The sequence below is a fragment of the Azospirillum sp. B2RO_4 genome (genome assembly GCF_051124815.1).
Taxonomy (GTDB): domain Bacteria; phylum Pseudomonadota; class Alphaproteobacteria; order Azospirillales; family Azospirillaceae; genus Azospirillum.
The window spans coordinates 169,565-284,907 of record NZ_CP118488.1 but is presented as its reverse complement, the minus strand read 5'-3'; the positions used below and the strand labels follow the sequence as shown (position 1 = coordinate 284,907).

Here is a 115,343-nt window from a genome sequence, read left to right as displayed (position 1 = left end):
TGGAGCGCTTGCCGCGGTTGGTCGACAGGAAATAGGCCGACTGGTCGCCGGCCCAGGGCGGACCCCAGGCGCGGGTGTCGTCGCCGGCACCCGGCCGTTCCACCTTGATCACGTCGGCGCCCAGATCGGCCAGCGTCTGCGCCGACCACGGCCCGGCCAGCACGCGCGACAGCTCCAGCACCCGGATGTGCGACAAGGGTCCGGCCAAGGTGTGTTCCTCCTGATTTATTGGCACTCCCCCGCCCTTGAGTCCCCTCTCTCCCCTGGGGAGAGGGAAGGGGCCCAAGCGAAGCTTGGGAAGGGTGAGGGGGACGCATGGCGAGGATTTACAAGAATCGCGGAGCGCCGGCACTATCACCGGCGCTCCGCAACGCATCCCCCTCACCCTAACCCTCTCCCCGGGGGGGAGAGGGGATATGGGGGTGGGAGAGGTTACGCCGACACCAGTTCTTCCAGCGAACGCTCGATGATGTCCAGGCCTTCGTCGACCAGGGCATCCGAGGCGGTCAGCGGGACCAGGACGCGGATGACGTTGGCGTAGGTGCCGCAGGACAGCAGGATCAGGCCCTTTTCCGCCGCCTTGGCGACCAGCGCCTTGGTCAGGTCGGCCGCCGGCTCCTTGGTCTCGCGGTCGGTCACCAGCTCCATGGCGACCATGGCGCCCAGGTTGCGGACGTCGCCGATCACCGACAGGCTGTTGCGCTGGGCCATGGTGCGGAAGCGGCCGGCGATGCGCTCGCCAAGCTTCTCGGCGCGCTCGATCAGCTTCTCTTCCTCGATCACGTCGATGACGGCCAGCGCGGCGGTGGTCGCCAGCGGGCTGCCGGCATAGGTGCCGCCCAGGCCGCCGGGGATCGGGGCATCCATCAGCGCCGCCTTGCCGGTCAGCGCCGACAGCGGGAAGCCGCCGGCCAGGCTCTTCGCCATGGTGACGAGGTCCGGCTCGATCCCGGCATGCTCGACGGCGAACATCTTGCCGGTGCGGGCGAAGCCGGTCTGGATCTCGTCGACGATCATCACGATGCCGTGCTTGTCGCAAACCGCGCGGATCGCCTGCAGGAAGGACGGCGAAGCGATGTTGAAGCCGCCCTCGCCCTGCACCGGTTCGATGATGATGGCGGCGACGCGGGCCGGATCGACGTCGGACTTGAACAGGTTCTCCAGCGCCTTCAGGCTCTCCGCCTCGCTGATGCCGCGATAGGCGTTGGGGAAGGGCACATGGAAGATCTCGGCCGGGAAGGGACCGAAGCCGACCTTGTAGGGCACGACCTTGCCGGTCAGGCCCATGGTCAGCAGCGTGCGGCCATGGAAGCCGCCGGAGAAGGCGACGACGCCGGGACGGCCGGTGGCGGCGCGGGCGACCTTGACGGCGTTCTCGACCGCCTCGGCGCCGGTGGTGAAGAAGGCGGTCTTCTTCGGCGTCGGGCCGGGGACCAGCGCGTTCAGCTTCTCCGCCAGCTCGACGAAGCTGTCATAGGGCGTGACCATCGCGCAGGTGTGGGTGAAACGCTCCAGCTGCGCCTTCACCGCCTCCATCACCTTCGGGTGACGGTGGCCGGTGTTCAGCACGGCGATGCCGCCGGCGAAGTCGATGAAGCGCTTGCCCTCGATGTCCCACATCTCGGCGTTTTCAGCACGGTCGATGTAGAAGGGCATGCCGGCGGAAATGCCACGGGAGACGGCGGCCTCGCGACGGGCGACGAAGGACTGGTTGGTGCTCATGGTCTTCTTTCCTTTGACTTTCCCGTGGGGCTGGTCAGGCGCCGAGGCCGACGCAGAGATATTTGACTTCCATGAAATCATCGAGGCCGTACTTGGAGCCTTCGCGGCCGATGCCCGACTCCTTGACGCCGCCGAAGGGGGCGACTTCGGTCGAGATGATGCCTTCGTTGATGCCGACGATGCCGTATTCCAGCTTTTCCGCCACGCGCCAGACGCGGCCGATGTCGCGGCTGTAGAAATAGGCGGCGAGACCGAATTCGGTGTCGTTCGCCATGCGGATGGCGTCCTCTTCTGTCTCGAACTTGAACAGCGGGGCGACCGGGCCGAAGATCTCCTCGCGGGCGACGCGCATCTCGGTGGTGATGCCGGTCAGGATCGTCGGCTCGAAGAAGGTGCCGCCCAGCTCGTGACGCTTGCCGCCGAGCGCGACCTTGGCGCCCTTCTCCAGCGCGTCGCCCATCAGCTCTTCCACCTTGGCGATGGCGTCGGCGTTGATCAGCGGACCCTGGGTGACGCCCGGCTCGGCGCCGTTGCCGACCTTCAGCGCCTTGACCGCCTCGGCCAGCTTGGCCGCGAAGGCGTCATAGACGCCGGCCTGCACCAGCAGGCGGTTGGCACAGACGCAGGTCTGCCCGGCGTTGCGGTACTTCGACGCCATGGCGCCCTTGACCGCCTCGTCCAGGTCGGCGTCGTCGAAGACGATGAAGGGGGCGTTGCCGCCCAGCTCCAGCGACACCTTCTTGACCGTGCTGGCGGCCTGCCGCATCAGCAGCTTGCCGATCTCGGTCGAGCCGGTGAAGCTGACCTTGCGGACGATCGGGCTGTGGGTCAGCTCATGGCCGATGGCGGCCGGGTCGCGGCCCATCACGATGTTGAAGACACCGGCCGGCATGCCGGCGCGCTCGGCCAGCTCGGCCAGCGCCAGCGCCGACAGCGGGGTGTCCTCAGCCGGCTTGACCACCACGGTGCAGCCGGCGGCGAGAGCCGGGGCGCATTTGCGGGTGATCATGGCGTTCGGGAAGTTCCACGGCGTGATCGCGGCGACGACACCGATGGCCTCCTTCAGCACGACGATGCGCTTGTTGGCGGCGAAGCTGGGGATGACGTCGCCGTAGGCGCGCTTGCCCTCCTCCGCGAACCACTCGATGAAGGAGGCGCCATAGACCACTTCGCCGCGTGCTTCGGCCAGAGGCTTGCCCTGCTCGGCGGTCATCAGTTGGGCCAGATCCTCCTGCGCCGCGAGGATCAGGTCGTACCAGCGGCGCAGGATGGCCGCGCGCTCCTTGGCGGTCTTGGCCTTCCACGCCGGCAGGGCGGCGTTGGCGGCATCGATCGCCTCGCGCGTCTCGGCGGCGCCCATGTCGGACACCTCGGCGATGACGGCGCCGGTGGCGGGGTTGGTGACCGGGAAGCACTTCCCGGAATCGGCCGCGCGCCACGCACCGTTCACGTAGCCCTTGGTTCGGAGAAGGCCCTGGTCGTTCAGCGACAGCATGTTCGATCCGCCCTGGATGAGGATTGTGGAACCGTCCGGCCGCACCCGGTGGAAATGTCCTTTCTAATCAAGGATTTCCTGCGCGGGGGCCTGGACCTTGGACAGAAGCCTACCATGTTTAATAAATTAAACAACCCCTGTTTAGCTGTTCATATTCTGATGACGGGGTTGCGCGAATGGGCTATTGCCTAGACGGGTGTGGAGCAGGAGTCCGGTGATGGAATTCGATGTCGGCGCAAGGTTGAAGCAGATCCGCGAACAGCATGGGCTGTCTCAGCGGGCGCTCGCCCAGCGGGCCGGAGTGACGAACGGCACGATCTCCCTGATCGAGCAGAACCGCAGCAGTCCGTCGGTGTCGTCGCTGCGCAAGGTGCTTCAGGGCATCCCGATGACGTTGGCCGAATTCTTCTCCTCCGACGATCTGCCGCCGCCCGAGCAGATTTTCTTCAAGGGCAACGAGCTGATCGAATTGGCCGGCGAGCTGAAGGGCACGGTCGGCCAGGTTTCCTTCCGTCAGGTCGGCGACCTGCGCAGCCGCAACCTGCAAATCCTCCACGAACGTTACGCCCCCGGCGCCGACACCGGCCGCACCATGCTGCAGCACGAATCCGAAGAAGGCGGCATCGTCATCAAGGGACAGATCGAGCTGACGGTGGGCGACCGCAAACAGCTTCTCGGCCCCGGCGACGCCTATTTCTTCGACAGCCGCGTGCCCCATCGGTTCCGCAACATCGGCGAGGTGGAGTGCGAGTTGATCAGCGCCTGCACGCCGCCGTATCTGTGAGCGGCGGCACCGCCGGATCAGAGCAGCTTGACCACCGCGGTTGCGATGCCCAGCAGCCCGGCAATCGCGGTAAGCTGCCATGCCATCATCTTGCCGAACCAGATTTTCAGGTCCCGCTCCATGATCTGAACATCGCCGCGTACCATGCTGCCCAATGCGGCGATGTCGGCCTTCGTCGCGATTTCCTGGCTCGTCGCCTCGGCGAAAGCCTCCGCCGCAGCGCGCGCCTGCTCCACCGTGAAGCCGCCGGCTTGCAGTTTCGTGGCAAAGCGCAGGGTGTCGAACGGCACTGCGGACATCGCGATCCCTCGTCAAAGCAATCGCTGGAAAGATAGGGCAGAGCGGCCGGACTTTCCACCGCAGCGATGCCGCAGCCGCTCCGATCATCCCTACCTTACGTTCCCCTTCAGCCGCTCGTTGCGGCGGCGCAGGATTTCCAGCGTCGACAGCATGAAGACCGAGATCACCGTCAGCACCACCGCCACCGCGGTGATGGTCGGGCTGATGTTCTCGCGGATGCCGCTGAACATCTCACGCGGCAGGGTGCGCTGCTCGGGCCCCGCGAGGAACAGCACCGTCACCACCTCGTCGAAACTGGTGGCGAAGGCAAACAGCGCGCCCGACGCCAGACCCGGCAGGATCAGCGGCAGGATCACCTTGCGGAAGGTCAGCAGCGGCGGCGCCCCGAGCGAGGCGGCGGCGCGCGCCAGTGTCATGTCGAAGCTCTGCAGCGTCGCCGACACGGTGATGACGACGAAGGGCGTCGCCAGCGCGGTGTGGACCAGGATCAGGCCGAGATAGTTGCCGGTCAGCCCAAGCGGCGCGAAGAAGAAATAGACGCCGACCGCGGTGATGACCACCGGAACCACCATCGGCGACAGCACGACGGCCAGGATCAGCGGCTTCCACTTGCTCTTCCACTGGGCGAGACCAAGCGAGGCGAGCGTGCCCAGCGCCATCGACAGCATCGCCGACGATATGCCGATGATGAAGCTGTTCTTCAGCGAATTCATCCAGCGCGCCGAGTTGAGAAATTCCTCGTACCAGCGCAGCGACAGGCCGGGCAGCGGATAGGTCAGGTAGGTGCTGGAACTGAAGGACAGCGGCACGATCGCCAGGATCGGCGCCATCAGGAAGATGAACACCAGCGTGGAGGCGACGATCGTGCCGATCCAGGCGATGCGCTGGCTGGCGGTCTGGGGGGAATGGTTCGCGCTCAATTCTTCAGACCTCCCGTCGTCTGGCGGCCGAGCGCCAGCTTGCCGTAGAGCAGCGCCAGCACCAGCGTGGAGAGCAGCAGAACCGCACCCAGCGCCGAGGCAAGGCCCCAGTTGACCGTTTCCGTGGTGTAGAAGGCGATGAAGGACGAAATCATCTGGTCGGCGGCCCCACCGACCAGCGCCGGCGTGATGTAGTAGCCGATGGCCAGGATGAAGACGAGCAGGCAACCGGCGCCGATGCCGGGAATGGTCTGCGGCAGGTAGATGCGCAGGAAGGCGGTGGCCGGCGGCGCGCCGAGCGAGGCGGCGGCCCGCATGTAGGCCGGCGAGATGCCGCGCATGACGCTGTAGAGCGGCAGGATCATGAAGGGCAGCAGCACATGGGTCATCGCCATGTAGACGCCGAAGCGGTTGTAGATCAGCCGCAGCGGCTCGTCGATGATGCCCAGCCATTCCAGCGAGCCGTTGACGATGCCCTCGCTCTGCAGGATGACGATCCAGGCGCAGGTGCGCACCAGCAGCGAAGTCCAGAAGGGCAGCAGGACGAAGATCATCAGCAGGTTCGACCGGCCGGTCGGCAGGTTCGCCAGCAGATAGGCCACCGGGAAGCCCAGGATCAGGCAGAGCGCCGTGACGCCGAAGCCGATCTCGAAGGTGCGCATGAACACCTCGCGGTAGATCGACTGGTCCGCCGGGGCATGCACGATGGCGCCGTCGGCATTGCGGGTCAGATCGACCGCCGCCAGCAGGTAGTAGCTGGTGACCGGGCCGCTGGCGCTCTTGATCGCAGTCCAGCTCTCGCGCTCGCCCCAGGCCGGGTTGATGCCGATCAGGGTTTCCTTGGCGGTGCCGGGAGCCGGCTGCTCCTTCAGCTTGCGGCCGGTGGAAAGCAGCGTGGTGCGATAGCCGTTGACGATGTAGTTCAGCCGCTTGGCGGCGACGGCCAGCGTGCCGGCATCATACGCGGCGCGGACGTCGGCGGCGAGCGCGGCATAGGCCGCCTCGTCGGGCAGGCCCTGGCCGTTCCAATGCTCCAGCGCCGCGACGGTCTGCGGCATCGCCTGCGGCACCTCCCAGTCGTCCACCGACTTCCAGATCATGCCGGCGAGCGGCACGACGAAGGTGAACAGCAGGAAGGCCAGCAGCGGCAGCACCAGGCCCAGCGCACGGAACTGCCGGGCCCGCTCGGCCCGTTTCAATCGACGCTTCAACGGCACGTCGGCGCCGGCAACGAAGGCGGCTGTCATCGGCATTGTCCTGTTGAGAAGACGCAGTGGGTGCTTGCGCACCATCCCCTCTCCCCCCCGGGGAGAGGGTCAGGGTGAGGGGGACGCAAGGCGTCCGGTCACCGAAGGGCGGGAAATGATCCGCCGGAAAGTATATGGGGAAGCACATTTTGGCCCGATGCGTGCCGCGGTGCGTCCCCCTCACCCCGACCCTCTCCCCGCTTTCGGCGGACCGGAGGTCCGCCTGTCGCGTCAGCGCAAACGAAGTTTGCGCGTGAGCGGGGGGAGAGGGGGAGGAGGTGCTCTTTCGTAAAGCTAAAGCTTACTTCGCCGCCCACTTGTTGAAGCGTTCGGTCAGGCGGTCGATGTTCTCCAGCCAGAAATCGGTGTTGATCTCGATCGCGTTCTTCATGTTGTCCGGCGCGGTCGGCAGGTCGGCCAGCACCGCCTTCGGCAGCAGCGACGGGGCCTTCTTGTTCGACGTGCCGTAGGCGATGCCTTCGGACAGCTTGGCCTGGTTCTCCGCCTTGCCGACGAAGTTCAGGAACTTGTAGGCGGCGTCCTGGTTCGGGCTGCCCTTCAGGATCACCCAGCTGTCGATGGTGTAGAGCGCGCCGTTCCACACCATGCCGAAGTTCTTCTTCTCGTTCTTGTTGGCGGCGTCGATGCGGCCGTTGTAGACCGAGGTCATCGCCACTTCGCCCGAAGCCAGCAGCTGCGGCGGCTGGGCGCCGGCCTTCCACCAGACGATGTCGTTCTTGATGGTGTCGAGCTTCTTGAAGGCGCGGTCGATGCCGGCATCGGTGCCCAGCACCTTGTAGACGTCCGCCGGAGCGACGCCGTCGGCCATCAGCGCGATCTCCAGCGTGGTCTTGGCGCCCTGGCGCAGGCCGCGCTTGCCCGGATACTTCTTGGTGTCGAAGAAATCGGCCCAGCTCTTCGGCGCGTCCTTCAGCTTGTCCTTGTCGTAGCCGAGGACAAAGTCATAGACGATGGCGCCGACGCCGCAGGGGTTGACCGTGGAGGGCAGATAGATGTCCTCGCCGCCGATCTTGGAATAGTTCAGCTTCTCGTACAGGCCTTCGTCGCAGCCCAGCGCCAGTTCCTCGCTCTCGACCTGCACGACGTCCCAGGTGGAGGCGCCGCCCTGGACCTTGGCGCGCAGGACGCCGACGCCGCCGTCCCAGGATTCGTCGTTCATCGGCGTGCCGGTCTCCTTGAACGGACCGAAATACACCTTCTTCTGGACGTCCTGATAGGCGCCGCCCCACGACACGACGGTGAGGTCGCGGGCGCTTGCGGCCGAAGCCAGGGCCGTGAGGGCGGTGAAGGTCGCAGCGAAACCGAGAGCCACCTTAATCTTCGACATGATTCCCCGTCCTTATTCGTCGTGGTTGTTGTTGCTGAGAGGCATCCTGGCGCCGAGGAACCACGTCCTCAGACCGGATCGAGCGCCCGGCAGTCCTCCGGGCGGAACGCGATGTAGACATCCTGGCCCGGCGCCAGGCCGGCATAGGAGCCGGCCGGCAGCTTGACCATGAATTCCGGGTTGGCCGGCGTGCTCAGCACCGCCAGCGTGTGGTCGCCGAGATAGATCAGGTCGGTCAGCGTCGCCGGCAGCCGGTTCATGCCGCTGTCGCCGCTGTCGCCGGTTTCGATGGCGACACGCTCCGGCCGCAGCGACAGCGAGGTCCGGTTGCCGGCGCCGCCGATGTTCACCGCCTGCGCCACCACCGAACCGCCGGCATCCAGCGCGACCCGCGCCCAGCCCTGTTCGATATTTTCGACAACGCCGCTCAGGACATTGTTCTCGCCGATGAAGTTGGCGACGAAGCTGTTCACCGGCCGCTCGTACAGCGCATCGGGCCGGTCGATCTGCTGGACGATGCCGTCGTTGAAGACCGCGATGCGGTCGGACATCGTCAGCGCCTCCCCCTGGTCATGGGTGACGTAGACGACGGTCAGGCCCATCGTCTCGTGCAGGCGCTTGATCTCCAGCTGCATATGCTCGCGCAGGCGCTTGTCGAGCGCGCCCAGCGGCTCGTCCATCAGCACCAGCGCCGGATTGAAGACCAGGGCACGGGCAAGCGCAACGCGCTGCTGCTGGCCGCCGGAGAGCTGGCCTGGATGGCGGCCGGCGAGGTTGCCGAGCTTGATCATGTCGAGCGCCGCGGCCACCCGCTCCTTCACCTCCGCCTTCGGAACGCCGCGCACCGACAGCGGGAAGGCGACGTTTTCCTCGATCGTCAGGTGGGGGAACAGGGCGTAGTTCTGGAAGACCATGCCGATGTCGCGCTTGTGCGGCGGCGTGTTCTTGATCGGCCGGTCGCCGATGAAGATGTCGCCATGGGTCGGCACCTCGAACCCGGCCAGCATCATCAGCGTGGTGGTCTTGCCCGACCCCGACGGCCCCAGCAGCGTCAGGAATTCGCCCTTGCGAATGTCGAGATCGAGGCTTTTCACCACGAGATGCTCGCCATCGTAGGTCTTTTGCACCCCGGAAAAGCGCACCAGGGTATCTGTCGTCGCGATCATCCCGCCGTCCATCCGTCCGCTCCCGTCACAGGCGACCTGGATCCGGGTACGCCACCCCGGCCCGGTCCGTCTTTCTGACCCTGACGGTACCACGCGTTTAAGAAAATAGACAAGAGGAATGACTATGTCGTGATCAATTCAACAGTTTGCCGAAATTTTGTGCAACTGCGAAGGCGATGCCCACACTTAGACCGGCAGTGTGCTCCATTCGCGTGCGATTGAGAAGGCCGATGATCGAGTTCGCGGACATACGGCGGCGTGAAAATCAGTGTTTTCCGCGAAAGGGGAGGCGAATCGCCGCAGGCGACCCACCTCCCCCTGCCCGACTCAGCGCTGCGCCGACTGGCTGTAGACGAAGCTGTCGAAGCCGTTCTCGGCAACGCGGAACCACAGCCGCTCCTGCTCCAGGAAGGGCTTCCAGCCGTCATAGACCTTCTTGAAGCGCGGGTTGCTGGCGGCGAGCTTGTCGTAAAATTCGAACGCCGCCTTCTCGCAGGCCTGCATCATGTCGCGCGGGAAGGGGCGCAAGATGGCGCCGCCGCCGACCAGCCGCTTCAGCGCCGAGGCGTTCAGCGTGTCGTACTTGGCGATCATCCAGGCGTTGGCCTCCCAGCAGGCCTGTTCGAGAATGGTCTGGTAGGATTTCGGCAGCTGTTCCCAGGCCTGCATGTTGAACATCAGCGGGATCTGGGCCGAGCCCTCCCACCAGCCGGGGTAGTAGTAATATTTGGCGACCTTGTAGAAGCCCAGCTTCTCGTCGTCATAGGGGCCGACGAACTCCGCCGCGTCGATGGTGCCGCGTTCCAGCGCCGGATAGATGTCGCCGCCGCCAAGCTGCTGCGGCACCAGCCCGAAGGGCGTCAGGATCTGGCCGACCAGACCGCCGATGCGCATCTTCAGGCCGTTCAGATCGTCCAGGCTCTTGATTTCCTTGCGGAACCAGCCGCCCATCTGGGCGCCGGTGTTGCCGGCGGGGATGTGGTGGATGTTGTAATCCTTGAACACCTCCCGCATCAGCTCCAGCCCGCCGCCATGCATCATCCAGGCGATGTGCTGGCGCGTATTCAGGCCGAAGGGCATGGCGGTGTCGAAGCAGAAGGTCGGATCTTTGCCGACATAGAAATAGGCCGCCGACTGGCCGCACTCGACCGTGCCGTTCTGCACCGCGTCCAGCACCTGCAGCGCCGGGACGATCTCGCCCGCCGCAAAGGTGCGGATCTGGAACTTGCCGTCGGTGGCGTCGGACACCCGCTTCGCGATGAACTCCGCCGCGCCATAGATGGTGTCGAGGCTCTTGGGATAGCTCGACGCCATGCGCCACTTGATCTCCGGCTGGGAGGTCTGGGCGATGGCCGGAGCCGCGATGGTCGCGGCGGTTCCGGCGGCGGCAAGGCCGACACCGGCGCTGGAGAGGAACGCACGCCGTTTCATGATGAGGATTCTTCCCGACTGTATGGTTCGTTGGGCTGACATGATAGCGCAACCAACCATTTGGGGAATCCCCCTTCCGCCGGGGCAGCGCGGAATGTGAGGAAGTCTTGCGGCAAAAACGAAAAATCCAGCCACATTGGGCTGGATCTTCGGCGACGCAGCATTATTTGTTGTTTCGATCGCCTTTCAGGCGTTTCCTCCCTAAACTCGGGCCGCGGCTGTATAGCTAGCGGCCTTTTCTCTTTTACGCAATATGCTGAAAGTCAGCTTCGCAAACTTTTTTGGCTGACGTACGTCCGGGACGTGCCGAACGCCGTGCAACCTTCCCTTTTACATTGTAAATGCATCGCTACGGTTCCGCTTGACCCTTTATAAAGGGCTGGGATGATACAGTGTCTGCACTGATCGTCCCCCACCCGGCTTGTCCGGGTTCGTTTGATAAGGATCTCGCCACGATGTCGCCCCTTGGACAGGCAAGCGGCAGGACCGCAGCGGCCCACAGCATTCCGGGCCGCGGTCCGCGCCGGGCCATCGGCCTGCAGGTGACGGTGGCCGTCATCCTGGTGCTGCTGCTGCTCGGGTCGACGCTGGTGAAGGGGTTGGTCGTCGGCAACGGCGCCGCCGACGCGCTGGCGAAAGAGATCGGCAATTCGATGACCGGGCTGGCGCAGTCGCTCGCCCGGCAGCTCGATTCGACCATGTGGGCGCGCGCCAACCAGATCGCCGCGCTGTCGCGGATCGATGCGCTGAAGGACCCGGCGGTGGCGCAATCGACCATCGACGAGCTGAAGCGCCGCGATCCGACCATCGCCTGGATCGGCATGACCAACGCGGAAGGCCGGGTGGTGGCCGCCGCCAACGGGCTGCTGCTGGGAGCGGACATCTCCAGCCGGCCGGTCCATCAGGAAGGCATGAAGGGCCTGTTCGTCGGCGACGTGCACGAGGCGGTGGCCCTGCGCGGCAAGGTGCCGTACCTCACGGGCGAAACACCGAAATTCGTCGACGTGTCGGCCCCGCTGCAGAAGGCGGACGGCACCGTGGTCGGCGTGCTGGCCGCCCATTACAGCTGGGAATGGGCCCACGCCTCAATCCGGCAGCTGATCGAACCCCTGTCCGACCGCAAGGGGCTGACGCTCTATATCCTGTCGGCCGACGGCACGGTTCTGATCGGTCCCGATTCGGCGGTCGGCAAGCCGCTGCCGGTGCCGGCGGTGACCGCCAAGCTGCATGACGGCTGGAGCAGCGGGGTCTGGCCCGACGGCGTGACCTATGTCACCGGCGTGGCCCACGGCAAGGGGCTGCACGATTACGCCGGGCTGGGCTGGACGGTCGTCGCCCGCCAGCCGGCCGACATCGTCTTCGCCGAGACCAACCGCCTGCGGATGACGATCATCGGCTCCGGCGCGGTGCTGGCGCTGACCTTCAGCGTGATCGGCTGGTTCGCCGCCGGACGCATCGCCCGGCCGCTGGGCGCCATCGCCGGCGCAGCCGAGCGCATCGGCAAGGGCGAGCGCGGCGTGGCGATCCCCGAGGTCGGCGGCGCGGCGGAGATCCGCCGGCTGTCGGTGGCGCTGCGGGAGATGGTGGACAGCCTGACCAACAAGGACGCCGCCCTGATGCGGCTGGAGGACATCGCCTACGAGGACCGGCTGACGGCCTTGCCCAACCGGCGCTACTTCGAACAGTATGTCGAGGCGTCGACCGGCGGCGGCGGCGGATCGGCGACGGTGATGTACATCGACCTGGACGGCTTCAAGCCGGTGAACGACCGGCTGGGCCACGATGCCGGCGACGCCGTGCTGCGCCAGATCGGCGGCCGGCTGGCCAGCATCTTCCGCGACGACGACGTGGTCGCCCGGCTGGGCGGCGACGAGTTCGCCGCCGTGCTTCCCCGCCGCGCCGGCCGCCCGGCTCCCGACACCGGGGAACTGGCGTCCCGCATCATCGCCGCCGTCAACGAACCGGTGTCGTTCAACGGCGAGATGGTCCGCGTCGGCTGTTCCATCGGCATCGCCTCCTGGCCGGAGGACGACAGCGACATGGCGACGGTGATGCGCCATGCCGACGCCGCGCTCTACAAGGCCAAGCGCGACGGCCGCAACCGCGCGGTGCGCTGGGTGCGGGCGGTGGTGGGGGTCTAACGTCCCTCGAGCCCCCGCACCATGTCGTTCATGAAGCCCAGCTTTTCGATCACCGACGCGGACAGGATGAAGGGGTAGAGATCCGGCTGGCCCATGCTGCGGTTCAGGCTGTTCACCGCGTAGGTCAGCGGCAGCCAGAGGTCGATCAGATCCTCGATCCGCCGGGCCTTGTGGGGGTTGAAGTCGACCTCCGCCTCCAGTTCCGCGCCTTCGGTGATGCGCGGGCGCACCCGCAGGCCGAAGGCGCGGGCGGTTTCCAGCGTGTCGACGATGTGCAGGAAATGCGCCCAGGTTTCGGCGAAATCCTCCCACGGGTGGGCGGTGGCATAGGTGCTGACGAAGTTCGCCTGCCAGTCGGGCGGAGCACCCTCGGCATAGTGCCGCTTCAGCGCCTCGCCGTAATCCTGCCGCTCGTCCCCGAACACGGCGCGGAAGCGTTCGAGCAGCGCCGGATCGTCGCGCACCAGACGGTCCCAGATGTAGTGGCCGCTCTCGTGGCGGAAATGGCCGAGCAGCGTGCGGTAGGGCTCGCCCATCTCGGTTCGGCGCTTCTCGCGCTCGGCGTCGTCGGCCTCAGCGACGTTGATGGTGATCAGGCCGTTGGCATGGCCGGTCAGCACCGGCGTGACCGTGCCGTCGGCGGCGACCGCGTCGGACAGGAAATCGAAGGCAAGCCCCTCCTCCGGGTTCTCGGTCCGGGTCTGCAGGGGCAGCTTCAGGTTGGTCAGCGTGTAGAACAGGTGGTGCTTCGCCAGTTCCAGCTTGCGCCAGCGCGTCAGGTTGTCGGTGTCGGACAGGTCGGGAATGGTGCGGTTGTGCCGGCAGGCGGCGCAGTGGGTGTCGGCGGAGTCGGCCGGCAGCATCCAGTTGCAGGCGTTCAGTTCCGCGTTCGCACAGAGTTTGTAAAGCGGTTCGGTGGTGGCGAGCGCGCTCCACACCCCGTCATGGTCGGTGGGGTCGAGCGCCGACAGGGTCCCCACATCCGGCAGATAGCCGAGCCGATGGCCGCAGCGCTCGCACAGCGTGTTCTCGAAATAGAGCGGCTGGTGGCAGTTCTGGCATTCGAAGAGTTTCATGGCGGGGGATCCGGGAGAGATCCCCCTCTCCCCGGGGGGAGAGGGGGATCAGGAGATGGGTCAGGTCGGCTTTTTGGCAGAGGCCTCGGGCTTCGCTTCCGGCTTGGACGGCGCTGTTCCGGCGATGGCCTTCACCGTCTCCTTCACCTCCTTCACCTCCGCCGGCTTCTCCTCTTCCGTGGCCTCCTCGCCGTAGGAGGTCACCGGGGTCGGGCTTTCGGCGACGCTGCGGAGCGCGCGGGTGGCGCGGCGCAGCGCGAAGGAGGTCTTGCCGTCCGGCTCCAGGGCCAGCAGCAGCAACGACCGGCCGGTGACGATGTAGCCCTCGCCGGTGTTGACGCGCGGCACCTCGTCGGGATCGGTCAGGTTGGTGTCGACCAGACAGCGCCAGACGCTGCCGCCGGTCACCTCCGGCAGGGTGAACTCCACAACGTCATGGTGGGCGTTGATGACCAGCAGCAGGGTGGAATCCATCGCCGGGCGCTTGATGCCGCTGGCCTGCCCGCGGCCGTCCAGCAGCATGCCCAGGCAACGGGCGTTGCCGTCGTGCCAATGGCTCTCGTCCATCTCGTCGCCGGCGGGGGTCAGCCAGGTGACGTCCTTCACGTCGAACTCGGCATTGTATTCGCCGGACAGGAAACGGCCGCGTCGAAGCATGGGGAAGGACTGGCGCACCGCGACGACGCGGCGGACGAACTCGATCAGCGACTGGTCGTCCTCGTCGATGCCGTCCCAGTTCAGCCACGCCGTCTCGTTGTCCTGGCAATAGGCGTTGTTGTTGCCGTGCTGGGTGTTGCCGAACTCGTCGCCGGCCAGCAGCATCGGCGAGCCCTGCGACAGCAGCAGCGTCGCCAGCATGTTTCGCTTCTGGCGCTCGCGCAGCGCCTTGATCTCCGGATCGTCGGTCGGACCCTCCACCCCATGGTTCCAGGACAGGTTGTGGGAGTGACCGTCGTTGTTGCCCTCGCCGTTCGCCTCGTTGTGCTTGTCGTTGTAGGAGACCAGGTCGTTCAGCGTGTAGCCGTCATGGGCGGTGATGAAGTTCACGCTGGCCCAGGGCTTGCGCCCGCGCTTGTTGAAGAGGTCGGCCGAGCCGCACAGCCGAGGCGCCACCTCCGGCAACTTGCCCTCGTCGCCCTTCCAGAAGGCACGGACGGTGTCGCGGTAGCGGTCGTTCCACTCCGCCCAGCCCGGCGGGAAATTGCCGACCTGATAGCCGCCGGGGCCGCAGTCCCACGGCTCGGCGATCAGCTTGACGCTGTTGAGGATCGGGTCCTGCAGGCAGCTGTCGAGGAAGCCGCCGCCCTCGTCGAAGCCGTAGGGTTCGCGGCCGAGGATGGTGGCGAGGTCGAAGCGGAAGCCGTCGACATGCATTTCGGTCGCCCAGTAGCGGAGCGAATCGGTGACCATCTGCAGCACGCGCGGGTGGCTGAGATTGACCGTGTTCCCGGTCCCCGTCTCGTTGATGTAGTAACGCTGCTGGTCCGGCAGCAGGCGGTAGTAGGAGGCGTTGTCGATGCCCTTGAAGGACAGGGTCGGACCGCGCTCGTTGCCCTCGGCCGTGTGGTTGTAGACGACGTCGAGGATCACCTCCAGCCCGGCATTGTGGAGATGGGCGACCATCTCCTTGAATTCCTTGATGGCGTTGCCCGACGCGGCATAGCGCGGCTCCGGCGCGAAGAAGCCGATGGAATTATAGCCCCAGTAGTTCGCCAGCCCCTTGTCGACCAGATGCTGGTCCTGGACGAAGGCATGGACCGGCAGCAGTTCCACCGAGGTGACGCCGAGCGACTTGATGTAGTCGACCACCTCCTTCACCGCCATGCCGCCATAGGTGCCGCGCAGGGTGTCGGGCACGGCAGGGTGCAGCTTGGTGAAGCCCTTCACATGGGTTTCGTAGAAGATGGTGCGGTCCCAGGCGGTGCCGGGCTTGTGGTCGCGGCCCCAGGTGAAGGCCGGGTCGATCACCTTGCATTTCGGCATGAAGGGCGCGCTGTCGCGCTCGTCATAGGTCAGGTCGTCGCCCGATTCCATCACATAGCCGAAATGGGCCGGATTCCAGCGGATCTCGCCGACCAGTTCCTTGGCGTAGGGATCGAGCAGCAGCTTGTTCGGGTTGAAGCGGTGACCGTTCTCCGGCTCATAGGGGCCGTACACGCGGTAGCCGTAGAGCAGTCCGGGACGGGCGTCCGGCAAATAGCCGTGCCAGATTTCGTTGGTGAATTCGGGAAGCTCGATGCGCTCAAGCTCCTCCTCGCCGCTTTCATCGAACAGACACAGTTCGACCTTCGTCGCGTTGGCGGAAAACAGGGCGAAGTTGACGCCCAGTCCATCCCATGTCGCGCCCAGCGGAAAGGGCAATCCTTCACCGAGCCTGGTCGCTTGCCTCAGGATATTTGCCATGATCGCCCGTTTCTCCGCCTGTATCGAAAGTCGAACCCACCCCCTGAACAGTGAGGAGAGCGGGCGGAGCCTACAACCCGGCCGATGGTCGCTTGTTCCGTCCGCTCGTCAGTCATCCTTTCGGGGTAGGGCGGGCTCCGTGCCGGCCGGCAGGTCGCGGCGCAGCAGGTCCGCCAGTTCGCCCAAGCCCCGGTCGCGCGGGTCGCTGGCGCGCCAGACCAGACCGATGACGCGGCCGGGCGGACGCGGACCCTCGAAGGGGCGGTACTCCACCAGCCCGCCGACGGTGGCGGCACGGCCGTCCTCTCCCTTGGCCGCCCCCTTGGCCGCCAGGATCGGCATCAGCGTGCAGCCGGCCCCCGCCGCCACCATGTGGCGCAGCGTTTCCAGCCCGGTGGCGTGGACGCCGCCGCCCCGCGCGCTGAGGCCGCAGGCGGCCAGCGCCTGATCGCGCAGGCAATGCCCCTCCTCCAGCAGCAGAAGCTCCGCCGGGTCGAGGTCGTTCAGCGACAGGTTGGGCGCGCCACACAGGCGGTGGCCGGCGGGATGGGCGAGCAGAAAGGGTTCGAAGAACAGCGGTTCCGCCGTCAGCCCGTCGCCTTCCACCGGCAGGGCCAGCAGCACGGCGTCGAGCCGGCCGTCGCGCAGTTCCTCCAGCAGGCTATCGGTGCGGCCTTCCGACAGGATCAGGGTCAGGTCGGGCCAGGTGGAGCGCAGCACCGGCAGGATGTGGGGAAACAGGTAGGGGCCGAGCGTGTGGATCGCCGCCAGCCTCAGCCGGCCGGTCAGCGCCCCGTCCGAGCCGTCGGCCAGCGCCAGCAGTCGTCGCGCCTCCTCCAGCACGGTGCGGGCCTGGGCGACGATGGTTTCGCCACGCGGGGTCAGCAGCACCTTGCGGCTGGTGCGTTCGAACAAGGCGAGGCCGAGCGATTCCTCCAGCTTGCGAATCTGGGCGCTCAGCGAGGGCTGGCTGACGGCGCAGCGTTCGGCGGCGCGGCCGAAATGGCGCAGCTCCGCGACGGCGACGACATATTCCAGGTCACGCAGGGACAGGCCGGAGAGATTCATAGACGATGCCTATTGGTGCATTTCCTTCCATGTCTTGGATATATCGTTCAAGACGCCGGATAACCAGGGGCGAGACAATGACGCCGCTTCAGGCGACACCGCCCCAAAGAGGATGACCCGGATGAGCACCCTGACCACCAGCTTCGGCCAGCCCGTTCCCGACAACCAGAATTCGCTGAGCGCCGGGCCGCGCGGTCCGCTGCTGCTGCAGGATTTCCACCTGATCGAGAAGCTGGCCCACTTCAACCGCGAACGCATTCCGGAGCGCGTGGTGCACGCCAAGGGTGCCGGCGCCTACGGCACCTTCCGCGTCACCCGCGACGTGACGCACTGGACCAAGGCCGCCTTCCTGTCGACGGTGGGTAAGGAGACCGGGGTGTTCCTGCGCTTCTCCACCGTCGGCGGCGAGAAGGGCTCCGCCGATGCCGAGCGCGACCCGCGCGGCTTCGCGGTGAAGTTCTACACGGAAGAGGGCAATTACGATCTGGTCGGCAACAACACGCCGGTGTTCTTCCTGCGCGATCCGCTGAAGTTCCCGGACTTCATCCACACCCAGAAGCGCAACCCGGCCACCAACCTGAAGGATCCCATCGCGATGTGGGACTTCTTCTCGCTGTCGCCGGAAACGATGCACCAGCTGACCATCCTGTTCAGCGACCGCGGCACGCCGCGCAGCCATCGCCACATGGACGGCTTCAGCAGCCACACCTTCTCGTGGATCAACGCGGCGAACGAGCGTTTCTGGGTCAAGTACCACTTCAAGACCCGCCAGGGCATCGAGAACTTCACCGCCGAGCAGGCGACGGTGATGGGCGGCATCGACCCCGACCACGCCACCCGCGACCTGTACGCCTCGATCGAGGACGGCGACTTCCCGGCCTGGACCGTCTCGGTGCAGATCATGCCGGAGGCCGAGGCCGACGCCTACCGCATCAATCCGTTCGATCTGACCAAGGTGTGGCCGCATGGCGACTACCCGCTGATCGAGATCGGCGAGCTGGTGCTGAACCGCAATCCGGAGAACTTCTTCGCCGAGACCGAACAGGCCGCCTTCAGCCCGGCCAGCGTGGTGCCCGGCATCTCCTTCAGCCCTGACAAGATGCTGCAGGGCCGGCTGTTCGCCTATGCCGACGCCCACCGCTACCGGCTGGGCGGCAACTATGCGCAGATCCCCGTGAACAAGCCGCAGGGCTGCCCGGTCCACAATTACCAGCGCGACGGCGCCATGCGGGTGGACGGCAACGGCGGCGGCCGGCCGAACTACGAGCCGAACAGCTTCGGCGGCCCGGCCCAGACCGGGATTGCCGCTGAGCCGCCGCTGCGCATCAGCGGCGACGCCGCCCACTATGACCACCGCGAGGGCAACGACGATTACGCCCAGGCCGGCGCGCTGTTCCGCCTGATCGGCGCGGAGGCTCAAGCCCGCCTGATGGACAACATCGCCGGCAGCCTGGGCAAGGTGCCGCTGTTCATCCAGCAGCGCCAGCTGAAGCACTTCCTGGCCGCCGACCCCGCCTATGGCGAGGGTATCGCCAAGCGGCTGGGCCTGACCGTGGCGCAGGCCGCGGAGTGAGGTGAGGTTCCCGGTCCTTCCGCTGGAATGCGGAGGGGCCGGCTTCGAGATGCCGCGCCCATCCCCCTGGGCGTCGGCATGACTGCCGGCATCCAGCCGCGCATTCCCCCGACCGACTTGCGGCCCTCTTCCCGGCGACGGGGAGGGGGCTTTTTCGTCGCGATCCCGCCCTCTCCCCCACCCGAATGGTGTGGTCTCCGCATGGGGGCAGACAAATCCTGTCGAGCCGTCCTAAAGTCCGCCTTCAGCGCGACAGCTTCGATGACGGAATGGGACGGGACCGCGACACCGATAAATCCAGCAGCGAACGATCCACCAGCGCGCTGACCGGCAAGGGGCTCGATACCCTGCTGGCGGCGGCGGAGACGCTGCCGCATGCGCCGGAGGATGCGTGGCGGCTCGACCTCTTGCGGGTGGCTCTGCGCATCGCCCGCTCCACCGAGGATCCGGCCGACCTGGAACGCGCCAACCTCGCCTTCAAGGCGTTGCCGCGCCGGCTGCGCAACCCGCTGGTCGACCGTGCCGCGATGCTGGCCCGGCGCGAGGCGGAACGCGCCCAGATGACCGAGGAGCCGGAGGAGGAGCCGAAAGCCGGCGGCCTGCTGGGCGGGCTGTTCGGGCGCGGCGGCGGTCGGCCCAGCCGCAAGACCGCCAAGGAACGGCTGATGCGCGAACTCGCCACCCGGCGCGACCCCGACGACGATCGCGAGAGCTGATCGCCCTCAAGACCCGACCCCTTATTCCCGGCAGGGGAAATCCCGGCATAGGCCGCGCCGGACGGCAGATACCCGGACGGCCGCTTGTCCATCCGAAGGACTGAAGGCCCCTCCCCTCCCGCGCTCTCCGGCCGCGTCGAAGGTCACAGCTGGGACGGTTTACGCCGGGCCGGGAATGTGCAAAGGTCTCTACCTCCAAATCGGGCTTATCCTAAAGTTGAACTGAACGATGACCGGGGGTTCCGTGCGTCGCCTGAAGCCGTTGCTGACCTGCGCCGCCCTGACTGCCCTGCTGAGCGCCTGCGCCAGCGGGGGAGGCTCACATCGCGTCGCCTCGCCTGAGGAAATCGACGCGCATATCGCGGAAGCCTCCAAGCGGTTCGACATGCCGGAGCTGTGGATCCGCGAGGTCATCCGCCAGGAGAGCGGCGGGCGCACCACCGTCAACGGCAAGCCCATCGTCAGCAAGGCCGGCGCCATGGGGCTGATGCAGGTGATGCCGGCGACCTACGACGAAATGCGGCGCAAGCACAATCTGGGCTCCGACCCCTTCGATCCGCATGACAACATCATCGCCGGCACCGCCTACCTGCGCGAGATGTACAACCTGTTCGGCGCGCCGGGCTTTCTCGGCGCCTACAACTGCGGTCCCGGCTGCTACGGCGACTATCTGGCCGGCAAGCGCGGCCTGCCGGGCGAGACGCGCCGCTACATCGCGTCGGTCGGGCCGCGTCTGAACCGCACCCCGGCCCCCAACGGCGCCGACATCGTGCTGGTCAGCGCGCCGTCCACCGATTCGCCGCCGGATTACGGCTCCCCCTACGCCCGGCCGTCCTCCTCCTATTCGGCACCCGCCTACACGCCGCCCGCCAGCAGCCGCCCGGCGGCAGCCCGGCCGCCGATCGCGGTGGCGGCGTTGCCAGCTCCGACGCCCAGCCCGGCACCGGCGGTGCGGGTGGTGGCGCCCGACACCTCGACTCCGGATGCGCCGGCGCCGCGTCCGGTGGCGACGATGAGCGGGGCGGCGACCGCCGGCGGCGGGGTGTGGACGGTACAGCTCGGCGCCTTCCGCTCGCCCGACGACAGCCAGCGGGTGATCGACCGCGCCCGCAGCTCGTTGCCGGTGCTATCGCGTTCGCAGCGGATCGTCCAGGCTGTGGATACACAGACCGGGCCGCTCTACCGCGCCCGCCTGTCCGGCCTGTCGCAGCAGGACGCGGCCAGCGCCTGCAGCGGGCTGGTCACCATCGGCATGGCCTGCTTCGTGGTGGCGCCGGGGGCCTGAGCGCCCGCTCGCGGCCCCCTCATGTCATGGCTCGCCGAAGGAAGACGTCCTTCGGTTGGTTTGCCGCCGGACAGCCTCCGGCGCTATGCTGACGGCTGGTCGGCAGTGTGGAGCGTCGGGACATGCGGCGGGAGAGGGGTTTGGACGAGACGGTCCGGCGCTTCCTGGACCGCAGCCTCAGCGTCAATGTCGCCACCAGCGACAGCAACGCCCGCCCGCTGGTGGCCAGAGCCGTGGCGGCGCGGGTGTCGCCGGGCATGTCGCCGGGCGGCGAACGCCTGACCGTGCTGATCGACGGGCGCGCCAACGCCGCCCTGGTCGCCGCCGTCGCCGAGACCGGGCGGCTGGCCGTGGTCTTCACCGAGCCCAGCACCCACCGGTCCATCCAGATCAAGGACGATTGCGCCTCCGTGGCCATTCCGACGGCGGAAGAGGCGGCGCTGCCCGGCCCCTACATCGACGGCTTCATCGCCGAACTGGCCGGGATGGGATTCACCGACTCCTTCGTCCGGGCGGTGATGGCGTTCGACCCGGCCGATCTGGTTGCGCTGCATCTGGACCCCGCCGACGTCTTCGACCAGACGCCGGGGCCGAAGGCCGGCGAGCGGATCCCGGCATGAGCGGCCCGCTGCCCCACCCCCTGCCCCACGGCACTCTTACCCTGGACGCCATCCGGACCTGCCTGGAGGGCGTGATCCCCGGCACCATCGCCACGGCGGACGCCGAGGGAACGCCCAACGTGTCGCAACTGTCGCAGGTCCATTACGTCGATCCCGGCCACATCGCCCTGTCCTATCAGTTCTTCAACAAGACCCGCGCCAACATCCTGGCCAATCCGGACGCGCAGCTGGAGGTGATAGACCCGGCCACCGGGGCGCAATACCGGCTGCGGCTGGCCTATCTGCGCACGGAGACCGAGGGGCCGCTGTTCGAGAGCATGAAGGCGAAGCTGTCGGGAATCGCCTCCCATGTCGGGATGGCGGAGGTGTTTCGTCTGCGCGGCGCCGACCTGTTCCGGGTGGTGGAGATCGAGGCGGTCCCCGGCGGCTGTCCCCTGCCCGCTCCGATCCGGCCGCGCAGCCTGCTGTCGGCGGTCCGGCGCGCCTGCGAGGGGTTGCGCGGCGCCGCCGACCTGTCCGACCTGCTCGACCGCGCCATCACCGCCTTGCGCGACCTGTTCGGGGTGGAACATGCGCTGATCCTGCTGCCCGACGCCGCCAGCGGCCGGCTGTTCACCGTCGCGGCGCTGGGCTACGAGGCCTCAAGCCGCGGCAGCGGCATCGGGTGGGAGGTGGCGCCCGGCGACGGCGTCATCGGGGTGGCGGCGCGCGAGCGGGTGCCGATCCGCATCACCCACATGACCACCGACGTCGCCTACAGCATGGCGATGCGGGAGGGGACGGCAGAGGGCATCACCCGCGAGATCCCCTTCCCCGGCCTGGACCGGCCGCACAGCCAGCTGGCGGTGCCGATCCCGGCGCATCCAGGGGCGTGCGGCGAACTGGCCGGCGTGCTGTTCGTGGAGAGCGCGCAGGAGATGCGCTTCACCTATGACGACGAGGATGCGCTGGCGACGCTGGCCGCACAGTTGGGGGCGCTGATGCTCGGCCTGCCGCCGGCCCATGGCGCGGAGGTCGAAGAGGTGCCGGTCCCGGTTGCCGGTCCACCGGCGGCAGGCGCCCCAGCCATCGGCACCCCGATCACCGTGCGCCATTACGCGTGCGACGACAGCGTCTTCCTCGACCATGATTACCTGATCAAGGGGGTGGCCGGCGCCATCCTGTGGAAGCTGGTGCGCGACCACACCGCGCTGGGCCGCACCGACTTCACCAACCGCGAACTGCGGCTGGCGCCCGACATCCCGCTGCCCGATTTCGCCGAGAATCTGGAAGCGCGGCTGATCCTGCTGCAGCGGCGGCTGGCCGACCGCGGCGGCTGCCTGCGCATCGAGAAGACCGGCAGGGGCCGTTTCCGCCTTGTGGTGGAGAAGCCCCTGCGGTTGGAAGAGATGAGTTGAGAGAGCCGCGAGAGGCGGATTACCCCTCGCTGACGCGGCGGCAGCGGCGCTTCATCAGGGCCAGCGCCTCTTCCGCCCGGTCGCCGGTCAGGTCGAAGCCGCGCTCGTCCAGCAGCACGCCGTCGGAGTTGTAGGCGCGCACCTGCAGGCCCTCCGGCGTCTGCTCGGCCGTCACGTCGAGGATGCCGTCGCCGGTCTCGTTGCCGGCGATGTCGAGAAAGTCGTTGACCTCGTCGAAGCTGGCCGCGACGTCATCCGGCCAGACGCCTTCGGCGGTGAAGTCCAGCAGGTCGCTCAAGCCCCCAACCGGCTCGCAACGCTTCACCCGCGGGTCGGCGGCGGCCACCGCCTCGGCGAAGGCGGCCATCGACTGGCGGATGCGCTCCTGCTCGATGGGGTCGATCTCCAGCTCCTCGCCCTCGCCGCCGAAGCCGAGATTCAGGGGATCGGGCATCGCCTCGCCCTCCTGCTCGGCATCCTCCTCGATCACCAGACCGACGACGCCGACGAGGCGGGTGCCGATGTCGTCGGGGGCGGCGACCAGATCCTGCTCGCGCACGAAGGACTCGGCTGCCTCGGGGGAGTCGATCAGGCGGCGCAGCAGGGTGCGGCGGTCGGCGGCCTCCAGGTAGGACAGCGGTTCCGGATCGAGCCACAGCGGCAGCAGCCGCATGTCGGCCGCCTTTTCCAGAAGCCCGGCCGAATCGAGCGCGCGTTCGATGGCGTCGACCGACGGCGGCTCGTCCAGCCGGCCGTCGACCTCCAGCGCCACCCAGAACAGGGTCGACAGGGTGGGGTCGCCATGCTCGTCGGTGCTCTGCGCCGTTTCCGAGAAGGCCTCGACCTCGTCCATGAAGTCGTAGCCTTCCTCCTCGCGCAGCTTGCCCAGGGCGGCTTCGATCACGCCCTGGCGGTTGCCGTCCAGCACCTCGTCCAGCAGGGCGCCGAAACGTTCGTCGTTGTTGCGCCACAGCCGGACCAGCCGGTCGGCCGGCGTCCCGCTGAACTGGCCGCCCTTGCCGTTGACTCCGTCCTTCTTCGCCATGATGCGCCCGTTCCTTTCTGATTCGCTCGTCCGGTCGGCGTGACCATAGGAGCGCCGCGCCGTCCTGTCGACCGCGATATGGTGACGCTTTACCCGACGGATGGTGGTGCCCGGCCGCGCCCGCGGCAGCGACGATTGGCCCCTTCCACCCGGACGGGAAAGGGGTAGGATTCGGGTGTTCCACTTTCGGAACTCCATTCGGGTGATCCGCCATGGCCGAACGTCCGGTTTTTCCCAAGGATTTCCTGTGGGGCGCGTCCACCTCCGCCTATCAGATCGAGGGCGGGGCCGAGGCCGACGGGCGGGCGCCCAGCATCTGGGACAGCTTTTGCAAGCTGAAGGGCCGGGTCGACAATGGCGAGACCGGCGACGTCGCCTGCGACCATTACCACCTGATGCCGCAGGACGTGGACCTGATGGCGGATCTGGGCTTGCAGGCCTACCGCTTCTCCGTCTCCTGGCCGCGGGTGCTGCCACGTGGGCGGGGGGCGCCGAACGAAAAGGGATTGGACTTCTATGATCGCCTGATCGACCGGCTGCTGGAGAAGGGGATCGAGCCCTGGCTGTGCCTCTATCACTGGGACCTGCCGCAGGCCTTGCAGGATCTGGGCGGCTGGGGCACGCGGGACGGCGTGGGCTGGTTCGAGGATTACGCGGCGCTGTGCGCCCGGCGCTATGGCGACCGGGTGAAGCGCTGGGCCACCTTCAACGAGTTCTCGGTCTTCACCCTGTTCGGCTGGGCCTTCGGCTGGGGAGCGCCCAGCATCGCCGACCGCGCCACCCATTTGAAGGTGATCCACCACGTCAACCTCGCCCATGGCGCCGGGGTGGATGTGCTGCGGGCGCTGGTGCCGGGGGCGTCCATCGGCGCGGTCCACAGCGTACAACCGATGCGGCCGGAGACCGACAAGCCGGAGGATGTCGAGGCGGCGGCCCTGTTCGACGAGCATTGGAACCGCGCCTTCCCCGATGCGCAGTTGCTGGCCCACTACCCGCGCCGCATCGCCGAGGCCATCGAGCCGTACGTCCAGCCCGGCGACATGGCGCGCATCGCCCGGCCGCTGGACTGGTTCGGGCTGAACCATTACGCCCCGGTCTATGGCCGCCGGGACGACAGCCTGATCTGGGGCTTCGGCTTCGGCTCGCCGCCGCCGGGGATGAAGCGGACGGCCATCGATTGGCCCTATGACCCCGGCTGTTTCCGCGAGACGCTTGTCGACCTGACCCGCCGCTACCGCCTGCCGATCTACGTCACCGAGAACGGCTATGGCACCAAGGCGGCCGAGACGCCGGACGCCGAGGGCCGCGTGGTGGATACGGAGCGGCTGTCCTACCTCCAGGCCTACATCGCCGCGATGGCGGAGGCGAAGCGGCTGGGCGCCGACGTGCGCGGCTATTTCGTCTGGTCGCTGCTGGACAATTTCGAATGGGGCGGCGGCTACGGCACGCGGTTCGGCATCGTCCGGGTCGATTTCGAAACCCAGGCGCGGATCCCGAAAGAGTCCGCGCGCTGGTATTCCGAGCTGATCCGGGGGGCGTGAGTGTAATCAGCGACCAATCCCCTCTCCCCCCCGGGGAGAGGGTTAGGGTGAGGGGGGAGCGCGGCGAGGATTCTTGGGAAGGCACGCAATGCATCCCCCTCACCCCGCCCCTCTCCCCGGGGGGGAGAGGGAGAATCAAGCCCCCCGCTTACTTCAAAAACGGCAGGTTCAGCCCCTGCTCCTTCGCACACTCGATGGCGATGTCATAGCCGGCGTCGGCGTGGCGCATCACGCCGGTGGCGGGGTCGTTCCACAGCACGCGCTCGATCCGCTTGGCCGCCGCGTCGCTGCCGTCGCAGACGATGACCATGCCGGAATGCTGGGAGAAGCCCATGCCGACGCCGCCGCCATGGTGCAGGCTGACCCAGGTCGCCCCGCTGGCGGTGTTCAGCAGCGCGTTCAGCAGCGGCCAGTCCGACACGGCGTCGGAGCCGTCCTGCATCGCTTCGGTCTCGCGGTTCGGGCTGGCGACCGAGCCGCTGTCGAGATGGTCGCGGCCGATGACGATGGGCGCCTTCAGTTCGCCCGACTTCACCATCTCGTTGAAGGCGAGGCCGAGGCGGTGGCGCTGCCCCAGCCCCACCCAGCAGATGCGCGCCGGCAGGCCCTGGAACTGGATGCGTTTGGCCGCCATGTCGAGCCAGTTGTGCAGGTGCGGATCGTCGGGGATCAGCTCCTTCACCTTGGCGTCGGTCTTGCGGATGTCCTCCGGATCGCCGGACAGCGCCGCCCAACGGAACGGGCCGATGCCGCGGCAGAACAGCGGACGGATATAGGCGGGAACGAAGCCGGGGAAGTCGAAGGCGTTCTCCAGCCCCTCCTCCTTCGCCATCTGGCGGATGTTGTTGCCGTAATCGACGGTCGGGATGCCCATGGCGTGGAAGGCCAGCATCGCCTCCACCTGCACCCGCATCGACTTGCGGGCGGCGGCGGCAACGGCGGCCGGCTGGCTTTCGCGGGCGGTCTCCCACTCCTCCAGGGTCCAGCCCTGCGGCAGGTAGCCGTTCACCGGATCATGGGCGGAGGTCTGGTCGGTGACGATGTGCGGCCGGGCCTTGATGTCGGTAGCGGCGCGGCGCGCCAGTTCGGGGAAGACGTCGGCGGCGTTGCCGAGCAGGCCGACGGAAATCGCCTCACCCTTGGCGCAGGCCTCGTTGATCCAGGCCAGCGCCTCGTCCAGGTCGGCGGTGTGGCGGTCGAGATAGCCGGTGCGGATGCGCATCTCGATGCTGCTGGGGCGGCATTCGACGGCCAGCATGCAGGCGCCGGCCATGGTCGCGGCCAGCGGCTGCGCCCCGCCCATGCCGCCCAGGCCGCCGGTCAGGATCCATTTGCCCTTCAGGTCGCCGTTGTAATGCTGGCGCCCGGCCTCGACGAAGGTCTCGTAGGTGCCCTGGACGATGCCCTGGCTGCCGATGTAGATCCAGCTGCCGGCGGTCATCTGGCCGTACATCGCCAGACCCTTGCGGTCCAGCTCGTTGAAGTGCTCCCAGGTCGCCCAGCGCGGCACGAGGTTGGAGTTGGCGATCAACACGCGCGGCGCATCGGCATGGGTGCGGAAGACGCCGACCGGCTTGCCCGACTGCACCAGCAGCGTCTCGTCGTCGTTCAGCGTCTTCAGCGCCGAGACGATGCGGTCGAAGCTCTCCCAGTCGCGGGCGGCGCGTCCGATGCCGCCATAGACGACCAGTTCCTGCGGCCGTTCGGCCACGTCGGGGTCGAGGTTGTTCATCAGCATGCGCATCGGCGCCTCGGCGAGCCAGCTCTTGCAGCTCAGTTCGGGGCCGTGCGGGGCACGGATGACGCGCTGGTTGTCGAGGCGGGATGACATGGGGGGTGGCTCCTGGTGGGAGGGACGTGCATGTGTTGTTGACTCTTGCCCCCACCCCAACCCTCCCCCGCTGGGCGGGGGAGGGAGCAAGCGCTTGTACGGGAGGGGGGCGGTAGTCCCTCCCCCGCCCAGCGGGGGAGGTTAGGTGGGGGTCTAACTCCTCAAGGCGGCGGCAGCTGGAAACGCGCCCCCAGCCGATACCGGCTGCCGGGATGCACCAGCATCGCCACCGTGACGACGCGGCCCTGCACCCAGGTGCGGCGGGTAACCCGCAGGCAGGGCTCGGTGACGGGGATGTCGAGCAGGCGGGCGATCTCCGGCGTCGGCGACACCGCTTCGATGACGTGCTCCACCTGCGGCGCGGATTCCAGCCGGATCAGGTACTCGCCCGGCGTCTGGCGGGTGAAGTCCTGGTCCAGATAGTCGGGCGCGACCGACGGGTTGACCCAGCGTTCCTCCAGTTGCACCGGCACGTCGCTCTCGCTGTGGACGACGACGGAGTGGAACAGCTTGGCGCCGACCGGCAGGTTGAAGCGGCGGGCCAGACCGGCATCGGCGGCAACCGCGAGCAATCGCTCCACCCGGCAGGAATGGACGTTGCCACGCTCGGCGATCTCGTCGGCGATGCTGCGCAGTTCCACCACGTCGGTGCTGGGCGGCCGTTCGGCAACGAAGGTGCCCAGCCCCTGCACGCGGGTCAGCAGCCCTTCGTCGGTCAGGTCGCGCAGCGCGCGGTGGACCGTCATGCGGCTGACCGAAAACTCCTCCAGCAGCTTGTGCTCCGACGGAATCTGGAAGCCTTCGGGCCAGTCGCCGGAGCTGATCCGGCGGCGGATGGCCTCCTTGATCTGGGCGTAGCGCGGCTGGGCGGTGGAAATGACGTCGCTCATGCGGCCTCCAGGCGGGGCTTGCGGACCACGCCGCCATTGACCACCGCCATGCAGGGGTTGAGGCCGATGGCATAGGCCAGTTCCGCCGGATGCTCGATGCGCCAGAGCGCCAGATCGGCGCGCTTGTCCCGAGCGATCACGCCGCGGTCGGTCAGGCCAAGCGCCCTCGCCGCATTGCGGGTGATGCCGGCCAGCGCCTCCGCCGGGGTCAGGCGGAAGAAGGTGCAGCCCATCGACAGCATCAGCAGCAGCGACGTCACCGGCGACGTGCCGGGGTTGTTGTCGGTGGACAGCGCCATCGGCACCCCATGTCGGCGCAGCAGGTCGATCGGCGGCAGCTTGGTCTCGCGCAGGGCGTAGAAGGCGCCGGGCAGCAGCACCGCCACCGTTCCGGCCTGCGCCATGGCGGCGACGCCGTCCTCGTCCAGATGTTCGATATGGTCCGCCGACAGCCCCCCGAACTCCGCCACCAATCGGGCGCCGCCGAGGTTGCTCAATTGCTCGGCATGCAGCTTCACCGGCAGGCCGAGCCGCTTCGCCGTCTCGAACACGCGGCGGGTCTGGGCGACGGAGAAGCCGATGCCCTCGCAGAAGGCGTCCACCGCATCGGCGAGGCCCGCTTCGGCGATGGCCGGCAGCGTCTCGGTGCAGATGCGGTCGATGTAGCCGTCGGGGTTGCCCTTGAATTCGGGCGGCAGGGCGTGGGCGCCAAGATAGGTGGTGCGGACCTCCACCGGGCGGACCTGGGCCAGCCGGCGGGCGACGCAGAGCATGCGCGTCTCGGTTTCGGTGTCGAGGCCGTAGCCGGACTTCACCTCCACCGTCGTCACGCCTTCGGCCAGCAGGCTGTCCAGCCGCGGCAGGGTGGCGGCCAGCAACTGGTCCTCGCCGGCGGCGCGGGTGGCGGTGACGGTGGACAGGATGCCGCCGCCGGCCCGCGCGATCTCCTCATAGCTGGCGCCGTTCAGCCGCATCTCGAACTCGCGGGCGCGGTTGCCGCCATAGACGAGGTGGGTGTGGCAGTCGACCAAGCCGGGGGTCATCCAGCCGCCCCGGCCGGAATGGACCTCGGTCGCCAGCGCGTTCGGCGCGTCGGTAAGATCGGCGCGCGGCCCGACATAAGCGATGCGGCCATCCTTGATGCCGACCGCCGCGTCGGCGATGGCGGCATAGCCGTCCCCGTCGTTCATCGTCGCGACGGACAGGTCGATCCACAGGGAATCCCACGGCGCGCTGGTCGGCATCTTCGGCTCCTTCCTACTCGGTCCAGTCCCCTCTCCCCCCCGGGGAGAGGGTTAGGGTGAGGGGGACGCGTGGCGGCCCTTTACCAAAAATCCTTCCTGTGCATCCCCCTCACCCCGACCCTCTCCCCGGGGGGGAGAGGGAGATTGCCGCCGGGCGTAGAGAAACGCGCTGTCGAAGGAAGGCTCTTGGCAGCAGGTTGCCTATACTTGTATAGTGTTGTCTATAATAGCGAGGGCGCCCTCATGAGCAACCTGTTTTTTGCCTCGGCGCTGCTGCCGGACGGCTGGGCGGAGGATGTGCTGGTCACGACGGACGAGCGCGGCCGGATCGTCTCGGCGACGCCCGGTGCCGCCTGCCCGGCCGGTGCGGAGCGCTTCGCCGGGGCGGCGGTCGCCGGCATCGCCAACCTGCATTCCCATGCCCACCAGCGCGCCATCGCCGGGATGGGCGAAAGCTCCGGCGAGGGCTCCGACAGCTTCTGGAGCTGGCGCGAGGTGATGTACCGCGCGCTCGACCGCATGGGGCCGGAGGAGTTCGAGGCGGTCGCCGCACAGCTCTATGTGGAGACGCTGAAGGCCGGCTTCACCGCCGTCGCCGAATTCCATTACCTGCACCATGACCGCGACGGGCGCCCATACGCCGACCCGGCGGAGATGAGCCATCGCGCCGTCGCCGCCGCGCGGACGGCCGGGCTGCCGATCACGCTGCTGCCGGTGCTCTACAATTCGTCCGGCTTCGGCGGCACGCCGCCGACCGCCGGACAACGCCGCTTCATCCATGACGGGGCAGGGTTCGCGCGGCTGACCGAGGCCCTGCGCCGCACCTATGGCGAAGCCGACGACGTGCAACTCGGCATCGCCCCGCACTCGCTGCGTGCCGTGCCGGACGGGTTGCTGACCGAGACCGTTGCCGCCAACCCGCAAGGCCCCATCCACATCCACATCGCCGAGCAGCGCCGGGAGGTGGAGGATTGCCTCGCCCACCATGGCCGCCGTCCGGTGGAGCACCTGCTGGAGACCCAGCCGGTCGGTGGCCGCTGGTGCCTGATCCACGCCACCCATATGACCGAGGGCGAGGTGGCCGGCGTGGCCGCCAGCGGCGCCGTCGCCGGCCTGTGCCCGACCACCGAGGCCAATCTGGGCGACGGCTTTTTCGCCGCCGAATCCTACATGGCGCAGGGCGGGCGCTGGGGCATCGGCTCGGACAGCCACATCTCCGTCAGCCCGGTGGAGGATCTGCGCTGGCTGGAATACGGCACGCGCCTGACCGGCGAGCGGCGCACCGTGCTGGCCGGCGGCCCCCGCCGTTCCACCGCGCGCCGGCTGGTGGAGGATGCCCAGGCCGGCGGCGTGCAGGCCACCGGATTCGAGGCTGGGCGTATCGCCGCCGGACTGCGTGCCGACCTCGTCGTGCTCGACACCGACCACCCGCTGCTGGCGGCGCGCAAGGGCGATGCGCTGCTCGACAGCTGGATCTTTGCCGGCAACGCCCCCCTCGTGCGTGACGTGGTGATCGCCGGACGCGCAATCGTCCGCGACCGCCGCCACCCGCGCGAGGAGGAGATCGCCGACCGCTTCAAAAAGACACTTGGGAGACTTCTGGGATGAGCGAGAGCATCACTCTGGTTCCGGGCGCGCTGTCGCTCGACACGCTGCGCAGCATCTATCGCGGCCGTCCGGCCTTGACGCTCGACCCGGCGGCCTATCCGCGGATGGAGCGCTCCCGCGCCTTGATCGACAAGATCGCCGGCGGCGACGAGGCGGTCTATGGCGTCAACACCGGCTTCGGCAAGCTGGCCCACACCCACATCGCGGCGTCGGATCTGGAGACGCTCCAGCGCAACCTGATCCTGTCGCACGCCACCGGCGTCGGCGCTCCGCTGGCCGATGGCGTGGTGCGGCTGATCCTGGTCATCAAGGCGGTCAGCCTCGCCGTCGGCGCCTCCGGCGTCCGCCCGGCGCTGGTCGATGCGCTGCTGAAGCTCTATGAGGCCGACGTGCTGCCGGTGGTGCCGGGCAAGGGCTCCGTCGGCGCGTCGGGCGATCTGGCGCCGCTGGCCCATCTGTGCGGCGTGCTGCTCGGCATCGGCCATGTCCGGGTGAAGGGCGAAACCCTGCCGGCGGAGGAAGGGCTGCGCATCGCTGGCCTGCCGGTGTTCGACCTGAAGGCCAAGGAAGGCCTGGCGCTGATCAACGGCACCCAGGTGTCGACCGGTCTGGCGCTTGCCGGCCTGTTCGAGATCGAGCGCACCTTCAAGGCGGCGCTGGTCGCCGGTGCGCTGTCGGTCGAGGCGGTCAAGGGCAGCCACCGTCCGTTCGACGCCCGCATCAGCGCGCTGCGCGGCCAGCCCGGCCAGATCGCCGTCGCCGCCGCCTTCCGCGACGTGCTGGCCGGCAGCGAGCTGAACGCCAGCCACCAGGGCCCCGACTGCCACCGGGTGCAGGACCCCTACAGCCTGCGCTGCCAGCCGCAGGTGATGGGCGCGGTTCTGGACCAGATGCGGCAGGCGGCGCGCACGCTGGTGATCGAGGCCAACGGCGTTACCGACAACCCGCTGGTTCTGGTCGACACCGGCGAGGTGCTGTCCGGCGGCAATTTCCATGCAGAGCCGGTGGCGATGGCCGCCGACCAGCTCGCCATCGCCGCGTCGGAGATCGGCGCGCTCGCCGAGCGCCGCATCGCCATGCTGATCGACACCACCATCAGCGGCCTGCCGCCCTTCCTGGTCGCCGAGCCGGGGCTGAATTCCGGCTTCATGATCGCCCATGTCACCGCCGCGGCGCTGGCGTCGGAGAACAAGTCGTTGGCCCACCCCGCCAGTGTCGACAGCCTGCCGACCTCCGCCAACCAGGAGGACCATGTCAGCATGGCGACCTTCGCGGCGCGCCGTCTGGGCGACATCGCCGGCAACGTCGCCGACATCGTCGGTATAGAGCTTTTGGCCGCGATTCAGGGTCTGGAGTTCCATCGCCCGTTGAAGACCGCCGACCGGCTGGAGCAGGCCATCGCCGCCATCCGCGCCGAGGTGCCGCGCTATGAGGTCGACCGCTACTTCGCCCCGGATCTGGCCGCCATCGGCGCCCTGGTGCGCAACGGTGCGCTTGACCATCTGATGCCGGTGGAACTGGAGACCGCATGATGACGGATAAAATCTTCGAACTGGTGCAGGGCGACGGGCCGCTGATCATCAGCATGCCCCATTGCGGCACCGAGCTTTCCCCCGGACTGGCCGAACGCCTGACGGAGGAGGCGCTGACCCTCCGCGACACCGACTGGCACATCCCGCGCCTGTACGGCTTTGCGAAAGATATGGGGGCAACGCTGCTGAGCGCGCGCTATTCGCGCTATGTCGTCGACCTCAACCGGGCATCGACGGGCGAGAGCCTGTATCCCGGTCAGGCGACCACCGGCCTGTGCCCGGATGTGCTGTTCGACGGCACACCGCTCTACCGCGACGGGCAGGCGCCCGACGCGGCGGAGGTGGCGCAGCGGGTGGAGGGCTATTGGCAGCCCTATCACGGTGCGCTGGCAGCGGAACTGGCGCGGGTGAAGGCCCGGCACGGCTTCGCCCTGCTCTTCGACGCCCACTCTATCCGCAGCCATGTGCCGCGGCTGTTCGACGGGCGGTTGCCCGACCTGAATCTGGGCACCGCACGCGGCACCAGCGCCGACCCCGCCCTGATCGCCCGCGTCGTCGCAGCGATGGAAAGTGCGTCGGCGGCGGAGGGGCTGACCTGTGTCGCCGACGGCCGCTTCGTCGGCGGCCACATCACCCGCCGGTACGGCCGGCCGGCGGACGGCGTCCACGCCGTCCAGATGGAACTGGCACAGGACCGCTACATGGACGAGGAGGCGCCGCCCTTCGCCTATCTGCCCGACCGGGCGGAGCGGTTGCAGAGGGTGCTGACGGCGGTGCTGGACGCCTTCGCCGGCTGGCGGCCGGCGCAGGGCTGATCCTTTTGTACCGGTTTTGGGGCGGCGCCGTTGGCCGGAGCCGTCCCAAAGCGAGTGTCATCGCTCCAATTCGTCACCCGTCTGGGGCGGCCGGTCCGGCACCCGCTCCAAAAATGACCGCAGGCCCGCACCCGTTGCGGCGCCGGCACGGGCTTTCAGGAAGGAGGCAGCCGTTTCGACGGCACCGACCTTCTCGGCCACAGCCGCAGCGATCCACTGGTTCAGTGATACGCCATCCTCGCGGGCCAGCCGGGCGGCGGCATCCTTGACGGATGCGGGCAGCTTGAGGGGATAGGTCGCCTTGCTCATATCGCTGCTCCTCGCAGGAACTCCGCCGGCCTGAGAACCGGGATGCCAAACCGCGGTGCCGCACTGGCAAAGTCCCGAACATTATGGGTTACCAGCACGTCTGCCCGGCCATTGACCGCCGCCTCCAGCACCATTTCGTCGGCAGGATCGGAAAGTTGGGGCCGCCATGTGAAACGCACGTCAACCGGCTCCAGAACTGCTGCCAATTCGCTTAGCAGACCATCCAGATTCGCCCCGCTCAGTCCGTGAACCTCACACTGTTCAGGCCGCTTCAACACCGCCTCGTACTCCAGGAACAGGGCTGTGGTCACCAATGCAGTGAACTGTCGATCGGCAAGAAGGCTCAGCACCGCAAATGAGGCGCCCCGCCGACTCCGCAAGCCTGCGGTCAGAATGTTGGTGTCGAGGACAGCTCTCTTCATTCCGGTGATTATGGGTGGATCCCTTACGGAGGGCAATGCAGATGATATCCTATGGGATGTCCTGTCGAGAGTGGAGCGTCGTTCAGGCAGACAGGCTCAGGGAACCGCCGCCGCTCGCCCCGCGTTCCTCTGAGGCGCCCATGTTGCGGCGCAGAAGGCAGAGGACCGGCGTTGAGCGACATCATCGAACAGACTGCGATCGAGAATCCGGGCGGCGGCATCGGCTATGGCGGAAACCCGGTTCCCGCCATCCTTCAGCCGACACTGACCGCCGTCGATGCGCTCGACGCGCAGGTCCACGAAATCGTCACCTGCGATCCCGGTCCGGTGGGCCATGCGCTGGCAACCGCGGGCCATTACGTCATAAAGCGGCATGTGCTGATCCCCGGCTTCGCCATCGCCGGCATCGTCGGGCTGCTGAGCGGTCACGCGGATCTGCGCCGCGCCGGCAGCGTCGGCGTCGCCGGGCTGGTGGTGACCGCGACCGCCAGCCGCTCGATCAAGCGCTATGTGAAGCGTCGTCGCCCGGATGAATGCCCCCCGCGCCGCAAGCCGGGGTGGCGCATCAGCGCGCGGTCGCTGCCGTCCGGACATGCGGCAAGCGCCTTTGCCGCGGCGACGGCGCTCGCCACCGTCAGCCGGTCGCCGGCCCAAAGCCTGATGATCTACGGAACGGCGGCGGCACTCGCCGGCGGACGGGTGGTCCGGAACCGGCATTGGACGTCCGACGTGCTGGCCGGCGCCCTGCTGGGAACGGCGGTGACGTTGCTGGCGCGGCGTCTTCTGGCGCGCTAACGCTATTTCTTCGGCAGCGGCAACGCGGCCTGCGCCGGCTTGGCCGGATCGGCGAGCCGCTTGGCGCGCTTGGTGCGCACCTCCGCCGCCTCTCCCGCCTTCAGAGGCACGAAGCCGTCGGGACGCATGGCGTTGCCGACGATCTGCTTCAGCAGGTCGATGTTGGTGGTCTGGACCCGGCGACCGCGGCGGACCTGATCCAGGAACTTCTGCGACGGGGTCAGCACATAGTCGATGGCGTCGATGCGCTTGCCGACCTTGGTGTATTCCTTGTCGGCGACGTCGAGGATCCCCTCCTCCACCAGCGCGTCGACGGCGGATGTCACCACGCGCAGCGTATCACGGCGGCGCGACCACTCGTTCATGCCGCTGTTCTTGATGATCTCGTCAGCACTGATCGAGATTGGCTTCGCCTCGTCGTCGGCGGTGTCGTATTCGATCGACAGGCGGTTGTAGAGCCAGCGCGACACCGGCGACTTCAGCTTCATCAGCCAAGCGTAGGAGACCGGCTTGAACTCCAGGTCGCGGATGGCGGCGGAGACCAGCGGGTTGAATTCCAGATAGGTCTCCTCGACCCCGCCATCCTCATCAACCAGATCCGGGCGCGATCGGATTGCCAGCACCGGGAAGGCAGTGGATTCCAGCAGGTTCTGCCCGCGGCTCTTCTTGCCCGGCTCGGCGCTGCCGCCGGTGGAGATGATGATGCGCGACCGCGCCAGGATGGTCAGGGATTCGCGGATGTCCTGGATCGACAGGGTGTGGTTGACCGCCCGCAGTTCGCGCTGGATCTCGTAGAGGCTGAAGCGCATCTGCACCTTGTCGCGGTTCTCGCCGGTCAGCGACAGGCGCGAACGGTCCATGGCAAGGCGGCGGACGACCTGCTCCACCACCTGCTCGCGCTCCGACGGGAAGATCTCGACTTCGACCAGATCCGGCCCGGCGCCGGGGGCACGGTCGTCCCTCTTCGCGGTGCTGAGCCGGTCGATACGGGCGGGCTGGACGGTCAGGCGGTAGTTACGGCCACGGAAGGCGAACTCGCGCCGCACCGACTTGATGAAGTTGTCCTTGGTAACCAGCTCGCCCTTGTCCTTGGCGGCCTTTTCCTTGTCGTTGTCGCGGGAGACGAAGACGAAGCGCGGCGCCAGATCGTAGAGCGCGATCAGGTGTGATTGCGAACGGTCTTCCAGCTCGAACAGTATGAGCTGCGCGGCGCTGGTCGGGGCCATCTTGGTCATGAACGTCTCCGGATGTCGGGAGTAACCATGGCGCGGCGGCCCCGCCGGTGCAACAGAACGCGGAGAAATTACCGCATCCGGGATGGAGCGACAGCCCGCGCATATGGCGCCGTACCCCGCGATGATGGAGCAACGGCCCGCGGTTATGGAGCGACAGCCCGCGATTGGGCCGCAAAGCCGGTCTTGCCGGGGTGCGTGACCGCGACTCCTTGAAGAATCGGGGAGAATCGGCGCCGGCGGACGGCAGGCGCGCCGGGTGGAACCGCGGGCTGCCGCTCCATGAGAGGTGGGGACGGTTGCGGGAGGGGCCGAATTGCTCGCGTTTCAAGCCATCCGCGGTCAATCGCGGGCTGTTGCTCCAGCATCGCGGGCATTTGGTGGGCGGCAAATCGCGGGCAAAGGCTTCAGGAGCGCGGGCAAAGGCATCAGGATTCCGATTCGGAGAGGAACCGCGAGCCGATGCTCCATGGTCGCGGGCAGGGGCTTTACGGTCGCGGGCTGTCGCTCAGCAAGCGCGGGCTGCCGCTCCATGGGGTGGTCATGGAGCAGCTGCCCGCGATTCGACTCTGCCATCAACCGCTTCGAATCCTCTGAACCAAAGGTGACGGCCAGACATGCGGCCGTCCATGCGTCCGATCTTGCGCGGATGGCGCGGAGGAGTATCGCCACAGATGACTGACAGCAGCACGAACCCGAACCGCTGGGGCCGGATCCCGGCCTGGTGGCTCGACCACCCCGACCTAGACGCCGACGGCCTTGCCGTGCTGGCGGCGCTCAGCACCTACGCCGACGAGGCGGGGGTGTGCTGGCCGTCGCAGGCGACGCTGGCGGACAAGCTGAAGCGCAGCCGACCGACCGTCAACCGGATCCTGGGCCGGCTTGAGGCGCTCGGGCTGGTCGGCATCGAACACCGCCGCTCGACCAACGGTGGCCGGCTGAGCTGTCGCTATCGGCTGGCGCTGATCGCCGAGAACGCGGCGGACGAGAAGGCCGGTGATGGTGCAGGGGTGGACACCCCCGCTGACTCAACGGCGGACTCCCCCTGTTCAGCAGCGAGTCACAAACAGCCTGAACCAGAACAGATTCCTGACACGCTCCACCGGCGTGCGGACGTGGGGACGACGCAGGTCGCCGAGCCGGTTCCGCAGGACTGGACGCCGCCGACCGCAGATCGCGAGTGGGCGGCGGGGCGCTTTCCCGATCTGGACGTCGATGGACATGCCGAGCGCTTCGTCCAGCAATGCCGGGCTCATGGCTATCGCTACCGCGATCCGGCCGCAGCGTGGCGGTCCTGGCTGTTGCAGGACGCCGGGAGTATGGCGCCACAGCCCGCGGCAACCATCCGCGGATCGGGCAACCGCGGTGCGCGCGCCGCTTCCCGCCCATCGACATCCGCCGCTACATCCGCCGGAGCATCCGCCGCGGCCGCCAATGCGGAGCAGCGCCTGTCGGCTTGGGCCAGCGTCGCCGCGCGTCTGAACGCCGGCCAATCGGCCACTCCCGCCAATCCCTGGGGAATCGCATGAGCAACCTGCACCCGTTCCCGGCGACTCCCGCCGCTCCGCCCAGCCTGCCGCTGCCCTTCGATCCGGCGATGGCCCCGTCCTTGCGGAGCCGCATGCTGCGCGAGGCGCTGCCGGAGCCGCTGCAACGGCTGCTCGACCGCGGACAGGTCGGGCGCCACAGCCGCTTCACCGAAGACGGCTTCGCCGACGTCGTGGAGGATTGGACGCCGCCCGACGGGGTGACGCAGCGTCATGCCGCACTGGCCCGGCGGGCGCTTGCGGAAATCGACGAAACCATCCTGGCGCCGGCGCCGGCCAACCATCTGCTGGGCCGCGTGCTGGCGCTGCTCAGCCACTTTCCGGCCAAGGCGACGACACCGGAGGTGGAGCAATTGCTCGCGATGGACTGGGCGGACGATCTGGGCGAGTTTCCTGCCTGGGCCATCGATCAGGCGGCACGTCGCTGGCGCCGGACCCGCAAATGGCGGCCGAGCATCGCCGAGATCCGCGCGTTGTGCGAGGAGGCCTGCGCCGCCGAACGGGCTTTGGCCGAGCGGTTGCGGGCAATCGCGATGGCCGGGGAGCGGACCGGAGAGTTGGGCGGTGGACGCGCCGCGGTGCGACCGGTGCTGGCGTCGGCGATGCGTCGTATGCGATGATGGCAGCGATTTCTGTCTTAACTTGCGCATCTGTGGCAGGGGCGACACCCTGTACCGGCGGTGCGAAGCTAAGACATGTCTTAGATTTGCGCCACGGGCGGGCTTTGGTAAAAGGGGCCGACAGCCGATGGCGATAAGGGGCATGGGAATGAGCAACGACACGGGACACGGGCCGGTGAAGCGCTTGCTGGTCAATGGCCCGAAGGGCGGGATCGGCAAGACGACGCTGAGCCGCAACATCGCGGTGGCGGCGGCGCTCGACGGCTGCGCGGTGGCGACGCTGGATCTCGATCCGCAGCGCAGCCTGACCAAGTGGTTCGCCAAGCGTCCGGACGGCATGGCGTCCATCACCCATTTCGAAGCGGGCATGACGCCGACCGACATCCGGGCGGCGCTGGACGGCATCGCGGGCTTCGACCTGCTGGTGATCGACACGCCACCGTCGATCGAGGACCATCCGGAGGAGTTCAAGCTGCTGGCGCTGTCCTCCGACCTGATCGTTGTGCCGACCGGGCAGAGCGACGATGACCTGGATTCCGTCCGGCCCTGGATGCGCTTCGTCCGCCGCTATGGCAAGAACGCTGCCTTCGTCATGAACCGCGTCAAGCCGCGCACCCGCGGCTTCACCGAGGCGCAACGCAAGCTGCTTGGCGATGGCCGGATCTGCCCGGTCGAGGTGCCGGACTATGAGGACATCCAGTTCACCGCCGGCCGCGGTCTCGGCCTGCTGGAGCTGAAGGGGGGCAAGGGGGCCGAGCATGTCGCCGGCGTCTGGGCCTTCGTCCGCCATGAACTGGAGCTGGCGCAATGAGCGGGTTCAAACAGGTTTCCAAGGCCCAGGCACGCCGCCACATCGCGGTGGACGAGCGGATCGAGCGCATGTCGGAAGCGACGGTCGACCTCGTCCGGCGCGAGGAGTTCGTCCAGGAAATCTCCACCCTCTGGCGCAGCGCGCAGGAGAAGTTCCTGCTGATCGGCCGCTATCTGGTCCAGGCGCGGGCCCGGCTGCCGCATGGCGAGTTCCAGGCGATGGTCGAGAACGAACTGCCTTTCGGCTATCAGGTCGCCTATCAGCTGCGCATGGTGGCGGAGGCGGTGGACAGCGGACGCCTGCCGGGACCGAAGCTGCCGCCGAGCTATGCCACCGTCTATCAGCTCGCCACGCTCACCAGCGAGCAACTGCGGCTGGCCGATCAGCGCAACCTGATCCGGCCCGACGTCACCCGGCCGGAGATCGTGCGCTTCAAGCGCGACCTGCGGAACAAGGCCATCGACCATGTCAGCCGCCGCGAGGCTCTGGAGGCCGAGCGTGACCGGTTGCGCGAGCGGCTGGCGGTGCTGGAGGCGGAACTGGCGACGCTGGCCGACGAGGATTGAGGGCAGCCGGCGATGACGGTGCGGCATGCGAGGATCCGGAACGGGGATGGGTGAGGCATGCTGGACCTGAAATCGCTGGAGACCTTCATATGGACGATGCGGCTCGGCGGGTTTCGCCGGGCGGCGGAGCGGTTGAACACCACCCAGCCCGCCGTCTCCGCCCGCATCGCCCAGCTTCAGGACGAGTTGGGCGTGGTGCTGTTCGAGCGCGTCGGCCGGCGGGTGGCGCCGACGCCGCAGGCGATGGTCCTGCTGACCTATGCCGAGAAGATGATGGCTCTGCGGTCGGAGCTGCTGACCGCGGTGGCGGACCGCAGCGCCATCCGCGGCGTCATCAGACTGGGCGTGGCTGAGACGGTGGTCCACACATGGCTGAGCCAGCTGATCGAGCGGCTGAACGCCCTCTACCCCGCCGTGTCACTGGAGATCGAGGTGGAAACCTCACCCAGTCTGCGCGACGCGCTCGCCCGGCATGAGCTGGATGTGGCGGTGATGCTGGCCTCCTACACCGACGTGCGGTTCAGGGCGATCCCGGTCGGCAATTACCCGCTGGGCTGGGTGGCGAGCCCGGCACTGTCGCTGCCGGCGGAGCCGGTGTCGCTGGCCGATCTGGCGGCTTGGCCGATCATCACCTTCTCTCGCACCACCCAGCCCTATGGCGTGATCCGGGAGATGTTCTCATCCATCGGCCTGCCGGTGCGGATGTTTGGCAACAGCTCGCTGGCCAGCGTCGTGCGGATGGCGGTGGATGCGGTCGGCGTCAGCGTGATCCCCACCGTCATCGTCCAGCGCGAACTGGCGGAGGGACGGCTGCGGCTGATCCGGTCGCAGGCGACCCTGCCCGGCATGACCTTCTGTGCCGCCCATTCCGCCACGGCGGAGAACCATATGGCGTCGGTGGTCGCGGATCTGGCGGCCGAGGTCGCTGCTCATTACGAGGCGACCACCGGCAACGAGGCGCCCCGCGCCGCCGAGTGACCCGCGCGCATTAGCAAGCGATTGATCGTCGCTGTTTATCAATCCAGATCAAAACATACGATTGGACGGACCCAAGACTGTTCGTGTCATCATCCTGTCAGAGGCGCACCAAACAGCCGCAAAGGCACGCGCCGCAAGCCACCAAGGCACTGAACAGAGGAGATTCACGATGCGGTTCGCGGCAGCGATCACCGAACCCACCCGCACGCCCGATTTCCAGGCGAACGCCAACGCCAAGGTTCCCACCCGCCGGCAGACGATCAAGCGCCTGCTGGCCGCGGCGGCCCTGCTGACCACGACCGCGCTGACCGGCATCGGCTTCGGCACCGCGTCGGCCCATGCCGAAGACGAGATCCGCATCGGCGTGATCTATCCGCTGACCGGTGCTGCCGCCTCCACCGGCGTGGAACTGAAGGCCGCCGCCGAACTGGCCGCCGCCATCATCAACAAGGAAATCCCCGCCCCGCCGGGTCTGGTCGCCGGAATCGGCCTGCCGCACCTGCACGGCGCCAAGATCAAGCTGATCTTCGGCGACCATCAGGGCAACCCGCAGGTCGGCGCCACCGAGGCGGAGCGTCTGATCACCAGCGAGAAGGTCGTGGCGCTGACCGGCGCCTATTTTTCCAACGTCACCGCCACCGCCAGCCAGGTCGCCGAACGCTATGGCGTGCCCTTCCTGAACGGCGAGTCCTCGTCGGCCTCGCTGACCCAGCGCAAGTTCAAATGGTTCTTCCGCACCACCCCGCATGACGACCTGTTCGTCGGCAACTTCTTCACCTTCCTGCACGACATGGAGAAGAAGACCGGCGACAAGCTGCGCAGCGTCGCGTTGTTCAACGAGAACACGCTGTGGGGCAACGAGACGACCAAGCTGCAGGTGAAGCTGGCCGAGGAGCAGGGCTTCACCATCGCCGAGAAGATCCTCTACCCGGCTAAGACGACGCAGATGACGTCGGAGGTGCAGCGGATCAAGGCCGCCGCCCCGGCGGTCATCATGCAGTCCAGCTATCTCGGCGACGCCATCCTGTCGATGAAGACCTACAAGGAACTCGGCTTCTCGCCCAAGATGCTGCTGGCCAACGACGCCGGCTTCAACGACAGCGAGTTCCTGAAGACCATGGGCAAGGATGGCGAGTTCGTCATCAGCCGCGAGGTCTGGGCGCTCGATCAGGCCGAGCGCAACCCGCTGATCAAACAGGTCAACGACCTGATGCACCAGCGCTCCGGCGTGAACTTCAACGGCAACTCCGCCCGCGCCTTCACCGGCATCGCCGTGCTGGCCGACGCGCTGGACCGTGCCGGCTCGACCAAGCCCGACGCGATCCGCGAGGCGCTTCAGAAGACCGACATCCCGGCCAGCGGCCTCATCATGCCGTGGAAGGGCGTCAAGTTCGACGCCAACGGCCAGAACGAACTGGGCCAGGGCATCATCGTCCAGGTCCAGGGCGGCCAGTATGTGACGGTGTGGCCGTTCGACGTGGCGACCAAGCCGGTCGTCTACCCGATGCCGGCCTGGGACGGACGCTGACCCGGCGCTTTTTTCATTGGAGCTTTGGCTGGTAGACATCCGGCCCGCCAAAGCTCCTCCGGCCCACCCTGACCGCAAAAGGGGCGCGGCAATGACCGCAGACATTCTCATCCAAGTGCTCGTCTCGGGCCTGCTGATCGGGCTGATCTATGCCCTGGTTGCGGTGGGCCTGACGCTGATCTTCGGCGTGATGGACATCGTCAATTTCGCCCATGGCGAATTCCTGATGCTGGGCATGTATGCCAGCTTCTGGGCCTTCGCCCTCTTCGCCATCGACCCCATCGTGGCGCTTCCCCTGACCGCCCTGCTGCTGTTCGCGGTGGGCGTCATCGTCTACCAGACGGTGATCCGCCGCATCCTGAAGGCGCCGATGCTGTCGCAAATCTTTGCGACCTTCGGTCTGATGATCCTGCTGCGCGGTCTGGCGCAGTTCTTCTGGAAGCCGGACCACCGGCTGATCCCGCACAGCCTGGTCAGCGGCAACATCGCGCTCGGTCCCGTCCAGTTCGGCCTGCCGCAGTTCGTGGCGGCGCTGGGGGCGGTCGGCGTCACCGGCGCCCTGTGGATGTTCCTGCACCGCACCCGGCTCGGCACCGCGCTGGAGGCCACCGCCATCGACCGTGAGGCGGCCACCCTGATGGGCATCGACGGGCAGAAGATGTTCGCGCTTGCCTGGGGCATCGGCGCCGCCTGCGCCGGTCTGGCCGGCGGGCTGATCGCCACCTTCTTCCCGATCTTCCCCGAGGTGGGATCCAACTTCATCCTGATCGCCTTCGTGGTGGTCGTGCTGGGCGGCTTCGGCAGCGTCACCGGCGCCTTCCTGGCCGGCATCATCGTCGGACTGATCGAGGTGCTTGGCGGATTCCTGATCGGCCCGGAATACAAGACCGCCATCGTGCTGTCGCTGCTGCTGGTCGTGCTGCTGGTGCGTCCGCGCGGCCTGCTGGGGAAAGCCTGATGACGACCGGAACCAACTTCTCACGTAAAGCGATGGGCACCGGCGCCCTGCTGGCGCTTGCCGCCGTCCTGCCGCTGGCGATCACCGAGCCGTCGCAGCAGAATTTCCTGATCCTGATCCTGATGGGCGCCCAGATGGGCGTCGCCTGGAACATCGTCGGCGGCTATGCCGGTCAGGTCTCGCTCGGCCATGCGGTGTTTTACGGCATCGGCGCCTACACCTCGACCATGCTGCTGACGACTCTGGGGCTGACGCCCTGGATCGGCGCCCTGGCCGGCGGGCTGGTGGCGGCATTGTTCGCGCTGGTCATGGGCTGGCCCTGCTTCCGGCTGAAGGGGCATTATTTCGCCATGGCGACCATCGCGGTGGCGGAGATCATGCAGATCCTGGTCACCAACAGCGACTTCCTGGAGGGCGCCGTCGGCCTCTATCTGCCGATGGACCGCAGCGGCTGGGGCTGGCTGATCTTCCTGTCCAAGCTGCCCTACTACTACATCATCCTCGGCCTGCTGGTGCTGACGGTGCTGGTGTCCTGGGCGATCGAGCGCAGCCACATCGGCTATTATTTCCGCGCCATCAAGGACGAGCCGGAGGCCGCCCGCGCTCTCGGCGTCAGCCTGACCCGCTACAAGCTGATCGCGCTGTCGGTGTCGGCGTTCCTGACCGCGATGGGCGGTAGCTTCTACGCCCAGAAGGAGATGTTCATCGACCCGGGCTCCGTCTTCGCCGGGACAATCTCCATCAAGATTGCGCTGATCGCCATCCTGGGCGGGGTGGGCCGGCTGACCGGGCCGGTGCTGGGCGCCGTCATCCTCATCACCATCGAGGAATACAGCCGCACCCTGTTCGGCAGCACCGGCTCCGGCACCGACATGATCATCTACGCCGCCATGATCATCCTGGTCGCCGTGTTCAGCCCGTCCGGCGTGCTGGGCCTGCTGGGCGACCTGCGCCGCCACCTTCCGGGGGCAAAGCATGATCCGGTGAAGGCCGGGAAGTTGGAGGTCCGCCCGTGAACACCGCTCCCCTGCTTGCCGTCGACGGCCTGGGCAAGGCCTTCGACGGACTGGTCGCCAACCGCGACATCAGCTTCATCGTCCATCATGGCGAGATCATCGGGCTGATCGGCCCGAACGGCGCCGGCAAGACCACGCTGTTCAACTGTCTCGCCGGCTTCCACACCCCCACCACCGGCCGCATCGCCTTCGAGGGGCACGACATCACCGGCTCGACGCCGGAGGCCGCGGCGGCGCTTGGCATCGCCCGTACCTTTCAGATCGTCCGCGTCTTCCAGTCGATGACCGCGCTGGAGAACGTCATGGTCGGCGCCATGCTGCGCAACAAGCGGGTGGCCGAAGCCCGCGACCGGGCCGAAGAGGAACTGGCCTTCGTCGGCCTGTCGCACCGGGCGGACACTCCGGCGTCCGACCTGACGGTGTCGGAACAGAAGCGGCTGGAGGTCGCCCGCGCGCTCGCCACCGAACCGAAGCTGATCCTGCTGGACGAGGTGATGGCCGGACTGAACCCGACCGAGGTGCGGGAGGCATCGCAACTGGTCCACCGCATCCACCAGCGCGGCATCGCCAGCATCATCGTCGAACATGTGATGGAGGGCATCATGCCCATCGCCCACCGGATGCTTGTGCTGGATTATGGTGCCAAGATCGCCGACGGCACACCGGCCGAGATTGCCGAGAACCCGGCGGTGATCGCCGCCTATCTGGGGGAGTGAGACGATGCTCCAACCGACGCTGTCCGAACCCGTCCGCCCCGTGGTCGTCGCACCGCCGGGCGAGGCGATGCTGCAGGTCCGCAACATCCAGTCCAGCTACCGCCGGGTACCGGCCATCCGCGACATCAGCCTGACCCTGAAGCGGGGCGAGATCGTCGCGCTGGTCGGCGGCAACGGCAACGGCAAGTCCACCACGCTGCGCGCCGTCGCCGGACTGAACGCTCTCGATGGCGGGTCGGTGCTGCTGAAGGGCCAGGACATCTCCGCCGTGCCAGCCCATGAGCGGGTGAAGCGCGGGCTGGTGCTGGTGCCGGAAGGGCGCCGACTGTTCCCCCGCCTGACCGTGGAACAGAACCTGATGCTGGGCGGCTTCACCACCAGCGATGCGGCAAAACGCGAGGAAACGCTCCAATTCGCCTACGACACCTTCACCGTGCTGGGCGAGCGGCGGAAACAGCAGGCCGGCACCCTGTCGGGCGGCGAACAGCAGATGCTGGCGATGTGCCGCGGGCTGATGAGCCAGCCGGATCTGCTGATGCTGGACGAGCCGTCCTGGGGCGTCGCGCCCAAGCTGGTGACCCGCATCTTCGAGACCATCCAGCTGATCCGCCGCCGCGGCATCACCGTGCTGCTGGTCGAGCAGAACGTCCACCGCGCGCTGGAGATCGCCGACCGCGGCTATGTCATCCAGACCGGCCGCGTCGTGATGGAAGGCAGCGGCCAGGACCTGCTGGGCAACGACGAGGTGCGGCAGGCGTATCTGGGCATGTGAGGGGGCGGAGTTAGACCCCCACCTAACCTCCCCCGCTGAGCGGGGGAGGGACTGCCGCCAGTCTCCCGAACAAGCACCTAACCCCCTCCCCCGCCCAGCGGGGGAGGGTCGGGGTGGGGGCAAGGCGAAGCCAAAACCTCCACACACACACCAACCCCCGGACCATCCACATGAGCAATCCCCTTTTCCCCGCCGCCGCCGAACGCCTGCGCATCCGCAGCGGCGCCGTCAGCGGCCAGACCGCCGGGCTTGCCCCCGGCCATGTCCAGGCGAACCTCGCCATCCTGCCGGCGGATTGGGCCGGCGACTTCCTGCGCTTCTGCCAGGCGAACCCGCGGCCCTGCCCACTGCTGGCGGTGTCGGAGGTCGGCGATCCGCGCCTGCCGACTCTCGGCCACGACATCGACATCCGCACCGACGTGCCGCGCTACCGCGTCTATCGCGACGGCGTGCTGGCGGACGGGCCGACCGACATCACCGACCTGTGGCAGGATGACTTCGTCGCCTTCCTGATCGGCTGCTCCTTCTCGTTCGAGGAGGCGCTGCTGGCCGACGGGCTGCCGGTGCGGCACATCGCGATGAACCGTAATGTGCCGATGTACGAGACCAACATCGCCTGCACCCCCGCCGGCCGCTTCCGCGGCAACATGGTGGTGTCGATGCGGCCGATGGTGCCGAAGGACGCCATCCGCGCCATCCAGATCACCTCGCGCTTCCCGTCGGTGCATGGCGCGCCGGTGCATTTCGGCGACCCGGCCGCCATCGGCATCCGCGACATCGCCGATCCCGAACATGGCGAGGCGGTTCCCATCGAGCCCGGCGAGGTGCCGGTCTTCTGGGCCTGCGGGGTGACGCCACAGGTCGCGATCCGCAATGCCCGTCCGCCGATCGCCATCACCCACAGCCCCGGCGCCATGCTGATCACCGACCTGCTGAACACGCACCTGTCGGTGCTCTGACCACTCCGTCTCCCTTCCAAATTTCCTGCAACACCGGCCGCTGCGCGGGCATTCCGCCTTGCGCGGCAACAGTGGAGGCTTGCCCGATGCCGCGTCCGTTCTCCTCCCGCCTGCTGTCCTCGTCCATTCTCGCTGCCGGCCTGCTGGCAGCTGCGGCGCCGGCCTCGGCCGACCAACTGCGCATGGTGGCGCTCAGCTTTCCGCCGCTGATCTATGATGACGGCGGCAAGCCGGCCGGCATCGCCTACGACATCGTGACGGAGGCGATGAAGGCCGCCGGACATTCCGTGACGGTGGAGATCATGCCGTGGGCGCGGGCACTGGACACCGTGCGCGAGGGCGGGGCGGATGCCATCTTCACCGCTTACAAGACGCCGGAGCGCGAGCAGTTCCTGAACTACTCCACCCAGGTGCTGGTGCCGCAGGTGGTGTCGCTGTTCGTGGCGAAGGACAGCCCGGTCAGCTTCGACGGCGACCTGTCCAAGCTGGCCGACCGCAAGTTCGGCGTGGTCAACCAGATCAGCTACGGCTCCATCGTCGACGACGCGATCAAGACCGGCGTGCTGCCTGCGGTGGAGAAGTCCAACGACAGCGACAGCAACGTGAAGAAGCTGGTCTCCGGCCGCTTCGACGTGATGCCGAGCAACCGCTATGTCGCGCAGTATTTCCTGAAGCAGGCCGGCGCGCTGGACAAGGTGAAGGAACTGAGCCCGGCGGTGCAGGACATCCCCAGCTACATCGCCTTCACCAAGGCGCGCGACACCACAAAGCTGCGCGACGACTTCGACAAGGGGGTCGCGGCGATGAAGGCCAGCGGCGCCTATCAGCAGATCCTGGACAAATACGCCCGCTGAAGATCGCCCGCTGACCGGCGGGCGCCTTCCCTCCTTCGACCAGACTTCGAGAAGCCGCCATGAGCGTGACCACTTCGTTTCCGGCCCCCGTTCTGCGGGCGGCCGGGGACAGCGCCCTGATCGTCGAGTTGGGCGACGGCATCGCCCAGGACCTGAACGCCGCCGTCCACCGGCTCGACCGCCGCATCGCCGTCGCCGCCCTTCCCGGCATCGTGGAGACGGTACCAACATACCGCTCGCTCCTGGTGCAGTTCGATCCGGCGGTGACGGCGGCGGAGCCGCTGGGGCAAGCCTTGCTGGGACTGGCGGCGGATCTGACCCAGGCGGCGTCGGAACCGCAATTGCGCTGGATCGTGCCGGTCTCCTTCGGCGGTGCCCACGGCGAGGATCTGGACGATGTGGCGCGCCGGTCGGGCCTGAGCGCCGAGGAGGTGGTGCGACTGCACTGCACCGCCGACTACCGCGTCTATATGCTGGGCTTTTCCCCCGGCTTCGCCTATCTCGGCGGATTGCCGGAGGTGCTGCACCAGCCGCGGCGCGAGAACCCGCGCATGGTCACCCCGGCGGGCAGCGTCATGCAGGGCGGGGCGCAGGCGGCGATCTCCCCCATCGCCATGCCCAGCGGCTGGCACCTGTTGGGCCGTACCCCGGCGAGGACCTTCGATCTCAAGAGGGATCCGCCCTTCCTGCTGGCACCCGGCGACCGCATCCGCTTCACCGCCATCAGCGCCGCCGAGTTCGACCGGCTGGAGGCAATCAGCGGCTACCTGCCCGACTGTGAGACGGTGACCGCACCCGCCGCCCTGCTGCAGGGAGCCGCCGCATGACCAGCCATCTGCGCATCGTGGCCGCAGGTCCCAGCTCCACCATCCAGGATCGCGGGCGGGTCGGGTATCAGCGCTATGGCGTTTCGGTCGCCGGTGCGGCCGATCCGCTGCTGCATGCCGTCGCCAACGCCCTGGTCGGCAACCGGCCGGGGGAGGGGGCGGTGGAGTTCACCCTGGCCGGCGACAGCGTGGTGGTGGAGGGCGGGCCGGTGCGCGTAGCCGTCGCCGCCGATGTGGAGTTGACGGTCGATGGCGATCCGGCACCGGCCTGGACCAGCCTTCGCCTGACCGATGGGCAGACCCTGCGCATCGGTGCCTTGCGCAGCGGCATGCGCGGCTATTGGGCGGTGGAGGGCGGCTTCGCCCTTCAGCCGGTTCTGGGCAGCGTCTCCACCCACATACGCAGCCGTATGGGTGGGCAGGACGGCGGCGCGCTGAAGGCCGGCGACCGGCTGCCGCTGGCCCTGGATCAGGCGGCGGATCGGGGAGAGCGCTGCCTCGACCCGTCGCTGTTGCCGGCGCGCGGCGGGCGGCTGCGCGTCATGCTGGGTCCGCAGCAGGATTACTTCACCCCGGCCGGCATCGAAGCCTTCCTGGAAGAGGACTATACCGTCAGCCACGAGGCCGACCGCATGGGCTGCCGGATGGACGGCCCGGTGATCGAACACGCCCGCGGCTTCAACATCACCTCGGACGGCATTCCCTTGGGGGCGGTGCAGGTGCCGGGCACCGGGCGGCCCATCGTGCTGCTGGCCGACCGGCAGACCACCGGCGGCTATCCCAAGATCGCCTGCGTCGTCGGGCCGGACGTCGCGGCGCTGGCACAGATGCGACCGGGCGAGCGGCTGCGCTTCACCGCCGTCGATGCGGCGGAGGCCGGACGCATCCAGGCCCGCCACCGCGAGATGGTGGACGGCCTGCCGGCGCTGCTGCAATCGGCCGGCGGCTTCGCTCTGTACGACAGCGGCCGGCTGCTCGGCTTCAACCTGATCGGCGGCGCCGTCACCGGCTGGGACTGATTCCGCTTTCCTTCCGTCACCCACAATGGAGGTCTCCCGATGCTGCAGCGTGTGGGCCGTACCCTTGCCATGCGTGTCGTCGTTCCCATCGCCCTGATGGTCACGGTCATCAGCGCGACCGGCATAGCCGCCGTCGTCACCGTCAACCGCGAGGATGCCCGCACCGCGTTGGAGGACCGGGCCGCCGTCACCGTCCGCGTCATCGCCGGCGGGCTGGCCGAGCCGTTGTGGAACGTCGATGCCGAATCCGCCGCGGCGCAACTGGCGGCGCTGTCCAACGATCCCGACTATCTCGGCAGCCGGGTGCTCGATCCCAAGGGACAGCTCTTCGCCAAGAGCGGCGACGTGTCGGACGGCGACCCGTCGGTGCTGGTCCGCCGCGCCGACATCCAGCGCAAAAACGGCGCGCGCGTCGATACGCTCGGCACGGTGGAAATCCACCTTTCACCGCGCCGGGCGGAGGCCCAGGCGCGGGAGCGGGCATGGCTTTTGGCCGGCGGTGGGCTGGCGGCGCTGGTGGCGCTGTGCGGCGTGCTGTTCCTGATGGTGCGCGGCGCCACCCGGCCCATCGTCCGGCTGACCGGGGTGATGACGCGGCTGGCCGCGGGCGACGGGGCGGTCGATGTGCCGTCGCTCGACCGTCGCGACGAGATCGGCCGCATAGCCGCCGCCGTCCAGGTGTTCAAGGAACAAGGTGCAGCCAAGCAGCGGCTGGAGGCCGAACAGGTCGCGATGCGCCGGCAGGCCGAGGCGGAGCGGCATGCCGCCATCGCCGCGGTCGCCGACGATTTCGAACGGCGCGTCGGCAGCGTACTGGGCGATGTGCTGCGCACCACCGACGGCATGGGCGCCGCCACCCGCGACCTTGCCGATGTGGCGGAACACAACGGTCAGGTCAGCAGGCAGGCCGCCGGTAACGCCGCTGCGGTGAATTCCTCTGTCGACGGCATGGCCGCCGCGGTGGACGAACTGGTGGCCTCGATCCGCGAGATCTCGGCCCAGGCGCAGCATTCGCAATCCATCGCCGATGAGGCCTCGCGCCGGGCCACCCGCGCGACGGAGCAGGTGGCGGGGCTGGTCCAGGCCTCCGACCGGGTGTCGGCGGTGGTGACGCTGATCCATGCCATCGCCAAGCAGACCAACCTGCTGGCCCTGAACGCCACCATCGAAGCGGCGCGCGCCGGGGAGGCCGGCAAGGGCTTCGCCGTGGTGGCCGGCGAGGTGAAGGCGCTGGCGACCCAGACCGCCAAGGCCACCGAGGACATCGAGACGCAGATCCGCGCCATCCAGGGCTCCACCGGCTCCGCCGCCGACGAGATCGTCGAGATCGCCCGCGTGGTGGAAAGCCTCAGCCAGATCAGCGCCTCCATCGCCGCGGCGGTGGAGGAGCAGAATGCCGCGACGGCGGAGATCGGCCGCGGCGTTGCTGAGGCGGCGCAGGGGGTGCGCGCCCTGCTGGGTGACGTCAACGCCACCTCCGACGTGGCGGGGCAGACCGGCGCCGCGTCCAACCAGCTGGACGGCGCCGCCGGCATGCTGGCGGAGCAGATGGGGGCGATGCGCAGCGAGGTTGCCGGCTTCATCCATTCCCTGCGACAGTCGGAGGCGGCGTGAGAACGCCCGACAGCTTCGTTTGACTGACTTGAGAGAAACGCCATGCCGAGCATCGATCTGAATTGCGACATGGGGGAGGGGTACGGCGCCTGGACCATGGGCGACGACCGGGCGATGCTGGACATCGTCACCTCCGCCAACATCGCTTGCGGCTTTCATGCCGGCGATCCCACCATCATGGCCGACACCGCCCGGCTGGCGGGGGAGAAGGGGGTGCGCATCGGCGCCCATCCCGGCTTCGAGGACCGCCCCGGCTTCGGCCGTCGGGTGATCCGCGGCATAACCACCACCGAGGTCGAACGGCTGGTCGCCTATCAGGTGGGGGCGCTCCAGGCCTGTGCCGCGCTGTCGGGTCAGCGGGTGACCCATGTGAAGCCGCACGGCGCGCTCTACAACATGGCGGCGGTGGAGCCGGATCTGGCCGGCGCCATCGCCCGCGCGGTCAAGGCGGTGGACCCCGCCCTGCTGTTCGTCGTCCCGCCGCTGAGCGCCATGGAGCGCGCCGGGCAGGATGTGGGGCTGCGCGTGGCGCGCGAGGCTTTCGCCGACCGCACCTATGAGGATGACGGCACCCTGACGCCGCGGACTGTGGCCGGATCGGTGATCCACGACCCGGATCTGGCCGCCGCGCGGGTGGTGCGGATGGTGCTGGACGGGGCGGTGGAAAGCCGCCACGGCACCCGGCTGCCGATCGTCGCCGACACCATCTGCGTCCATGGCGACACGCCGACCGCGGTGGCGATGGCGGCGACGGTGCGCCGCGCGCTGGAAGAGGCGGGGGTGGTGGTGCGGGCGGTGGGGAGCGTTTGATTTCCTGCAGGTCTTTGCCCCCTCCCTAACCCTCCCCCGCTCTCAGCGGACCTATGGTCCGCCTGCCGCGTCAGCACAAAGCGGAGCTTTGTGCGAGAGCTGCGCGGGAGAGGGGACTGCCGCCGCTCCTTTGCGTTGGTTCTGCAAGCGTCCAACCCCCTCTCCCACCGAAGGTGGGGGAGGGATGGGGAGGGGGCAGCCAATGCCCGCACCCTCCCGTAATACGCGAACCGCCGCCCATCTTTGCATCGCAACATGCAAAGATCAGGTCACAGTTTTGTCAGAATTTTAGACGAACATCCCCCAAACGAGAAAGGATACACAGGGCCGTGTCGACCGATGTGGATAGTCGATCCTCGGCCAAACAGCACAGGTCTTACCCATGCAACGACGAATTTCCATGCCTATTCTGGCGGCAGTGGCGATTTTTTCGGCCGGTGAGGCGTATGCTGACATTCTCTACCAAAAGGGTAGTGTTGCAGATCAGCGACATTTCTTGCAGGTCGATATCTCATGGGGGGAGCTGGAGATCGGGCAGACCGACAGCGCCCGCAACCGTCTGGTGGGATCGTCGATCCTGCCGCCCTCCTATGGGGCCGGTAACAGTGCGGCAAAGCTGACCTACTACACCCCGCCGTTGCGAGGGTTCGAGGTGGGGGCCAGCTATACGCCGATGCCCCGCGGCAACGGCGACATGCCCGATCCGCGTGAGGCGATGCATCTGGTGGAGGCGGCGGTGCGCAAGACCATGCAGCTCGGCACCATCAGCACCCGGCTGACCGCCGGCACCAGCCGGGCGCGGGTGCGCAGCGACAGCCGGCGGCTGCCGCGCCAGACCTGGATGGTCGGCACCCAACTGGCCTGGAAGAGCGTGACCCTGAACGGCGACCTCCGCCAGCAGGAGGAGGCGGACGGTGCCTCGCTCCGCAGCCTGAACGCGGCGCTTGCCTATGGCAGCGACGACCTGACCCTGTCGCTGCGGGTGCGGCGGACGGTTCCTTACGAAGGCGTCGCCGGCGGCCATTACCTCGCCGACCTGACCTACCACATCACGCCGCGCTGGCAGGTGATGGCCGACACCGACATCGATACCAGTGCCGATTCCCTGGCCGCCGTGGTGAAGGTCGGCGCCCGGCTGCTGTTTTAGCGGCGGAATGGGCGGGGGGAATAACAACTCCCCCCGCCTTGACGGGGGACGAGCCGTTCAGTTTGCCGCGAAGCAATAGATCAGCCCGGCGCCGCCGGTGCCCTTCAGCGCGTCCTGGCTGCAGCCGCCGCGCGAGGCGTGCGAGGAGTTCCAGGACTTCGCCGGCGGTTCCTCGTTCAGGCCCATGCGGTCATGGTGGCCAAGCATGGCGGCGCCCTCGGTGCCGCTCTTCGTCCAATTGCCGCAGGTCATGTCCTGGCCGGCGGGGAAGGCGGTGCCGTCCGGTTGCGACCCGGTCAGGATGTCGTGCGTGTTGGGCTGGTCGCCGCGGCCGTTGACCATCTCACCCTTCTCGTTCAACGCGGTCTGCTTGGTCAGGGCGTTGGTCCCGTGCAGTTCTTCGACCGAGCGGGCGATCACCTCGCCCTTGGCGTTCTGCCAGGGGCCCTTGCCGATGCGGTCGCGCGCGTTGACCGCCGGCTGGCCGTCGGCGGCCTGGGTGCTGAGATAGGCCCGCCAAGTGCGGTTGCCGGCGCCCGCAGCTTCGGCCAGCTGCTGGCAATGCCGGTCGGCACCGCTCAGCCCGCCGAGATCGGCTCCCTTGCCGCTGCCGACGCTGGTGACGAAGAAGGTCATGGCGGACGGGCCGGCCTGCTGCGCCGCCGCAACCCCTGGGATCGCCAGCAGGACGGCGGCCGCCGCCGCGATGCGGACGCTTGCACTGATCATGGGTTTCCTCCGTTGCTGCTTGATTTATGGCCGCGATGGACCTTGCTGGCAGAGCCAGTTGGATGAAGACGCTTGGGCCGGGCGATTCATTCCCCTGCTTTCGCCGAACCCAGCACGGTGGCCAGCCGGTCGGCCGCCTCGTCCACCTCCGCTGCCGTGGTGCCGCGGCCGATGCCGAAACGCAGGCTGGCATGGGCATCCATCACCGAGAGGCCGATCGCCAGCAGGACATGCGATGCCTCGCTCGCGCCGCTGTGGCAGGCGGAGCCGGTGGCGACGGCAAGTTCCGGCAGATCCAGCAGCCGGTCGGCGGCGTCGATGCCGGGAATTGTGACGTTCAGGCAGCCGGCCAGTCCTTCCGCATCGCCATTGCGGCGGATGCCGGGCAGGTGCCTTTGCAGCCTTTGCCACAGCCGGTCGCGCAGGTTGCCGATGCGCCGGGCATCCTCCTCCCGCCGTTCGAGTGCCAGCCGGCAGGCGGCGCCCAGCCCGACGCAGAGCGGCGTCGGCAAGGTTCCGCCCCTCAGGCCCCGCTGCTGCCCGCCGCCGGGAGAGGGCGGCACAGGACGGAAGGGCCGGCGGACGATCAGCGCGCCGATCCCCATCGGTCCATAGAGCTTGTGCCCGGACAGGCTGAGACCGTGGATCCCCAGCGCCACCATGTCGAGGGCGCGGGTGCCCAGGATCTGCACCGCGTCGCTGTGCATCGTCGCGCCATGGCGGGCCGCCACCGCCGCCAGTTCGGCCAGCGGCTGGACCGTCCCGACCTCGTTGTTGGCGGCCATCACCGAGACCAAAGCCGGTTTCGGCAACTCGCTCAGGACGTTGTCCAGGGCCGCGGGATCGACCCGGCCGCCGAAATCGACCGGCAGGACCGCCACCGCATGGCCGCGACGCCGCAGTTCCGGCAGGCAGCCCAGCACGCTGGCATGCTCCACCGCCGACACGACGCAGCCGCCGCCCGCCGGGACGCCGCCCAGCAGCGCCAGCGTGTTGGCCTCGGTGGCGCCGGAGGTGAAGACCACCTCGCCCGGCTGCGCACCGACCAGCGCCGCGACCTCCGCCCGCGCCTGTGCGATGGCGTCGCCGGCACGCCAGCCGGCCGGGTGGGCTGCATGCGGGTTACCGACGGCATCCGCGCGCATCCAGGGCAGCATCGCCTCAAGAACCTGCGGATCGAGCGGCGTCGAGGCCAGATGGTCGAGATAGATCATGCCGGCCACTATCGCGCCATCGGCGGCGGAAGGGGAGAGGGGCCGTCGTTACTGCGACGGTTGGTCCGGCCGCTCCGCCGGCCGTTCCGCCGATTGGGCGGCGTTGCTGCCGCTGACGCGCCAGACGGCGTTGCCGACATCGTCGGCGACCAGCAGCGCACCCTTGTTGTCCAGCGTGACGCCGACCGGGCGGCCCTGCGCCTTGCCGTCCTTGTCGAGGAATCCGGCCAGCACGTCGACCGGGTCGCCCGCCGGCTTGCCGTTCTGGAAGGGCACGAAGATCACCTTGTAGCCGCTGGCCGGCTCACGGTTCCACGATCCGTGCTGGCCGATGAAGGCGCCCTGCTGCAGGTTCGGCGGCAACTCGCCCTGGTGCGAGAAGGTGAAGCCGAGCGAGGCGGTGTGCGGACCCAGCGCGTAGTCGGGCGGGATCGCCTTGGCGACGAGGTCGGGACGTTGCGGCTCCACCCGCTGGTCGACATGCTGGCCGTAATAGCTGTAGGGCCAGCCGTAGAAGCCGCCGTCCTTCACCGAGGTCATGTAGTCGGGAACGAGGTCGCTGCCGATCTCGTCACGCTCGTTGACGGAGGTCCACAGCTCGCCGGTCACGGGGTTCCAGTCCATGCCGTTCGGGTTGCGCAGACCGGATGCGAAGATGCGGTGCGCCCCGGTCTTCAGGTCGATTTCCCAGATGGCGGCGCGGCCCTGCTCCGCCTCCATCCCGTTCTCGCCGACATTGCTGTTGGACCCGACGGTGGCGTAGAGCTTGCCGCCGTCGCGGCTGGCGATGATGTTCTTGGTCCAATGGTGGTTGATCGGCCCGGCCGGCAGGTCGACGACCTTGACCGGCTTGGCCGTGATCTTGGTGTCGCCTTCCTTGTAGGGCACCTTCACCACCGCGTCGGTGTTGGCGATGTAGAGGTCGTTGCCGACCAGCGCCATGCCGAAGGGAGAATACAGCCCCTGCAGGAAGGGTTCGCGGACATCGGCCTTGCCGTCGCCGTCGGTGTCGCGCAGCAGGGTGATGCGGTCGGCGCTGGGCGTCTTGGCGCCGGCCTTCCCCATCACCAGCCCCATCACCCAGCCCTTGATCCCTTTGCCGTCCTCCGGCTTCGGCGGGGCGTTGGTCTCCGCCACCAGGATGTCGCCGTTGGGCAGAGCCAGCAGCCAGCGCGGATGGTCCAGCCCGGTGGCGAAGGGGGTGACGCTCAATCCCTGGGCGGCGGCCGGCTGCGCGCCCTGCGGCCAGCCGATGGCGTCGGCGATGTTGACCGTGGGGATCAGCGAGGAATTCGGTTCCGGCAGGGTCGGGTTGGGACCGGTGCCGGCCGACACCGGCAGCGTCGCCTGATCGCCGCAGCCGGCGAGCGACAGGACCGCGACCGTCGCGGAAAGCATGAGGGCTGGCCGTATGGTGCTGTGCATGCGCCGAAATCCCGCGTCTGTGGGCCTGGAGGGAGTACCCACGGTCAACGGCAGGGCGGAGGTGTTGGTTCCGCTCTTTGGTTCCGTTGCGAACGTCAGTGCGGCCGGGCGAGCGCCCGCAGTTCCCCCGCCAGGGCGGCGGCCAGCCGGTTGCCGTCGCACAGCGGGCCGGCGGCCATGCGGCCACGCAGGGTTCGGCGCAGTTCCGCCAGCCGCTGGGGATCGGACGCCCAGGCGACGGCGCGCTCCACATAATCGGCCGGGTCGGCGGCGATGCAGCCTTCCACCTCCGCCACGGTCAGGAAGGCCAGCGAGTGGCGGCTGGAGAAGGTATCCCCCGGCAATGTGACGACCGGCACCCCCATCCACATCGTCTCCAGCGTCGTGGTGCTGCCGGAGAATGGGAAGGGGTCGAGCGCCACATCGACCGACGCGCACCAGCGCATGTGGTCCAGGCTGCTGGTGGCGCCCACCATCGTCACCCGGCCGGGGTCGATGCCGGCGGCGGCCAGCCGGCCGCGCCACAGATCGGCGGTGACGGGGCAGGACAGCGCCTTGGTCTTCATCAGCAGGCGCCCGTCCGGCACCCGCCGCAGGATGGCCGCCCAGGCCGCCAGCACGCCGTCGTTCAGCTTGGTCAGGATGTTGAAGCTGCCGAAGGTGACCGGCCCGCCCGACAGGCAGGGCGGCGGCGTCAGCGGAAGCTCCGTATCGTCACCGGGCGGGTCGTAGGCGATGAAGGCATCGGGCATGCGCAGCACCCGCTCCGCATAGAAGGCCTCCATGCCCTCCGGAACATGATGGCGGTCGGCGACCAGCGCATCCATGGCGGCGAGCCCGGTGGTCGCCATATAGCCGGACCATGCGACCTGCACCGGCACCGGCTTGCGCGCGAAGACGCCGGGCCGGCCGCGGGCGTTGTGACCGGCAAGGTCGATCAGCACGTCCGGCCGGTCATGGCGGATCCGGCTCGCCACCTCGGCATCCGGCAGCCCGGCGACCGCGGTCCAGCGTGCCGCCACCTTGCGGAAGCGGCCGGTCACGTCGTCGGACTCGGTCTGGTTGGCGTAGAGCAGCAGGCGGATGTCGTGGGCGGGCAGCGCCTCCACCGTGCGGACGGCGAACAGGCCGGCAGGGTGGCGGCGGAAATCGCCGGACAGGATGGCGACGGTCAGCGGTCCCTTGGCGGCGTTAGTCTTTCCGGCAGCCGCTTTGCCTGGCTTGACCCAGCGCCCGCGATGGGGCGCGCCATGAACGCGGTCCCAGTCCCGATGCGCCTCCAGCACCGCCGCCGCCGTCACCCCCGGCCGGAACAGCAGCAGATAGGCCTGGTTGGAGCGCACATCGGCCAGTGCGGGATCGAGCGCCAGCGCCCGCCGGTTGCCCAATTCCGCCGCGTCGAGCAGCCCCTGGCCCTGCCGCACCAGCGCGAGGTTGGCATGCGCCTCCGCCAGTGCCGGGTTCAGCGCCAGCGCGGCGCGGTAGGCCTCGGCTGCCGCGCCCAGCCGGTCGGCGCGCTGGCGCACCTCACCCAGCCGCAGCAGGCAGTCGGCCAGATCCGGGCGGGCGCTCACGGCATGGCGGGCGGCACTCTCCGCGCCGTCGCGGTCGCCCAGCGCCAGACGGGCGGCGGCGAGGTTGGACAGGGCCGGGGCATGATCGGGGCGCAACGCCAGCGCGCGGGCCAATGCCGCCGCCGCGTCCCGCGGCCGGTCCTGCGCCAGCAGCAGGCCGCCGCGGTTGGCATGTGCCTCGACGAAGGTCGGATCGTCGGCCAGGGCGGCGCGATAGGCGTCGTCAGCGTCGGCCTGCTGGCCGAGGGCGGCCAGCACGTTGCCCAGGTTGAAGCGGGCGCGGGCATAGCCGGGGCGCCGCGCCGCCGCCTGCCGGAAGGCAGTCGCCGCCTCGTCCAGCCGTCCGAGCGCCTCCAGCGCGTTGCCCAGATTGTAGAGCGCCTGGGCGAATTCCGGCCGCAGGCGCACCGCCTGCCGGTGGGCCGCCACCGCCTCCTCCAGCCGGCCGAGGGCCTTCAGCGCGCTGCCGAGATTGTCGTGATAGTCGGCGACCCGGTGGTTGTGCTGGATGGCGCCGCGGATCAGGGTGACGGCACGGTCGGGCTGGCCCGACTGCAGATGGACGACCCCCAGCAGGTGGGCGGCGTCGCCATGGCCGGGCATGGCGTCGAGCACGGCATGGTAGAGGGCCGCCGCCTGGGCCAGCCGGCCGGCCTGATGATGCGCCACCGCGGCAGCCATCGCTTCCTGGATCGTCGCCATGACGACCGTCATACCGGTTGGCGGGGTCCGGTGCCAGCCCTTTCCCGGCATGCTGTGCCGATGCGCAATGCGGGTTGGATGGCAGCGGATGGACCGCCCGTATCGCCGCCGCCGGTTTTCAACACTTGACCCGGCGGGCCGGGGCGGTCAGCTTGCCGGCCTTATACAGATCTCGGCCGATCTCCATGAACCGACTGCAACGGTACCTGTTCCGCAACCTGCTGATCGCCACGCTCTATTCGACCGCCGGCCTGACGCTGACCATCTGGCTCAGCCAGTCGCTGCGCCTGATCGAGATCGTGGTCAGCGCCGGCGCGCCGATGGGCATGTTCCTGTGGCTGCTGCTGCTGACCGTGCCGACCTTCCTCGGCATCGTGCTGCCGCTGGCGCTGGTCGGGGCCATCCTGTTCACCTACAACAAGATGGCGACGGACAGCGAGCTGGTGGTGATGCGCGCGGCCGGCGTCGGTCCCTTCTCGCTGTCGAAGCCGGCGCTGGTGCTGGCGGTGGGGGTGATGGCCGTCGTCTTCCTCCTGAACGTCTGGATCACCCCGGCCGCCCACCGCGAGCTGGTGCGGATGGAATACACGGTGCGCAGCGACTATTCGCAGCTGTTCCTGCGCGAGGGCGTGTTCAACGAGGTCGGCGACCGTTTCAGCGTCTTCCTGCGCGACCGCGACGCCGACGGCAACCTGCACAAGGTGCTGATCCATGACGGCCGCCAGCCGGACAAGCCGGTGACGATCATGGGCGACCGCGCGGTGATGCAGACCGGGCCGGAGGGCACGCGCTTCGTCGTCTATGACGGCAACCGGCAGGAACTGGACCGCAAGACCAACCGGCTGTCGCAGCTGTTCTTCGACCGCTATGCCGTGGACCTGAAGGCGGTGGCGCCCCAGGCGGCGGAGCGCTGGCCCGACGCCCGCGAACGCACCACGGCGGAGCTGATGGACGGCAACGTCCCGGCCCAGGACGACCGCATGCGCCGTGGCCTGATCGCGGAGCTGCACCACCGCTTCTCCTCGCCGCTGCTGGCCCTGACCTATGCGCTGGTGGCGCTGTCGGCGCTGCTGTCGGGCGAGTTCAACCGGCGCGGCCAGTCGTCCCGCGTCACCATCGCCGTGCTGCTGGTGATGGGGCTGCAGGCGGCGGCGCTGGGGCTGACCAGCCTGGCCGGCAAGGCGACCGTCTTCGTGCCGCTGATGTACGCCATGCCGCTGGTGGCGCTGCTGCCGGCCCTGTGGGTGATGTCGCGCGGCCTCAGCCTGCGGCCGGGGCGGCGGAACGGCGCGCCGGATGGGGCCACTTCCGGACATGATGCGGCGGCCGGGCGGGCGTCATGAGCCGCATCCTCTTCATCACCTCCAACCGGCTGGGCGACGCGGTGCTGTCGACCGGGCTGCTCGACCATCTGACCCGGACCTATCCGGGCGCGCGGCTGACCATCGCCTGCGGGCCGCTGCCGGCGCCGCTGTTCCGCGCCGTGCCGGGGCTGGAGCGGCTGATCCCGCTGGCCAAGCGCTCCTACGCCCGGCATTGGCTGCGGCTGTGGCTGGAGTGCGTCGGCACGCGCTGGGATCTGGTGGTCGATCTGCGCAACTCGGCGGTCGGGCGGCTGGTGCCGGCCCGGCGCCGTGCCTTCCACGCCAAGGCCGTCCGCCCGATGCACAAGGTGGAGGAGAATGCCGCCGTGCTGGGCCTGTCGCCGCCGCCGGCCCCGCGCCTGTGGATCGACGCGGCGGCCCGCGAGCAGGCCGACGCCCTGATCCCCGCCGGCACCGGTCCCTTCCTCGCCATCGGGCCGACGGCCAACTGGCTGGGCAAGGAATGGCCGGCCGACCGTTTCGCCCGGCTGGCCCTGCGCCTGACGGGGGAGGGCGGGCCGCTGGCCGGCGCGCGGGTGGCGGTGCTGGCTGCCCCGCCGGAGCGCGAACGGGCGCGGCCGGTGCTGGACGCGCTGGGACCGAAGGCCATCGACCTGACCGGCCGCACCGATCCGATGGCCGCCGCCGCCTGCCTGGAGCGGGCGGCGCTCTATGTCGGCAACGACAGCGGGCTGATGCACATCGCGGCGGCGGCGGGGGTGCCGACCGTCGGGCTGTTCGGCCCCGGCTATCCCGCCATCTATGGTCCCTGGGGGCCGCGCGGCCGGGTGGTGACCGGCAGCGTGCCGCAGTCGGACCTGCTGGCCCGCGTCGCCGCCGACCCCGACGACCGCGGCCTGATGGACGGCATCGGCGAGGATCGGGTGGTGGAAGCCGCAATTGAACTCCTGTCCGAAACGCATAGGGCTTGTGACCAGTTTGCGGCACGGGCCTGCGGACCGGCCGAAGTACCCCCGTTGCGTTGACAAAGCCCGTCGGATAACCGACACTTCCGCGACGAAGCAAAAGGGGCAGGTCCGCCCCACCGGATGGGTTTTCCCCCGAGGGTTTGGAATGAAGCCGACTCCCACCTACGCCAACAAGCCGACCTCGGACAATCCGCGCGACGTCGAGGCTTGGGCCCTGGCGGAAGCGGCGCGCCGTATCATCGCCGCCAGCCATGCCAAGGACGAAAAGGCCTACCGCGAGGCTCTTCAGCTGAATCAGCGCCTGTGGACGATCTTCCAGGCGGCGATCACCGAAGAGGATTGCGGCCATCCGCCGGAGGTCCGTACGAACATCGCGGCCCTGTCGCTGCTGGTCGACCGCGAGACGACGAACCGCTTGGTCGACCTGGATTTCGGCAAGATCGACACGCTGGTCAACATCAACCGCAACGTCGCCAGCGGCCTGACCGCCCAGGGCCAGTTCATCGCCGCCCAGCAGGCGACCCAGCCGCATCCGGGCACGCCGCAGGCCGCCGCTCCGCAGGCGCCTGCCGCCCAGCCCGCTCCCGCCGCCGCCCCGGCTCCGGGCCAGCCGCCCGCCGGCATGCGTCCGGCCGTGCCGCCGCGCCCGATGACGGCTCCCGATGCTGCGCCGGTCAACCGCGAGTCCCTGCGCATTTCGATCTGAGCGGTATTGTGATTTAGAAAAGGGGCCGGCGCTCCGATGGGGTGCCGGCCTTTTTGCTTATTTCCATACTTCTGAAGCATCAGAGCCTTTTTCAGCCGTCATCCCCGCGAAGGCGGGGATCCAGGCTTCCGGCTCAAGTATTCGATGCGACTGGATTCCCGCCTTCGCGGGAATGACGGCCGAGGAGGGGGCGGGAACCGCCCTCACTCCGCCGGAACCTCGCGTTCCAGCTCCTCCAGCCAGATGCGGGCGTTGCCATCCGAAGGCGCGCGCCAGTCGCCGCGCGGCGACAGCGACCCGCCGGCCGACACCTTCGGGCCGTTGGGCATGGCGGAGCGCTTGAACTGGCTGAAACCGAAGAAGCGGCGCAGGAACACGCGCAGCCAGTCGCGGATCTCGGCCGGGCTGTAGGCGCGGCGCTTCTCCAAAGGATAGCCCTCCGGCCAGTCGCCCTTGGCGACGTCGCCCCAGGCGTGGCGGGCCAGGAAGGCGATCTTGGACGGGCGGAAGCCGTAGCGCAGCACATAGAACAGGTTGAAATCCTGCAGGTCATACGGCCCGACCACGGATTCGGAGCTTTGCAGCGCCTTGTCCGACCCGGCCGGCACCAGTTCCGGCGAGATCTCCGTCTTCAGGATGGCGTCGAGCGTCTCCGACACCTCCTGCTGGAACTGGCCGGTGCGGCCGACCCAGCGGATCAGATGCTGGATCAGCGTCTTCGGCACGCCGGCGTTGACGTTGTAGTGGGACATCTGGTCGCCGACGCCATAGGTGCACCAGCCCAGCGCCAGTTCGGACAGGTCGCCGGTGCCGAGCACGAGGCCGTTGTTGTGGTTGGCGAGGCGGAACAGGTAATCGGTGCGCAGGCCGGCCTGCACATTCTCGAAGGTCACGTCATACACCGCCTCGCCGCGGGCGAAGGGATGCTCCATGTCCTTCAGCATCTGGTTGGCGGCCGGCCGGATGTCGAGTTCCTTGGCCGTCACCCCCAGCGCCGTCATCAGCCGCCAGGCGTTGGACTTGGTGCCCTCGCTGGTGCCGAAGCCGGGCATGGTGTAGGCGAGGATGCCGGTGCGCGGCAGGCCCAACCGGTCCATGGCGCGGGCGGCAACGATCAGGGCGTGGGTGCTGTCCAGCCCGCCCGACACGCCGATCACCACCGTGCCGATGCCGGTGGCGCGCAGCCGCTGCACCAATCCCGCAACCTGGATGTTGTAGGCCTCGTAGCAGTCCTGCTCCAGCCGTTCGGCGGCGGCCGGAACGAAGGGCAGGCGCGGCACCACGCGCAGCAGCCCGACATCCTCCTCCGGCGCGTCGAGCCGGAAGGCGACGGTGCGGAAGCCGCCGGCAGCAGCCCCGTGCATGCGACGGTTGTCGTCGAAGGTGCCCTGGCGCAGCCGTTCCTGGCGCAGCAGGTCGAGATCGACGTCGGCGACCGCCATCTGGGCGCCGTCGGGAAACCGGTCGGTCTCCGCCAGCATCTCGCCATTCTCGAAGATAGAGGTCTGGCCGTCCCAGGCGAGATCGGTGGTCGATTCGCCGGTCCCCGCCGACGAATAGAGATAGGCGGCGAGGCAGCGCGCCGACTGCGACTTCGCCAGCAGGCGGCGGGTGTCGGACTTGCCGATGGTGATGTTGCTGGCCGACAGGTTGGCCAGCACGGTGGCGCCGGCCAGGGCGGCCATGGTGCTGGGCGGCGCCGGGACCCACAGATCCTCGCAGATCTCGGCATGGACGACCAGACCGGGCTGGTCCTCGGCGGAGAACAGCAGGTCGGGGCCGAAGGGGGCGGTCAGGTCGCCGATGCGGATCGTCCCGCCTTCGGTGCCGGCGCCGGAGGCGAACTGCCGGCGTTCGTAGAATTCCCGATAGTTCGGCAGATGCTGCTTCGGCACCACGCCCAGCAGCTCGCCGCGTTGGATCGCCACCGCCGTGTTGTAGAGCCGCCCGTCATACAGCAGCGGCGCGCCGACCAGCAGCAGCGGCATCAGCCCGGTCGAAGCCTGGACCAGATCGAGGATCGCCTGTTCCACCGCGTCGATCAGCGGGTCCTGCATCAGCAGATCGTCGATGGCATAGCCGGACAGCGCCAGTTCGGGGAACAGCGCCACCGCCACCGATTTGTCGTGGCAGGCGCGCGCGGCCTCCAGCACGGCGGCGGCGTTGGCCGCCGGATCGGCCGGGGTGCAGCGCGTGGTGCAGGCTGCCACCCGCGCGAATCCGTGGCGATAGATCGAGGTGAAGCTCATGACCCGTTCCTGCTGCCTTGGCAATCCCGTGACGCTCCCGGATGCGGCGTCCCGGATGTGGTGCCTGGGAAGCAAACATAGCAGGAATTTCGCGCGCGTCAGGTCTCCCGTCCCGGTCACCGCCCGCTTTCCGGCCGCTCGGACGGGATCGGCCGGCCTTTGGCAAAAAATACTTCAGACACGATACATTCGTTATAAAACCAAAGTTAAATCGATACCTCGCCGGACGCAATCCAGTTAAAATGTTGAAGCTGCAGGACGAAGCCCTACGACAGCCAAGTTGACCAAATCAATTGCGGCGGATATAGCGAAGGGCTCGCTTGCACCGAGAACCGGCAGCCGACGCCAGAAGGACTTGTTTATCGCCGTGTCAACGGAATCATCGGTCACGCAACCCGACGTGAACACAACAGCGCCGCAAGAGGACGCTGCGGTTGCGGCCCAGCCGACGGAAGACGGCGTTGCGCCGGAACAAGGCTGCTGCATCGTCGGCATCGGTGCCTCTGCCGGCGGGCTGGAGGCATTGCAGCGCTTCTTCGACGCGGTGCCGGGCGACAGCGACCTCGCCTATGTCGTGGTCCAGCACCTGTCGCCGGTGCACAAGAGCCTGATGGTCGACCTGCTCGCCAAGCATACCGAGATGGAGGTGGTGCAGGCGACCGACGGCGTGCCGGTCCAGCGCAACACGGTCTATCTGCTGCCGCCGGGCAAGCACCTGAGCATAGAGGACGGCCGCCTGCGGCTGACCACCAAGGATGCCGGCAGCGGCATGAGCCTGCCGATCGACATCTTCCTGACCGCGCTCGCCCGCGACCAGGGCTCTCGCGCCATCGGCCTGATCCTGTCGGGCACCGGGTCGGACGGCACGCGCGGGCTGATGGCGATCAAGTCGGCCGGCGGCTTCACCGCGGTCCAGCAGCCGGAGACGGCGCAGTTCGACGGCATGCCGCGCAGCGCGCTCGCCACCGGGCAGATCGACGCCGCCCTGCCGCCGGAGGACCTGCCGGCCCGGCTGATCGAGCATGCGCGCAAGGCGTTGACCCGCGCCCGTCCGATGCCCGCCCGGCAGCGTCGCGATGAGGGCGACGATCCGCTGGCCCAGATCATCGCGGTCATCCGCTCCGTCACCGGCGTCGATTTCTCGCATTACAAGCTGGCGACGCTGCTGCGGCGGATCGAACGGCGCATGCAGGGCGCCGGGCTGGAGTCGATGGAGGAATATGCCGCCCTGCTGCGGCGGAACAGCGCCGAAACGGTCAATCTCTACAAGGAGATGCTGATCGGCGTCACCCGCTTCTTCCGCGACGAGTCGGCCTTCCGCGTCCTGGCCGACCGGGTGATCCCCGGCCTGCTCGCCAACCGCAGTCCGACCGACATGATCCGCGTCTGGGTCTGCGGCTGCGCCAGCGGGGAGGAGGCCTATTCTATCGCCATCCTGTTCGCCGAGGCGCAGGAACGGCTGGGCCGCAGCTTCGACGTCAAGATCTTCGCCACCGACATCGACCAGGACAGCATCGAGGTGGCGAGCCTGGGCGAATATCCCCGATCCATCGCCGAAGACGTGTCGCAGGAACGGCTCGCCCGCTTCTTCACCGCGCGCGGCGAGAGCTATGTGGTGTCGCGCGACATCCGCCGCATGGTGGTGTTCGCCGCCCACAACATCATGCGCGACCCGCCCTTTACCAAGATCGACCTGCTGAGCTGCCGCAACCTGCTGATCTATATGGACCAGCCGCTGCAGCGCAAGGTGCTCAGCCTGTTCCAGTACGCGCTGCGCCAGGGCGGATTCCTGTTCCTTGGCACCAGCGAGACGCTGGGCGACCTGCAGGGCGATTTCCACACGGTCGACAGCCGCAACAAGGTCTTCCAGAGCCTGCGTGCCGGGTCGTTCCGGCTGTCGCGGCTGCTGGTGCCGACGGTGGCGGCCCCGCTGGCCCGCCATGGCGACGACGGCGGATCTCACGCGATGGAGGAGGGGGCCGCCATCGACGAGGCGATGGCCGCGCTGATGAAGGCCTATGTGCCGCCTTGCCTGCTGGTCAACGAACAGATGACCATCATGCATGTGTTCGGCGACGCGTCGTCCCTGCTGAAGGTGCCGGCGGGCGAGGCGACGCTGAACGTGCTGAAGATGCTGCCGTCTTCGGTCGCCATGGTGACGGGCACCGCGCTGAACCGCGCCTTCCGCTCCGGCGAGGAGTTCGCACTGTCCAACATCCCGGTGAAGGACCGCGAGGGGGTGGCGGCGATCAGCCTGCGCGTCCAGCCCTATGTCGCGCGCAAGACCGGGCGGCGATTCGCGCTGGTGGTGCTGGACCGCGCCAATATGCTGCCGCTATCGGTGCCGGATTCCGACTTCGACCTGAATGCCGACGCCGCCGAGCGCATCCGCGGGCTGGAGCAGGAACTGCTGTCGCGCGGCGAGAATCTGCAGGCGACCATCGAGGAACTGGAAACCGCCAACGAGGAACTGCAGGCGACCAACGAAGAACTGCTGGCCTCCAACGAAGAGCTGCAGAGCACAAACGAGGAACTTCAGTCGGTCAACGAGGAGCTTTACTCCGTCAACGCCGAATATCAGGCGAAGGTGGAGGAGCTGACGGAGATCACCAACGACCTCGACAATCTGCTGCGTTCGACCGAGATCGGCACGGTGTTCCTCGACACCGATTTCGTCATCCGCCGCTTCACGCCGGCGGCGGCCGGCTTCATCAACATCATCCCGCGCGACATCGGCCGGTCCATCGCGCATCTGTCGACCAACATCGACTATCCCGACTTCCTCGCCGACATCCGCAAGGTGTTCGCCGGGCAGGAACCGGTGGAGCGCCATGTCCGCGTCCATGACGGCCGCTGGGTGCTGACGCGGATCCTGCCCTACCTGACCGACAAGAATCAGGTCGGCGGCGTGGTGGTGACCTTCGTCGATGTGACCGACACCAAACTGGCGGAAGAGCGGCTGCAGAATGTGCTGGACAGCCTGCCGGAGCATATCGCCGTCACCGACCGCGATGGCCGGATCGTCATGGTGAACGCCGCCTGGCGCGGCTTCGCCCAGCGCAATGGCGCCCCGGCGGTCGAGCGCTGCGGCGTCGGCACCAACTATCTGGAGGTCTGCCTGACCCCGGAGTTGCGGGAGTCCGACGGCATCGGCCGTGCGGTGCATGACGGGCTGCGCCGCATCCTGGACGGCGAGGCCGACGATTTCACCATCGAATATCCCTGCCATTCGCCCGACGAACGGCGCTGGTTTCTGATGCACGCCACCCGCCTGAACGACCGTGACGGCGGCATCGTCGTCAGCCACATCAACATCACCAACCGCAGGCTGATGGAATTGCAGCTCGACGGAAACGGGAACGGGAACGGCGCCGCGAAGGGCGACAGGGGGGCTGAATGACCGAGGAGTCTTCCGGCCGCCTGCGCCGCCGCGCCGAAACCATCCTCAGCCGCGGCAACTTCGAAGCGGCGGACATCACCGCCAACTCGATGAAGGAACTGCTGCACGAGCTGTATGTCCATCAGGCCGAGCTGGAAATCCAGAACGAGGAACTGCGCGGCGCCCAGCAGGCGCTGGAGGCGTCGCGCCTGCAATATCTGCAGCTTTTTCAATCGGTGCCGCTCGCCTGTCTGGCGGTGAATGCCGCCGGCATCGTCGGCGAGGCCAACAGCGCTGCCGAACGGCAGTTCGGCCTGCCGATGCTGCGGCTGAAGGGCCGACCTCTGACGCTTCTGGTCGACAGCCTCGACCATGGCCGTCTGTTCACCGCGCTCGGCCGCCTGCGCGACGGCGGCGAGTGGGTCCGGCAGGAGTTCCGCTATCTCGGGCCGCAGGGCACGATCATCGATGGGCTGACCGACGCCCGCCGGGTGACGCTGGACGACAGCGACCGCGGCGATGTGCTGTTGACCATCACCGACCTGACCGAACGCAATGCCTGGCTGCGCGAGGTGCAGCAGGCCCGCGACGATGCCGAGCGGGCGCGCGCCGACTATCACCACATCCTGCAATCGGTCGGCGACGGCATCCTGGGGGTGGACGCCGATGGCCGCATCCGCTTCGTCAACGCCGCGGCGACGACGATGACCGGCCATCTCGACCTCGACCTGATCGGCCGGCCGCCGTCGGACCTGCTGGCCGGTCCGGCGCCGGAGACGGAGGCGGGCTTGACCGGCGGCCAAGGCGACATTGCCCAGGCCGGCGGGGCGGCCCGCGCGCTGGCGCTGTCGCTGACCGACGGCCGGCCCCGCCGCGTCGCCTGCGAAAGGCTGCGCCGCGAGGATGGCGGCACGCTGCTGGTGGAAATCTCCATCTCGCCGATGCTGGCGTCGGGCAAGCGGCTGGCGCCGATGGCGGATCGCATCCAGGGCGCCGTCGTCGCCTTCCGCGACGTCACCGCCCGGCGGTCGGCGGAAGCGGCGCTGAACCTCAGCGAGCGGCGGCATCGGGTGCTGGTGCAGTCGCTGCACGACGCGCTGGCGATGACCGCCGCCGACGGCGGCAACCTGCTTGCGAACGCCATGGCGGAGCGGCTGCTGGACGGGCCGGCCCGCGCGCTGCTCGACCCTACGGCATCGGCCATTGACGCGGCGGACGGGCAAGCGGTCCAGACCACCGCCGGCCGCCGCTTCATCGACGCCAACGGCAACCGCCTGCACGGACTTCCCCCTGCGGCGGAGGCGGTGCGCAGCGGCAAGCCGGTGGTGGAACGCATCATCGGCGTGGTCGAGGGAGGGGAGGCGACCGCCCCCACCCGATGGCTGCGGGTGTCGAGCCATCCCGTCGCCGATCAGACCGGCGGGGTGGAGGCCGTGGTGTCCAGCGTCGCCGACATCACCGCGGTGAAGGCGCTGGAGCGTGACCTGAACGTGGCGCTGGACGCCCGCGAACGCTTCCTGGCGGCGGCGAGCCATGACCTGCGCCAGCCGGTGCAGGCGTTGCTGCTGCTGTCCGACCTGCTGCTGAGGGAAAGTCTTCCCGCCGGGGCGCGGCGGATGGCGGAGCAGATCCAGTCGTCGCTCGGCGGGTTGGGCGGCATGCTGGACGGGATGCTCGACATCTCGAAGCTGGAGGCCGGGCTGGTCGCCCCCCATCCGGAGACGGTCGACATCGCCGCCCTGCTGGCCCGGCTGCATGGCGAATTCTCAGCACTGGGCGAAAAGGGCGGGCAGAGGCTGCGTCTGGTGGCCCCGCCGCTGACGATGCGGACCGATCCGGGACTGCTGGAGCGGGTGCTGCGCAACCTGCTGACCAATGCGCTGCGCTACGCCCCCGGCGGCCGGGTGCTGCTCGGCGCCCGGCGGCGCGGCGACCGCCTGCAGATCGAGGTGTGGGACAACGGGATCGGCATCGCCGACCAGCATATCGGCCGCATCTTCCAGGACTTCTTCCAGGTCGGCAACGCCGCCCGCAACCGGCGGGAAGGTCTGGGGCTGGGGCTGAGCATCGCCCGGCGGCTGGTCACGATGCTGGGCGGCGACATCGACGTGACCTCCTCGCTCGGCCGCGGCAGCCGCTTCACGGTCAGCCTGCCGCTGACGGAGCGCGAGGTGGAGAGCGGGGAGAGGGCCGATGCCGGCGGAAGCGTCGGTGGCAGCATGACCGGCGGCGGCACGGACCGGCTGGTCATGCTGGTGGAGGACGACGCCGTCATCCGCATGGCGCTGGTCCTGATGCTGGAGGATTGGGGCTATCGCGTGATGGAGGCCGGCAGCGGGGCTGAGGCGGAGCAGCTTCTGGACAGCCTGATCGACGCGGGCGACCGGCCCGACCTGATCCTTGCCGACTATCGTTTGCCGGAAGGAACCACCGGGCTGATGGTGATGGACATGGTCCGCCGCCGCCTGGCGCGCGACGTTCCCGGTGTTCTGCTGACCGGCGACACCTCGGCCGACCGTCTTCGCGAAGCGGCCGGCGCGCAGTGCGCGCTGCTGCACAAGCCGATCCAGCCCGCCCGCCTGCAGGATACCCTGGCTTCGGCGCTGGGCGGATGACGGTGGTGCCCTGTCATGTTGCGGGTAGTCCCGATGCCCTTTTTCCAGTTTGGCTGCTTTTGACTCACGTCAATGCCGCCCCTGCGGGAAGATACAGACTGTCCGATCGAAGGATCAGGCGGTCTTCGGCGTGAAGCGGGAACAGGCCATGGCGATCGACACGGAAGCCAGCTTGGCGCGGAGGCAGGTCCGCGCCCGTGCCGCCAGAGTGTCGGCGGTGCTGTTCGGCGGCCTGTTCGTCGGCTTTCTGCTACTCGTCGTCGTCTTTGTCGAATATCGCCGGGCCATCGACTGGGTCGACCACACGCACAAGGTCATTTCCACGGTCGAGGACTTGCAATCCGGCTTGGCCGATGCCGAATCCAGCCAGCGCGGCTATCTGCTGTCGCAGGACCGCGACCAACTCGCCTTCTACGAGGAGGGGGTGGCGCGCAGCCGGGCGCTGCTGGACCGTCTCGGCTCCCTGACCGCCGACAACCCGGTCCAGCAGGACAAGGTGAAAGCCCTGCGCGCGCTGACCGCCGACCGTCTCGACCGGATGGCCGAGGTCCTGCGGCAGGTCGAGGATGCGGGCATCGGGCGGGCGTTCGACATGGCGCGGGAGGGTACGGGCGCCGGCATGATGACCGAGATCCGGCGGACGACCGCCGCCATGCGGGCGGAGGAGGGCCAACTGCTCGCCCGGCGGAGCCGCCAGGCCACCATCCTCGAACTGCTGATGATCGGCTATGGGCTGCTGTTCGTGACGGTGGCCGGCTGGCGCGGCTATACGACCGTCCGGCGGCTGGAGCGGGATTATCAGGCCGAATGGGCGGAGGGACAGGCGCTGGCCGCGGCGCTGCAGGAGAACCGCATCCTGCTGGACGAGGTGAACCACCGGGTCAAGAACTCGCTGCAGATCGTCGCCAATCTGCTGCGGACCCAGGCGCTCCGCCATCGCAGCGGGGAGGTGCGGGAGGAACTGCTGGAGAGCAGCGGCCGGGTGCTGGCGATCGCCGAGGTTCATCGCCGCCTTTACGGCGAAGGTGCGGTGTATGACACCGTCGAGTTGTCGGACCTCATCCGCAGCATCGCCGAGAACGCGATACCGGCCAGCGGCGGTGGCGGGGGCGAGCCGGCGATGAACGTGGCGGTGGGCACGCCACTGGCGGCGCCGGTCGACACTGCGGTCCCGGTGGCGCTGATCGTCAACGAGTTGCTGACCAACAGCTACAAGCACGCCTTCCCCGATGGGCGAACCGGCACCGTCAGGCTGGACATGGAGGTGGCGGGGGACGAGGTTCGCATCGACGTCGCCGACGACGGCATCGGCCTGCCTGACGAGGTCGCTGGCACCGGCGGCGGTGGCTTCGGGCTCAATACGGTCCGCAATCTGACGCGGCAGATCAGGGGGCGGCTGGAGATCGAACGTTTGACTCCGGGCACGCGCTTCCTTTTAACTTTCCCCCTTGTAGCCGGGAACGCCAACCCGGGCGTGAGGCCTCAGGACATCGTGCAAAAGTTACAAGAAAAACAATGAAGATATTGATCATAGAAGACGAATATATCATCGCCGAGGGCGTGGCGCTGACGCTTCAGTCCGCCGGCCACGAGGTGACGGGCATTGCGGAGGATCTGCCCTCGGCCCTCGCCCTGGCCGGGACGGAGACCCCCGACATGGCCTTCGTCGACATCAAGCTGGCCAACGGATCGAACGGGCTGGACGTCGCCCGCGAACTGAAGGCGATGGGGATCCCGTGCGTCTTCGCCACCGGCAACCCGCCCAGCAAGGCCCAGGCCGGCGGCGTCGGGCTGGGCTATATCGTCAAGCCCTTCTCGCCGCGCGTCCTGGTGCAGACCGCCGCCTTCGTCTCCCGGCTGCTGTCGCCCTGCGCCCCGTCCATGGCGGCGCCCAGCGGGTTCGTCACCCTCTGAGATGCGCTTTTTTCAAAAGCCGGTGAAGCGGGTGAACCCTTCGGCCGGTTCGCGCTCGGTCGGGAAGTTGTTTTCCGGGGCCGACCAGTCGGCGAAGCCCAGCGCCATGCCGCTGGCGATGATTTCCGTGTCGGGCAGCCCCAGATGGCGGGCGGTGATGGCGTGACGGTAGCAGAAGGCCGCCTGCGGGCAGGTCTCCAGCCCGAAGCCGCGGGCGACGATCATGACATTCTGCATGAACATGCCGAGGTCGAGCCAGGCGCCCTTGCCCATGTCGCGGTCGATGGAGAAGAACAGCCCGACCGGCGCCCCGAAGAACAGCCAGTTGCGGCCATGCTGGCGCGCCATCCGTTCGCGGTCGCCCTTGCCGATGCCGATCGAGCCGTAGAGCGCCCAGCCCACCGCGCGGCGGCGGCCGAGATAGGGCTCCCGCCAGCTTTCCGGGTAATAGGGATATTCCGGCACCTCCGGCTCCCCCGCCTCATGGGCGGCCAGCAGCTCCGCCGACAGGGCGGCGCGCGCCTCCCCGGCGATGGCATGGACCTTCCAGGGCTGGATGTTGGAACCGCTGGGCGCGCGGGCGGCGAGGTCGAGGATGCGCAGCACCGTCTCCCGCTCCACCGGCGTCGGCAGGAAGGCGCGGATGCTGCGCCGGCCGGCGACGGCATCGAGTACAGAGAGGGGAGGGGCGCCGCTCATCCCGCCACCTCCACGGTCGGCTCGTGCCGGACCCGGAAGTTGACGGAGCGGCCGATGAAGCATTTCTCCGCGGCCTCGTGGTGCAGGGCGAGCGCCCTGTCGGCGTCCGATCCCGGCGCCAGCGTCACCCGCGGCCGCAGCACGACGCTGGTGAACTGGCCGGCGCCGTCGGCTTCCTCCTCCATCACCCCCTCGGCCTCGTCGCTGTAGGCGGTGACGACGATCCCGGCGACCGAACAGAGATGCAGGTACCAGAGCTGGTGGCAGGAGGACAGGGCGCCGACCAGCATCTCCTCCGGGTTCCAGCGCGCCGGATCGCCCCGGAAGGCCGGGTCGGAGGTCGCGGGAATCGCCGGCTTGGTGCCGGCGGTCAGCTCGTGGTCGCGGCTGTAGGCCTTGTAGGCCGAGGTCCCGGTGCCGAGATTGCCGGTCCAGCCCAGCCGGACGGCATAGCGGTGTTGCCTGTGCGCCATGAACTTCCCCCCTCCTACTGCATCACGATCATCAGAAGCGCCGGCAGCCCGACGAAGGCCATGGCGGTGGAGCACAGCACCATGCCGGCCACATCCTCCGGCGAATTGCCGTAGCGCAGCGCCCAAAGATAATTGAAGACCGCCACCGGCATGGAGCTTTGCACCAGCACCACGCCGCGCGTCGTCCCGGCCAGCCCCATCGCCCAGGACACCAGCAGCCCCATGGCGAAGCCCACGGTCAGCCGGAAGGCCGACATCGACAGCGCCCGCACCGCCCCCGACAGCCGCAGCTTCGACAGCGCCACCCCCAGCGAGAACAGCATCAGCGGCACGGCGCAGTTGCCCAGCAGCGTGGTGGTGTTGCCGATCCACACCGGCAGCGGCAGCCCGGCCAGCTGGATCGCCACCGCCAGCGCCACCGCGTAGATCGTCGGCGTGCGCGCCATCTGCCCCAGATCGAACCGCCCGGCGGCCAGCGCCGGCCCCAGCGTGAACTGGCCGACCGCCATCACCGCATAGAACAGGACCGCAAGGCTGAGTCCGTGCTCGCCGAAGGCGAACAGGCAGACCGGCAGGCCGAGGTTGCCGGCGTTGGGAAAGGCCATCGCCGGGATATAGACCCGCAGCGACAGCCCGCTCGCCAGCAGCACGGGCACCGACGCCAGCGCGGTCAGCGCCATGCAGGCGGTCGCCGCCAGCGCCATCTCCCCCATCACGTCGGCCGACAGGTGCAGCCGGGTCAGGGCGGAGAAGACTAGGCAGGGCGACGACACGTTGATCGCGAAGGTGGTGATGAAGGCGCTGTCGTAGGGAAGCTTTCGGCGGGTCCAGCCATAGCCCAGCGCCGCCACCAGGAAGACCGGGGCCAGCACCGCGAAGGCGTCGGACAGAAGGGCGGACGTGGGCATGGAGACCGGAATGGACCTGTGCTGAGATCGATTGGTGGGCGAATTGTCGGCCACCATGGCGGCATTCCCGCGCCGCGTCATCCCCCCAAGCCCAAGCCGCCGCGCAAGGCAGCCGCGCAAAGGATCAGTTTGCGCGGTGGCGGGATCCATTCCGAGTCGCGACGCCGTGGGCGGGCATTGGCGGCTTCCGTCACGGCCGGCAGGCGCGTCGTGGAGGCCCGGCCCCGGCAAACATGGCTTTTGAGCAATCTTTATCACGAGTCAGTAACGATTTGTAACGAAGCTTGAGCGATAAGGGGGCACCCACTAAGGTGGAATGGCCTCATTCCGCGGATCCGCATGACAACCTCGTCCGGCGCCAAGACCGTTGTTCGTCCTCTGAACAATAAGGCGCAGCTAGCCAAACGACAGTCGAACTTGAAGAGTCGCCGGTTCTCGCTGCGGTCGGTTTTGCTCTGGATTCTGTTGTTGCTGTCGGCAGGTTTGTTTCTTGCGCTGGCGGCCCTGCCCGTCGGAAGATTTGCCAGCGCCGCGATTTCCGCCGGCGTTGTTGCCGCGGCCTTCGTGCTGGGGCGCTTCGCCCAACGCTTCTGGCATGCCCGCACGCTGACCGTGCTGCTGCTGGCCTTCGTCACCTTCCGCTATTTCTTCTGGCGGCTGACCGGCACGATGCCGCCGGTGGACGATCTGGTGAACTTCATTCCCGGCGTGACTCTGTTCGCGGCCGAAGCGCTGTCCTTCGTGCTGTTCCTGACCTCGCTGTTCGTCATCATCGACCCCGTCGCCCGCGAACCGTCGGCGCCGACGGGCGACCCCGCCCTCTGGCCCAGCGTCGATGTCTATATCCCCTCCTACAACGAGGAGCCGGAGCTGCTGGAGACGACGCTGGCCGCCGCGGTCTGCATCGACTACCCGCGCGACAAGCTGCACGTCTATCTGCTGGACGACGGCGGCACCGACCAGAAGCTGGCCCACGCCAACCCGGAGCAGGCCGCCGCGGCGAAGGAGCGGCGGGAGACGTTGCAGGCGCTGTGCGAACGGCTGCAGGTCACCTACATGACCCGGCCGCGCAACGAGCATGCAAAGGCCGGCAACATCAACCATGCCTTTCACAAGACATCGGGCGACCTGCTGCTGATCCTGGACGCCGACCATGTGCCGACGGTTGGCATCCTCAAGGCGACGGTGGGATTCTTCCAGCAGGATTCCGGCCTGTTCCTGGTCCAGACGCCGCATTTCTTCGTCAATCCCGACCCGGTCGAATACAACCTCGGCACCTTCGAGCGGATGCCGAGCGAGAACGAGATGTTCTATTACTCGATCCAGCCGGGGCTCGACCGCTGGAACGGCTCCTTCTTCTGCGGGTCCGCCGCCATTCTGCGCCGCGCGGCGCTGGAGGAGGTCGGCGGTTTCAGCGGCGACACGGTGACGGAGGATTGCGAGACGGCGCTGGAGCTGCATTCGCGCGGCTGGCGCAGTGTCTATCTGCCGCGCCCGCTGATCGCCGGGCTGCAGCCGGAAACCTTCGACAGCTTCATCGCCCAGCGCTCGCGCTGGACCCAGGGCATGATCCAGCTGTTCCTGCTGAAGAATCCGCTGTTCAAGCGCGGCCTGACCATCTCTCAGCGGCTCTGCTACACCAGCACAATGCTCTACTGGTTCTTCTGGTTCTGGCGGCCGATCTTCTTGCTGTCGCCGCTGTGCTACGCCCTGTTCGGGCTGGAAATCTACCGCATCAACCTGCCGGACTTCGCCTGCTTCGTCCTGCCGCACGTCTTCGCCGCCGCCTTCCTGTCGCAGTTCCTGCATGGCCGGATGCGGTGGCCGCTGTTCTCGGAGCTGTACGAGTATCTGCAGTCCTTCCACGTCTCCCGCGCCGCGCTGGCGACCATGATCCGGCCGCGCGACCCGGTGTTCAAGGTGACCGCCAAGGGCCAGTCGGTGGACGAGGACGGCTTCTCGCCGCTCGCCACCCCGTTCATCGTCACCACGCTGCTGCTGGCCGCCGGTCTGGCCGCCTGCGCCTGGCGCTATTCGATCTTCCCGGAACACCGTGCCGCCATCGTGCCGGTGGCGGTCTGGTGTTCGCTGAGCTTCCTGCTGGCGCTGGGCGGCCTCGCCGTCGTCTACGAGCGCAAGCGCGTCCGCCGGCAGGAGCGTTTCACCGTCGACCGCACGGCGGCACTGAGGTTCGAGGACGGCACCAGCATCGACCTGACGGTCGCCGACGTTTCGGCCGGCGGCGTCGGACTGATCGTCGATCCGAAATGGCGCGACCTGCTGGCCCAGCCCGACCGGACGCCGGTCCTGACCATCGCCGCGACGGAGACGGAGGCGGCGACCACCACCGGCGTGCGAATCTTCCGCATCGAGATGCGCGGCGGCGAGCTGGCGGTGGGCGCCGGATTCGCCCCGCGCGATCGCCAGGATATCGTGGAGATGGCGCGCTTCGTCTTCGGCAACAGCGTCGGCTGGGACATCTTCCTCGACCGCAAGCGGGTTGCCGCGCCGACCTTCTTCGGCGGGCTGCTGTTCTTCGCCACGCGGGTGGTGCCGCGGCTGGGGCATGTGCTGCTGGCCCTGCCCGGCGCGCTGCGGCGCATCCTGACCTTCCAGGCTCCGTAACGGCGATGGCGGGCATGCGCGATCATACCGGCCTGCACCGGGCCTGCTGGACCGTGCTGGCGCTGCTGTCCCTGTGGACCGGCTGGGCGCAGCCGGCGCTCGCGGCCGACAAGCGGGTGATCCCGCTGTCGAACCTGCGCGACGACCAGCCGGAGGTCACCCTCAACGGTGAGACGGAGACGGTGGTCCTGCGTGCCGTCCTGCCGCCGGTGGTCGGGCTGACCTCCGCCGTGCTGGCGCTGACCTACGAGAACGGCATCGATATCCTGCCCGAGAAGGGGGCGATGTCGGTCTTCATCAACGGCTCGCCGGTGGCCGACCTGCCGCTCGCCGCCTTCCGGGGACCGGTCAACGCCTCCATCACCCTGCCGGGCAGCCTGATCCGTCCCGGCGAGAACCAGATCGTCTTCCAGACCAGCGCCCAGCATCGCGCCATCTGCACGGTTCGCGGCACCTACGACCTGTGGGCGCGGATCAATCTGGCGGCGTCTTCGCTGACCCTGCTGTCCGACGGCGGTGTGCCGGAGCCGGATCTCGCGATGATGCGCCAGCTGCTGGCCGCCGCCGACCGGGCGCGCGAACCGCTGGCGATCCTCTATCCCGGCAGCGACATCGACGCCGACCATCTCGGCTGGGGCGCCATGGTGGCGCAGTCCTATGGCCTGCTGCTGGGCGACCGGACCCCGCGCGTGGTGGCGGTGCCGGTGCCGTCCAGGCCCGCCGGTGGCGCGGCGCCGACGCTGGAAAGCCTGCCGCTGCCCGGCGGCAAGAACATCCTGATCGGCACCCGCGACCGCATCGCCCCGATCCTGGGGGAGGCGCGGGCCGCCGCCGTCACCGGCCCGTTCCTGGCGGTCTATCCGCTGCCGGCCGCGGCCGACGGCACCGGCGGCGGCTTCGTCGCCGTCGCCTCCGGCCGCACGCCGCAGGAGGTCGATCAGGCGGTGATGCGGCTGTCCGACGTCAGCCGGCCACTGCCGACCCAGAGCGCGACGATCGTCACCGACGCGACAGCCCCCGCCGCCCCGCCGCCCCCACCGGCGCAGGCGGAGGGACGCTACCGCCTGTCGGAGCTGGGCTTCCAGACGGTGCAGCACAGCGGCTACCGCTACACCGGCCATTTCGGCCTGACGCTGCCGGCCGGCTTCGCCCCGGTCAGCGACCGTTCCATCCTGTTCCACGTCAATGCGGCCTTCGAAGGCAATCTCGGCCCCGGTGCGGTGCTGAATGTCCGGGTGAACGGCAAGTCGGCCGGCGCCATGGAGGTCGACAAGCGGTCCAGCGGCGTCATCGAGAATGGCGAGATGCCGCTGGCGATGGCGCTGTTCCGCCCCGGCCCCAACCTGATCGAGGTGGAGGCGGAACTGCCGCCGGCCGGCGGCACCGACTGCGTCTTCGCGGTGCGGCGCCCGACCTTCACCCTGCTGGACAGCTCCAGCATCGAGATTCCCGGCTTCGCCCGTCTGGTCACCCTGCCCAACCTGCGCGGCTTCGCCAACACCGCCTATCCCTATGGCGGCATCGCCGGGGGCGAGTCGGCGCCGCCCTTCGATCTGGTGGTCGTCGGGCGCGACCCCGCCTGGTCCGGCGCCGCCTGGAGCCTGACCGCCAAGCTGGCGCAGCGCGCGGGCGACCTGATGGCGGTGGTGCCCTACACCGGCTGGGACGGCGCGCCGAACGACAACGCGTTGATCGTCGGCCCGGTCGCGGCGCTGCCGCAGGCGGTCTTCGCCACCGCGCCGCTTCCCGCCGACCGTCTGGCCGGACTGCTGGAGGCGGGATCGCTGATCGCCCAGGCCAAGGCGCGGGGCGAGCCGATGGCGGCGGCCGACCGTCGCGCCCTTGCGGACCGTCTGCGGCTGGGCTGGTCCGGCAATGCCGCCCGCACCGGGACCGCGCGGCCGGGTTCCGTGCAGCAGCCGCTTGGGCAGATGTCCATGGTGGGATCGGCGATGGCGGCGGACGGCGGAACGGCGAACCGCTGGCAGCGGATGGCCGGCGATGCCAAGGAACCGGCCGCCGGGCACGGCTGGGTGCCCGACTGGGCGCGGCGGATCATGGCCGGGGCGGCGCGCTATATCAACCACTGGGCGGTGGAGGATGCGCCGGTCGACGTCGTCGCGCTGACCGAGACCGCCGAGACGCTGCCGGAGGCGGCCCTGCTGCAATACCGGGCTCCCGGCAACGATCCGCTGACCTGGACCCTGCTGACAGCCTCCGATCCGCGGGCCATCGACCGCGCCATGCGCAGCCTTGGAGAGGCCGGGCTTTGGGACAAGCTGCGCGGCGGCGGGGCGCTGTGGAGCAGCGCGGCGCCGGCCGTCACCACGCTGGAGGCGTCGCGCCCCTATCAGATCATTCTCAATCCCTTTGACATCGGCAACCTGATCCTGATTCTGGCCCGCAACCTGTCGCAGCGGATCGAGGTTTTGTTCGCCCTGCTGCTGGGGACGGCGGTGGTGCTGACGGTCAGCATGCGCCTGCTGCTGAAGGGCGGGCACCATGAGCGTAGTGGGGGCGAATCCAGTGGAGAGGACGTGAGCGGATGATGACGGCATCGCGGCGCGACCTGCTGATCGGATCGGCCGCCCTCGGGCTGGCGGCGGCCTTGCCGGGAAACCTGCGCGCGGCGCCCTTCGACGGGGCGGCGTGGCGCCGCTATGCCGAGCGGTTCCTGCTGCCGGAAGGGCGCATCGTCGACACCGGCAACAAGGGCATCAGCCATTCCGAAGGGCAGGGCTACGGCATGCTGCTGGCGGTGGCGGCGGGCGACCGCGCCGCCTTCGACCGGCTGTGGGGCTGGACCCAGCGCGTGCTGATGGTGCGCGACGACGGGCTGGCCGCCTGGCGCTGGACGCCCGACGGCGGGGTCACCGACCGCAACAATGCGTCGGACGGCGACATGCTGATCGCCTGGGCGCTGCTGCGCGCCGCCGAGGTCTGGCAGGCGGAGTCCTACCGGACCGCCGCCGGCGCCATCGTCAAGGCTCTGGCCTCCGGGCTGCTGGTGGAGCAGGCCGGGCTGACCGTGCTGCTGCCGGGGCGCGACGGCTTCCGTAAGGGCGAGACGCTGGTCCTCAATCCCAGCTACTGGATCTTCCCGGCCATCCGCGCCTTCGCCGCCCTGCCCGGCGGAGAGCGCTGGGGCAAGCTGTCGGATGCCGGGCTGGTGCTGCTGTCGAAGGCGCGTTTCGGCGGGTTCCAGCTGCCGCCCGACTGGATGACGCTGGACGCCGCCGGGACGGTGGGCATCGCCGACGGCTTCAAGAAGCAGTACGGCTACGACGCCGTGCGGGTGCCGCTCTATCTGGCGTGGGACGGCTATCGCGATCCCTATTATTTCCGCCCCTACGCCAGCCTGGTCGCGAAGTTCGGCGGCACGGCGGTCCCCGCCACCGTCTCCCTGCCGGGCGGCACCACCACGCAGGTGGCGGCGTCGGTCGGCATGCTGGCGGTCTACCGGCTGGCCTGCCGTCTTGCAGGGGCGGGGGACCCTGTGACGGTGCCGCCCTTGGCGCCCGACGAAGATTATTACTCCACCACCTTGGCCCACCTGTCCGCGCTGGCGGCGCAAAGCCTGGGGATCGATCCGTGACCCGTCCTGTCCTCCTTTCCGCCCTTCTTCTCGCCGGCATCGCCGCCACCGGTGCCGGAACCGGCGCCTGGGCGCAGTCGAACGGCGGCGCCCGCGCGCTGGCCCCCGGCGTGAAGGTGGAGGTGGCGCCGGCTCCGGGCAGCGGCTCCGCCCCCGCCGCCGGCAAGGTGGACGAGACGGCGCTGCGCTATTACGCCCGCATCGGCGACGGCGAGCGGCTGGAGGCGGAGATCGCCCGGCTGCGCGCGCTCGATCCCGGCTGGGAACCGCCCAAGGATCTGTTCGCGCCGCAGCCGACCACCCCTGGTGTTGATGAAACGCCGTTCTGGAACCTGATGTCCGCCGGCAAGGTGGCGGAGGCGCGGGCCGCCATCGCCGAGCAGCGGCGCAAGTCGCCTTCCTGGCAGCCCTCGGACAAGCTGCTGCAGGAACTCGATACCGCCGAGAGCGCCGGCCGCATCCGCTCGGCCAGCGACACCAAGCGCTGGCAGGACGTGGTCGATGCCGCCGCCGCCCATCCGGAGGCGGTGGCCTGCAACCGGCTGGACAATGCGTGGCGGCTGGCCGAAGCCTATGCCGAGCTGAAGCAGGCCGACCGCGCCTTCGACACCTACCGGACCATCGTCAGCACCTGCCCCAAGGCGAAGGAGCGACGCGACACCATCTTCAAGGCGTCCCGCCATCTCAGCCCGGAGCAGCTGCGCGAACTGACCGCGCTGGGCGCCACCGCCAACCCGGCGAAGGGGGAGGATTACTCCACCGTCCGCACCGCGGAGGCCGAGCTTGAGACCGGCCGGCTGCTGGAGCGTCTCGGCGCCGCCAGTTCGGGGGCCAAGCCCGGCGCCCTGTCGGCCGCCGACCTGTCGCGCATCCAGGGCATCGTCCGCGACAAGCAGGACGCCGACGGCGCCATCGCGCTCGGCTGGTATTTCCAGAAGCAGAAGAACTTTGCCGAAGCGCAGAGCTGGTTCTCGCAGGCCAATGGCTGGGCGCCGTCCGACAAGGCGGCGGAAGGGCTGGTGCTGGCATACAACGGCCTGGGCGAGAAGGCGCAGGCTCGCGCCGCAGCATCGCCCTGGAAGGGCAAGTCGAGCCGGATCGATCAGGCGCTGAAGGCGGTGGACCCGCCGCGCGGGGCCGGCGGTGGCCGCAGCGGCCCGCAGGGGCCGAGCGAGCTTGACCGGGCGCTGGCCCGCCAGGACTTCGCCGCCTGCCTCAGCATCATCCGCAGCAGCATCGCCAAGAGCGGCCCGACCGCCGCCCTTCTGCAGCAGCGCGGCTGGTGCCTGCTGGAGATGAAGCGCCCGTCGGAGGCCGAGGCCGCCTTCGCCGAGGCGCAGGCGATGGCCGCGCGTGAACCGGCGAAGGGCGGCCAATCCGCCGGAGCGGGGGGACGCACCCCGGCAGCGGCCGGCCTGCCGCAGAAGGCGACGCCGGCGCAGGAGAACGCCTATGGTCAGGCGGTGGCGCGGCTGGCCACCGGCGACACCGTCGGCCTGACCCGCGACCTGCCGCGCGCCAACATGACCCCGGCGCAGAAGGCGGAGATCCGCGCGTCGCTGATGGCGACGGAGGCGAACCGGGCGCTGGAGGACAAGCGCTACAACGACGTGCTGCGCCTGCTCGACGCGCGGAAGGAGCTGACGCCGGAGCCGCGGAACCTCGGCATCCTACGCGGCTGGGCGCTCTACAACCTGATGCGCTTCGACGAGGCCTATGCCCAGTTCAAGTCCGTCGACGACCGGCTGAGCACCGAGGAATCGCGCGAAGGCGTCAGCATCACCTGGAAGACCATTTACCATGACTGGTAAGGGCATGACTGGTAAGGGAGCCCCGATGCCCGAGATTACGATTTCCGGTTCTCCGATTTCCGCTATGGCCCGGACGGGCCGCAGGCGCGCGGCGATGCTGGCGGCTTTGGCGGCGGCGACGCTGCTGACCTCCGGCTGTGCCGGCTGGGTTCGCGACAACCTGACCATGGCGCCCGCCCCCTGGCGGCGCGTCCAGCCGGCGGCGCTGCCGGTGACCCTGCCGGACAGCCGCGACTTCCCCATCGTCGCCGCCCGCATGCGCGACACCGGCGCCGTCTACAAATCCTACATCGTGGTGCTGGGCAACCCGACGGTCCTGCCGGGCGAGAACCGCCTGACCATCGACGTGCAGACCCTGCCCGACAGCCTGTTCGGCGCCCTGGTCCAGCCGCCGCGCGTCTTCCCGGTGCCGCTCTACACCATGGAAACGCTGCTGGCGACGACCAAGCGCGAGTTCCCCGGGATGACGGTCAAGGTCGCCGACGCCGCCCGCCGCAACCGCTACGGCGACTACGACTATGTCACCGCCCAGGATGGGGAAAACAGCTGCGTCCTGGCGTGGCAGCTGATCACCGACCACAAGCGGATGCTGCCGGAACGGATCGAGGCGGTGCGTCTGGAATACCGGGCCTGCGGCGTCGGCTCCAACATCCGCGCCATGCTCGCCCCCTTCGACGGACTGTCGCTGACCCTGCCGGAAACGGTGCTGGAGGCGCAGGATCTGGGCGGGATGTAGCCCAAAGATCCACTTTCCGACGATAGACCCCACACCGGAAGTCCGCCCGCCATGACCACCGTATCCGAAGCGTTGCGCATGGCCGTCGGGCTGCATCAGGGCAACCGTCTGGCCGAGGCGGCGGACATCTACCGGAAGATCATCCAGGCGGCCCCCGAGGTCGCCGATGCGTGGCACCTGCTGGGCGTGCTGCACCACCAGTCCGGCCAGTCCGCGGAGGCCGTGCGGCTGATCGGCGAGGCGATCCGGCGCGATCCCCTCTGCGCCGCCTATCACGACAATCTCGGATCGGCGCTGCGGGCAGCAGGTCAGGCGGATCGGGCCGTCGCTCGTCACCGGATAGCGACCGCCATCGATCCGGGGTGGGTCAAGCCCTTCGGCAATCTGGCCGGCGCCTTGACCGATCTGGGTGACGGCGCCGGTGCCGCCGGGGTGCTGCGCCGGGCCTTGCGGCTGGCGCCCGAGTCCGACGCCTATCTGCTGCGGCTCGGCGATTGCCTCTATGCCCAGGAGCGGACGGCGGAGGCGGAGGAGTGTTACCGGAGGCTGGACGCCCTTCAGCCCGGCCGCGCCGACTGCCTGTACCGGCTGGGCCTGTGTCGGCTGGCGGCAAGCCGGCTGATGGCGGCGGTGCTCGCCACCGCCGGAAAGACGGTCGATCGCGTTGCCCTGGGGGAGGCGGTCGCCGCCTTCGCCGACGCCGCGGGCGGTGGACATGCCGATGCCGGCAAGAACCTGTTCGGCACGGCGGTTGTGGCGATCCAGACCGGGGTGATGGACGACGCGATGCTGGCCCGCATCGCCGCCGCGGCGCGCCGCCGGCTGATGGTGGAGCCGCGGGACAGCGTCGCCCTGTCGGTTGTGTGCTATCGCCTCTATCGCCGGGGTCGGCTCGACCTCGCCGGCCGCTATTGCCGCAAATACGCCCGCCATTGGACGCCGCAGGACATCGCCGCCGATTTCGAGATGCTGTTGTGGTCGATGGTGCGGAGCGAGCCGGCCTTCTTCGACCGTCTGGCCGCCGAGCCGCCGGTATGCTTCACCCGTGCCGGCCGCCGCATGCGGGTCCCGCCGCAGGCCGTCGGCCGGCCGATCCTGCTGGTGGGCTGCGACGACGGCTATTGGCGCCGCTTCGGCGCCGGCTTCCTCGCCACCCGTCTGGAGAAGGCCCCGTCCTGCGCCCTGCATGTCCATGTCGTCAACCCCTCGGACGACACCGAGGAGGAGCTGATGCGGCTGGCGGGCGACGGCGATTTTCCGTTGTCCGTCTCCTTCGAGACCATCGACCTCGCCGTGCTGCCGGAGCCGGTGCGGCTGACCTATTTCGCCTCCGCCCGTTTCGCGGTGACACAGCAGCTTCTGCGCCAGGGGGCCGGGCCGGTGATCCAGGTCGATGTGGATGCGCTGCTGCTCGCCGATCCGGGGCTTGCGATGGCCGAGTGGCAGGATTGGGACGTGGCGGTGATGCAGGACCGGCGGGGCCGTGGGCCCACCCGCGATTTCCTCGCCGGTTTCCTCGCCTTCAACCGGACGCCGGCGGCCCAGCGCTACCTCGACCTCGTCGTCGCCTATATCGGCCGGCATTTCGACGAGGACCGGGCCTTCTGGGGGCTGGATCAGGCGGCCCCCTACTGCACATACGACCATCTGGTCCGCGGCGGCGGGGCGCCGGCCCTGATCCGCTTCGACTTCGAAGCCTTCCCCTTCCTGCACTTCCTGGAGAAGTGAGGCTGCGTCACGCAGCTTGCGCCGGCCGCTCGCGCAGCCGCTGCTCCAGCGCCCGCCAGCGCGGCTCGACTGCCTCCAGCGCCCGATGCTTGACCGGACCGAAGCCGCGGATCTCCTGCGGCAGTGCCGCCAGTTCTATCGCGGTGGCGAGACGGTCGGCCGACAGCCGCTCGGCGATCTCCGCCACCGTGGCCTCGTAGCGGGCGATCAGGGCGCGTTCCATCTTCCGCTCTGCCGTGTAGCCGAACGGGTCGAGCGCCGTGCCGCGCAGCCTCTTCATCGCCGCCAAACCGCGGAACACCGGCAGGATCCAGGCGCCCAGCGCCATCTTGCGCGGCTCGCCATAGCCGTTGGTGTCGCGCGACAGCAGGGGCGGGGCGAGGTGGAAGACCGGCTTCCAGTCGCCCTCGAACCGCTCATCCAGGCTTTTGCGGAAGGCCGGGTCGCTGTGCAGGCGGGCCACCTCATACTCGTCCTTGTAGGCCATCAGCTTGAACGCGCTGCGCGCCACCGCCTCCGCCAGCGCGGTCGAACCGGGGGCGACGCGGGCTTCCGCCTGTCGCGCCCGCTCCACCAGCGCGCGGTAGCGGTCGGCATAGGCGCGGTCCTGATAGTCGGCCAGGAAGGCGGCCCGGCGCTCGACGATGGTGGCGAGGTCAGTCGAGGGGGCTTCCTCCTCCGCGCCCAGGGTCGCCAGCAGGTCCGGCCGATGCGCGGCGAGGCGGCCGAAGGCGAAGGCGCGCAGGTTGGCGGGGACGCCGGTGCCGTTCAGCTCGATGGCGCGGGTCAGCGCCTCCAGCCCGACCGGCAGCAGCCCCTTCTGGAAGGCGACGCCCATCAGGAAGACGTTGGCGAGGATGCTGTCGCCGAACAAAGCGGTGACCACCCGGTTGGCGTCCACCACCTCCACCCGGTCGGGTCCGGCGGCGCGGCGGAGGCTCCGCAGCAGCCCGCCGGCGTCGGGCAGCTTGCTGCCGTCGCGGGTGAAGGCGCCGGTCGGGGCGACATGGGCGTTCGCCACCACTCGCGTCCGGCCCAGCCGCACCGTCTTCAGCGCGTCGGGAGAGGCGGCGACCACCGTGTCGCAAGCCAGCACCAGCTGCGCCTGCTTCGGGTCGATCCGCGCCTGGTTCAGGCGCGCCGCGTCGCCGGCCACGCGGAGGTAGCTGTAGACCGCGCCGCCCTTCTGCGCGAAGCCCATGAAGTCGAGCACGGAGGACGCCTTGCCCTCCAGATGGGCGGCCATCGCCAGCACCGCGCCGACGGTGACGACGCCGGTGCCGCCGACACCGACAATCAGGATTTCGGCCGGATCATTTGTGGTGGAGTAATGCGGCAGCGGCAATGCCGCCAGATCGTCGGCGAAGCGGGCGGCGACCTTGTCGGGGTTCGGCTTGCGCAAGGACCCGCCCATCACCGAGACGAAGCTGGGGCAGAAGCCGTCGGCGCAGGAGTAATCCTTGTTGCAACTGGACTGGTCGATCTGCCGCTTCACGCCGAACTCGGTCTGCTTCGGCTGCACCGACAGACAGTTCGACTTCTTGCCGCAATCGCCGCAGCCTTCGCAGACCAGATCGTTGATGACCATCCGCCGCACCGGGTCGGCCAGGGTGCCGCGCTTGCGCCGGCGGCGCTTCTCGGCGGCGCAGGTCTGTTCATAGACGATGGCGGTCACACCGGGGATTTCGCGCATCTCGCGCTGGACGGCGTCCAACTCCTCGCGGTGATGCACGGTGGTGAAGGGGGCGAGACCGCTGCGGCTGTCGTATTTCTCCGGCGCGTCGCTGACCACGGCGATGCGGGTGATTCCCTCCGCCGCCAGCTGGCGGGTGATGGCGTCGACGGAGATCGGGCCGTCCACCGGCTGGCCGCCGGTCATGGCGACGGCGTCATTGAACAGGATCTTGTAGGTGATGTTGACCTTGGCGGCCACCGCCTGCCGGATCGCCAGCAGGCCGGAATGGAAATAGGTGCCCTCGCCCAGATTCTGGAAGATGTGCGGGCGCTTGCTGTAGCGCGACTGCCCGATCCAGCTGACGCCCTCGCCCCCCATCTGGCTGAGGCCGACCGTATCGCGGTCCATCCACGACGCCATGAAATGGCAGCCGATGCCGGCCATCGCCTTGCTGCCCTCCGGCACCTTGGTCGAGCTGTTGTGCGGGCAGCCGGAGCAGAAATAGGGCGTGCGCGGCAGGGCAGGGGCGGCGGGCGCCTCGCCCGGCAGCAGTTCCGCCAGACGATTGGTGAAGTCACGCTCAGGGAAGCGGTGGCGGATGCGTTCCACCAGCGCCTTGGCGACGATCCAGGGGCGAAGCTCGCCGGTGGCGGGCAGAAGCGGGGCACCGAACTCGTCGGTCTTGCCGACCACGGCGCGCGGGCGCTCGCCGGCCGGCAGGTGGAACAGCAGATCCTTCAGCTGGCCTTCGACGACCGGGGCCTTCTCCTCGACCACAAGAATCTCTTCGGCGCCACGCGCGGCGGAGAGGGCGAAGTCGGGTTCCAGCGGCCAGGACAGGCCGATCTTGTGGACCGACAGCCCGATTTCCGCCGCTTCCGCCGGGCCGATGCCCAGGACGCGCAGCGCCTCCATCAGGTCGAGATGCGCCTTGCCGGTGGTGACGATGCGCAGCCAGCCGCCACGGCCCAAGACAGTGCGGTCGATGCGGTTGACGCGGGCGAAGGCCTTCACCGCGGCGACCTTGGCGGCCAGCCGTTCCTCGATGGCGAGGCTGGGCAGGTCGGGCCAGCGGTAATGCAGCCCCCCCGGCGGCGGATCGAACTCCACCGGCAGGAAGCCGCGGTCGAGCGACGGCAGCCGCACGGTGGCGGAGCTTTCCACCGATTCCGAGATCGCCTTGAACCCGACCCAGGCGCCGGAAAAGCGCGACAGGGCATAGCCGTAGAGCCCGAAATCAAGGAATTCGCGTACGCCCGACGGGTTCAGCACCGGCATCGACCACGCGATCATCGCAAGGTCGCTCTGGTGCGGCATGCTGGAGGACACGCAGCCATGGTCGTCGCCGGCCACCGCCAGCACCCCGCCGCGCGGCGAACTGCCATAGGCGTTGGCATGTTTCAGCACGTCGCCGGAGCGGTCCACCCCCGGCCCCTTGCCGTACCACATGCCGAACACGCCGTCGACGGTGCCCTCGCCCGACGATTCGACCTGCTGGGTGCCCATGACGGCGGTGGCGCCCAGATCCTCGTTCACGCCGGGGACGAAGCTGATGGCGTGGGCGTCGAGATGCTTACGGGCCTGCCACAGCGCCTGATCCAGCCCGCCCAGCGGCGACCCGCGATAGCCGCTGACGAAGCCGGCGGTGTTCAGCCCGGCCCGCCGGTCGCTTTCGGCCTGGAGCAGCAGCAGCCGGACCAGCGCCTGGGTGCCGGACAGATAGACCTGGCCCTCCGCCCGGACATAACGGTCGTCCAGGCGATAGTTCTGGTCGATTGCCACCTGTTCCGCCCGCAGGCCTTTCGGCATGCCGTCCATCTCTCGTCCCCTCGGATTTCTATCGTTGGAGACAAGTCTGCGCCTTTCGCAGGCAAATGATTTTGCGGGTTGGTAGCGGATCGGGGGTGAACGGAAAATCCCATTGCGGAATGTTTGGCCGCCGAGCGAAAATTTTGCGCTGACGGCCGCGCTTTCCGACGGAGCTACCCTTTCAGGGCCGCACGGCGCTCGGCGCGCATCAGGGCGGCGCCGCGTTCGGCGATCATCACCGTCGGCGTGTTGGTGTTGCCGGAGGTCAGCGTCGGCATCACCGAGGCGTCGATCACCCGCAGGCCGCGCACGCCGCGCACCCGCATCTCCGCATCGGTGACGGCGGTGGCGTCGTCCTTGCCGCCCATCCGGCAGGTGCCGACGGGATGGAAGATGGTGGTGCCGATGTCGCCGGCGGCCTTGGCCAACTCCTCCTCGCTCTGGAAGCTGGGGCCGGGCTTGTATTCCTGCGGATGATAGGGGGCGAGCGCCGGCTGCGCCACGATGCGCCGGGTCAGCGCAAGCGCTTTCGCCGCCTTGGCCCGGTCGGCCGGATCGGACAGGTAGCAGGGGGCGATCGCCGGGTTCTCGCGGTGGTCGGCGCTGGTGATGCGGGTCCAGCCGCGCGATGCCGGGCGCAGGTCGCAGACGCTGGCGGTGAAGGCCGGGAAGGCGTGGAGCGGATCGCCGAACTTCTCCAGCGACAGCGGCTGGACGTGATATTCCAGGTCAGCGCTCTCGACATCGGGCGACGATTTGGCGAAGACGCCGAGCTGGCTGGGCGCCATGGTCAGCGGCCCCTTGCGGAACAGCGCGTATTCCAGCCCCATTATCGCCTTGCCGAACAGGCTTCCCGCCCGCTTGTTCAGCGTGACGATGCCGTCGACCTTGTAGATCATCCGCAGCTGCAGATGGTCCTGCAGGTTGGAGCCGACGTCCGGCGCGTCCAGCACCACGGGAATCCCGAGCTTTTTCAGATGCTCCGCCGGGCCGATGCCGGAGCGCTGGAGGATCGCCGGACTGCCGATGGCCCCGGCGGCCAGCACCGTCTCGATCCGGGAGGTCGCCCGCGCCGGCTCCCCCTTCACGGTGAAACGGATGCCGGTGACGCGGCCGTCGGCGATCTCCACCTTGTCGATGGCCGCCTCAATGGCGAGCTTCAGGTTGGGGCGGTCGAGGGCGGGACGCAGGAAGGCCTTGGCCGCGCTCCAGCGGATGCCGCCCTTCTGGTTCACCTCGAAACTGCCGACGCCGAGATTGTCGCCGCGGTTGAAGTCGTCGTTGCGCGGGATGCCCGCCTGCTGTGCCGCCTCGGCAAAGCGGTCGAGCAGGTCCCAGCGCAGCCGCTGCCGCTCCACCCGCCATTCGCCGCCGGCGCCGTGCATCTCGTCGGCGCCGCGCCAGTAATCCTCGCTGCCCTTGAAGACCGGCAGCACCTCCTTCCAGCTCCAGCGCGAATCACCGGTGAGGACGGCCCATTCGTCGTAATCGCGCGCCTGCCCGCGCATGGCGATCATGCCGTTGATCGACGAACAGCCGCCCAGCACCTTGCCGCGGGCGTAATGGATGCTGCGTCCGTTCAGCCCCGGCTCCGCCTCCGTCTTGAAGCACCAGTCGGTGCGCGGATTGCCGATGCAGAACAGATAGCCGGCTGGGATGTGCAGCCAGACCCAGCTGTCCTTTCCGCCGGCCTCCAGCAGCAGGACCGAGACGTCCGGATCAGCCGACAGCCGATTTGCCAGCACGCAGCCGGCCGTGCCGCCGCCTGCGATGATGTAGTCGAAGCTGCCGAAGTCCAACACGTCCGCCATTGCGTCCCTCCCGTGGGGATTATTGATTTGTCGGACATATTAGATTGCTGAGCGGGCGAACGATCCAGCGAAATTTCGCCGCAGCTTCTCACGCTCGGTCAGGAGATCGACGAAGGCGCGGACCTTGGTCGGGCGGAAGCGGGCGGCGGGGAAAACGGCATGGATGCCGCCCGACGGCAGGCTCCACCCCGGCAGGACGGGGAGGAGGCGGCCCGATGCCAGATCCTCCGCCACGCAGTAATCTGGCAGGACGGACAGCCCCGCCCCCTCGCGCACCGCCTCCCGCACGGCGAAGGTGGCGTCGAGCGCGATGTCCGCCCGTGTCGTCACACTGCGAGGTTCGCCCGTCGCGGCGGTGAATTGCCAGGTCAGCGGGCTGCGCAGGGCGGTGTTGGCGACGAAGGGCAGGGCGGCGATGTCCTCCGGTCCGCTGCCTTCACCGATCCGGGCGGCCAGGGCCGGGGTGCCGACCAGAAGCTGCCGGAAACTGCCGAACTGGCGGGCCTGAAGGCTGGTGTCGGCCAGCCAGCCGACGCGGATGGCGAGATCGAAGGTGCCGCCGACGAGGTCGAGCGATTGGTCGGACAGGATCATGTCGGCCTTGCAGGCAGGGTGGGCGGCGGTGAAGGCGGCTATGGCGGGAACGATGACCGCCACCCCGTAATCGAAGGGTGCGGTCAGCCGCAGCAGGCCGGACGGTGCCGCCGCGCTCTCCGCCAGTTCGGCGAACGCGTCCTCCGCTTCCCGCAGAATCACGACGCAACGGCGGTGGAAGGCCATGCCGGCCTCTGTCGCCCGGACCTTACGGGTGGTGCGGACCAGCAGGCTGGCGCCGACCTCTTCCTCCAGCTTGGCGACCTGCTGACTGACCACCGCCTTGGTGATTCCCAGCCGCGCCGCCGCCGCGGTGAAGGAGCCGGTCTCCACCACCGCCGCAAAATAGGCGATGCGGTTCAGATGCCTTGGATCGTTCATGGCGGAGTGCTCATGGTGCGGGATGCCCGCCAATTGTTTGCTGATAGCATACGATATGTCGGTTTTATGCCGGCTACACAGCGCAATTGGCGCCGGTTAAGGTCGTCCCATCACGTCACCGCCCATCACGGATGCGATCATGAGCCGGACCAGGACCGTCACCTATCTGTTCGACCCGCTGTGCGGCTGGTGCTATGGCGCCTCGCCGGCGGTCGCGTCGCTGTCGGACGTCGAGGATCTCGTGCTGGAGATGGTGCCGACCGGCCTGTTTTCCGGGGCCGGCGCCCGGCCGCTGGACGAGGGCTTCGCCGGCTATGCCTGGGCGAGCGATCAGCGTATCCACGCCCTGACCGGACAAATCTTCAGCGAGCGCTATCGTACCAGCGTACTGGGCGACCGGCGGCAGCGGCTCGACAGCGGTCCCGCGACGCTGGCCCTGACGGCGGTGGCGCTGACCGCTCCCGACCGGGAATTTGCGGCGCTGGCCGCCATCCAGTCCGCACGCTATGCCGGCGGCCGCGACATCACGGCGGCGGCGGTGCTGGCCGACATTCTGGCCGGGCTGGGTCTCGACACGGCGGCGGCGCTGGTCGCGGAGGGGGCGGAGGAACTGACGGTCGCCGATGCCGCACGGGTCGAGCGCGGTAGGCAACTGATGGCCACCTACCGTGCCAACGGCGTGCCCACCCTGCTGTTCGACGACGGATCGCACCGGCGCAAGCTCGACTCTGAAATCCTCTTCTCCAAGCCCGGCAGGCTGGCCGCCATCCTGCGCGCCGGCTGACTGCGAACCCACAAAGGACAACGACGATGATGACGCGCAGGGACATCCTTGCCACCGCTTTGCACGCCTCGGCGCTGGCGGGAGCCACGACTCTTCTGGCCCCGGCCGGCGGGCTTGCCGCCACGGCGACGCCTCTGAACTGGCAGGCGTTTCCTGCCGGGGAAGCCGGCTTTTTCCGCAACCCGGTCCTGCTGTCCGGCGGCCGCGAGGCGATCCTGATCGACGGCGGCTTCACCCTGCCCGACGGCAAGGCGCTGGCCGAGGCGATCAAGGCAACCGGCAAGACGCTGACCACCATCTATGTCAGCCAGAGCGACCCGGACTATTATTTCGGCCTTGGTCCGGTGAAGGCGACCTTCCCCGACGCCCGCGTCATCGCCGCACCTGCCACCGTCGAGGCGATCAAGGGCAATGTCGAAAAGAAGCTGGCGGTCTGGGGACCGAAGCTGAAGGAGAATGGACCGCGGACCCTGGCCGACGTGGTGATGCCGCAATCCTTCGAAGGCGCCGCCCTGACGCTGGAGGGCCAGACCATCGAAATCGTCGATGCACAGGGGATGGCGAACCGCCGATACCTTTGGGTGCCGTCGCTGCGCGCCGTCTTCGGCGGGGTGCTGGTGTTCTCAGGCCTGCATGTCTGGACCGCCGACACCCCTACGGCGGAGGCGCGGGCTGCCTGGGTGAAGGCGCTGGATGCCATGGCCGCCCGCAATCCGGCGGTGGTGGTCGCCGGCCATGCCGCGCCGGATACCGCACCCGATGCGATCGCCATCGCCCACACCAAGGGCTATCTTCTGGCCTTCGAGGAGGAGCTTGCCAAAGCGAAGTCGAGCGCCGACCTGATCGCCGCCATGAAGCGGCGCTATCCGGACGCCGGGATGGGCATCGCGCTCGACATCGGTGCCAAGGTGGCGACCGGCGAGATGAAGTGGGGCTGATGCCCCACCGCCCTTCGCGCCGCTATCCTCACTTCCGATTGACCAGCGCCACGCCGCAGACCGCCACTGCCATGCCCATCAGCGCCACGATTCCCAGCTTCTCGCCGAACAGGAGCCAGGCGATCAGCGTGGTGACCGGCGGGGTCAGGTAGAACAGGCTGGCGACCTTGGCCGCCGCGCCGCGGCGGATCAGGGCGAACAGCAGGAAGATGGCGCCGACCGACAGCACGAAGCACAGCCAGACCAGGGCGAAGACGAACTCGCCCGTCCACTGCACCTGCATCGTCTCGGTCAGCGGGGCGGCGACTGCCAGGGCCAGCGCGGTGGCGCCGTACTGGATGGCGGTGCCGCTGCGCAGATCCATGCCGCCGCCATGGCGCTTCTGGTACAGCGTGCCCAGCGTGATGCCGACCAGCGCCACCAGGGCATAGGCGAATGGGACCAGATGCGCGGCGTCGATGGACAGCTTCTCCCGCACCACCAGCCCGACGCCGGCAAGACCCATCAGCAGCCCCACCCATTGCCGGCCGGTCACCCGCTCGCCCAGCAGCGGGCCGGACAATGCTGCGGTCAGCAGCGGCTGGATGCCGACCACCAGCGCGGTCACCCCCGCCGGCAGGCCCTGTGAGATGGCGATGAAGATGCCGCTGAGATAGACGCCGTGGACCAGCAGCCCCGCCAGTGCGATCCGCCCGGCGGTCGCCCAGTCCCTGGGCCAGGGCGCCCGGCTGACCAGCGCCACCAGCGCCAGCACCACGGCGACCAATCCCAGCCGGATCAACAGGAAAGTCAGCGGCTCCACATAGGGCAGGCCGTATTTCGCGCCGATGAAGCCGGTGCTCCACAGCAGAACGAAAAGGCCCGGCATCAGGCGCAGCCAGGGTTGGCCGCCCGTCGCGGTCCCGCTCATGTTTCTGGTTCCTTCCCCGGTCCGGTCAGCTCACTGCCGGAACGGCCGGCGCCGCCTGGGTCGGCTGGCGGCGCGCTTCGGCGACCGCCTGGATGTGGGACTGCAAATCCGCGTCCTTCTGCACCAGCCGGCGGAAATCCTTCTCATCCAACACCAGCAATTGGCAATAGCCTAGCGCCCGCACGTCTGCATTGCGCCGCTGGCGGGACAGCAGCGCCATCTCGCCGAAGAAGTCGCCGGTGCCCAGCTTGACCGGTTCCGCCAGCATCGGCACCAGCACCTCGACGGCGCCCGAGGCGATGAAGAACATGGCGTCGCCGCGGTCGCCCTTGCGCACGATGGTCTCGCCGGGCAGGGCCAATTGGGCGCGCAGCAGCGTGGCGATGGTCGCCACACGCTCCGACGGCAGGCCGGCGAACAGCGGCACCCGGCGCACCAGCTCCGCCACGTCGAAGCGGACATCCAGTTTCGGCAGCCGTTCCAGGACCCGGCGCCGCTGCTCCAGGTCGCGTTCCAGGTCGGTCAGCACCTCCTGGCTGATGATCGATTCGGCGTGCATGGCGCGGTATTCGGCATGCTCCAGCCGCAGGGCGGCGCGTCCGACGTACCGGCTCTGCAGCACCACCGCATAATCGGGATATTGCAGCTTCAGGGCCGACAGCGCCTGTTCGACGATGCCGAGCCGGCCGACCAGCATGCCCTCCAGCTCGAACGCCACCTCCTGGCCCAGCACGCGGGCCAGACGGTCGCGGGTGAAGGCCAGCAGTTCGCGCAGCACGGTGCGCACGGCCACCAGAACCTCGAACCGCATCGACAGGCGCCGGGCCAGCGGCCGGTGAATGCCGAAGCGCCGCTGCAGCCAGCTGGCCGTCCGCATCCAGGGGGAGAAGGCGATGAAGGGCTCCTCGAAGGCGCGGTAGCCGTTGCGGCCCTGGCTCTTCACCGCGTCGAGCAGCCGGCCGCTGCGTCCGGCCAGCATCTCCATCACCGCGCGCGACACCACCCCTTCGGCGAAGTGGGCGTAATAGAGCTCCTCCTCGCGGTTCACCAGGATGACGAGGCCGATGGTGACGCGGTCCTCCCCGGTCAACTGGGCCTCCTCCTGGCGCTCCTGGTCGATCTTTTTCCGCCGCTCCTCATAGCGGGCGACCATCACGTCCTTGACGACGCCGTCGACCTCGTAGGTCTCGGCCACGGCGGCGACGCGGTCGCGGATGCTGTCGGTGGACAGCGCCAGCGCGCGGTTCCGCATGGCGTGCTCCACCGGCGTCAGCTCGTCCAGCTTCAGCAGGCGGATCAGCCAGCGCAGGGTCGTGCCGTTGATGAACAGAGTGACGAAGACGAAGCCGGTGACCATCACCGCGATGAAGCTCTGCACCCGGTCGTGCACGCGGAAATTCTCGGTCACCGCCAGCGCCAGCGTCAGCGACACCGCACCGCGCAGGCCGCCCCACAGCATCACCGACTTGTAGGAATTGCTGACCTTCTGCGCCAGACCGGCCCAGGACAGGATCGGCAGCAGTCCGAACAGCACCACCGCGCGGGCGGCGAAGGCGGCCAGCACCACGACCAGCACCAGCCCGACCTCCGCCCAGCCGGCATCGGCCATCAGGCGCGGCACCAGGATGGCGGTCAGCAGGAAGATCATGGAGTTGGCCCAGAAGCCCAGCTGCTGCCAGACATGCTCCATGGCACCCCAGGTGGCGGGGGAGATGCGGGTGCGCCCGACCGAACCGATGACCAGCGCCGCGGCCACCACCGCCACCACGCCGGACGCGCCGACATAATGTTCGGCCAGCACATAGGACAGATAGGCCAGCGCCACCGTCAGCGTGATCTCCGCCATCGGCTGGTTGCGCATCGGCTCCACCAGCAGGCAGACGATGCGGCCGCAGATGTAACCGGTGACGACGCCGCCGGTGAAATCGCGCAGGAAGTCCAGCGCCGCCGCCCCCGCCCCGCCGGTGGCCTTGCGCGTCAGCATGTCCAGCAGCAGCGTGAACAGCGCGATGGCCGCGGCGTCGTTCAGCAGGCTTTCGCCCTCAACCAGCGTGGTCAGCCGGCGCGGCGCGCCCAGGTCGCGGAAGATGCCGATGACCGCCGCCGGATCGGTCGAGGCGACGATGGACCCCAGCAGCAGGCAGGCGACCAGCCCCAGCGAGGTGAACAGGCTGACCGCATAGCCGACGGCGAAGGTGCAGACGAACACCGCCACCACCGCCATCAGCAGGATCGGCCCCAGATCGTCGAACAGCCGGCGCACGTCGACCGCCAGCGCGGTTTCGAACAGCAGGATCGGCAGGAAGATGTGCAGCAGAATGTCGGACGAGACGTCCAGATCCGCCAGCGAGGCGAGGAAATCGTGGAACGGCCCCTTGCCCGGCATCCCGGCGAAGGTCTGGATCACTGCGCCCAGCGCCACGCCGACGCCGGCCAGCAGCACCGTGTAGGGCATTTGGAACCGGGCGGCCAGCGGCGGCAGGAAACTGACGAGGGCGAGAAGCCCGGCAACGCCCAGGACTTGAATGACGATGTCGTGCATGTTTCCACGGAACGGCTGCGGCGTGGGCTGCACGGTATCGCCGCACTGTGGCGGTAGCAAGACCGGGAACCGTCCGATCCTGCGGCAAAAATGGTCCGCAGCGATGTGCCCGCCGCCGCCCTGGGGCCGGGCTGAATCGAAGTGCCGGCCTGCAACCCCGCGGGCCGGCGCTGGCGGCGGAACACGCATTTGGCTAGGATGGCCGAAGCTTGGTCCTTATAGGAATGCGGGGGTGCGGGGATGGATGCGGTCGGGATGTTGCGGCCGGCGCTGGCCGGCCTGGGTCTGCTGCTGTCGGTGAGCGGTTCGGCGCTGGCCACCGACCCGGCTGCCACACCGACCACGTCGGAGGATTTCATCCGCGCGCTGAAGCCGGATCGGCCGCAGGGCGACGAGAAGCCGCGGACTCGCGGTCTGGCGCTGGGAACCGGCGACACCACCGCGGCACCGACTCCGGCGCCTGCCCCGGCACCGGCATCTGCACCGGGCTACGGCACCCCCGCCCCCCAGCCGAAGGCGGCGCCGCGCATCAGCTTCCAAGTGGAGTTCGCCTTCAATTCGGCGGAGCTGACGCCGAAGGCGACCGGCATCCTGAACGAGCTGGGCCGCGCCCTGACGTCGCCGGATCTTGCCGCCTACCGCTTCCAGTTGACCGGCCACACCGACGGCGTCGGCAACCCCGACTACAACCTCGCCCTGTCGAAGCGGCGCGCGGCCTCGGTTCGCGATTACCTGACCCGCAACTTCGGTGTGTCGTCGGGCCGGCTTGTCGCCATCGGCCGCGGTTCGCAGCAACTCCTGGACCCGGCGAACCCGGCCAGCGACGTCAACCGGCGGGTGGAGATCGTCAATCTCGGCTCCTAAACCGCCGGCTGCTCAGCGCCATCCGCCGTCCTGCGTCAGCCCGGCCAGAATCCCGCCGAGGATGCCGTGCGTCGCGCGGGCGGCGGCCGACATCGGCCGGCCGGCGGCATGCGCCAGCAGGATGGTCCGGTCGATCTGAGGATCGACGATCGGCAGGCCGGTCAGCCGCTCCGCCGCCGCGCCATGCCGCGCCACCCGATCCGACAGGACAGTATAGCCGCAGCCCTCCGCCACCAGCGCCTTGATCTGCTCCAGCGCGTCGATTTCCAGCGCGACGGTGACGCCGGCCCGCGCCAGCAGGGCGGCATGCTCCACCTCCTCGCGCACGCCGTGCGGCCGGCCGGGCAGGATCAGCGGCAGGGACAGCGCCTCGGCGAAGGGAATGGCGCTGCGGCCATGCAGCAGCGGGTCGTCCGCCGGCCCGACCAGATGCAGCCTTTCCCGCGCCACCAGTTCGGTTTCCAGCCCGCCCATCTCCTTGGTGCCGAACACCAGCGCCAAGTCGAGCTGCCCCGACAGCACCCATTCCAGCATGTGGCCGGACAGCCCCTCCACCACCCGCAGCCGGATTTGCGGATGGGTGCGGCGGACCGCCAGCGCCAGCGGCACGGTCAGCACCGGTCCCAGCGAGGTCGGGATGCCGACGGTCGCCGGCCCGGCCGGCACCGCTTCCACCGCGCGCACCTCGTCGCGCAGCCCGTCCATCTGGCCGATCAGCGCCGCCGCCCGCTGTGCCAGCCGTCGCCCGCTTTCCGTCGGCACCACCCCGCGCGCCGTGCGCAGGACCAGCTGACAGCCGAAATCCTCCTCCATCCGCTTCAGATGCAGGCTGAGCGCCGGCTGCGCCACCCGCAGGACGTCCGCCGCGCGGGAGATCGAGCCATGCTCGACGATGCCGAGGAAATAGCGAAGCTGCCGCACGTCCATCCCGCCTGAACCCTTGTTGCCCATATCATGATGCTATGAAGAGGGCTACAGGGATCGTGTGTCAATATGGCTTGCGCTGTCGCGGTGACTGGTTCGCCCCCCTCTTGATCGCCCCGATTCCGTTAACCATTTACCCATCAGGCACCGGGCGGTCGCGCATATTGCGGACCGCGGAGGCGCCGTCCCGCGCCGGATGGCTGGGCGGGAGACCTTGGGAAACGGAGTGCCGGATGGACTTCGGTCAATTCACCGATCGTGCGCGTGGCGTCATTCAGGCCGCGCAGATCGCCGCCCTTGCCGAGCGGCATCAACAGCTTCTCCCCGAACATCTGCTGAAGGCCCTGATCGACGACACCAGCGGCGTCGCCGCGCGTCTGGTGCGCGACACCGGCGGCGATCCCGATCTGCTGAAGTCCGCGACCGAGGAACAGCTGTCCCGGGCCCCGGTTCAGCCGGGCGCCAGCGAGGGCCCGCAGCCGCTCTATATGTCGCCGTCGCTGGCCGCCGTGCTGCAGGGCGCCGTCGCCTCGGCGCGCAACGGCGGCGACCGCTTCGTCACTGCCGAACGGCTGCTGGAGAGCCTCGCCCGGCAGAGCGGCCCGCTGCGCGCGCTGTTCCGCCGTGCCGGCGTCGATGCCGACGCGCTGGCTGCCGCCGCCGATGCCCAGCGCAAGGACCATCCCGCCGACGCCGAGACCGAAACCACCTCCGGCGAGGCGCTGGCCCGCTACACCCGCGACCTGACGGAAGAGGCGCGGCAGGGCCGGCTCGACCCGGTCATCGGCCGCGACGACGAGATCCGCCGCACCATCCAGGTGCTGGCCCGCCGCACCAAGAACAATCCCGTTCTGATCGGCGATCCAGGCGTCGGCAAGACCGCCGTGGTCGAGGGGCTGGCGCAGCGCCTGGCCTCCGGCGACGTGCCGGAAGGGCTGAAGGACCGCCGCGTGCTGGCGCTCGACCTCACTGCCCTGCTGGCCGGCGCCAAGTTCCGCGGCGAGTTCGAGGAGCGGCTGAAGTCGGTGCTGAGCGAGGTGCAGGAGGCCAACGGCCGCATCATCCTGTTCATCGACGAACTGCACACCCTGATCGGCGCCGGCCGCACCGATGGCGCGATGGACGCCGCCAACATGCTGAAGCCCGCGCTGGCGCGTGGCGAGCTGCGCTGCGTCGGCGCCACCACGCCCGACGAGTACCGCAAATACATCGAGAAGGACGCGGCACTCGCCCGCCGCTTCCAGCCGGTGACGGTGGACGAGCCGTCGGCCGACGATGCGGTGTCGATCCTGCGCGGCATCAAGGGCAAGTACGAGGTCCATCACGGCGTGCGCATCGCCGACGCGGCGGTGGTCGCGGCGGTGAGCCTGTCCTCGCGCTACATCGGCGACCGCCGGCTGCCCGATAAGGCCATCGACCTTGTCGACGAGGCGGCGAGCCGCCTGCGCATGGCCATCGACAGCAAGCCGGAGGCGCTCGACGCCGTCGACCGCCGCGTCGCCCAGCTGAAGATCGAGCGCGAGGCGCTGAAGGCCGAGCCGGACGCCGCATCGCAGGAACGGCTGCACGCCCTGGAAGGCGAGTTGGCGGAGGCGGAAGCCCGCCAGTCCTCGATGGAGGAGGACTGGCGCGCCTCGCAGTCCCGCCGCACCGAGGGCCGCCGCCTGAAGGAGGAGCTGGACCAGGCCCGCACGAAGCTGGAGCGCGCCCAGCGCGACGGCGACTGGGCCAAGGCCGGCGAACTTGCCTATGGCGTGGTGCCCGATTTGGAGAAGCGTCTCGCCGATGCCGAATCCCGTGCCAGCACCGAGCGTGACGAGGTGACGGCCAAGGACATCGGCGCCGTCGTCACCCGCTGGACCGGCATTCCGGTGGAGCGGATGCTGGAGGGCGAACGCCAGCGGCTGAAGGGCATGGAGGACAAGCTGGCGGAGCGCGTCGTCGGCCAGAAGGAGGCGGTGCGTGCGGTGTCCAAGGCGGTGCGGCGTGCCCGCGCAGGGCTGAAGGACCCCAGCCGCCCGACCGGCTCCTTCCTGTTCCTGGGCCCGACCGGCGTCGGCAAGACCGAGCTGGCCAAGGCGTTGGCCGCCTTCCTGTTCGACGACGAGACGGCGATCACCCGGCTCGACATGTCGGAATACATGGAGAAGCACGCGGTCAGCCGCATGATCGGCTCGCCGCCGGGCTATGTCGGCTATGACGACGGCGGCTCTCTGGCGGAGCGCATCCGGCGCCGGCCCTATCAGGTCGTGCTGCTGGACGAGGTGGAGAAGGCGCATCCCGACGTGCTGAACGTCCTGCTGCAGGCGCTCGACGACGGGCGGCTGACCGACGGGCAGGGCCGCACCGCCGATTTCCGCCACGCCATCCTCATCATGACCTCCAACCTGGGGGCCGAGGCGCTGAGCGCCTTGGGCGATGACGAGGATATGGCCGGCGTGACGGTGGAGGTGATGGACGCGGTGCGCAAGGCCTTCCGGCCGGAGTTCCTCAACCGGTTGGACGATGTCCTGATCTTCCGCCGGCTGGGCCGGGACCAGATGTCGCGGATCGTCGATATCCAGCTGTCCCGCGTCAACGAGCGGCTGGCCGAGCGCGGCGTCACCCTGACGGCCGATGCGGCGGCCAAGCGGCGTCTGGGCGATCTGGGCTGGGATCCGGCCTTCGGCGCCCGTCCGCTGAAGCGCGCCATCCAAGGCCTTGTCGAGGACCCGATCGCCGAGCGTCTGCTCGACGAGGAGGTGGAGGGCAAGACCGCCATGACGTTGTCGGTCGTGGATGGCCGGCTGGCGCTGGACGGCGTGGTGGTCGAGGAGGACCGGGCGCACGGCTTCAAGGCGCCGGAGCGTCCGCCGCTCGGCTTCGCCCTGCCGCCGGTGGCGAGCGCCGCCACGGCGCGGGAGGCGTCGGTCCACTGACCGGCCAACCTCGGCAATTCCTGCGCAAACTGTGAAAAGGCCCCGGATGCATCGCGTCCGGGGCCTTCTTCATGGGCTGGGCGTCGACCAGAGCCTTTACACCAGAACGCCGCCTTTCACCTTGCCGATGAACTTGAAATTCTTGTTGTCGCTCAGATGCTTGTGCAGGAAGGACGGGTTGTAGAATCGGCTTTCCAGCCCGAAGACCGCCTGCATGTTTTCGATCGGAAAGCTGCCCTGGACCGCAATGTTGGCCTGCTCCATCGCGACGAGATAGCAGTAGACGACATGACCGGAGCAGAAAAAGCCCTCGGACCCGCCGGCGAACAGCTTGTCCAGAAGCTTGTTGATCCTGTCGGACGACTGGCTGGACGTCCCGCGGCCCAACGACCTGATGGCACCCTTGGAATCGTACGGCAATTGAGCGCTGCCGCCCTGGGTGAAATTGTGCAACATCATCGTGGCGACCTGGGCGGCACCTTCGCCGATGCCCGGGATGAGGCAGCGGAACACGTCGTAAGTCAAACTGCCCCTTGTGGTCAGCAGGTTGTTTTCCTGCAGCCCGGCGCTGTTCGTCTCAATGATCTTGGTCGGGGCGCTGGCAATACCGGCATGGGTGAATTCCGCCTTGCCCTTGCTGAACAACTGCCCCAGCCGGATGATGACCCCGCTCTTGGTCATGCCCTGCCAGTTCTTGACCAGGATGTCACCGGCCTTGATGGCCCCGACCACCGCGTTGGAACGCGCTCGTGTCATACCCTGTCTCCCTGTGACGAACCGTACGCCGACAGCCGCGGCGGTTTTCGAATTCAATTCCGGCGGGCATCATACGAAAGAGTGCGTTCACGACGGAAGTGGTGCCGCGGTCATAGTGTTCCGTTTCCTTCTACGAGCAGTTACCGGCTTCTCGACCATTATCTCTGATGATTACTGGGAGCCGGCGTGCCACAACCTGTCTTTTTATTTTCGCGTATGGGATGGGGCGGGCGGGCGCGGCCTCGATCATTGGCTGTAAAAGAGGCTGTTGTCGATACAACCGCATCCGCCACGCCGCGTAGCGGAGCCGAGCAGATCCTCTTCCGATTCGCGCCCGCTCAATCCTGTACGGGGTGCCATTGTGTCCGCGTGTCTGCTACATCTCGGCGCCGCCATCCCGGCAGCGTCCGGGCGCCGGCGGAGCCGCAACAGTCAGGGGGCAGACATGACCGCCACGAACCCTCCCTATCTGTCGACCTTCTCGCTTGCCGGACAGGTGGCGCTCGTTACCGGATCGGGCCGCGGGCTGGGGCTGGAGATCGCGCGGGCGCTGGCCGGATCGGGCGCGCATGTGCTGCTGAACGGCCGCGACGCCACGACGCTGGACGCGCGCGTAGAGGAAATCGTGGAGGCCGGCGGATCGGCGTCGGCGCTGACCTTCGACGTGTCGGACCGGGCGGCGGTGCGAGATGCCTTTGCGCGCATCGAGCGCGAGCATGGACGCCTCGACGTGCTGGTCCAGAATGTCGGGCAGCGCAACCGCAAGCCGCTGGCCGACCTGACGGACGACGAGATCGTCACCCTTCTCGACGTCGATCTGGCCTCCAGCCTCATCCTGGCGCGGGAGGCGGCGCGGCTGATGCTGCCGCGGGGCAGCGGACGGCTGATCGCCGTCACCTCGGTCGCCGGGCAGATCTCGCGGGCCAACGACAGCGTCTATGCCGCGGCGAAGTCCGGTCTGAACGGCATGGTGCGGGCGCTGGCCGCCGAATATGGACCTCATGGCCTGACCAGCAACGCCATCGCTCCCGGCTTTTTCGCAACCGAAACGAATGCGGCCCTCGCCTCCGATCCCGAACGCGGGGCCTATTTCGCCAACCGCACGCCGATGGGGCGCTGGGGCCGGCCGGAAGAGATCGCCGGGGCGGCGGTGTTCCTGGCGTCGGCCGCGGCGTCCTATGTCAACGGTCACGTCTTGGTCGTCGATGGCGGCGCCACCATCTTGATGTAAGCCGACGGCCGACTGCCCCCGCCATGCTGACGATTCCGATTTCCTGCGGCGATCCCGCCGCCCTGTTCCGCCCCTGGAGCGCCGAGCCCTGGGCGATGCTGCTCGACAGCGCGGCTCCCCATCCACGGAACGGGCGGCATTCCTATATCGTTGCAGAGCCGTTTCAAACCATCGAAGTGATCGGCGGCCAGACTCTGATCGATGGCCGCCCGGTCGGCGGCAACCCCTTCGACGCGCTGGAACGGGCGCTGGCCGCTCATCCGCGTCCCTCCGACGGCCCGGTTCCCTTCACCGGCGGCGCCGTGGGCTTTATCGGTTACGAAGCCGGAACGGCTTTGGAGGGACTGCGCTCCCGCCATGGCAATCCCGGCGGCCAGCCGGACTTCGCCTTCGGCCTGTACGATGTCGTCGCGGCTTTCGACCGGCAGGAGCGGCGCGCCTGGGTGATGGCCGCCCGACCGGAGGCGGAGGACCGCGCCCGGCGCATGGCGGCGCGGCTGTCCGTTCCGCCTCCGGAACAATCGGCCGGGCCTGAGCCGATGCGCTGGCGGTCGGAACTGTCGCGTCCCGACTATCTTGATCGGGTCGGGCGGGTTCTGGAATATATCCGCGCCGGCGACATCTATCAGGCCAACTTCACCCAGCGATTCCTGGCCGATGCCGGGCCGGACACCGACGCCTATGCGCTGTACGAGCGGCTGCGCCGCCTCAGCCCGGCACCCTTCGCCGCTTTCCTGAACTGCGGCCCCAGGTTGCGGCTGGCCGGCGCCTCGCCGGAACGCTTCATCCGGCTGGGCGCCGACCGGACCATCGAGACGCGGCCGATCAAGGGCACCCGCCCGCGCCCTGCAGATCCAGGGGCCGACCCGGCCGCCGACGCGGCGGCGGCGGCGGAGCTGTCTGCCAGCATCAAGGACCGGGCGGAAAACCTGATGATCACCGATCTGCTGCGCAACGATCTGGCGCGCGTGTCGGAAGTCGGAAGCGTCAAGGTGCCGGTGCTGTTCGGGCTGGAGAGCTTCGCCACCGTTCATCATCTGGTTTCGGTCGTCACCTCCCGCCTGCTGCCGGGTATGGGGCCGGTCGATCTGCTGCGCGCCGCCTGTCCCGGCGGATCGATCACCGGGGCGCCGAAGATCCGCGCCATGCAGATCATCGACGAGCTGGAGGTGGCGCGGCGCGGCGCCTATTGCGGTTCGGTTGCCTGGATCGGCTTCGACGGCGCCATGGACAGCAACATCGTCATCCGCACCCTGTCGGTGACGCGGGATCATGTGATTGCCCAGGCCGGCGGCGGCATCGTCGCCGATTCCGATCCGGCCGATGAGCATGAGGAGATGCTGGTCAAGGCCCGCGCCCAGCTGCGCGCCGCAGGAAATCCGGTGGTGGAGTGGGCAGGGGAGGGAATGCGATGACAATCTGGCTGAACGGACGGCTGATGCCCGCCGCGGAGGCGCGGATCGACCCGGCCGACCGCGGCTTCACGCTCGGCGACGGGCTGTTCGAGACGATCCGGATCAAGGATGGCGCTCCGCGCCACCTGCCGCGCCATCTCGACCGGCTGGGCGCCGGAGCGGAACTGCTCCGCCTGCCGCTGCCCTATGTCTCTGCCGACCTGACGGCAGCCATGGCGGCGCTGATCGAGGCCACCAGTGTCGCCGACGGCGTCCTGCGCCTGACGCTCTCGCGCGGCACCGGCGCGCGCGGCGTGCTGCCGCCGGCCGACGCCCGGCCGACCTTGTTGATGACGGCGGCGCCGGCCGCCCACATGACGGCGCCGGTTACCGCGATCATCGCCGGCTGCACCCGCCGCAACGAGCATTCGCCGCTGTCGCGGCTGAAGTCGCTGAACTACCTGGATTCCATCCTGGCCCGGCAGGAGGCGGCGGAACGCGGCGCCGACGAGGCGCTGCTGCTGAACGGCGCCGGCCGGCTGGCGGAATCGAGCGTCGCCACCCTGTTCCTGTCCATCGGCGGCCGGCTGCTGACCCCGCCCGTCGCCGACGGCGCCCTTCCCGGGATCCGCCGCGCCCTGATCCTGGAGCGCCATAGCGCGGAGGAGGCGCCGCTCACCCCCGACGACCTCGCCCGCGCCGACGAGGCCATCCTGACCAACAGCCTGGGCCTGCGCCCACTGGTGGCGGTGGACGGCCGGCCGGTCGGTTCCGCCGTAGCCGGCCCGGTGCTGGCCCGCCTGCTGGCCGATGCGGACCTGTAAACCGCCATTCATGGGGCCATCGAAGGGATTCTGATGATCGAAACCGTGACCTTCCCCGAACTGACCGTCATCGGCTGCATGGTCGAGGCGAGCCGCGACGACCTGCCCGCCGAGGTCGCCGCGGCGTGGGAGCGCGTGTTCGCCGCGGGCATTGAGACGGCGGCTTTCGCCGCGGTGTCGCTGCCGGAGGAGAATGGCTTGCTGCGCCGGCTGCTCGGCTTCATGGCGGCCAAGGCGAGCGAGATCCCCGCCGGCATGATCCGCGTCGACCTCGACGCCGGCCGTTACCTGCGCACCGTGCAGGATGGCCCGGCGGCGGGGATCGCCGACGGTTTCGCCCGTCTCCATGCCCATGCCGAGGCGAACGGGCTGAAGCTGTCCGGGGTCGCGCTGGATTTCGGCTACCGGCCGGCGCAGCCGGACGGGCGCCACGAGCTGCATCTGGCGCTCGCCCCGCAACTGCCGGCGCTGGCCTGAGGCCGCAGCCGGCACCGCTCAGCGTGCGGTGCTGTAGACGCCGTGGATGCCGAACTCCACCGGCTGCCCGGTCAGGTGACGGGTCAGCAGGGCGGCGACCTCCGCGGCGGCCGGCTTGCCGTCCAGCGCCGCGAGATCGCGCTGCAGCGCCGTCATCGGCTTCGGCGAGGCGATGGCAAGGAAATGGTCGGCGCCGAAGGGCGGCTCCACCGTCAACGCCAGCCGGTAGGGGCCGCCGCGCGGTATCTGTGCCGGGTCGTTGCGCTCCGCCAGCGGGTAGAGGTAGTTGACCGTGCCGTCGGCGGCGAGGTTGATCAGGGTGAAATAGGTCCCGCTATTGCCGCCGATGGCGAGCGAGACCGTCTCCCCCTTGCGGTAATCGCGGTCGCCCGGCTCCACCGCCAGGGTCAGCGAGCGGTCCTGCGCCGCCGCCTTTACCCGCACCACCAACGCCCATTTGTCGACCACCCCCTGCACCCGCCGCCGGGTTTCCGGTGCCGCCGGATCGCCGGGGATGCTGGCCAGCACGTCGCCCATCGAGCTGACCACCTCGCCGGTCGCGCTGTCCCACACCAGGGCTGGATCGTCCTTCCCGGCGAGTTCGATCCCGGTGAAGCCCGCCGCCAGCTTTTTCACCACCGCCGGCTTGCCCAGGATGCGCAGCGGGATCGGCCCGGCGGCGGGCAGCAGGGACGGCGGCTTCGGCCGGCCGGCGACCGGGTCGATCAGCGGGATCTCGCCACGGCCGCGCGGCTGCACCTGCGGATGCTGCCGCCCCTCCAGCGCCATGCGCACGGCACCGCGGATATGGGCCTCCAACTCTCCCTTGGTGACGATGCCGTCGCCGTCGCGGTCGGCCTGACCGCGCAGCGCGTTGGCGAAGGCCCAGCTGAGCGCGCCACGCGGCTTGCGGTCGATCATCACTTCCGGCGCCAACTCATGGTCGGCGACCGCGGCGAAGAAGGTGACGTTCGGCTGTTCCTCCGCCTCCGCCTGCAGGGCGGCGCGGGTGGGCAGGGGAAGGGCGTCGTCCTCGATATGGTCGACCGGAGCGCCGTCGATCTTCGCCGCCCGCGTGCCCAGCATGCCGGCGCGGTCGTCGAAGGCGCGGGTCATCGTGCCGGAGTGGCACGAATCGGAGATGAAGATCACCCGGCGCGGCGCCGCCTCCTTAAGCAGCACGGCGATCTCGTCGTCGGTCAGGCGCTGCGCCGTGCCGGGACCGCGCGGGGCGAAATCGGCCAGCACCAGGAACTCGTCCATGCCGTCGGCCTCGCTGCCGGGCACACGCTCCGGTTGCTGGGCGCCGTGGCCGGCGAAAGTCAGCACCAGCGTCGAGTCGGGGGCTGTCTCGGCGATCAGCTGCCGCCATGCGGTGATGATCCGGCTGCGCTCCGCCTCGCCGTCGATGAACAGGCGCAGTTTGCGGACGCCCAGCCCCTTCAGCGCGTCGGCGATGTCGCGGGCATCGTTCACCGCCCCCTGCAGTGGGTTGACCCGCGTATAGCGGTCGATTCCGATCACCAGGGCGCCGATTTCCGCCCGCGCCGGCGCAGGCCCGAGCGCAAGTCCCGCAGCGGCCGCGACCATGACGATGCCGCCCAGAATTGCGCTGGCGCCGCCGCCCGGACGTCGCTTTCCTCGAAACATTGCAGTCCCCCAACGATGCCGTGCAGCACAGGCTACACGCGGATGCCGATGCATAAAAGGCCGCACGAATTGGTGGTAAAGATCCCTTCCTTTGCGGTTGTTGCTGTGGCAGCGTTGCAGCCGGGCCCGATCGGCAGGGGGGCCGCATCCACTGTGGGGGTGGAACGGCCGGCCGGGACTTCGGGTGCCGAACGAATGACGCCGCGAACGGCAGTGCAAACGGGAATCAGCTCATGCGAAGCAACCGCGCCAAGGCAAGCCTCGTCTCCATCACCATCGTCGCCATGGCGCTCAGCGGCTGCGTGACCACGCAGCAGGATCGCATCGGCGCGAATGACGGCACCGACGCCTGCTACCAGTACCGGGTCGCCCTCGACTCGACCGGCAACTATTATGCCGAGGACATGCTGAAGGGCGCCGCCATCGGCGCCGGCGTCGGCGCGCTGACCGGCGTGCTGGCCAGCGGCAACCTGAAGGGCGCGCTGATCGGCGCCGCGGCGGGCGCCGCGCTGGGCACGCTCGGCGGCTATTGGAATTCCAAGGCGCAGCAGGGCCGCGATCAGGCGATCCTGGGCGTGATGAACGACCTCGACGCCGAGAACCAGAACCTCAACCGCACCCAGGTCGCTCTCGACCAGCTGGTGAACTGCCGCCGTGCCGAGATCGCGCGCGTCAAGGCCGACTACAAGGCCAAGCGCATCGGCAAGCCGGAGGCGGAGCAGCGCATGGCCCTGATCCGCGCCCAGCTGGACAAGGATTACGCCATCGCCAGCAGCATCAACCAGAACATCGTCAAGCGCCGCGACGAATATCTGATCGCCGCCGACAACATCGAGCCCGGCTCTGCCGAGAAGATCCGCACCAAGACCGCGGTCAAGGCGCAGACCAGCAAGAAGAAGAAGGCCAAGCAGACCACCACCGCCGGCGGCACCCCGGCGTCGCAAGTGGTCCAGCGCACCAACACCGCCTTCGAAACGTCGGAGCGCATCAACGCTACCACCAGCAGCATCCAGCAGATCGCCCAGAAGGAAGCCACCCTCGACGCGGTCTGAGGCGTAGTCTGACCGGAGCGGTCCGGCCGCATGTCCCGCGTAATCGACGGGACCCATGGCCGGACCGCTCCCGGTGACCCAGTGCAAGCGGAACGAATGATGGCCGGCTGTCCTACTCGCCAGAACGTGCGACTTCGATGCGGCCACCGCGCCGCCGCCTTCTCGTGGGCTGTTTTCGGCCTGCTGCTGGCGGGGCTCCTGACGGGATGGCTCGGGGCCGGGGTGGCACTGGCGGGCGACGCGTCGACCGGGGCCTTCCTGCGGATCGAGACCGGCGGCCACACCGCGCGCGTCAACCGGCTGGCCACCGATGCGCAGGGCCGGCTGATCGCCAGCGTTTCCAACGACAAGACCCTGCGCCTGTGGAGCCGCGACAGCGGCGAGCCGCTGGGCGTCCTGCGCGTACCGATGGAGGCGGGGGACGAGGGGGCGCTCTATGCCGTCGCCCTGTCCGCCGACGGTTCGCTGGCCGTCGCGGCGGGGAACACCGGGACGAGCTGGGGCGACGGCGTTACCCTCTACCTGTTCGACGTGAAGGGGCAGCGGCTGAAGGCCCGGCTTCCCGGCCAGCCGCAGGTGCTGAACGATCTGGCCATCTCGCCGGACGGCCGCTTCGTCGCCGGGGCCTTCGGCGGCACCGCCGGCATCCGCGTGTGGGACAGCACCAGCTTCCGACTGGTCGCGGAGGATACCGGTTACGAAGGGCGGGTCTCGGCCCTTGCCTTCGCCCCCGACGGGCGGCTCGCCACCGCCTCCTTCGACGGCAATGTCCGGCTCTATGACGCCGGCTTCAAGCAGAAGGCCAAGCGCAATCCGGGTAAGGGGCTGCCCTATTCGGTCGCCTTTTCCCATGACGGATCGCTGCTGGCCGTCGGCTATGCCGACCAGACGCGGGTCGACGTGCTGTCCGGCACCGACCTGAAGACGCGTTATTCGCCCAAGACCACGGGCATCACCGGGGGCAGCTTCGCCGCCGTCGCCTGGGACGGCACCACCCTGGTCGCCGCCGGCACCGCGACCCAGGACGGCACGCGCAACGTGGTGCGCCGTTGGGCGGAGGCGGGGAAGGGCGCCGTCATCGACGTCGCGGCGGCGCGCGATTCCGTGACCTATCTTCTGGCCCTGCCGGGCGGTGGGGTGGCCTTCGCCGCCGCCGATCCCGGTTGGGGCGTGATCGACCCGGCCGGCCGGCTGCAGTTCGCCCGCATGGGCGACGTCGCCGACTACCGCGACATCCATCTCGGCCGTTTCGGCCTGTCCGACGACGGTCTGGTGCTGGAATTCGGCATGGAGCAGGGCGGCCTGCGGCCGATGCGCTTCGATGTGCTGGCCCGCAGCCTGACCCCGGCGCCGGATCCGCTGCCGGGCCTCAACCGTCCGGCCGCCGAAGGGCCGGGGATCGGCGTCGCCGACTGGCGCAACAGCCGCACGCCGAAGGTCAACGGCCAGCCGGTGATGCTGGACAGCGGCGAGTGGGCGCGCAGCGTCACCGTGCTGGGTCCGCAGCGCCGCGTGCTCCTGGGCAGCGAATTCAGCCTGCGCCTACTCGATTCGGCCGGGGCGGAGCTTGCTCGCGCCGAGGTGCCGGCCGCCGTGTGGGGAGTCGTCGCATCGGCCGACGGCCGCGTCGCGGTTGCGGCGCTGGGCGACGGCACGCTGCGCTGGTACGCGCTGTCCGGCGGCGCCCGCCCGCTGGAGGAGCTGGCGGCGCTGTTTCCGCACCGCGACGGCCGCCGCTGGGTGCTGTGGACGCCGGAAGCCTTCTTCGACCATTCCGAAAGCGGCGGCGAGACGCTGGTCGGCTTCCACCTGAACGACCCGAAGAAAAAGGGCAGCCAGTGGATCGAGTTCAAGCAGGTCTACCGCGTGTTCGATGCCCCCGAACTGGTGCGCGCCAAGCTGCAGCAGACCGGACAGGCGGACATCGCGGCGCGGCTTGCCGCCATCGGTGACATCCGCCTGCTGACCCAGCGCCGGCCGCAGGTGACCCTGCTGGACTATTGCACCGTGCCCGCCGCCGCCCGCGGACTGGCGCTTGGCACCGGCGCCAGCGAGGCACCCGCGCCGGCGGAAAGCGCGGCCCCGACGCCGGCCGCTCCGACCGCCGCGGCGGATGCCGAAACCTGCCATCCGCTCGACATGACGCCGGTCAGCCGCGCCTTCGCCCGCGCCAAGGAGCCGGCGCCATCGCCGCCGGCACCGCCGAAGCCGTCGGTGCAGAGCGGATCTCCGGCGGGCTCGCAGGGGGTCGATCTGGACGTCGCGGCAGAGGAACCGCGCCTGACCGTCGCGTTGCCGGAGGGGATCGGTTCCGTCCGCCTGCGCTATCGTCTGGCCGACACCGGCGGCGGAATCGGCACGGTCGATCTGTTCCGCAACGGCCGCAACGTCAGCGGCCAGGACAAGTCGCGCGCCTTCGCCCGCGCCAAGGAGCCGGCGCCCCCCCAACCTGCGGCCCAGCCCTCCGCTCCGCAATCATCTGTGGCTCCGCAATCATTTGTGGCTCCGCCCAAGGACCAGACCCCGGCGCCGGAGGAGCGGGTCAGCACCATCCGGCTCGATCCCGGCAGCAACCGGGTGCAGATCCGCGCCTACAACGGCTCCGATGCGATCTACGAACGCTCGGCCCTGGTCGATTTCGTGCTGCCGAAGCCGGCCCCGGTGGCCGATGCCGCGGCGGACGACGGCAAGGGGCAGCGTGTGGTGGCTGACCGGCCGCGGCTGATCACCTTCGTCGTCGGCATCGACAAGTATAGGCCGGAGGGGTCGCAGCTGCGCTTCGCCCGTGCCGATGCCACCGCCTTCGCCGACGCGCTGCGCGACCGGATTCCCGCCGGCTATGACCGGGAAAAGTCGCTGGCGCTGTCGAAGACGCTCTATGACGAGGAGGCGAGCCGCGAGGCCGTGGTCGCCGGGCTGGAGGCGCTCGCCGCCAACGCGCGGGAGGAGGACACGGTCGTCCTCTACCTTGCCGGCCACGGTGTGATCGTGCCGTCGCCGAAGGATCCGTCGGTCAAGCTCTACCACTTCATCACCCAGGACGTGAGCGCCGCCACCGCCGAGGCGATCAGCCGGGAAGGCCTGTCGGAGAAGGAGCTGAACCGGCTGGTCAGCGCGATTTCCGCCCGCAACGTTCTGGTGATGCTCGACACCTGCCATTCCGGTGCTGTGTCCGCCGGCACCGTCGACAAGCTGTACCAGGACATGGGGCAGCGCTACCTGCTGGCCGCCTCGTCGGAGCAGGAGGAGGCGCTGGACAGCTATGACGGCCGCAACGGCATCTTCGCCCACGCGGTGCTGGAAGGGCTGAAGGGCAAGGCGCTGCTGCCGGGGGACGAGGCAGTCTACAACCTGACGCTCGGCCAGTATGTGAACCGCGCGGTGCCGCGACTGGCGCGCGAGAAGCGCTGGCACCAGTCCGCGATCTTCAAGACCGGCGGCAACGAGCTGAATCCCTTCCCGCTGGCGGCGCCGGAGGCAGGAAAGCCGTGAGGAGTGCGGCGCCATGGCAGATTGACGCACGCCATACCCAATTCGGCCGATAAAAATGGGTAGATTAAGCTCGATTGGTTCGTTCAAAGTGGTTGTAGAGGGGGACCGGACCGTTTCCGGGACGGAGCGCGGATTGGGGTGGACATGCAAGGCGGCGATCAGTTTGGCGGCACGCCCGGACCGGAATCGGAACGCACGGTCCTGATGCCGACGCCGGGCGGCCGGCGGCCGGCCGCGTCGGACGGTTCGGCCGGCGGCTCGGCAGACGGGGAGACGGTTTTCGCGTCGCGGGCGTCGTCGGTGGGGGTTTCCGGCCCGGCGCTGGCGGCCATCTTCGCCGCGCGGTCGCCGCTGGCCGCCGCCGCCTCGCCGGTGCTGCTTCTGGCGGCGCGGCTGAACGACATCGGCGGTGTGCCGGACCTCGAATCGCTGCGCCAGCGCGTGATCGGCGCGCTCGGCGACTTCAAGAAATGGGTGGTGTCGTCCGGCATGGACGGCGCGACCCAGGCGACGGCGCACTATGTGCTCTGCGCGCTGATCGACGACATCGTGCTGAACTCCCCCTGGGGCACCCAGAGTTCCTGGACGCGCCAGAACGTCACCAGCATGTTCCACAAGAATGTCGTCGGTGGTGAGCAGTTCTTTGACCGGCTTGCCACCGCCCGCCAGGATCCGGGCAAGTACGGCGATCTGCTGGAGCTGATGTATCTCTGCCTGTCGCTGGGCTTCCGCGGCCGCTACCGCGTCGGCGGGCGCCAGGACACCGAGCATGCCCGCATCCGGGAAGAGGTCTACAACATCCTGGTCAAGCAGCGCGGCTACGCCGACCGGATTCTCTGTCCGAACGCGGCGGCGATGGCGGTGGAATACCGGCCGCCGCGCAGTTCGCTGCCGGTCTGGGTGACGGGCGCCGGCACCGCGCTGTTCCTGCTGTTGCTGTTCCTGGGCTTGAGCTTCCTGCTGAACGGCGCGTCCGACCGGCTGTTCGCCGGCCTGTCCGGGCTGCCGCCGCATGGCGGCGTGGTGATCGAATCGCCCGCCCCGGTCAAGCTGGCGGAGGAAGCGCCGCCCCCGCCGCAGATCGCCCCGCCGCCCCCGCCGCCGACGACCCAGGTCCAGCGCGTGCGCAAGTTCCTGGAGCCGGAGATCGCCGAGGGACTGGTCGAGGTGACGGAGGACGCGCTGTCGGTCACCGTGCGCATGCGCGGCACCAACCTGTTCGCCAGCGGCAGCGCCAGCCTGAACGACAAGGTGCGGGGATCGGTCCTGCGCGTCGGCCGCGCCGTCGCGGAGGAGCCGGGCGCGGTGCTGATCACCGGCCACACCGACAATGTGCCGATGACCGGCGGCGGGCGTCTGCGCTTCCCGTCCAACTGGCACCTGTCGAAGGCCCGCGCCGAATCGGTGATGGCGGAGTTCGAGCCGCTGTTCACCGACAAGTCCCGCCTGAAGGCGGAGGGCAAGTCCGATACCGAGCCGGTGGCGTCCAACGACACGCCCGAGGGCCGGGCGGCGAACCGCCGGATCGACATCATCCTCAAGAAGTGAGCGGAGCCGCCCCGCCCGGGGCGGTGCCAGCGGCCGGAATAAGATTGGGACAGGGGTATCGGAATGAGTCGGCTGACCGCCATCTTGCTCTCGCGCACAGTGTTGGGCCTCGTCGGCGCGGTGATCGCCGCGGCGCTGATCGCGTTGCTGGCGCCGCTCGCCGGTCTGGACATGCCCTGGCTGGCGGTCGCCGCAGCCGTGCCCTTCCCGATCCTCGCCATTGTGCTGATCCTGCTGAAGCGCCGCGACGCCAAGGCCGAGGAGCGGATGACGGCGGAGCTGACCGGCGGCGCCGACGCGGCGCGCATGGCGGCGGTGGACCAGGCCGACGAGGTGGCCGGCCTGCGCAGGACCTTCGCCGAATCGCTCGCCCTGCTGAAGGCCGGACGCAAGCAGCGGGGCCTGGGCGACGGCTATCTCTACAGCACGCCCTGGTACGTCATCATCGGCCCGCCGGGCGCCGGCAAGACCACGGCGCTGCTGAAGAGCGGCCTGAACTTTCCGCTCGCCGACGAGACCGGCGGCAAGCCGCTGAAGGGCGTCGGCGGCACCCGGCAATGCGATTGGTGGTTCGCCGACGAGGCGATTTTCCTCGACACCGCCGGGCGCTATACCACCCAGGACAGCCATGAGACCGTCGATCAGACCGGCTGGGGCGCCTTCCTGAAGCTGCTGAAGGATGCGCGCTCGCGCCAGCCGATCAACGGCGTACTGGTGGCGATGGCGGTTCCCGACCTCGCCGCCGCCGGGCCGGAGGAGCGGGCCCAGCATGCAGCCGCCATCCGCCGCCGCCTGCGCGAGCTGTACGAGACGCTGAAGGTCAAGGCGCCGGTCTATCTGCTGCTGACCAAGGCCGACCTGATCGCCGGCTTCAACGAGTTCTTCCACGACCTGAACCGCGACGAGCGTCGGCAGATCGTCGGCGTCACCCTGCCGGCGGCCGAAAGCGAACTGGGCGATGCCGGCATGGCGACGCTGGGCAGCGAATTGGACGGCATCGCAGGCCGGCTGTCCGGCCGCGCCGTTGACCGCATTCAGCAGGAACATGCGCAGGAGCGCCGCGGCGCCATCTTCGCCTTCCCCTCGCAGTTCGCCTCCCTGAAGGAACCGCTGCTCGACTTCGTATCCGCCGCCTTCAAGGCAAACCGCTACGAGCCGGCGCTGCGGCTGCGCGGCATCTATTTCACCAGCGGCACCCAGGAAGGCACGCAGATCGACCGGCTGATCGGCGGGCTGGCCGAGAGCTTCGGCCTGCCGGCGGCTCCGTTCCGCGGCGGCGCGGTCGCCGCGGGGCAGCAGCGCAGCTATTTCCTCGGCGGCCTGCTGAACGATCTGGTGTTCCGCGAGGCCAACATGGTCGGCTTCGACCCGGCGGCGGAACGGCGGCGCATCTGGATCCCGCGCATCGCCTACAGCCTGTTCGGGCTGGTCACCACCGCCGCGACCGCCGCCTGGGTCGCCAGCTATCTCGGCAATGCCGGGCTGATCGACCGCGAACAGCAGGCGGTCGACGCCTATCGGCCAAAGGCGGAGGCGCTAGCCGCCGGCACCGTCGCCGACGACGACATCCGCCGCGTCCTGCCGGTCCTGAACGAATTGCGCGCCCTGCCCGCCGGCCATGACACGATGGCGCTGAAGCAGAAGCTGGCGCTCGATTTCGGCCTCTACCAGGGCGACAAGCTGGAGGACGCCGGCGACGCGCTCTACCGCCGCGCCGTCAACGGGCTGCTGATGCCGCGCCTGCTGGTGCGTGTGCAGCGCGACCTGCGCGACCGGCTGATGGCCGATGACGCCCCGGCGGTGGAGGCGCTGCTGCGCCTCTATCTGACGCTGGGCGGCGCCGGTCCTGTCAATGGCGAGGAGGTGAAGGGCTGGACCGTCGGCTGGCTGCGGCGCGTCTCGCCGCCGCCGTCCGAGGATGAGACCAAGGCGATCCTCGGCCACATCGACGCCGGGTTGGGCGCTCCCGCCGGCCTGCCGAAGGCCAACCTGGATGCCGAGCTGATCCGGCAGGCGCGCGAGGTGCTGGCCCGCACGCCGCTGGCCGCACGCGCCTATGCCGCCGTGCGTGACGGCGAGGCGGCGCGCAAGCTGCAGGACTGGCGCCCGTCGGAACAGGCCGGGCCGGAAGGCGACCGGGTGTTCCGCCGCTCGTCCGGCGCGCGGTTCAGCGACGGCGTTCCCGGCTTCTACACCCTGCAAGGCTTCACCTCCGTCATGCTGCCGGGCCTGCCCGGTGCGGCGCGCTCGGTGCGCGATCTCAGTTGGCTGCTTGGCCCCCCGCGCGGCGAGGAGGCCGGTCCGGAACTTGAGACGGCGGCACTGACGCTTTACCTGCGCGACTATGCCGGCCGCTGGGACGCGCTGCTGAACGACATCACCCTGGTGCCGGCGGCCAACCCGCAGGCGCTGGCCGAGGAGGTCAACATCCTGTCCGGCCGCAGCTCTCCCCTGCAGAAGCTGCTGACGGCGGTGGCGAACGAGACGACGCTGCAGCGCGTGCCGGAGGCGCCGGCGGGCGCCTCGCCCGCGGTGGCGGCGGTGGCCGCGGCGGCGGCCGACAGCGGCGTGGCGAAGCTGGTCACGCAGATGGTCGACGACCGCTTCCGCCCGTTGAACGACTTCACCCGCAACAGCGGCAACGCCCGGCTGGAGGAGCTGCTGCGCCAGCTGGAGGCCGTGCATGCCGTGCTGGC

89 protein-coding genes (2 of these 89 running past the window's edge) are annotated in these 115,343 nt (G+C 68.9%); 54 read left to right on the top strand and 35 right to left on the bottom strand.

The window, feature by feature from the left end:
- The 3 genes from PWS46_RS22085 to PWS46_RS22075 form a co-directional block, all read right to left on the bottom strand.
- A protein-coding gene (locus PWS46_RS22085; RefSeq protein ID WP_434623496.1) for a CaiB/BaiF CoA transferase family protein crosses the window boundary here: on the bottom strand, positions 1-208 show its start. The gene continues 995 nt to the left of window position 1, outside the view; 208 of the gene's 1,203 nt are visible here — the first part of the coding sequence; the start codon lies at positions 206-208; its stop codon lies off the left edge, out of view.
- 224 nt (positions 209-432) lie between these two features.
- A complete protein-coding gene (gene gabT, locus PWS46_RS22080) occupies positions 433-1,722 on the bottom strand; it encodes a 4-aminobutyrate--2-oxoglutarate transaminase (protein ID WP_434623495.1) in 1,290 nt (429 codons plus the stop codon).
- Positions 1,723-1,756: 34 nt separating this feature from the next.
- Positions 1,757-3,217 (bottom strand): NAD-dependent succinate-semialdehyde dehydrogenase, encoded by a 1,461-nt coding sequence (locus PWS46_RS22075; protein ID WP_434623494.1) that lies wholly within the window; start codon positions 3,215-3,217, stop codon positions 1,757-1,759.
- Positions 3,218-3,434: 217 nt separating this feature from the next.
- Between PWS46_RS22075 and PWS46_RS22070 the strand changes: the two genes are divergently transcribed.
- The gene (locus tag PWS46_RS22070; protein WP_434623493.1) at positions 3,435-4,001 is read left to right on the top strand and encodes a cupin domain-containing protein; all 567 of its coding nucleotides are present in this window, start codon (positions 3,435-3,437) and stop codon (positions 3,999-4,001) included.
- 17 nt (positions 4,002-4,018) lie between these two features.
- Here the strand turns inward: PWS46_RS22070 and PWS46_RS22065 are convergent, their stop codons facing one another.
- The 6 genes from PWS46_RS22065 to PWS46_RS22040 all read right to left on the bottom strand — a co-directional run bounded on the left by PWS46_RS22065 (position 4,019) and on the right by PWS46_RS22040 (position 10,413).
- Positions 4,019-4,300, bottom strand: a complete 282-nt coding sequence (locus PWS46_RS22065) for a hypothetical protein (RefSeq protein WP_434623492.1) — start codon at positions 4,298-4,300, stop codon at positions 4,019-4,021.
- A 90-nt stretch (positions 4,301-4,390) separates the two neighbouring features.
- Complete coding sequence (locus PWS46_RS22060) at positions 4,391-5,221, bottom strand: ABC transporter permease (RefSeq protein ID WP_434623491.1); 831 nt, start codon at positions 5,219-5,221, stop codon at positions 4,391-4,393.
- The gene (locus PWS46_RS22055) at positions 5,218-6,468 is read right to left on the bottom strand and encodes an ABC transporter permease (RefSeq protein WP_434623490.1); all 1,251 of its coding nucleotides are present in this window, start codon (positions 6,466-6,468) and stop codon (positions 5,218-5,220) included. The genes PWS46_RS22060 and PWS46_RS22055 overlap by 4 nt, the downstream gene beginning before the upstream one ends.
- A 301-nt stretch (positions 6,469-6,769) precedes the next feature.
- The gene (locus PWS46_RS22050) at positions 6,770-7,816 is read right to left on the bottom strand and encodes an ABC transporter substrate-binding protein (RefSeq protein ID WP_434623489.1); all 1,047 of its coding nucleotides are present in this window, start codon (positions 7,814-7,816) and stop codon (positions 6,770-6,772) included.
- 68 nt (positions 7,817-7,884) lie between these two features.
- Positions 7,885-8,994 (bottom strand): ABC transporter ATP-binding protein, encoded by a 1,110-nt coding sequence (locus PWS46_RS22045; protein WP_434623488.1) that lies wholly within the window; start codon positions 8,992-8,994, stop codon positions 7,885-7,887.
- A gap of 315 nt (positions 8,995-9,309) precedes the next feature.
- Positions 9,310-10,413, bottom strand: coding sequence for a TRAP transporter substrate-binding protein (locus tag PWS46_RS22040; RefSeq protein WP_434623487.1), 1,104 nt, complete (start codon positions 10,411-10,413; stop codon positions 9,310-9,312).
- Positions 10,414-10,868: 455 nt separating this feature from the next.
- Here PWS46_RS22040 and PWS46_RS22035 point away from each other — a divergent pair, with 455 nt between their 5' ends.
- Positions 10,869-12,554: a sensor domain-containing diguanylate cyclase gene (locus PWS46_RS22035; protein WP_434623486.1), complete on the top strand. Its 1,686-nt coding sequence runs from the start codon at positions 10,869-10,871 to the stop codon at positions 12,552-12,554.
- On the opposite strand, the gene PWS46_RS22030 is transcribed toward PWS46_RS22035, so the two are convergent.
- The 3 genes from PWS46_RS22030 to PWS46_RS22020 all read right to left on the bottom strand — a co-directional run bounded on the left by PWS46_RS22030 (position 12,551) and on the right by PWS46_RS22020 (position 17,101).
- Positions 12,551-13,630: a zinc-binding metallopeptidase family protein gene (locus PWS46_RS22030; protein ID WP_434623485.1), complete on the bottom strand. Its 1,080-nt coding sequence runs from the start codon at positions 13,628-13,630 to the stop codon at positions 12,551-12,553. The genes PWS46_RS22035 and PWS46_RS22030 overlap by 4 nt on opposite strands.
- A gap of 60 nt (positions 13,631-13,690) precedes the next feature.
- Complete coding sequence (gene glgX / locus PWS46_RS22025; RefSeq protein WP_434623484.1) at positions 13,691-16,033, bottom strand: glycogen debranching protein GlgX; 2,343 nt, start codon at positions 16,031-16,033, stop codon at positions 13,691-13,693.
- 108 nt (positions 16,034-16,141) lie between these two features.
- A complete protein-coding gene (locus PWS46_RS22020; protein ID WP_434623483.1) occupies positions 16,142-17,101 on the bottom strand; it encodes a LysR substrate-binding domain-containing protein in 960 nt (319 codons plus the stop codon).
- A 121-nt stretch (positions 17,102-17,222) separates the two neighbouring features.
- On the opposite strand from PWS46_RS22020, the gene PWS46_RS22015 reads away from it, so the two are divergent.
- The 5 genes from PWS46_RS22015 to PWS46_RS21995 all read left to right on the top strand — a co-directional run bounded on the left by PWS46_RS22015 (position 17,223) and on the right by PWS46_RS21995 (position 22,692).
- On the top strand, positions 17,223-18,674 hold the full coding sequence (locus tag PWS46_RS22015) for a catalase (RefSeq protein WP_434623482.1): 1,452 nt from the start codon (positions 17,223-17,225) through the stop codon (positions 18,672-18,674).
- A gap of 269 nt (positions 18,675-18,943) precedes the next feature.
- Positions 18,944-19,390, top strand: coding sequence for a hypothetical protein (locus PWS46_RS22010; RefSeq protein ID WP_434623480.1), 447 nt, complete (start codon positions 18,944-18,946; stop codon positions 19,388-19,390).
- Positions 19,391-19,619: 229 nt separating this feature from the next.
- Positions 19,620-20,675 (top strand): transglycosylase SLT domain-containing protein, encoded by a 1,056-nt coding sequence (locus PWS46_RS22005; protein WP_434623479.1) that lies wholly within the window; start codon positions 19,620-19,622, stop codon positions 20,673-20,675.
- A gap of 140 nt (positions 20,676-20,815) precedes the next feature.
- On the top strand, positions 20,816-21,295 hold the full coding sequence (locus PWS46_RS22000) for a hypothetical protein (RefSeq protein ID WP_434623478.1): 480 nt from the start codon (positions 20,816-20,818) through the stop codon (positions 21,293-21,295).
- The gene (locus tag PWS46_RS21995) at positions 21,292-22,692 is read left to right on the top strand and encodes a GAF domain-containing protein (protein ID WP_434623477.1); all 1,401 of its coding nucleotides are present in this window, start codon (positions 21,292-21,294) and stop codon (positions 22,690-22,692) included. The genes PWS46_RS22000 and PWS46_RS21995 overlap by 4 nt, the downstream gene beginning before the upstream one ends.
- 19 nt (positions 22,693-22,711) lie before the next feature.
- Here the strand turns inward: PWS46_RS21995 and PWS46_RS21990 are convergent, their stop codons facing one another.
- Positions 22,712-23,737, bottom strand: coding sequence for a hypothetical protein (locus PWS46_RS21990; RefSeq protein WP_434623476.1), 1,026 nt, complete (start codon positions 23,735-23,737; stop codon positions 22,712-22,714).
- Between the two features lie 212 nt (positions 23,738-23,949).
- Here PWS46_RS21990 and PWS46_RS21985 point away from each other — a divergent pair, with 212 nt between their 5' ends.
- Entirely contained in the window at positions 23,950-25,278 is a 1,329-nt protein-coding gene (locus PWS46_RS21985; RefSeq protein ID WP_434623475.1) for a GH1 family beta-glucosidase, read from the top strand.
- A 148-nt stretch (positions 25,279-25,426) separates the two neighbouring features.
- On the opposite strand, the gene hutU is transcribed toward PWS46_RS21985, so the two are convergent.
- The 3 genes from hutU to hutI form a co-directional block, all read right to left on the bottom strand.
- Positions 25,427-27,109 (bottom strand): urocanate hydratase, encoded by a 1,683-nt coding sequence (hutU, locus tag PWS46_RS21980; RefSeq protein ID WP_434623474.1) that lies wholly within the window; start codon positions 27,107-27,109, stop codon positions 25,427-25,429.
- 161 nt (positions 27,110-27,270) lie between these two features.
- Positions 27,271-27,999 (bottom strand): histidine utilization repressor, encoded by a 729-nt coding sequence (gene hutC, locus PWS46_RS21975; RefSeq protein ID WP_434623473.1) that lies wholly within the window; start codon positions 27,997-27,999, stop codon positions 27,271-27,273.
- Positions 27,996-29,243, bottom strand: coding sequence for an imidazolonepropionase (hutI, locus tag PWS46_RS21970; RefSeq protein ID WP_434623472.1), 1,248 nt, complete (start codon positions 29,241-29,243; stop codon positions 27,996-27,998). The genes hutC and hutI overlap by 4 nt, the downstream gene beginning before the upstream one ends.
- 243 nt (positions 29,244-29,486) lie before the next feature.
- On the opposite strand from hutI, the gene PWS46_RS21965 reads away from it, so the two are divergent.
- Genes PWS46_RS21965 through hutG form a run of 3 tightly spaced genes read left to right on the top strand, consistent with a single transcriptional unit; the run spans position 29,487 to position 33,198 of the window.
- The gene (locus PWS46_RS21965; protein ID WP_434623471.1) at positions 29,487-30,851 is read left to right on the top strand and encodes a formimidoylglutamate deiminase; all 1,365 of its coding nucleotides are present in this window, start codon (positions 29,487-29,489) and stop codon (positions 30,849-30,851) included.
- Positions 30,848-32,383, top strand: a complete 1,536-nt coding sequence (gene hutH, locus PWS46_RS21960; RefSeq protein WP_434623470.1) for a histidine ammonia-lyase — start codon at positions 30,848-30,850, stop codon at positions 32,381-32,383. The genes PWS46_RS21965 and hutH overlap by 4 nt, the downstream gene beginning before the upstream one ends.
- Positions 32,383-33,198, top strand: a complete 816-nt coding sequence (gene hutG, locus PWS46_RS21955) for an N-formylglutamate deformylase (protein WP_434623530.1) — start codon at positions 32,383-32,385, stop codon at positions 33,196-33,198. The genes hutH and hutG overlap by 1 nt, the downstream gene beginning before the upstream one ends.
- Positions 33,199-33,255: 57 nt before the next feature.
- Here the strand turns inward: hutG and PWS46_RS21950 are convergent, their stop codons facing one another.
- Together PWS46_RS21950 and PWS46_RS21945 are read right to left on the bottom strand one after the other, a co-directional pair.
- Complete coding sequence (locus PWS46_RS21950) at positions 33,256-33,507, bottom strand: pilus assembly protein HicB (RefSeq protein WP_434623469.1); 252 nt, start codon at positions 33,505-33,507, stop codon at positions 33,256-33,258.
- Positions 33,504-33,929, bottom strand: coding sequence for a putative toxin-antitoxin system toxin component, PIN family (locus tag PWS46_RS21945; RefSeq protein WP_434623468.1), 426 nt, complete (start codon positions 33,927-33,929; stop codon positions 33,504-33,506). The genes PWS46_RS21950 and PWS46_RS21945 overlap by 4 nt, the downstream gene beginning before the upstream one ends.
- Before the next feature lie 171 nt (positions 33,930-34,100).
- Here PWS46_RS21945 and PWS46_RS21940 point away from each other — a divergent pair, with 171 nt between their 5' ends.
- Complete coding sequence (locus PWS46_RS21940; protein ID WP_434623467.1) at positions 34,101-34,724, top strand: phosphatase PAP2 family protein; 624 nt, start codon at positions 34,101-34,103, stop codon at positions 34,722-34,724.
- 2 nt (positions 34,725-34,726) lie between these two features.
- Here PWS46_RS21940 and PWS46_RS21935 read toward each other — a convergent pair whose 3' ends face one another.
- Positions 34,727-35,959, bottom strand: coding sequence for a plasmid replication protein (locus PWS46_RS21935; protein WP_434623466.1), 1,233 nt, complete (start codon positions 35,957-35,959; stop codon positions 34,727-34,729).
- A gap of 671 nt (positions 35,960-36,630) precedes the next feature.
- Here PWS46_RS21935 and PWS46_RS21930 point away from each other — a divergent pair.
- The 17 genes from PWS46_RS21930 (at position 36,631) to PWS46_RS21850 (ending at position 52,698) form a co-directional block, all read left to right on the top strand.
- Positions 36,631-37,485 (top strand): helix-turn-helix domain-containing protein, encoded by an 855-nt coding sequence (locus PWS46_RS21930; RefSeq protein WP_434623465.1) that lies wholly within the window; start codon positions 36,631-36,633, stop codon positions 37,483-37,485.
- Complete coding sequence (locus PWS46_RS21925) at positions 37,482-38,123, top strand: hypothetical protein (protein ID WP_434623464.1); 642 nt, start codon at positions 37,482-37,484, stop codon at positions 38,121-38,123. Before PWS46_RS21930 ends, PWS46_RS21925 begins: the two co-directional genes overlap by 4 nt.
- 148 nt (positions 38,124-38,271) lie before the next feature.
- Positions 38,272-38,934, top strand: a complete 663-nt coding sequence (locus PWS46_RS21920) for a ParA family protein (RefSeq protein ID WP_085085908.1) — start codon at positions 38,272-38,274, stop codon at positions 38,932-38,934.
- Positions 38,931-39,500: a hypothetical protein gene (locus tag PWS46_RS21915; RefSeq protein WP_109151800.1), complete on the top strand. Its 570-nt coding sequence runs from the start codon at positions 38,931-38,933 to the stop codon at positions 39,498-39,500. The genes PWS46_RS21920 and PWS46_RS21915 overlap by 4 nt, the downstream gene beginning before the upstream one ends.
- A 57-nt stretch (positions 39,501-39,557) precedes the next feature.
- Entirely contained in the window at positions 39,558-40,478 is a 921-nt protein-coding gene (locus PWS46_RS21910; RefSeq protein ID WP_434623463.1) for a LysR family transcriptional regulator, read from the top strand.
- A 169-nt stretch (positions 40,479-40,647) separates the two neighbouring features.
- The gene (locus PWS46_RS21905) at positions 40,648-42,006 is read left to right on the top strand and encodes an ABC transporter substrate-binding protein (RefSeq protein WP_434623462.1); all 1,359 of its coding nucleotides are present in this window, start codon (positions 40,648-40,650) and stop codon (positions 42,004-42,006) included.
- 91 nt (positions 42,007-42,097) lie between these two features.
- Complete coding sequence (locus PWS46_RS21900; protein WP_085085914.1) at positions 42,098-42,964, top strand: branched-chain amino acid ABC transporter permease; 867 nt, start codon at positions 42,098-42,100, stop codon at positions 42,962-42,964.
- Positions 42,964-43,980, top strand: coding sequence for a branched-chain amino acid ABC transporter permease (locus PWS46_RS21895; protein WP_434623461.1), 1,017 nt, complete (start codon positions 42,964-42,966; stop codon positions 43,978-43,980). The genes PWS46_RS21900 and PWS46_RS21895 overlap by 1 nt, the downstream gene beginning before the upstream one ends.
- Entirely contained in the window at positions 43,977-44,696 is a 720-nt protein-coding gene (locus PWS46_RS21890; protein WP_434623460.1) for an ABC transporter ATP-binding protein, read from the top strand. Before PWS46_RS21895 ends, PWS46_RS21890 begins: the two co-directional genes overlap by 4 nt.
- Before the next feature lie 4 nt (positions 44,697-44,700).
- Complete coding sequence (locus PWS46_RS21885) at positions 44,701-45,468, top strand: ABC transporter ATP-binding protein (protein ID WP_434623459.1); 768 nt, start codon at positions 44,701-44,703, stop codon at positions 45,466-45,468.
- Between the two features lie 170 nt (positions 45,469-45,638).
- Positions 45,639-46,427 carry a putative hydro-lyase gene (locus PWS46_RS21880; protein WP_434623458.1) on the top strand — a complete coding sequence of 263 codons (789 nt, stop codon included), beginning with the start codon at positions 45,639-45,641 and terminating at the stop codon, positions 46,425-46,427.
- 86 nt (positions 46,428-46,513) lie between these two features.
- Positions 46,514-47,281: a substrate-binding periplasmic protein gene (locus PWS46_RS21875; RefSeq protein ID WP_434623457.1), complete on the top strand. Its 768-nt coding sequence runs from the start codon at positions 46,514-46,516 to the stop codon at positions 47,279-47,281.
- A 59-nt stretch (positions 47,282-47,340) separates the two neighbouring features.
- Positions 47,341-48,108 (top strand): 5-oxoprolinase subunit PxpB, encoded by a 768-nt coding sequence (gene pxpB / locus PWS46_RS21870; RefSeq protein ID WP_434623456.1) that lies wholly within the window; start codon positions 47,341-47,343, stop codon positions 48,106-48,108.
- Positions 48,105-49,127, top strand: a complete 1,023-nt coding sequence (locus PWS46_RS21865) for a biotin-dependent carboxyltransferase family protein (protein ID WP_434623455.1) — start codon at positions 48,105-48,107, stop codon at positions 49,125-49,127. The genes pxpB and PWS46_RS21865 overlap by 4 nt, the downstream gene beginning before the upstream one ends.
- A gap of 39 nt (positions 49,128-49,166) precedes the next feature.
- Positions 49,167-50,741: a methyl-accepting chemotaxis protein gene (locus PWS46_RS21860; protein WP_434623454.1), complete on the top strand. Its 1,575-nt coding sequence runs from the start codon at positions 49,167-49,169 to the stop codon at positions 50,739-50,741.
- 42 nt (positions 50,742-50,783) lie between these two features.
- Positions 50,784-51,551 carry a LamB/YcsF family protein gene (locus PWS46_RS21855; protein ID WP_434623453.1) on the top strand — a complete coding sequence of 256 codons (768 nt, stop codon included), beginning with the start codon at positions 50,784-50,786 and terminating at the stop codon, positions 51,549-51,551.
- A 382-nt stretch (positions 51,552-51,933) separates the two neighbouring features.
- Positions 51,934-52,698 carry a porin gene (locus PWS46_RS21850; RefSeq protein ID WP_434623452.1) on the top strand — a complete coding sequence of 255 codons (765 nt, stop codon included), beginning with the start codon at positions 51,934-51,936 and terminating at the stop codon, positions 52,696-52,698.
- A 57-nt stretch (positions 52,699-52,755) separates the two neighbouring features.
- Here PWS46_RS21850 and PWS46_RS21845 read toward each other — a convergent pair whose 3' ends face one another.
- The 4 genes from PWS46_RS21845 to PWS46_RS21830 all read right to left on the bottom strand — a co-directional run bounded on the left by PWS46_RS21845 (position 52,756) and on the right by PWS46_RS21830 (position 58,342).
- Positions 52,756-53,427, bottom strand: coding sequence for a hypothetical protein (locus PWS46_RS21845; protein ID WP_434623451.1), 672 nt, complete (start codon positions 53,425-53,427; stop codon positions 52,756-52,758).
- An 86-nt stretch (positions 53,428-53,513) separates the two neighbouring features.
- Complete coding sequence (locus PWS46_RS21840; RefSeq protein WP_434623450.1) at positions 53,514-54,641, bottom strand: cysteine desulfurase family protein; 1,128 nt, start codon at positions 54,639-54,641, stop codon at positions 53,514-53,516.
- A gap of 48 nt (positions 54,642-54,689) precedes the next feature.
- Positions 54,690-56,039 (bottom strand): PQQ-dependent sugar dehydrogenase, encoded by a 1,350-nt coding sequence (locus tag PWS46_RS21835; protein ID WP_434623449.1) that lies wholly within the window; start codon positions 56,037-56,039, stop codon positions 54,690-54,692.
- A 122-nt stretch (positions 56,040-56,161) separates the two neighbouring features.
- A complete protein-coding gene (locus PWS46_RS21830) occupies positions 56,162-58,342 on the bottom strand; it encodes a tetratricopeptide repeat protein (RefSeq protein WP_434623448.1) in 2,181 nt (726 codons plus the stop codon).
- Positions 58,343-58,527: 185 nt separating this feature from the next.
- On the opposite strand from PWS46_RS21830, the gene lptF reads away from it, so the two are divergent.
- The 3 genes from lptF to PWS46_RS21815 all read left to right on the top strand — a co-directional run bounded on the left by lptF (position 58,528) and on the right by PWS46_RS21815 (position 61,341).
- A complete protein-coding gene (gene lptF / locus PWS46_RS21825) occupies positions 58,528-59,685 on the top strand; it encodes an LPS export ABC transporter permease LptF (protein WP_434623447.1) in 1,158 nt (385 codons plus the stop codon).
- Positions 59,682-60,692, top strand: a complete 1,011-nt coding sequence (locus PWS46_RS21820) for a glycosyltransferase family 9 protein (protein ID WP_434623446.1) — start codon at positions 59,682-59,684, stop codon at positions 60,690-60,692. Before lptF ends, PWS46_RS21820 begins: the two co-directional genes overlap by 4 nt.
- Before the next feature lie 88 nt (positions 60,693-60,780).
- Positions 60,781-61,341 carry a flagellar biosynthesis regulator FlaF gene (locus tag PWS46_RS21815; protein WP_434623445.1) on the top strand — a complete coding sequence of 187 codons (561 nt, stop codon included), beginning with the start codon at positions 60,781-60,783 and terminating at the stop codon, positions 61,339-61,341.
- A 203-nt stretch (positions 61,342-61,544) separates the two neighbouring features.
- Here PWS46_RS21815 and PWS46_RS21810 read toward each other — a convergent pair whose 3' ends face one another.
- Positions 61,545-63,590, bottom strand: a complete 2,046-nt coding sequence (locus PWS46_RS21810; RefSeq protein ID WP_434623444.1) for an NAD(+) synthase — start codon at positions 63,588-63,590, stop codon at positions 61,545-61,547.
- 400 nt (positions 63,591-63,990) lie between these two features.
- Here PWS46_RS21810 and PWS46_RS21805 point away from each other — a divergent pair, with 400 nt between their 5' ends.
- From PWS46_RS21805 to PWS46_RS21790, 4 genes are all read left to right on the top strand, one after another.
- On the top strand, positions 63,991-66,990 hold the full coding sequence (locus PWS46_RS21805; RefSeq protein WP_434623443.1) for a chemotaxis protein CheB: 3,000 nt from the start codon (positions 63,991-63,993) through the stop codon (positions 66,988-66,990).
- Positions 66,987-69,584, top strand: a complete 2,598-nt coding sequence (locus PWS46_RS21800) for a PAS domain S-box protein (RefSeq protein WP_434623442.1) — start codon at positions 66,987-66,989, stop codon at positions 69,582-69,584. The genes PWS46_RS21805 and PWS46_RS21800 overlap by 4 nt, the downstream gene beginning before the upstream one ends.
- 148 nt (positions 69,585-69,732) lie before the next feature.
- Positions 69,733-71,103 (top strand): sensor histidine kinase, encoded by a 1,371-nt coding sequence (locus PWS46_RS21795; protein ID WP_434623441.1) that lies wholly within the window; start codon positions 69,733-69,735, stop codon positions 71,101-71,103.
- Positions 71,100-71,498: a response regulator gene (locus PWS46_RS21790; RefSeq protein ID WP_434623440.1), complete on the top strand. Its 399-nt coding sequence runs from the start codon at positions 71,100-71,102 to the stop codon at positions 71,496-71,498. The genes PWS46_RS21795 and PWS46_RS21790 overlap by 4 nt, the downstream gene beginning before the upstream one ends.
- Before the next feature lie 12 nt (positions 71,499-71,510).
- Here PWS46_RS21790 and PWS46_RS21785 read toward each other — a convergent pair whose 3' ends face one another.
- The 3 genes from PWS46_RS21785 to PWS46_RS21775 are packed head-to-tail and all read right to left on the bottom strand — an operon-like array spanning position 71,511 to position 73,578.
- Positions 71,511-72,197: a nitroreductase gene (locus PWS46_RS21785; protein ID WP_434623439.1), complete on the bottom strand. Its 687-nt coding sequence runs from the start codon at positions 72,195-72,197 to the stop codon at positions 71,511-71,513.
- Positions 72,194-72,670 carry an OsmC family protein gene (locus PWS46_RS21780; RefSeq protein ID WP_434623438.1) on the bottom strand — a complete coding sequence of 159 codons (477 nt, stop codon included), beginning with the start codon at positions 72,668-72,670 and terminating at the stop codon, positions 72,194-72,196. Before PWS46_RS21780 ends, PWS46_RS21785 begins: the two co-directional genes overlap by 4 nt.
- Before the next feature lie 14 nt (positions 72,671-72,684).
- Positions 72,685-73,578, bottom strand: a complete 894-nt coding sequence (locus PWS46_RS21775) for an AEC family transporter (protein WP_434623437.1) — start codon at positions 73,576-73,578, stop codon at positions 72,685-72,687.
- A gap of 339 nt (positions 73,579-73,917) precedes the next feature.
- On the opposite strand from PWS46_RS21775, the gene bcsA reads away from it, so the two are divergent.
- From bcsA to PWS46_RS21745, 6 genes are all read left to right on the top strand, one after another.
- Positions 73,918-76,203, top strand: coding sequence for a UDP-forming cellulose synthase catalytic subunit (bcsA, locus tag PWS46_RS21770; RefSeq protein ID WP_434623436.1), 2,286 nt, complete (start codon positions 73,918-73,920; stop codon positions 76,201-76,203).
- Between the two features lie 14 nt (positions 76,204-76,217).
- A complete protein-coding gene (locus tag PWS46_RS21765; protein WP_434623435.1) occupies positions 76,218-78,752 on the top strand; it encodes a cellulose biosynthesis cyclic di-GMP-binding regulatory protein BcsB in 2,535 nt (844 codons plus the stop codon).
- Positions 78,749-79,798 carry a glycosyl hydrolase family 8 gene (locus PWS46_RS21760; RefSeq protein ID WP_434623434.1) on the top strand — a complete coding sequence of 350 codons (1,050 nt, stop codon included), beginning with the start codon at positions 78,749-78,751 and terminating at the stop codon, positions 79,796-79,798. The genes PWS46_RS21765 and PWS46_RS21760 overlap by 4 nt, the downstream gene beginning before the upstream one ends.
- On the top strand, positions 79,795-81,609 hold the full coding sequence (locus tag PWS46_RS21755) for a hypothetical protein (protein ID WP_434623433.1): 1,815 nt from the start codon (positions 79,795-79,797) through the stop codon (positions 81,607-81,609). Before PWS46_RS21760 ends, PWS46_RS21755 begins: the two co-directional genes overlap by 4 nt.
- A gap of 94 nt (positions 81,610-81,703) precedes the next feature.
- On the top strand, positions 81,704-82,345 hold the full coding sequence (gene bcsN / locus PWS46_RS21750; RefSeq protein WP_434623432.1) for a cellulose biosynthesis protein BcsN: 642 nt from the start codon (positions 81,704-81,706) through the stop codon (positions 82,343-82,345).
- Positions 82,346-82,396: 51 nt separating this feature from the next.
- On the top strand, positions 82,397-84,073 hold the full coding sequence (locus PWS46_RS21745; RefSeq protein WP_434623431.1) for a tetratricopeptide repeat protein: 1,677 nt from the start codon (positions 82,397-82,399) through the stop codon (positions 84,071-84,073).
- Between the two features lie 7 nt (positions 84,074-84,080).
- On the opposite strand, the gene PWS46_RS21740 is transcribed toward PWS46_RS21745, so the two are convergent.
- The 3 genes from PWS46_RS21740 to PWS46_RS21730 all read right to left on the bottom strand — a co-directional run bounded on the left by PWS46_RS21740 (position 84,081) and on the right by PWS46_RS21730 (position 90,343).
- Entirely contained in the window at positions 84,081-87,557 is a 3,477-nt protein-coding gene (locus PWS46_RS21740; RefSeq protein ID WP_434623430.1) for an indolepyruvate ferredoxin oxidoreductase family protein, read from the bottom strand.
- A gap of 173 nt (positions 87,558-87,730) precedes the next feature.
- Positions 87,731-89,368 (bottom strand): GMC family oxidoreductase, encoded by a 1,638-nt coding sequence (locus PWS46_RS21735; RefSeq protein ID WP_434623429.1) that lies wholly within the window; start codon positions 89,366-89,368, stop codon positions 87,731-87,733.
- Positions 89,369-89,407: 39 nt separating this feature from the next.
- Complete coding sequence (locus PWS46_RS21730; RefSeq protein ID WP_434623428.1) at positions 89,408-90,343, bottom strand: LysR family transcriptional regulator; 936 nt, start codon at positions 90,341-90,343, stop codon at positions 89,408-89,410.
- A gap of 139 nt (positions 90,344-90,482) precedes the next feature.
- Here PWS46_RS21730 and PWS46_RS21725 point away from each other — a divergent pair, with 139 nt between their 5' ends.
- Together PWS46_RS21725 and PWS46_RS21720 are read left to right on the top strand one after the other, a co-directional pair.
- Entirely contained in the window at positions 90,483-91,127 is a 645-nt protein-coding gene (locus PWS46_RS21725) for a DsbA family protein (protein ID WP_434623427.1), read from the top strand.
- Between the two features lie 26 nt (positions 91,128-91,153).
- The gene (locus PWS46_RS21720; protein ID WP_434623426.1) at positions 91,154-92,065 is read left to right on the top strand and encodes an MBL fold metallo-hydrolase; all 912 of its coding nucleotides are present in this window, start codon (positions 91,154-91,156) and stop codon (positions 92,063-92,065) included.
- Positions 92,066-92,093: 28 nt separating this feature from the next.
- Here PWS46_RS21720 and PWS46_RS21715 read toward each other — a convergent pair whose 3' ends face one another.
- Entirely contained in the window at positions 92,094-92,975 is an 882-nt protein-coding gene (locus PWS46_RS21715; protein WP_434623425.1) for a DMT family transporter, read from the bottom strand.
- Between the two features lie 25 nt (positions 92,976-93,000).
- Positions 93,001-95,517 carry a cation:proton antiporter gene (locus tag PWS46_RS21710; RefSeq protein ID WP_434623424.1) on the bottom strand — a complete coding sequence of 839 codons (2,517 nt, stop codon included), beginning with the start codon at positions 95,515-95,517 and terminating at the stop codon, positions 93,001-93,003.
- 255 nt (positions 95,518-95,772) lie between these two features.
- Between PWS46_RS21710 and PWS46_RS21705 the strand changes: the two genes are divergently transcribed.
- On the top strand, positions 95,773-96,381 hold the full coding sequence (locus tag PWS46_RS21705) for an OmpA family protein (protein WP_434623423.1): 609 nt from the start codon (positions 95,773-95,775) through the stop codon (positions 96,379-96,381).
- A 12-nt stretch (positions 96,382-96,393) separates the two neighbouring features.
- Here PWS46_RS21705 and PWS46_RS21700 read toward each other — a convergent pair whose 3' ends face one another.
- Positions 96,394-97,308, bottom strand: coding sequence for a LysR family transcriptional regulator (locus PWS46_RS21700; protein WP_434623422.1), 915 nt, complete (start codon positions 97,306-97,308; stop codon positions 96,394-96,396).
- Between the two features lie 230 nt (positions 97,309-97,538).
- Between PWS46_RS21700 and clpB the strand changes: the two genes are divergently transcribed.
- Positions 97,539-100,223 (top strand): ATP-dependent chaperone ClpB, encoded by a 2,685-nt coding sequence (clpB, locus tag PWS46_RS21695; RefSeq protein ID WP_434623421.1) that lies wholly within the window; start codon positions 97,539-97,541, stop codon positions 100,221-100,223.
- Positions 100,224-100,319: 96 nt separating this feature from the next.
- Here the strand turns inward: clpB and PWS46_RS21690 are convergent, their stop codons facing one another.
- A complete protein-coding gene (locus tag PWS46_RS21690; protein ID WP_434623420.1) occupies positions 100,320-100,979 on the bottom strand; it encodes a hypothetical protein in 660 nt (219 codons plus the stop codon).
- A 445-nt stretch (positions 100,980-101,424) separates the two neighbouring features.
- Between PWS46_RS21690 and PWS46_RS21685 the strand changes: the two genes are divergently transcribed.
- The 4 genes from PWS46_RS21685 to PWS46_RS21670 are packed head-to-tail and all read left to right on the top strand — an operon-like array spanning position 101,425 to position 104,905.
- Positions 101,425-102,210, top strand: a complete 786-nt coding sequence (locus PWS46_RS21685; protein ID WP_434623419.1) for an SDR family oxidoreductase — start codon at positions 101,425-101,427, stop codon at positions 102,208-102,210.
- A 23-nt stretch (positions 102,211-102,233) separates the two neighbouring features.
- Positions 102,234-103,625 (top strand): aminodeoxychorismate synthase component I, encoded by a 1,392-nt coding sequence (pabB, locus tag PWS46_RS21680; protein WP_434623418.1) that lies wholly within the window; start codon positions 102,234-102,236, stop codon positions 103,623-103,625.
- Positions 103,622-104,428 (top strand): aminotransferase class IV, encoded by an 807-nt coding sequence (locus tag PWS46_RS21675; RefSeq protein ID WP_434623417.1) that lies wholly within the window; start codon positions 103,622-103,624, stop codon positions 104,426-104,428. The genes pabB and PWS46_RS21675 overlap by 4 nt, the downstream gene beginning before the upstream one ends.
- 33 nt (positions 104,429-104,461) lie before the next feature.
- A complete protein-coding gene (locus tag PWS46_RS21670; protein ID WP_434623416.1) occupies positions 104,462-104,905 on the top strand; it encodes a hypothetical protein in 444 nt (147 codons plus the stop codon).
- An 18-nt stretch (positions 104,906-104,923) separates the two neighbouring features.
- On the opposite strand, the gene PWS46_RS21665 is transcribed toward PWS46_RS21670, so the two are convergent.
- Entirely contained in the window at positions 104,924-106,495 is a 1,572-nt protein-coding gene (locus tag PWS46_RS21665; RefSeq protein WP_434623415.1) for a caspase family protein, read from the bottom strand.
- Between the two features lie 293 nt (positions 106,496-106,788).
- Here PWS46_RS21665 and PWS46_RS21660 point away from each other — a divergent pair, with 293 nt between their 5' ends.
- The 4 genes from PWS46_RS21660 to tssM form a co-directional block, all read left to right on the top strand.
- Positions 106,789-107,607: a YMGG-like glycine zipper-containing protein gene (locus PWS46_RS21660; RefSeq protein WP_434623414.1), complete on the top strand. Its 819-nt coding sequence runs from the start codon at positions 106,789-106,791 to the stop codon at positions 107,605-107,607.
- Between the two features lie 126 nt (positions 107,608-107,733).
- Positions 107,734-111,099, top strand: a complete 3,366-nt coding sequence (locus tag PWS46_RS21655) for a caspase family protein (protein WP_434623413.1) — start codon at positions 107,734-107,736, stop codon at positions 111,097-111,099.
- A 144-nt stretch (positions 111,100-111,243) separates the two neighbouring features.
- Positions 111,244-112,647 carry a type VI secretion system protein TssL, long form gene (gene tssL, locus PWS46_RS21650; protein ID WP_434623529.1) on the top strand — a complete coding sequence of 468 codons (1,404 nt, stop codon included), beginning with the start codon at positions 111,244-111,246 and terminating at the stop codon, positions 112,645-112,647.
- Positions 112,648-112,710: 63 nt separating this feature from the next.
- Positions 112,711-115,343, top strand: partial view of a type VI secretion system membrane subunit TssM gene (gene tssM / locus PWS46_RS21645; protein ID WP_434623412.1) — the 5' portion only. It continues 877 nt past the right edge of the window; the window shows 2,633 of its 3,510 coding nt (coding positions 1-2,633); the start codon lies at positions 112,711-112,713; its stop codon lies beyond the right edge, outside the window.

Excerpts from the sequence above, each read along its gene's own strand:
- gabT (WP_434623495.1), bottom strand. The coding sequence starts at position 1,722 with ATGAGCACCAACCAGTCCTTCGTCGCCCGTCGCGAGGCCGCCGTCTCC.
- PWS46_RS22075 (WP_434623494.1), bottom strand. The coding sequence starts at position 3,217 with ATGCTGTCGCTGAACGACCAGGGCCTTCTCCGAACCAAGGGCTACGTG.
- PWS46_RS22070 (WP_434623493.1), top strand. The coding sequence starts at position 3,435 with ATGGAATTCGATGTCGGCGCAAGGTTGAAGCAGATCCGCGAACAGCAT.
- PWS46_RS22065 (WP_434623492.1), bottom strand. The coding sequence starts at position 4,300 with ATGTCCGCAGTGCCGTTCGACACCCTGCGCTTTGCCACGAAACTGCAA.
- PWS46_RS22055 (WP_434623490.1), bottom strand. The coding sequence starts at position 6,468 with ATGACAGCCGCCTTCGTTGCCGGCGCCGACGTGCCGTTGAAGCGTCGA.
- PWS46_RS22050 (WP_434623489.1), bottom strand. The coding sequence starts at position 7,816 with ATGTCGAAGATTAAGGTGGCTCTCGGTTTCGCTGCGACCTTCACCGCC.
- PWS46_RS22045 (WP_434623488.1), bottom strand. The coding sequence starts at position 8,994 with ATGGACGGCGGGATGATCGCGACGACAGATACCCTGGTGCGCTTTTCC.
- PWS46_RS22040 (WP_434623487.1), bottom strand. The coding sequence starts at position 10,413 with ATGAAACGGCGTGCGTTCCTCTCCAGCGCCGGTGTCGGCCTTGCCGCC.
- PWS46_RS22035 (WP_434623486.1), top strand. The coding sequence starts at position 10,869 with ATGTCGCCCCTTGGACAGGCAAGCGGCAGGACCGCAGCGGCCCACAGC.
- PWS46_RS22030 (WP_434623485.1), bottom strand. The coding sequence starts at position 13,630 with ATGAAACTCTTCGAATGCCAGAACTGCCACCAGCCGCTCTATTTCGAG.
- glgX (WP_434623484.1), bottom strand. The coding sequence starts at position 16,033 with ATGGCAAATATCCTGAGGCAAGCGACCAGGCTCGGTGAAGGATTGCCC.
- PWS46_RS22020 (WP_434623483.1), bottom strand. The coding sequence starts at position 17,101 with ATGAATCTCTCCGGCCTGTCCCTGCGTGACCTGGAATATGTCGTCGCC.
- PWS46_RS22015 (WP_434623482.1), top strand. The coding sequence starts at position 17,223 with ATGAGCACCCTGACCACCAGCTTCGGCCAGCCCGTTCCCGACAACCAG.
- PWS46_RS22010 (WP_434623480.1), top strand. The coding sequence starts at position 18,944 with ATGGGACGGGACCGCGACACCGATAAATCCAGCAGCGAACGATCCACC.
- PWS46_RS22005 (WP_434623479.1), top strand. The coding sequence starts at position 19,620 with ATGACCGGGGGTTCCGTGCGTCGCCTGAAGCCGTTGCTGACCTGCGCC.
- PWS46_RS21995 (WP_434623477.1), top strand. The coding sequence starts at position 21,292 with ATGAGCGGCCCGCTGCCCCACCCCCTGCCCCACGGCACTCTTACCCTG.
- PWS46_RS21990 (WP_434623476.1), bottom strand. The coding sequence starts at position 23,737 with ATGGCGAAGAAGGACGGAGTCAACGGCAAGGGCGGCCAGTTCAGCGGG.
- PWS46_RS21985 (WP_434623475.1), top strand. The coding sequence starts at position 23,950 with ATGGCCGAACGTCCGGTTTTTCCCAAGGATTTCCTGTGGGGCGCGTCC.
- hutU (WP_434623474.1), bottom strand. The coding sequence starts at position 27,109 with ATGTCATCCCGCCTCGACAACCAGCGCGTCATCCGTGCCCCGCACGGC.
- hutC (WP_434623473.1), bottom strand. The coding sequence starts at position 27,999 with ATGAGCGACGTCATTTCCACCGCCCAGCCGCGCTACGCCCAGATCAAG.
- hutI (WP_434623472.1), bottom strand. The coding sequence starts at position 29,243 with ATGCCGACCAGCGCGCCGTGGGATTCCCTGTGGATCGACCTGTCCGTC.
- PWS46_RS21965 (WP_434623471.1), top strand. The coding sequence starts at position 29,487 with ATGAGCAACCTGTTTTTTGCCTCGGCGCTGCTGCCGGACGGCTGGGCG.
- hutH (WP_434623470.1), top strand. The coding sequence starts at position 30,848 with ATGAGCGAGAGCATCACTCTGGTTCCGGGCGCGCTGTCGCTCGACACG.
- hutG (WP_434623530.1), top strand. The coding sequence starts at position 32,383 with ATGACGGATAAAATCTTCGAACTGGTGCAGGGCGACGGGCCGCTGATC.
- PWS46_RS21950 (WP_434623469.1), bottom strand. The coding sequence starts at position 33,507 with ATGAGCAAGGCGACCTATCCCCTCAAGCTGCCCGCATCCGTCAAGGAT.
- PWS46_RS21945 (WP_434623468.1), bottom strand. The coding sequence starts at position 33,929 with ATGAAGAGAGCTGTCCTCGACACCAACATTCTGACCGCAGGCTTGCGG.
- PWS46_RS21935 (WP_434623466.1), bottom strand. The coding sequence starts at position 35,959 with ATGACCAAGATGGCCCCGACCAGCGCCGCGCAGCTCATACTGTTCGAG.
- PWS46_RS21930 (WP_434623465.1), top strand. The coding sequence starts at position 36,631 with ATGACTGACAGCAGCACGAACCCGAACCGCTGGGGCCGGATCCCGGCC.
- PWS46_RS21925 (WP_434623464.1), top strand. The coding sequence starts at position 37,482 with ATGAGCAACCTGCACCCGTTCCCGGCGACTCCCGCCGCTCCGCCCAGC.
- PWS46_RS21920 (WP_085085908.1), top strand. The coding sequence starts at position 38,272 with ATGAGCAACGACACGGGACACGGGCCGGTGAAGCGCTTGCTGGTCAAT.
- PWS46_RS21915 (WP_109151800.1), top strand. The coding sequence starts at position 38,931 with ATGAGCGGGTTCAAACAGGTTTCCAAGGCCCAGGCACGCCGCCACATC.
- PWS46_RS21910 (WP_434623463.1), top strand. The coding sequence starts at position 39,558 with ATGCTGGACCTGAAATCGCTGGAGACCTTCATATGGACGATGCGGCTC.
- PWS46_RS21905 (WP_434623462.1), top strand. The coding sequence starts at position 40,648 with ATGCGGTTCGCGGCAGCGATCACCGAACCCACCCGCACGCCCGATTTC.
- PWS46_RS21900 (WP_085085914.1), top strand. The coding sequence starts at position 42,098 with ATGACCGCAGACATTCTCATCCAAGTGCTCGTCTCGGGCCTGCTGATC.
- PWS46_RS21895 (WP_434623461.1), top strand. The coding sequence starts at position 42,964 with ATGACGACCGGAACCAACTTCTCACGTAAAGCGATGGGCACCGGCGCC.
- PWS46_RS21885 (WP_434623459.1), top strand. The coding sequence starts at position 44,701 with ATGCTCCAACCGACGCTGTCCGAACCCGTCCGCCCCGTGGTCGTCGCA.
- PWS46_RS21880 (WP_434623458.1), top strand. The coding sequence starts at position 45,639 with ATGAGCAATCCCCTTTTCCCCGCCGCCGCCGAACGCCTGCGCATCCGC.
- PWS46_RS21875 (WP_434623457.1), top strand. The coding sequence starts at position 46,514 with ATGCCGCGTCCGTTCTCCTCCCGCCTGCTGTCCTCGTCCATTCTCGCT.
- pxpB (WP_434623456.1), top strand. The coding sequence starts at position 47,341 with ATGAGCGTGACCACTTCGTTTCCGGCCCCCGTTCTGCGGGCGGCCGGG.
- PWS46_RS21865 (WP_434623455.1), top strand. The coding sequence starts at position 48,105 with ATGACCAGCCATCTGCGCATCGTGGCCGCAGGTCCCAGCTCCACCATC.
- PWS46_RS21860 (WP_434623454.1), top strand. The coding sequence starts at position 49,167 with ATGCTGCAGCGTGTGGGCCGTACCCTTGCCATGCGTGTCGTCGTTCCC.
- PWS46_RS21855 (WP_434623453.1), top strand. The coding sequence starts at position 50,784 with ATGCCGAGCATCGATCTGAATTGCGACATGGGGGAGGGGTACGGCGCC.
- PWS46_RS21850 (WP_434623452.1), top strand. The coding sequence starts at position 51,934 with ATGCAACGACGAATTTCCATGCCTATTCTGGCGGCAGTGGCGATTTTT.
- PWS46_RS21845 (WP_434623451.1), bottom strand. The coding sequence starts at position 53,427 with ATGATCAGTGCAAGCGTCCGCATCGCGGCGGCGGCCGCCGTCCTGCTG.
- PWS46_RS21840 (WP_434623450.1), bottom strand. The coding sequence starts at position 54,641 with ATGATCTATCTCGACCATCTGGCCTCGACGCCGCTCGATCCGCAGGTT.
- PWS46_RS21835 (WP_434623449.1), bottom strand. The coding sequence starts at position 56,039 with ATGCTTTCCGCGACGGTCGCGGTCCTGTCGCTCGCCGGCTGCGGCGAT.
- PWS46_RS21830 (WP_434623448.1), bottom strand. The coding sequence starts at position 58,342 with ATGGCGACGATCCAGGAAGCGATGGCTGCCGCGGTGGCGCATCATCAG.
- lptF (WP_434623447.1), top strand. The coding sequence starts at position 58,528 with ATGAACCGACTGCAACGGTACCTGTTCCGCAACCTGCTGATCGCCACG.
- PWS46_RS21820 (WP_434623446.1), top strand. The coding sequence starts at position 59,682 with ATGAGCCGCATCCTCTTCATCACCTCCAACCGGCTGGGCGACGCGGTG.
- PWS46_RS21815 (WP_434623445.1), top strand. The coding sequence starts at position 60,781 with ATGAAGCCGACTCCCACCTACGCCAACAAGCCGACCTCGGACAATCCG.
- PWS46_RS21810 (WP_434623444.1), bottom strand. The coding sequence starts at position 63,590 with ATGAGCTTCACCTCGATCTATCGCCACGGATTCGCGCGGGTGGCAGCC.
- PWS46_RS21800 (WP_434623442.1), top strand. The coding sequence starts at position 66,987 with ATGACCGAGGAGTCTTCCGGCCGCCTGCGCCGCCGCGCCGAAACCATC.
- PWS46_RS21795 (WP_434623441.1), top strand. The coding sequence starts at position 69,733 with ATGGCGATCGACACGGAAGCCAGCTTGGCGCGGAGGCAGGTCCGCGCC.
- PWS46_RS21790 (WP_434623440.1), top strand. The coding sequence starts at position 71,100 with ATGAAGATATTGATCATAGAAGACGAATATATCATCGCCGAGGGCGTG.
- PWS46_RS21785 (WP_434623439.1), bottom strand. The coding sequence starts at position 72,197 with ATGAGCGGCGCCCCTCCCCTCTCTGTACTCGATGCCGTCGCCGGCCGG.
- PWS46_RS21780 (WP_434623438.1), bottom strand. The coding sequence starts at position 72,670 with ATGGCGCACAGGCAACACCGCTATGCCGTCCGGCTGGGCTGGACCGGC.
- PWS46_RS21775 (WP_434623437.1), bottom strand. The coding sequence starts at position 73,578 with ATGCCCACGTCCGCCCTTCTGTCCGACGCCTTCGCGGTGCTGGCCCCG.
- bcsA (WP_434623436.1), top strand. The coding sequence starts at position 73,918 with ATGACAACCTCGTCCGGCGCCAAGACCGTTGTTCGTCCTCTGAACAAT.
- PWS46_RS21765 (WP_434623435.1), top strand. The coding sequence starts at position 76,218 with ATGCGCGATCATACCGGCCTGCACCGGGCCTGCTGGACCGTGCTGGCG.
- PWS46_RS21760 (WP_434623434.1), top strand. The coding sequence starts at position 78,749 with ATGATGACGGCATCGCGGCGCGACCTGCTGATCGGATCGGCCGCCCTC.
- bcsN (WP_434623432.1), top strand. The coding sequence starts at position 81,704 with ATGCTGGCGGCTTTGGCGGCGGCGACGCTGCTGACCTCCGGCTGTGCC.
- PWS46_RS21745 (WP_434623431.1), top strand. The coding sequence starts at position 82,397 with ATGACCACCGTATCCGAAGCGTTGCGCATGGCCGTCGGGCTGCATCAG.
- PWS46_RS21740 (WP_434623430.1), bottom strand. The coding sequence starts at position 87,557 with ATGCCGAAAGGCCTGCGGGCGGAACAGGTGGCAATCGACCAGAACTAT.
- PWS46_RS21735 (WP_434623429.1), bottom strand. The coding sequence starts at position 89,368 with ATGGCGGACGTGTTGGACTTCGGCAGCTTCGACTACATCATCGCAGGC.
- PWS46_RS21730 (WP_434623428.1), bottom strand. The coding sequence starts at position 90,343 with ATGAACGATCCAAGGCATCTGAACCGCATCGCCTATTTTGCGGCGGTG.
- PWS46_RS21725 (WP_434623427.1), top strand. The coding sequence starts at position 90,483 with ATGAGCCGGACCAGGACCGTCACCTATCTGTTCGACCCGCTGTGCGGC.
- PWS46_RS21720 (WP_434623426.1), top strand. The coding sequence starts at position 91,154 with ATGATGACGCGCAGGGACATCCTTGCCACCGCTTTGCACGCCTCGGCG.
- PWS46_RS21715 (WP_434623425.1), bottom strand. The coding sequence starts at position 92,975 with ATGAGCGGGACCGCGACGGGCGGCCAACCCTGGCTGCGCCTGATGCCG.
- PWS46_RS21710 (WP_434623424.1), bottom strand. The coding sequence starts at position 95,517 with ATGCACGACATCGTCATTCAAGTCCTGGGCGTTGCCGGGCTTCTCGCC.
- PWS46_RS21705 (WP_434623423.1), top strand. The coding sequence starts at position 95,773 with ATGTTGCGGCCGGCGCTGGCCGGCCTGGGTCTGCTGCTGTCGGTGAGC.
- PWS46_RS21700 (WP_434623422.1), bottom strand. The coding sequence starts at position 97,308 with ATGGACGTGCGGCAGCTTCGCTATTTCCTCGGCATCGTCGAGCATGGC.
- clpB (WP_434623421.1), top strand. The coding sequence starts at position 97,539 with ATGGACTTCGGTCAATTCACCGATCGTGCGCGTGGCGTCATTCAGGCC.
- PWS46_RS21690 (WP_434623420.1), bottom strand. The coding sequence starts at position 100,979 with ATGACACGAGCGCGTTCCAACGCGGTGGTCGGGGCCATCAAGGCCGGT.
- PWS46_RS21685 (WP_434623419.1), top strand. The coding sequence starts at position 101,425 with ATGACCGCCACGAACCCTCCCTATCTGTCGACCTTCTCGCTTGCCGGA.
- pabB (WP_434623418.1), top strand. The coding sequence starts at position 102,234 with ATGCTGACGATTCCGATTTCCTGCGGCGATCCCGCCGCCCTGTTCCGC.
- PWS46_RS21675 (WP_434623417.1), top strand. The coding sequence starts at position 103,622 with ATGACAATCTGGCTGAACGGACGGCTGATGCCCGCCGCGGAGGCGCGG.
- PWS46_RS21670 (WP_434623416.1), top strand. The coding sequence starts at position 104,462 with ATGATCGAAACCGTGACCTTCCCCGAACTGACCGTCATCGGCTGCATG.
- PWS46_RS21665 (WP_434623415.1), bottom strand. The coding sequence starts at position 106,495 with ATGGTCGCGGCCGCTGCGGGACTTGCGCTCGGGCCTGCGCCGGCGCGG.
- PWS46_RS21660 (WP_434623414.1), top strand. The coding sequence starts at position 106,789 with ATGCGAAGCAACCGCGCCAAGGCAAGCCTCGTCTCCATCACCATCGTC.
- tssL (WP_434623529.1), top strand. The coding sequence starts at position 111,244 with ATGCAAGGCGGCGATCAGTTTGGCGGCACGCCCGGACCGGAATCGGAA.